The organism is Fibrobacter succinogenes (assembly GCF_902779965.1).
Taxonomy (GTDB): domain Bacteria; phylum Fibrobacterota; class Fibrobacteria; order Fibrobacterales; family Fibrobacteraceae; genus Fibrobacter; species Fibrobacter succinogenes_F.
On the sequence record NZ_CACZDK010000011.1, the window covers coordinates 71,394 to 179,056 of the forward strand.

77 protein-coding genes, 1 tRNA gene and 2 pseudogenes are annotated in these 107,663 nt (G+C 47.0%); 10 read left to right on the plus strand and 70 right to left on the minus strand.

The window, feature by feature from the left end; all coding sequences use genetic code 11:
* Nucleotides 1-140: 140 nt before the first annotated feature.
* The 7 genes from HUF13_RS07140 to HUF13_RS07170 all read right to left on the minus strand — a co-directional run bounded on the left by HUF13_RS07140 (nucleotide 141) and on the right by HUF13_RS07170 (nucleotide 9,156).
* Nucleotides 141-971: a hypothetical protein gene (locus HUF13_RS07140; protein WP_173474482.1), complete on the minus strand. Its 831-nt coding sequence runs from the start codon at nucleotides 969-971 to the stop codon at nucleotides 141-143.
* Nucleotides 971-1,705: a tetratricopeptide repeat protein gene (locus HUF13_RS07145; protein ID WP_173474483.1), complete on the minus strand. Its 735-nt coding sequence runs from the start codon at nucleotides 1,703-1,705 to the stop codon at nucleotides 971-973. The genes HUF13_RS07140 and HUF13_RS07145 overlap by 1 nt, the downstream gene beginning before the upstream one ends.
* A 131-nt stretch (nucleotides 1,706-1,836) precedes the next feature.
* Complete coding sequence (locus HUF13_RS07150) at nucleotides 1,837-3,576, minus strand: glycosyltransferase family 39 protein (protein ID WP_173474484.1); 1,740 nt, start codon at nucleotides 3,574-3,576, stop codon at nucleotides 1,837-1,839.
* Between the two features lie 18 nt (nucleotides 3,577-3,594).
* Nucleotides 3,595-5,337 carry an NPCBM/NEW2 domain-containing protein gene (locus HUF13_RS07155; protein ID WP_173474485.1) on the minus strand — a complete coding sequence of 581 codons (1,743 nt, stop codon included), beginning with the start codon at nucleotides 5,335-5,337 and terminating at the stop codon, nucleotides 3,595-3,597.
* Between the two features lies 1 nt (nucleotide 5,338).
* The gene (locus HUF13_RS07160; protein ID WP_173474486.1) at nucleotides 5,339-7,072 is read right to left on the minus strand and encodes a hypothetical protein; all 1,734 of its coding nucleotides are present in this window, start codon (nucleotides 7,070-7,072) and stop codon (nucleotides 5,339-5,341) included.
* A complete protein-coding gene (locus tag HUF13_RS07165; protein ID WP_173474487.1) occupies nucleotides 7,072-8,709 on the minus strand; it encodes an NAD(P)/FAD-dependent oxidoreductase in 1,638 nt (545 codons plus the stop codon). Before HUF13_RS07165 ends, HUF13_RS07160 begins: the two co-directional genes overlap by 1 nt.
* Nucleotides 8,710-8,742: 33 nt before the next feature.
* A complete protein-coding gene (locus HUF13_RS07170) occupies nucleotides 8,743-9,156 on the minus strand; it encodes a GtrA family protein (RefSeq protein WP_173474488.1) in 414 nt (137 codons plus the stop codon).
* A 335-nt stretch (nucleotides 9,157-9,491) separates the two neighbouring features.
* On the opposite strand from HUF13_RS07170, the gene HUF13_RS07175 reads away from it, so the two are divergent.
* Complete coding sequence (locus HUF13_RS07175; protein ID WP_173474489.1) at nucleotides 9,492-11,255, plus strand: S8 family serine peptidase; 1,764 nt, start codon at nucleotides 9,492-9,494, stop codon at nucleotides 11,253-11,255.
* 142 nt (nucleotides 11,256-11,397) lie between these two features.
* Nucleotides 11,398-12,477, plus strand: coding sequence for an acyltransferase family protein (locus HUF13_RS07180; RefSeq protein WP_173474490.1), 1,080 nt, complete (start codon nucleotides 11,398-11,400; stop codon nucleotides 12,475-12,477).
* Nucleotides 12,478-12,514: 37 nt separating this feature from the next.
* Here the strand turns inward: HUF13_RS07180 and HUF13_RS07185 are convergent, their stop codons facing one another.
* Entirely contained in the window at nucleotides 12,515-13,798 is a 1,284-nt protein-coding gene (locus HUF13_RS07185; RefSeq protein ID WP_173474491.1) for a M18 family aminopeptidase, read from the minus strand.
* 66 nt (nucleotides 13,799-13,864) lie between these two features.
* On the opposite strand from HUF13_RS07185, the gene HUF13_RS07190 reads away from it, so the two are divergent.
* Entirely contained in the window at nucleotides 13,865-14,857 is a 993-nt protein-coding gene (locus HUF13_RS07190) for an MlaD family protein (RefSeq protein ID WP_173474492.1), read from the plus strand.
* Nucleotides 14,851-15,633, plus strand: coding sequence for a hypothetical protein (locus HUF13_RS07195; protein WP_173474493.1), 783 nt, complete (start codon nucleotides 14,851-14,853; stop codon nucleotides 15,631-15,633). Before HUF13_RS07190 ends, HUF13_RS07195 begins: the two co-directional genes overlap by 7 nt.
* A gap of 57 nt (nucleotides 15,634-15,690) precedes the next feature.
* Here HUF13_RS07195 and HUF13_RS07200 read toward each other — a convergent pair whose 3' ends face one another.
* The 26 genes from HUF13_RS07200 to HUF13_RS07325 all read right to left on the minus strand — a co-directional run bounded on the left by HUF13_RS07200 (nucleotide 15,691) and on the right by HUF13_RS07325 (nucleotide 51,635).
* Nucleotides 15,691-16,548: a hypothetical protein gene (locus HUF13_RS07200; RefSeq protein ID WP_173474494.1), complete on the minus strand. Its 858-nt coding sequence runs from the start codon at nucleotides 16,546-16,548 to the stop codon at nucleotides 15,691-15,693.
* 151 nt (nucleotides 16,549-16,699) lie between these two features.
* On the minus strand, nucleotides 16,700-17,584 hold the full coding sequence (pyrF, locus tag HUF13_RS07205) for an orotidine-5'-phosphate decarboxylase (protein ID WP_173474495.1): 885 nt from the start codon (nucleotides 17,582-17,584) through the stop codon (nucleotides 16,700-16,702).
* On the minus strand, nucleotides 17,584-18,831 hold the full coding sequence (locus tag HUF13_RS07210; protein WP_173474496.1) for an RNA methyltransferase: 1,248 nt from the start codon (nucleotides 18,829-18,831) through the stop codon (nucleotides 17,584-17,586). The genes pyrF and HUF13_RS07210 overlap by 1 nt, the downstream gene beginning before the upstream one ends.
* A complete protein-coding gene (gene dxs, locus HUF13_RS07215) occupies nucleotides 18,828-20,696 on the minus strand; it encodes a 1-deoxy-D-xylulose-5-phosphate synthase (RefSeq protein ID WP_173474497.1) in 1,869 nt (622 codons plus the stop codon). Before dxs ends, HUF13_RS07210 begins: the two co-directional genes overlap by 4 nt.
* Entirely contained in the window at nucleotides 20,697-21,584 is an 888-nt protein-coding gene (locus HUF13_RS07220) for a polyprenyl synthetase family protein (protein WP_173474498.1), read from the minus strand. It lies immediately after the preceding gene.
* A gap of 460 nt (nucleotides 21,585-22,044) precedes the next feature.
* On the minus strand, nucleotides 22,045-23,664 hold the full coding sequence (locus HUF13_RS07225) for a hypothetical protein (protein ID WP_173474499.1): 1,620 nt from the start codon (nucleotides 23,662-23,664) through the stop codon (nucleotides 22,045-22,047).
* Entirely contained in the window at nucleotides 23,661-24,497 is an 837-nt protein-coding gene (locus HUF13_RS07230; protein WP_173474500.1) for a TIGR02147 family protein, read from the minus strand. The genes HUF13_RS07225 and HUF13_RS07230 overlap by 4 nt, the downstream gene beginning before the upstream one ends.
* A 136-nt stretch (nucleotides 24,498-24,633) precedes the next feature.
* The gene (locus tag HUF13_RS07235) at nucleotides 24,634-25,002 is read right to left on the minus strand and encodes a hypothetical protein (protein WP_173474501.1); all 369 of its coding nucleotides are present in this window, start codon (nucleotides 25,000-25,002) and stop codon (nucleotides 24,634-24,636) included.
* A 10-nt stretch (nucleotides 25,003-25,012) separates the two neighbouring features.
* Nucleotides 25,013-26,302: a GGDEF domain-containing protein gene (locus HUF13_RS07240; RefSeq protein ID WP_304038916.1), complete on the minus strand. Its 1,290-nt coding sequence runs from the start codon at nucleotides 26,300-26,302 to the stop codon at nucleotides 25,013-25,015.
* A gap of 108 nt (nucleotides 26,303-26,410) precedes the next feature.
* Complete coding sequence (locus HUF13_RS07245; RefSeq protein ID WP_304038918.1) at nucleotides 26,411-27,391, minus strand: SGNH/GDSL hydrolase family protein; 981 nt, start codon at nucleotides 27,389-27,391, stop codon at nucleotides 26,411-26,413.
* A 267-nt stretch (nucleotides 27,392-27,658) separates the two neighbouring features.
* On the minus strand, nucleotides 27,659-28,156 hold the full coding sequence (locus tag HUF13_RS07250; protein ID WP_173474504.1) for a hypothetical protein: 498 nt from the start codon (nucleotides 28,154-28,156) through the stop codon (nucleotides 27,659-27,661).
* Nucleotides 28,157-28,170: 14 nt separating this feature from the next.
* Entirely contained in the window at nucleotides 28,171-28,758 is a 588-nt protein-coding gene (locus HUF13_RS07255) for a hypothetical protein (protein ID WP_173474505.1), read from the minus strand.
* On the minus strand, nucleotides 28,755-32,075 hold the full coding sequence (locus HUF13_RS07260; RefSeq protein WP_173474506.1) for a S8 family serine peptidase: 3,321 nt from the start codon (nucleotides 32,073-32,075) through the stop codon (nucleotides 28,755-28,757). The genes HUF13_RS07255 and HUF13_RS07260 overlap by 4 nt, the downstream gene beginning before the upstream one ends.
* 205 nt (nucleotides 32,076-32,280) lie before the next feature.
* Nucleotides 32,281-34,176, minus strand: a complete 1,896-nt coding sequence (locus tag HUF13_RS07265; RefSeq protein WP_173474507.1) for a hypothetical protein — start codon at nucleotides 34,174-34,176, stop codon at nucleotides 32,281-32,283.
* A 324-nt stretch (nucleotides 34,177-34,500) separates the two neighbouring features.
* On the minus strand, nucleotides 34,501-37,224 hold the full coding sequence (locus HUF13_RS07270) for a helicase C-terminal domain-containing protein (RefSeq protein ID WP_304038920.1): 2,724 nt from the start codon (nucleotides 37,222-37,224) through the stop codon (nucleotides 34,501-34,503).
* A gap of 7 nt (nucleotides 37,225-37,231) precedes the next feature.
* Complete coding sequence (locus tag HUF13_RS07275; protein ID WP_173474508.1) at nucleotides 37,232-39,001, minus strand: Ig-like domain-containing domain; 1,770 nt, start codon at nucleotides 38,999-39,001, stop codon at nucleotides 37,232-37,234.
* A 2-nt stretch (nucleotides 39,002-39,003) separates the two neighbouring features.
* A complete protein-coding gene (gene lepB, locus HUF13_RS07280; RefSeq protein WP_173474509.1) occupies nucleotides 39,004-40,353 on the minus strand; it encodes a signal peptidase I in 1,350 nt (449 codons plus the stop codon).
* A 12-nt stretch (nucleotides 40,354-40,365) separates the two neighbouring features.
* Nucleotides 40,366-41,130: a LytTR family DNA-binding domain-containing protein gene (locus HUF13_RS07285; RefSeq protein ID WP_173474510.1), complete on the minus strand. Its 765-nt coding sequence runs from the start codon at nucleotides 41,128-41,130 to the stop codon at nucleotides 40,366-40,368.
* Nucleotides 41,131-41,145: 15 nt separating this feature from the next.
* Nucleotides 41,146-41,526 (minus strand): copper resistance protein NlpE N-terminal domain-containing protein, encoded by a 381-nt coding sequence (locus HUF13_RS07290; RefSeq protein ID WP_304038922.1) that lies wholly within the window; start codon nucleotides 41,524-41,526, stop codon nucleotides 41,146-41,148.
* Nucleotides 41,527-41,617: 91 nt separating this feature from the next.
* Nucleotides 41,618-42,523 (minus strand): formylglycine-generating enzyme family protein, encoded by a 906-nt coding sequence (locus HUF13_RS07295; protein WP_304038924.1) that lies wholly within the window; start codon nucleotides 42,521-42,523, stop codon nucleotides 41,618-41,620.
* Nucleotides 42,524-42,543: 20 nt separating this feature from the next.
* Complete coding sequence (locus tag HUF13_RS07300) at nucleotides 42,544-45,948, minus strand: hypothetical protein (RefSeq protein ID WP_304038926.1); 3,405 nt, start codon at nucleotides 45,946-45,948, stop codon at nucleotides 42,544-42,546.
* 169 nt (nucleotides 45,949-46,117) lie between these two features.
* Nucleotides 46,118-46,897 carry a hypothetical protein gene (locus tag HUF13_RS07305; protein ID WP_173474513.1) on the minus strand — a complete coding sequence of 260 codons (780 nt, stop codon included), beginning with the start codon at nucleotides 46,895-46,897 and terminating at the stop codon, nucleotides 46,118-46,120.
* 6 nt (nucleotides 46,898-46,903) lie between these two features.
* Nucleotides 46,904-48,820: a hypothetical protein gene (locus HUF13_RS07310; RefSeq protein ID WP_173474514.1), complete on the minus strand. Its 1,917-nt coding sequence runs from the start codon at nucleotides 48,818-48,820 to the stop codon at nucleotides 46,904-46,906.
* 20 nt (nucleotides 48,821-48,840) lie between these two features.
* Complete coding sequence (locus HUF13_RS07315) at nucleotides 48,841-49,602, minus strand: PASTA domain-containing protein (RefSeq protein WP_173474515.1); 762 nt, start codon at nucleotides 49,600-49,602, stop codon at nucleotides 48,841-48,843.
* 16 nt (nucleotides 49,603-49,618) lie between these two features.
* Nucleotides 49,619-50,329 (minus strand): Crp/Fnr family transcriptional regulator, encoded by a 711-nt coding sequence (locus tag HUF13_RS07320; RefSeq protein ID WP_173474516.1) that lies wholly within the window; start codon nucleotides 50,327-50,329, stop codon nucleotides 49,619-49,621.
* Between the two features lie 22 nt (nucleotides 50,330-50,351).
* The gene (locus HUF13_RS07325; RefSeq protein ID WP_173388700.1) at nucleotides 50,352-51,635 is read right to left on the minus strand and encodes an adenylosuccinate synthase; all 1,284 of its coding nucleotides are present in this window, start codon (nucleotides 51,633-51,635) and stop codon (nucleotides 50,352-50,354) included.
* A 178-nt stretch (nucleotides 51,636-51,813) separates the two neighbouring features.
* Here HUF13_RS07325 and HUF13_RS07330 point away from each other — a divergent pair, with 178 nt between their 5' ends.
* Complete coding sequence (locus HUF13_RS07330; RefSeq protein WP_173474517.1) at nucleotides 51,814-52,281, plus strand: hypothetical protein; 468 nt, start codon at nucleotides 51,814-51,816, stop codon at nucleotides 52,279-52,281.
* A gap of 75 nt (nucleotides 52,282-52,356) precedes the next feature.
* On the opposite strand, the gene dacB is transcribed toward HUF13_RS07330, so the two are convergent.
* The 3 genes from dacB to aroA are packed head-to-tail and all read right to left on the minus strand — an operon-like array spanning nucleotide 52,357 to nucleotide 57,421.
* Nucleotides 52,357-54,498 carry a D-alanyl-D-alanine carboxypeptidase/D-alanyl-D-alanine-endopeptidase gene (dacB, locus tag HUF13_RS07335; protein ID WP_173474518.1) on the minus strand — a complete coding sequence of 714 codons (2,142 nt, stop codon included), beginning with the start codon at nucleotides 54,496-54,498 and terminating at the stop codon, nucleotides 52,357-52,359.
* Nucleotides 54,498-56,117, minus strand: a complete 1,620-nt coding sequence (locus HUF13_RS07340; RefSeq protein ID WP_173474519.1) for an extracellular solute-binding protein — start codon at nucleotides 56,115-56,117, stop codon at nucleotides 54,498-54,500. The genes dacB and HUF13_RS07340 overlap by 1 nt, the downstream gene beginning before the upstream one ends.
* Complete coding sequence (gene aroA / locus HUF13_RS07345; RefSeq protein WP_173474520.1) at nucleotides 56,114-57,421, minus strand: 3-phosphoshikimate 1-carboxyvinyltransferase; 1,308 nt, start codon at nucleotides 57,419-57,421, stop codon at nucleotides 56,114-56,116. The genes HUF13_RS07340 and aroA overlap by 4 nt, the downstream gene beginning before the upstream one ends.
* 89 nt (nucleotides 57,422-57,510) lie before the next feature.
* Between aroA and HUF13_RS07350 the strand changes: the two genes are divergently transcribed.
* The 3 genes from HUF13_RS07350 (at nucleotide 57,511) to HUF13_RS07360 (ending at nucleotide 60,395) form a co-directional block, all read left to right on the plus strand.
* A complete protein-coding gene (locus HUF13_RS07350) occupies nucleotides 57,511-58,257 on the plus strand; it encodes an acyl-[acyl-carrier-protein] thioesterase (RefSeq protein ID WP_173474521.1) in 747 nt (248 codons plus the stop codon).
* Between the two features lie 102 nt (nucleotides 58,258-58,359).
* Nucleotides 58,360-59,628 carry a hypothetical protein gene (locus tag HUF13_RS07355; protein WP_173474522.1) on the plus strand — a complete coding sequence of 423 codons (1,269 nt, stop codon included), beginning with the start codon at nucleotides 58,360-58,362 and terminating at the stop codon, nucleotides 59,626-59,628.
* Nucleotides 59,625-60,395, plus strand: a complete 771-nt coding sequence (locus HUF13_RS07360) for a sulfite exporter TauE/SafE family protein (protein ID WP_173474523.1) — start codon at nucleotides 59,625-59,627, stop codon at nucleotides 60,393-60,395. Before HUF13_RS07355 ends, HUF13_RS07360 begins: the two co-directional genes overlap by 4 nt.
* Here the strand turns inward: HUF13_RS07360 and HUF13_RS07365 are convergent.
* The 19 genes from HUF13_RS07365 to HUF13_RS07460 form a co-directional block, all read right to left on the minus strand.
* Nucleotides 60,388-60,747 (minus strand): GIY-YIG nuclease family protein, encoded by a 360-nt coding sequence (locus HUF13_RS07365; RefSeq protein ID WP_304038928.1) that lies wholly within the window; start codon nucleotides 60,745-60,747, stop codon nucleotides 60,388-60,390. The two genes, HUF13_RS07360 and HUF13_RS07365, sit on opposite strands and share 8 nt — an antisense overlap.
* 203 nt (nucleotides 60,748-60,950) lie before the next feature.
* Nucleotides 60,951-62,279, minus strand: a complete 1,329-nt coding sequence (gene nhaA / locus HUF13_RS07370) for a Na+/H+ antiporter NhaA (RefSeq protein ID WP_173474525.1) — start codon at nucleotides 62,277-62,279, stop codon at nucleotides 60,951-60,953.
* An 87-nt stretch (nucleotides 62,280-62,366) separates the two neighbouring features.
* The gene (locus HUF13_RS07375) at nucleotides 62,367-65,393 is read right to left on the minus strand and encodes a response regulator (RefSeq protein WP_173474526.1); all 3,027 of its coding nucleotides are present in this window, start codon (nucleotides 65,391-65,393) and stop codon (nucleotides 62,367-62,369) included.
* Between the two features lie 10 nt (nucleotides 65,394-65,403).
* Nucleotides 65,404-69,183, minus strand: coding sequence for a response regulator (locus HUF13_RS07380; protein ID WP_173474527.1), 3,780 nt, complete (start codon nucleotides 69,181-69,183; stop codon nucleotides 65,404-65,406).
* A 229-nt stretch (nucleotides 69,184-69,412) separates the two neighbouring features.
* Nucleotides 69,413-70,579 (minus strand): ribose-phosphate pyrophosphokinase, encoded by a 1,167-nt coding sequence (locus HUF13_RS07385; RefSeq protein ID WP_173474528.1) that lies wholly within the window; start codon nucleotides 70,577-70,579, stop codon nucleotides 69,413-69,415.
* Between the two features lie 371 nt (nucleotides 70,580-70,950).
* Nucleotides 70,951-72,366, minus strand: a complete 1,416-nt coding sequence (gene eno, locus HUF13_RS07390; RefSeq protein WP_173474529.1) for a phosphopyruvate hydratase — start codon at nucleotides 72,364-72,366, stop codon at nucleotides 70,951-70,953.
* A 151-nt stretch (nucleotides 72,367-72,517) separates the two neighbouring features.
* Entirely contained in the window at nucleotides 72,518-73,285 is a 768-nt protein-coding gene (locus HUF13_RS07395; protein WP_173474530.1) for a hypothetical protein, read from the minus strand.
* Between the two features lie 58 nt (nucleotides 73,286-73,343).
* Complete coding sequence (locus HUF13_RS07400; RefSeq protein ID WP_173474531.1) at nucleotides 73,344-74,663, minus strand: GntR family transcriptional regulator; 1,320 nt, start codon at nucleotides 74,661-74,663, stop codon at nucleotides 73,344-73,346.
* 88 nt (nucleotides 74,664-74,751) lie between these two features.
* Nucleotides 74,752-76,110, minus strand: coding sequence for an ATP-binding protein (locus HUF13_RS07405; RefSeq protein ID WP_173474532.1), 1,359 nt, complete (start codon nucleotides 76,108-76,110; stop codon nucleotides 74,752-74,754).
* Nucleotides 76,111-76,232: 122 nt separating this feature from the next.
* Entirely contained in the window at nucleotides 76,233-77,480 is a 1,248-nt protein-coding gene (locus tag HUF13_RS07410; protein ID WP_173474533.1) for a hypothetical protein, read from the minus strand.
* 128 nt (nucleotides 77,481-77,608) lie between these two features.
* On the minus strand, nucleotides 77,609-79,078 hold the full coding sequence (locus HUF13_RS07415) for an ATP-binding protein (protein WP_173474534.1): 1,470 nt from the start codon (nucleotides 79,076-79,078) through the stop codon (nucleotides 77,609-77,611).
* 164 nt (nucleotides 79,079-79,242) lie between these two features.
* Nucleotides 79,243-79,869: a hypothetical protein gene (locus HUF13_RS07425; protein WP_173474536.1), complete on the minus strand. Its 627-nt coding sequence runs from the start codon at nucleotides 79,867-79,869 to the stop codon at nucleotides 79,243-79,245.
* Between the two features lie 12 nt (nucleotides 79,870-79,881).
* Complete coding sequence (locus HUF13_RS07430) at nucleotides 79,882-80,082, minus strand: hypothetical protein (protein ID WP_173474537.1); 201 nt, start codon at nucleotides 80,080-80,082, stop codon at nucleotides 79,882-79,884.
* Nucleotides 80,083-80,092: 10 nt separating this feature from the next.
* A complete protein-coding gene (locus HUF13_RS07435; RefSeq protein WP_173474538.1) occupies nucleotides 80,093-81,157 on the minus strand; it encodes a hypothetical protein in 1,065 nt (354 codons plus the stop codon).
* 2 nt (nucleotides 81,158-81,159) lie between these two features.
* On the minus strand, nucleotides 81,160-83,178 hold the full coding sequence (locus HUF13_RS07440) for an AAA family ATPase (RefSeq protein WP_173474539.1): 2,019 nt from the start codon (nucleotides 83,176-83,178) through the stop codon (nucleotides 81,160-81,162).
* Nucleotides 83,179-83,212: 34 nt separating this feature from the next.
* Nucleotides 83,213-85,195, minus strand: coding sequence for a DUF3732 domain-containing protein (locus tag HUF13_RS07445; protein WP_173474540.1), 1,983 nt, complete (start codon nucleotides 85,193-85,195; stop codon nucleotides 83,213-83,215).
* Complete coding sequence (locus HUF13_RS07450; protein WP_173474541.1) at nucleotides 85,192-85,692, minus strand: three component ABC system middle component; 501 nt, start codon at nucleotides 85,690-85,692, stop codon at nucleotides 85,192-85,194. The genes HUF13_RS07445 and HUF13_RS07450 overlap by 4 nt, the downstream gene beginning before the upstream one ends.
* Nucleotide 85,693: 1 nt before the next feature.
* Entirely contained in the window at nucleotides 85,694-86,863 is a 1,170-nt protein-coding gene (locus HUF13_RS07455; RefSeq protein WP_173474542.1) for an ABC-three component system protein, read from the minus strand.
* A gap of 28 nt (nucleotides 86,864-86,891) precedes the next feature.
* A complete protein-coding gene (locus HUF13_RS07460) occupies nucleotides 86,892-90,755 on the minus strand; it encodes an Eco57I restriction-modification methylase domain-containing protein (protein WP_173474543.1) in 3,864 nt (1,287 codons plus the stop codon).
* Nucleotides 90,756-91,060: 305 nt separating this feature from the next.
* Between HUF13_RS07460 and HUF13_RS07465 the strand changes: the two genes are divergently transcribed.
* Both HUF13_RS07465 and HUF13_RS07470 read left to right on the plus strand, forming a co-directional pair.
* Nucleotides 91,061-92,170 (plus strand): glycoside hydrolase family 26 protein, encoded by a 1,110-nt coding sequence (locus HUF13_RS07465; protein WP_304038930.1) that lies wholly within the window; start codon nucleotides 91,061-91,063, stop codon nucleotides 92,168-92,170.
* Between the two features lie 251 nt (nucleotides 92,171-92,421).
* Nucleotides 92,422-93,351 (plus strand): glycoside hydrolase family 26 protein, encoded by a 930-nt coding sequence (locus tag HUF13_RS07470; RefSeq protein WP_173474545.1) that lies wholly within the window; start codon nucleotides 92,422-92,424, stop codon nucleotides 93,349-93,351.
* A gap of 9 nt (nucleotides 93,352-93,360) precedes the next feature.
* Here HUF13_RS07470 and HUF13_RS07475 read toward each other — a convergent pair whose 3' ends face one another.
* From HUF13_RS07475 to tuf, 14 genes and pseudogenes are all read right to left on the minus strand, one after another.
* On the minus strand, nucleotides 93,361-94,356 hold the full coding sequence (locus HUF13_RS07475) for a hypothetical protein (RefSeq protein WP_173474546.1): 996 nt from the start codon (nucleotides 94,354-94,356) through the stop codon (nucleotides 93,361-93,363).
* A gap of 221 nt (nucleotides 94,357-94,577) precedes the next feature.
* Nucleotides 94,578-95,054 carry a 30S ribosomal protein S7 gene (gene rpsG, locus HUF13_RS07480; protein ID WP_072829989.1) on the minus strand — a complete coding sequence of 159 codons (477 nt, stop codon included), beginning with the start codon at nucleotides 95,052-95,054 and terminating at the stop codon, nucleotides 94,578-94,580.
* Nucleotides 95,055-95,065: 11 nt separating this feature from the next.
* Nucleotides 95,066-95,455, minus strand: coding sequence for a 30S ribosomal protein S12 (gene rpsL, locus HUF13_RS07485; protein ID WP_015731968.1), 390 nt, complete (start codon nucleotides 95,453-95,455; stop codon nucleotides 95,066-95,068).
* Between the two features lie 67 nt (nucleotides 95,456-95,522).
* Nucleotides 95,523-99,962 carry a DNA-directed RNA polymerase subunit beta' gene (gene rpoC, locus HUF13_RS07490; RefSeq protein WP_173474547.1) on the minus strand — a complete coding sequence of 1,480 codons (4,440 nt, stop codon included), beginning with the start codon at nucleotides 99,960-99,962 and terminating at the stop codon, nucleotides 95,523-95,525.
* A 2-nt stretch (nucleotides 99,963-99,964) separates the two neighbouring features.
* A complete protein-coding gene (rpoB, locus tag HUF13_RS07495) occupies nucleotides 99,965-104,254 on the minus strand; it encodes a DNA-directed RNA polymerase subunit beta (protein ID WP_173474548.1) in 4,290 nt (1,429 codons plus the stop codon).
* Nucleotides 104,255-104,359: 105 nt separating this feature from the next.
* Nucleotides 104,360-104,722, minus strand: coding sequence for a 50S ribosomal protein L7/L12 (rplL, locus tag HUF13_RS07500; RefSeq protein ID WP_304038938.1), 363 nt, complete (start codon nucleotides 104,720-104,722; stop codon nucleotides 104,360-104,362).
* Nucleotides 104,611-105,279, minus strand: a complete 669-nt coding sequence (gene rplJ, locus HUF13_RS07505) for a 50S ribosomal protein L10 (RefSeq protein ID WP_304038932.1) — start codon at nucleotides 105,277-105,279, stop codon at nucleotides 104,611-104,613. Before rplJ ends, rplL begins: the two co-directional genes overlap by 112 nt.
* An 8-nt stretch (nucleotides 105,280-105,287) precedes the next feature.
* Nucleotides 105,288-105,974, minus strand: a complete 687-nt coding sequence (rplA, locus tag HUF13_RS07510) for a 50S ribosomal protein L1 (protein ID WP_173474549.1) — start codon at nucleotides 105,972-105,974, stop codon at nucleotides 105,288-105,290.
* A gap of 72 nt (nucleotides 105,975-106,046) precedes the next feature.
* Nucleotides 106,047-106,361, minus strand: a pseudogene (gene rplK, locus HUF13_RS07515) (50S ribosomal protein L11); the annotation flags it as partial.
* A 31-nt stretch (nucleotides 106,362-106,392) separates the two neighbouring features.
* The gene (gene nusG / locus HUF13_RS07520) at nucleotides 106,393-106,932 is read right to left on the minus strand and encodes a transcription termination/antitermination protein NusG (RefSeq protein ID WP_173474551.1); all 540 of its coding nucleotides are present in this window, start codon (nucleotides 106,930-106,932) and stop codon (nucleotides 106,393-106,395) included.
* A gap of 3 nt (nucleotides 106,933-106,935) precedes the next feature.
* Nucleotides 106,936-107,124, minus strand: coding sequence for a preprotein translocase subunit SecE (secE, locus tag HUF13_RS07525; protein WP_173474552.1), 189 nt, complete (start codon nucleotides 107,122-107,124; stop codon nucleotides 106,936-106,938).
* Between the two features lie 19 nt (nucleotides 107,125-107,143).
* Nucleotides 107,144-107,216, minus strand: a tRNA-Trp gene (locus HUF13_RS07530).
* A gap of 12 nt (nucleotides 107,217-107,228) precedes the next feature.
* Nucleotides 107,229-107,381 (minus strand): 50S ribosomal protein L33, encoded by a 153-nt coding sequence (gene rpmG, locus HUF13_RS07535; RefSeq protein ID WP_088640950.1) that lies wholly within the window; start codon nucleotides 107,379-107,381, stop codon nucleotides 107,229-107,231.
* 11 nt (nucleotides 107,382-107,392) lie between these two features.
* Nucleotides 107,393-107,663 (minus strand): annotated as a pseudogene (gene tuf, locus HUF13_RS07540) (elongation factor Tu); the annotation flags it as partial.

Sequence of the window (107,663 nt, forward strand, 5' to 3'; positions counted from 1 at the left end):
GTGCGCAAGACTTTGCGGCTCTGCCAAAGCCATATTTAATTGAATTTAAAGTTCGCCTTACCAGTCGTTGCGCCCTTCGTGCGCAAGACTTTGCGGCTCGGTCATGAAAACAAGCAAGCTTGTTTTCACGACACTCGCCTTTACCAGTCTTTGGCGGGTCTTACTTGACCGCGGACAGGTTTCCACGGTTTGCGTTCGCCGTTTTGTTCGTCAAAATCTTTAAGCAATTGAGCAGCTTCTTCAGGAGTCAATTCACCCGGCGCCAGCGGCTGTTGTTGTTCCTGATCTGAACCGTTGCTGTCGCTGGAATTGCCTTCGGACTGTTCCGGCTGTTGAGGCTGTTCACCTGCACCGCCATTGCTGTCGGAGCTTTGCGACTGGCTGCTACTGGACTGGCTTCCATTCTGACCTTGATCCTGCTTATCTTGATTCTGGTCATTTTGAGAGCTAGAACTTTGGTCGCCATTTTGATTCTGATTTTGGTCCTGGTTCTGCTGATTTTGCTGATCTTTGTTTTGATCTTGATTTTGCTTGTCCTGATTCTGATCCTGGTTTTGATCCTGATTATTTTGGTCTTGATTCTGGTCGTTCTTAGGATCGTTCTTCTTGTTTTCGTTTTTCTGCTCGTCCTTCGCTTCGTGAATGCGGTCGAGGAGCATCTGCAATTTTTGATCGTTCGGGTAATATTGCAAGCCTTCGTTGCAAGTGATTTCCGCGGTAGGCAAACGATTTTCTATGTACTGGAATGCGGCATCGCCGTAATAGGCAGAAGCCGACTTCGGAGCCGCGAAAGCGGCGGATGCGAGGAAGAAAATCGCCACCAGCACAAGAGAGGGGATTCCCACTCGGCGGCGGGAATGACAAGAACGCGCCTCGCAATGACGTGACGTACTCATAACCGCTTTAGATCCTTCGCCACGCCTAACGGCTCCGCTCAGGATGACACCATTCTCTCGTCTCAGCATAGCCATTAGATCACCTCCAAGTCATTGTCGGTGCTGCTGGCGTCAATCTTCGTCTTGGGCTTGCGACCGGCTTTAATTTCAATAACATCATCAATACGTTGCACATGACCACTCAACTGGCCAGCAGTTTCATCTTCGGCAATAAGGTTTTCAAGCATTTGCTTGCCTTCGGCATACTTGCCATCTTTGCAAAGTTGAAGTGCGCGAGCCAAGACCTGCTTCGCCTTTTCGCTCAGCGGAGGTTGTTTCTGGTCGTTCTGGTCCTGATTCTGGTCCTTGTTTTCTTTCTGCTTGTCGAGTTCTTCTTTCAGTTTGCGCTGGACAATTTCCACGTTCTTTTTCGCGTTTTCGAAATCGTTGTCTAGGTCAATCGCCTTTTTCAGGTAAGCGACAGATTCACGCCAGGCTGCTATGCGGGCACTCGGTTCTTGCGCCTTTTCGCCAACGCGGAAATGCGTATTCGCCAAATTGTAGGCAGCCTTGGCGGCCATTGCCTTGTCCGGCATGCGCACGGCACTTTCGAGTTCCTTTTTGGCTTCTTCGAAATTTCCAAGCTTGTACTGGCACGTTCCAATGTTGTAGAACAGCATCGGATTTGCAGGTTCGGCCTCACGGGCCTTCATATATTTTTCGAGTGCCCCGGCATAGTCTCCAGCAGCATACAGCTTATTGCCATCGTTAATGGGCCGTGCAAAAACAGCCACAGCCATAAACATCATCAATGAACAAAAAAAACGCATTTAATTCCTTCAGCTTATCATCGTTTCGCTCAGAGCAAAATAACCCCAAGTTTCAATAATTGTTTTTCTATACAGCGAGAATATACAAAAAGAATCACGCAAAAAACAATGTCATTGCCAGGATTGGGCACCTACATCACCATTATATATAAGGCTGTGCTGCATGCAATAAACCCAAGAACCAAGGTGTAGCCAACAACCTTCCATTGTGCCGAAGATTCGTTCAACGTGATTCCCCACGCCACAAATGGCGTAAAGCTCAAAAGCACAGGCAAAATGTACCTGAAATCGCTACTGCACGCAAAGGGATACTTAATCCTCAAGGCCATCAATGCAGCAATAAAAGCGATTCCTTGCAGCAACAAGATCCAATGGACAAAGCCAAGCCGAGTTTTCCAAAAGCCCCGAATAGCATACACGATAATCCCAAGCAACAGCACACTTATCACGGTCGCCAATAATTGACCAGCTGGAGTCCGCAACATGATCCATTCACCAAAAAGAGAAGACTTAAGGGCAAAATTCCAGAAATAATCTCGGCCCATAGAGCTGTCCCAACCAAAAGTGAATGGATTTTCCAAGAAATTGCGTAAATCAAAGTACAGATAATTAAAAGCCTCATTCGGAACCCTCATCGCAGGATTCAACGAGCCAGCGTTTCCAACAAGTTCACCACCGAATATCTTTTGTACAATAAAAGCAACAGCAACCAGTACAAACATAATCCACGCCGCAACTTCGGACTTTGACGGCTTACGGAAACCATCCGCCGTAAAGAAACGTCCCACAATAAATACAAAAACCATTCCTATAGAAACTGTTCCAGTAGATTTAGTCCACAGAGCCAAAGCTGAAGACACAACCGCCACAATCAAGTATCGTCCCAGGCCTTTTTTAAAGTAACTGATTCCAGCCCACACACACAGAACATGCAACAGATAAAATAATTGGTCATTACCAATACGTGGGGCGACCATTATCATCAACGGCCAAAAAATCCAAAGTACCGACGATAAAAGCAGTGCACGGCCTTGCAAAATATTTTGCAGGAACAAGAGACCAAAGAACGTTGTCAGAACAGAAATAAGCAAGCTGAAACTTTGCAAGCCCATAGTTCCCGCTATGCCCAAGCTTTCACCCAACATGTAAAACGGTGCCGCCACAAGATAATACACAGGAGGATGATAGCAAGACCAGCAATCGTTATTACCCGGAATGTCGTGCTTTTCAACAATGTACTGTACATACGAGATATGGCCTTCCACGTCCATCGAGAATACCTTGTACGGAATCATCGTGAAAAAAACCGTACGGAAAACAATTCCCAAAAAGAACAGGACCAATAACGTTTTTCCGAACCGGAAACGACGAGCAAGAAAAACAAAGAACATCGCAAATGAAATTATGGCTAAAATATTAATCAACCAGCCAACAATTGAATTCATCTTTACAAAGACCATAAATCCACCCGGACCACCGCCATTTTGTAGTTTTACGGTATAATGCGTTTTTCCGCTTTGCCTATACGGAGCAAGTTCTTTATTTTTTAGTGTAAATCCGCTTGAAAAATTGCAATGGTTTCTGACTTTCGACAAATCTATCGTCTTTGAACCTATCGTAATTTCATCCGCACAATCATCAGGAATGATCCACATATCGTAAGAGAAATTATATGGACTCGTGACTTCAAAATCCATAAAAAACGGTTTATCGACCGCAATATTCCGGGCAAGCGGAAGCGAAACTTTTTCCGATTTTCCGTACTGCGTAAAAGTCACATCATCAATGGAAATACGGCTTTGATATCCCATTGCAAGGAACAACAAGAAGCACAATGCGGCAATGAGTTCAGGAATTTTTAGATACTTCACGGGATTACTCAAATTCATTTATTTTAACTTTATATAAGGCAACAGCCAGTCGGTATGATCGCAATTGTTCATTCCATCTGGATCCGTTACAAGTTCCACTTGCGATGCGTTTTGCACTGGAATTTTCGTGAACAAAGCACCAGAACGTCCTCGCATCAGTCCACTTTGCCAAGCAAGCGTTCCATCAATATTTATTATAAATTTCGCGCTTCCTTCTTCGTAGCATTCACTATCTATACCTACACCCACAAACAACGTATCAGCATTTTGAGGAAGTTCATAAACAATGTTCGACGGGGCATGAGCGCCAATGCCAATCTTATAGATTCTACTCCCTACAGTGAGATTATGGTCATCAACCGACGCATTGATTTTCGGGAATTTAAAAGTCTGGTTCGCTTTCAGCCTGTTCAGATCCGTCAACAGCACAATGTTATCGCCCTTAGGCATTGCAACGGGGCGAATTTGGTATGCAAGGCAGCCGCATTCAATCAAAAGGATTACAGACAGCAATGCATAAGGGACCCATGCTGGAAAATTATTCTGCCTTAGGCGGCAAACGGCCTTATTCACCGTTTTGGGCAAAGCCAAAGCAAAGAGCAAAGCCACAAGAGTCAAGCACCCCATCAACGAAACAAAAGTCCACACTCCCGATCCACGAAACGGATTGATAAGATTCACATTCAACGTGGCAACAGCCGTAATAAATAACGCAGGAATTCCACCACGCCGCATGTCCCAAACAAGCCAGCAAAGAACCATAGGTACCGCGTAAAGCAAGTAGCGTTCATGCATTCCCGGCAATAGCACAAAAAAGGCAAGGCCATTTAACGAACACAATGCAAACGCCGTCCTAACATTCTTGCAAAGGATGGATTTTACCAATGCAAAAACAGAAATCAAAATAAAAAGGAGCTTTCCCAAAATTGCAGGTTTCAGCAAGAAACCAAGGCCATCAGCACTCACGCCCCAAATCGGAACGTTGTCAGGAGCGACATTCCCGGCAAGAAGATTCCACAAATTCGCGGCGTTAAATGTCGCATACGGATATTGATTTGTCGTCTGCACATAAGCATTCGAAAGCATCGTTAATAAATTGCCCCCAATAGCAAAAGGCAATAAGACCAAAAAAGCGCCTGCAATGGCAAGTGGCAACCCCCTCCAAGAGGTTTTCCAGTTGCGAATAAAGAGACCTCCAAAAATGGGCAAGAACGCAATCATCTGGAATTTCGAAAGCAAAGCAAGCACATACAACATCGACGCGAGAAAAACATAACGCGGACGACACATGCAATAAATCGCAAGCGATGCAAGCACAACCGGTAACAAATCCACTTGCCCCCAAATAGGGCCATTCATCAATAACGCCGGATTCAAGGCGACAAAGGCCAGCAGTAAATGTTTTTTCCACTCCGGATAATTAAACTTTTCCGAAATGCGGCAAGACCAATCCACTAGGAATAAATGCGCAAAGAACACCGGCCAAAGGCAAATAAACTTCAGGAAAAAAGTCTTGTCAACGACAAGTCCCAATACGGAATGCACCTGCGCCACAACCCAAAGCCAGAATACATAAAGAGGCGGATAATTCCCTTTGAATCCACCAAATCCGCCATCAATCAACTGCCGCGTCCAGCCAACCCAAAAGCTTTGGTCTCCATCGTAAGCGGAACCCGCAGTGCAAATGACATTAGCCAGTACGCAAGCAACACCCCAAAAGATGAACAGCTTCAGATTATTTCGATATTTGTACATGAACATACTATAAACTCATCAACAGAACAACACTGCACACAGCAAATAACAACGTAACACCCCAACCGCAAACTTTAAGTTTTGGCGAGGCGCCACCGTCACAAAAACCAACGCCCACCCACGGCAAACAGCTCAAAAGCACAGGCACAATGTAACGGAAATCATTGCTGCAAGAGAACGGATATTTAAGACGAAGCGTAATTATCGCGGCAAAGAAAAGGAACGCCTGAACAGCGATTAAAACCTGAACTTTGTCCCAACGCGATATCCATAAACCACGAAGGCCAAAACCGAGCAACAAGACAAAGCAGGTACTTATAATTGACGCAAGCGTAATCCCTTTGGAAGTTTCCAACAATTTAAATTCACCGAATAAAGATGTTTTTGCAAGGTAATTCCAGAAATACTGACGGCCCAATTCATCATGCCACGGATCTGTATACGGCTTTGTCAAAAATGTTTGCACATCAAAGAAGAAGAAGTTCCCAGGAACATTGCGAACAAGAACCGTATCATCATTGCCACTTGCATTTCCGACCACGTCATGAGTCAACGCGACACACGCAACAGCAATCGCCGCAGCAACAAAAATTCCGGCAGCAACGCGTTCCGAGCGGCTCCACAAACGCGGATGCTTGCAGTACTGCATTAAGAAAGTCACGCCAAGAACACCAAAAGTCACCACTGCAGTAGACTTCGTCCAATATGCAATAAATGCAGCAACAACGGCAACAATGAAATACTTTCCGTAATTTGTACGAAGGTACTTTAAGCACCCCCACAAGGCGACCGCATGCATCGCGTAAAATAGGACATCGTTTCCCAATCGTGGCGATGCAAGGACAAAACTAGGCCACACGCACCACAGCAAGGCCGCCGCAGAAAGCGGGGCGCCACTCAAAATATTCGCAAGGCACGCAAGTCCAAAGCCAAGCGCCACAAGCGAAATAAGGAAATCAAACCACTTGACCGCATTTTGCGGGAAACAATGCGTAAGATTTGCCATTTTCCACACACCGGCACTCAAGACAAAATAAACAGGCGGATGATAGCAAGTCCAACATTCATTCGATGCAGGAATGCGATTTTCTTCTGCAATCATTTTCATGTAATGCACATGTCCACCCACATCATGCCCGCGTTTGTCAAAAAACGTTTCGTTGGTATAGCCAATACGCAACAGAAGCCCAACAATGAAGAACAAAAGCAAACCGCGTCTGATTTTGAACCGCATTCCAATCGAAAAAACGAATGCGGCAAGCAGAACAAAAAATATCACCGAGAACAAAACCAACATAAAGCCGCCGCCATCAACAACCGCAGTGAGCCCACCTAGACCACCGCCATTTCTCAGCGACATTTGAACGTGAAAATCAGAAGTATCCTTCCCTAAATTTTTCACAATTTCAGCTTTACTCAGGACGAAGCCTTGGTTCCAGCTGCAATAACCCGAATAGTTTTGAAACGGAAGCCGAACGCCATTTACGACAAGGTCAGTAACACAATCATCTGGATGGATGTTCAAGGCAAAGTCACCCGCAAATCCAGCAGAAACATCCATATCTATGGAAAATTTTTCTCCAGATTCCATTGGAATGCTTACCGGCATAGTCGTCGCAACATCTGTCCCTTGACGATGCAATACAACATTCTTGATTTCCGGATTAAAGGCGTACGAGAGAATGGCAAAAAGAGCCATCCCCAAAACAAGGAATACCTCACATTTCAAAAACTTTCGCATTACTTCTTTCCTTCGTGGTATTCTTCTTCGCTATTGACGTTCCAAAGAGCGGTCTTGTCCGTAGAATTTTCGCGAATGCACTTTACAACTTCCATGGCAGCGAGCATACTGTGGTCCATGTTGTTGTACTTGTGCATACCATTACGTCCCATCAAGAACAGATTCTCAATTGGATCGACGTACTCGCGAATCTTGCCAAATTCGCCGTAAGTACCGAAATAAGCGGGATAAGCTTTCTTGATATGGAACACCACGGAATCGCGCACGGCATCAGGGCGCGCCACGTCAATCTTGTCGAGTTCCGCAATAGCAAACTTGATAAAGTCCGCATCAGGCATGTTCCACATTTCATCGCCTTCAGTCGCAAAATATTCAAGGCCAATCCACACCTTTTCAGGGTCAGCAACGAGGTATGGGCTCCAGTTGTTGAAAATTTGGATGCGGCCAAGTTTCACGTCAGATTCCTGCACGTAAATCCAGTTGTCGGCAACAAACTTAAGTTTGCTTTCTGGCGTTCCCGGCTTTGCAGGATTCTTGATGAGCAATTTGTCGAGCAAAAGGCCAACAGTAATAAAATCACGATACACAAGGCCATCGGAGACGCGGCGCACGTCGGCTGGCACAGGCGTTTTTTCGTTATCCATTGCCGCCACAAGTTCCTTCACCGGCATCGTCGAGAGGAAATAATCGCAAGGAACAGTTTCGGTAGAAACAGAGCCATCAGCAGCACTGCTTTCCACATCGACACTCACAACACGGTCGCCTTCGCGGTTTACGCCCACGACTTTTGCGTTCATGCGAATTTCGCCACCCATTTCCTGCACCTTTTCGGCAACAGTTTCCCATAACTGGCCCGGTCCAAACTTTGGGTAAAGAAATTGACCAATCAGACTTGTTTCAGTATCCTTCTGACGAATATCCGCACCATTTGCAGCGCCGGCCTCGGTATTCTTCTTTCCGGCAAAAATCTGCTTAATCGCATGCACCACGGTCTTGGTAATCGAAAGCCCCTTGATGCGCTGGCCGCCCCAGTCGGGGCTAATCTTACTGCACGGAACACCCCACACCTTTTCGGTGTAATCGCGGAAGAACGTGCGGTACAGTTCTACACCAAAGCGGTTGATCATGAAATCTTCGAGGCTGTTTTCCTTGCGAGCCGGGAGAAGCTGTACCTTGATATAACTCATGCCAATCTTGAACATGCGCCAAAGACCAAGGTTGCGGATGGTATCGCCATTCAAGCTAATCGGATAATTGAACAACTTGCGCAAAAATAAAATGCGCGAAAGGCGGCTGCGGCAAAGCATCACGTAGTCCGTCTTTTCAGGATCTGGGCCACCTTCCACCAGTGGAACATTACGACCAATGGCCAAATCATCCTTACTTGCAACACCTTGCAGTGGCAGAATACCCTGCCACCAATCCATCACCGTATCGCTCTTGCTAAAAAATCGATGGCCGCCAATGTCCATGCGGTTGCCATTGTAACGAGCCGTGCGCGAAATACCGCCAATGACATTTTCCGCTTCAAAAATCACAGGCTTCACATCCGTGGTACGCAAAAGTTCAAGAGCAGCAGTCAAGCCCGCAGGACCAGCACCAGCAATTACAGCAATTTTCTTAAAATCTTTTTCCATATTTATTTTTATCCTTCCTATACTTTCAATTTTTTATGCATTTTTCCGCCCGCGGAAAAGCATCAATTTTCGAGCACCAAAATTCCACATCAACACCAAGATTGCGGCCACCATCTTGGAAATCATTTCATTCCATTCAAGGCGCCCGACCATCAAGAACATAAGCAGCTGATTTATCCCGACACCAGCAAAACCGACCACGGCAAATATACCGAATTCAGCCGTCTTCTTATTTTCGAGAACACGTTTGCATTCAGAAAAGACCCAAGTAATGCTCAAGGCGTAATTAAACGCAAGCCCGGCAACCAATCCCACAAAGTTTGCAAGCAGATAATGCCAACCAAACTTGTAAAGACAAAGTGCAAAAAGCCCAAAATCCACTACAAAAGCAAGGCCTCCTGTCACCAGGTATCGCACAATTTGCCCCAATAGCGAACTACGAGGCATTTTTCTCCAAAGCTGTCTAACAAATGTTTCGTTTTGCATGGCTGCAATAATAACAATTGTTCTAAAACAAAGTTTTTAAGGTTTATTAAAAAATATGGCATTACAGCGTTTTCAGCAATCAACCGAGGCCAAATTCAACTTTTCCATCCTCACATCTTTAAAATAAGTCCTTTTTATGTTTAGATTTATTTACACGTAAATCACAAAGAATATCAAACAAGCTCTTACACGTAAAGTATTATTTTACACAAAGAAACAAAGCGTTAAACAGAATTTGTTGTTAAATTTACAAACATAATAATACTACTTTACTTAAAAAAGAAGGAGATAAATAAATGAATAAAGCAATACTGCTCGTCGCCGCATTCGGCGTCGGCGTTTCATTAGCCGCAGAAAACAACTACAAAAGTTCGTTTTCCAAAGTTTCTAGCGAAGTACAAGACTTCCTTGACGAAGAGGCTTTGACAGAAACACGGACAGTTCCGTCAAAAACCTACACCGTAGACGTACTTGGCAGAAAGAAAAGTTCCAATCAGGTGACGTTTCTTGGCAAAGCAAAAGTTTCGCCCAAAAGAAAAATGCGTGTCGACGTCGTAAATCTTGACCTTCCCGACTATCAAGAAAAAACCGTTTCAACCAAAACAGAATTCAATCCAGAAACAGGGAAAACGAGATTATGGCTTAACGGGGAAGAACTTTCACAAGCCGAATTCGATAAGGCCATCAGCAAAATCAACAGCGAAAAGCCAGATTTCATTCCTGGCTATACGGATTCCTTAAGCGCCGATGAAATAAACAACTTGCTCAATGGAAACAAGAATGTTTATATCAGCAAGCACAAAGATCCTATCAATCAGATGGCATATACTGCCATATTCAACACCTCACAAATATCGACCCACGCCTTCACCAACTCAGCAAAAGGCAAAGGCATCGGCATACATTTCACAGAAACAGGATGTCCTCACCCCAACTTCTGGACTTCAAAATACCAAAACGTAAACGGCTGCGAACACGGGTGGCAAACACATCCCACTGGCGTGCTTCAGGTGTTATCCAAAACCGCTCCGGAAGCTTCCCTTTACGGCTACGACCAAGGAACATGGCCAACAAGAGCGAACCATTCAAACCTAGAGATATCTTCTCACTCCTGGGCATCTCCGTACAGCCCGACAAATGAATACATCGAAGTTGACGCCATGATGGACAACTACGTGTATACCAACGGAATAACAGCCTTCGTCGCCGCAGGTAACGTAAGCCCTGACGTTCCCAACAACAAATACGTTTCCTCTCCTGGCAAAGCATTAAACGCCATTACCGTAGGCGCCATCAATCCTACCAACGACAATTACACCAGCTACTCCAAATGGATGAATTCCGAAATAGGGAACGAAAAGCCCGAAGTCGCAAATTACACGGACTTCGAATTCAACAACACGCTAACGTTCCCCTGCGGTAGCCAGACATGCACATATAACGGCTATTTCAACGGAACAAGCGCGTCAACGCCTTACACAGCAGCAATGATCGCCGATTTGATGTCCCATCACCCAAGCTCCTTAAAGGGCCACCCTGAACTTATCAAGGCCATTCTCGTTTCCGGTGGAAAGCGTCCCATTCCTAACGCATCCACCCACGACCCCAACAACCAAACAGTCGCCGCCAAAGACATCCCTGTATATTCCAGTTTAGCCTGGAACCGGACTTTCCGCACCTGGAGAGGCGAAAACAACCAGGTCTTTAATTCCAATCAAAAAATCACATTTACAGAAGCCGGGATCAAGGGAGCACATTACCGTATAGGAATCGCATGGCTCACATCCGGTTCTTACATTCTCGCCAACAAAGACCTCGTCCAGAATCAAGGTCAAAAAATGCCCCAGGACATCGACTTAAAAGTTTACCAGAACGGCAAGGTCATAGCCCAATCATTAAGCTCAACAAATCCTTTCGAAGTGGTTGATTTCACGCCCAAGACAAACGACAATCTGACTATCGAAATCCATCGCTACAGAAACACGCCTAACCGAAATACCAATATCAGCCTTCCGCCTGAAAAAGTCATTCTCGGCTATTCAATGTGGGTAGACAGGTAACAATAACATACAGTCTCCATACCCCACGCCAAGACATTCCGTCTTGGCGTTCTTGCTGTTATACGTAAAAAACATCAAACGGTTTCATGCGTTCTTTGGGAAAAGTCTATATTTTAACAAGTTAAATCCATAAAAATCCACTATGAAGCCCAAAAGAATAGAATACATTGACGTTGCCAAATTTTTGGCCATGATTTTAGTCATATTCGCGCACGGGACTAAAGAAAGTAGCTTTGTAGCGTTCGCATTTGCATTCCACCTGCCCGCATTCTTCATTTTGAACGGAATGACGCTAAAGGTCGACAATCAAAAATTCGGCGATTTTCTAGCGAAGAAACTCAAACGCTATATCATTCCAATGTTTGGGCTTGGAATTTTATGCGTTCTGTCTGATTCATTCGTCAAATGGCTTTTGAACAATCCCATTCCGGACCATTTCTTACTCATCGGCATCGCAAACGTCATCAATCAAGTTCGCTTGTTCGCCATTTGGTTCTTGCCAGCACTATTTTTCACCGACATCATACTCTTCGGTTTCCATAGTTTAGCCAAAGGCAAGCTTTGGCTCATGGGCATTTTGTCACTTTTGCTTCTTGGAATCGGGATAATCTTCAACCAGTTCCATAACGTTGCTTTAGTCTGGAATTTTGACGCAGCACTTTTCGGGACAACATTCACTTACATAGGATTCGCGTTCCACCACCAAAAACTTTCAAGGCTGTACAATTTCTTGACAAAGGCGCGGCTGCGGGCACTGATCATAGGAGTTGCGCTATTGACAGCAACTTACTTTATCAGCCAATACAGTTACGAGATAAACCATAAACATCTCGAAATGTTCCACCGCGTGTACATTCCATACTACATCACACTCCCCAACGCAATTATCGGTTCTCTAGGATTTATCCTCATATGCCGTGGAATTACAAATCCGATTTTAGCAAAGCCTGTCGAGATGAACCTTGCGCTTTTGGCATTCCACCAAACTCTCACATTCCCCATTTTCAGGAACAAAATCTGTCCAGAATGGTGGGCAAACGTTCACAGGCTACCCATAAGCGATTTGAATTACATTTTGTTCACCAGCACGATGACTTTATTTTCAGTCGCACTCATCGCGGTCATTTATCTCGCCATAAAGTATTCGCCATTGAGTATAATCGTAAACCAGCCATTAGCAGGCTTTTACAGGCAAAAGACTACAGATGTAAACAATCTATAGGATTATTAGGTGGCTTTGCCACGATTACATAACAATACTACCGATAGAGCGTTTCTACAAGCTTTATCATGTCCGCATGGTCACTTGCGGCCATCATCTCGCGGATGCTGTGCATGCTCAGCATGGGCTCGCCAATATCCACCGTCGGGATTCCGAGATTTGCAGAAATCGTCGGGCCAACCGTGCTGCCGCACGGCATGTCGTTTCGCGTAATGAATACTTGAAGCGAAATACCGGCCTGTTCGCAGAGCAATCGAAGTTGTGCAGAACTCATCAAGTCGCTCGCGTAACGCTTTTGCGCGTTCGCCTTGAGCACAATGCCCTTGCCCAACAGCGGAGCATGATTCGGTTCATGCTTTTCCGTATGATTCGGGTGTTCCGCATGGGCCATGTCAATAGACAATGCAATGGACTCCGCTAGGTATGAGGTATGGGGGCGCTCGCAGGCTCGCTTTGAGGTATGGGGCATTTTTGCAAATACTTCATCCAATACACTTTTCAAGAAGTTGCCGGCGGCACCTTCGCGAGTTGTCGAACCGACTTCTTCGTTATTGAAAAAGCACGCGACAAGGCAATCGTTCTCGCTTGATTCCGCCGTTACAATCGCTTCGGCAATGGCATGGCAACTGCTCAAATTATCGAGCCTTCCCGAATAAATCCACTCGTCGTTAAAACCGCCCCGATTTGCAGGTTGCGCATCAAACAGCTGCACGTCAAAATCAATCAAACGAGCACCTGCTGGGAGTTCTTTTTCAAGAGTTTTTACAAACAAATTCTTTCGATTTTCGAAAGCGCTACTTTCAGGAGCACCACTCCACAACGCATTAAAGTCCACTTGCGGATTCACCTTGAGCCCATCTTGGTTCACGTTACGGTTCAAGTGAACGGCCAACTGCGGAATCCTAAAAAGTTTCTCGCCACGGAACAACTTCGTCTTGAGTGTTTTTGCGTCAGCCGCATCCACATAAGCAAGCATTCCCGCATAACCTAAATCTCGATCGAGCCAGCTCGTATAGAGCGGTGAACCATAGACCTCCGTATGAAGCGTACACACGCCCGCCGAAACAGAATCCGGATTCGGGGAAATTTTCAACGTTGGGAAATCCGTATGCGCAAGTGCGATTTTGAACTTCGATATATCATCCCACGTTTTGGGCGTACGAAACGCAATAATCGAGGCGCCACGACACACAAAATAAGCTTTTCCTGTTTCGATTTTACCGCTAAAATTCACAAAGGAATTCGCTTCAAAGTGTGATTTTAAACAACTCACCGTATGGTACGGCGTTACAGCCGCATTCAAAAAATCAAAAAAATCCATATTTCCTCAAAAAATTTCAATTAGATTCATTTTGACAATATAATCTATTTATATTTCACGAAAGCAATGGCATTTCAAAAGATAAAACAGATCAACTGGATGGAAATGTCCGGCCTCTTGGTCGGCGTCGTGACCACTGTTGCCGTCATGATTTTTTCGCTAGTGTTCTATCACTACCTCAACGAATCCGGCGTTATCAAGGTTAAAGAATACAAGCTCCACAGTACTTTTGAAAAGGCCCTCGGCCTTAGACCGGGAACCCGCGTGCAAATTAGCGGCGTAGACGTGGGTCTAATTACAAACATGAAAATCAACACTGACGGTAAAGGTGTGTTCATGGAATTTACAATCCGCCAGGAATTCCAGCCGTTGATTACCGATAGTGCAAAAGTTTACGCCATCCGCGACCAGAACTTGATTTCGGCGCGCGTGATCAACATCGACATCAAAAATAGCAAAGGCCGTATTTTGCAAGATGGGGAATCACTTCCCGCAGGCACGGCCCAAGATATCGAAACAGTCATTGAAACAGCAAACGAGCTTTTGGGACGTGTAAACCGCCTTATCGATGCCGCCGACAACCTAGTCGCAATGGCTCTCGACACGGGAACAACTATGGGTGCATTGTTCGGCTCCCGCACACTCTACGACAACTTAAACCGTCAATTGTACCGACTTGACGACATTACGTACATCGGAAGGAAAGTCTTGAGCAAGACTTCATACCTGTTGGATACAATGAAAACAGGCATTCCTCGCCTTGTAAACCGTGCTAACGAAGTAACAAACAACGTTGGCAACATGATCGAAGAATTTAAACCGCTGCCAGGCCAAGTGACCTCGCTCCTCAATTCCATGGACTCTACAGTAAGCCGTGCGGATAACCTCATTACAAATTTCGGCACAATGACAACCGGATTACAAGACTTTATAAACACGACCGAGAACACAATGCAAAGCGCAGACGACTTGATGAACGGAATGTCGAAAATGTGGCTTTTCAGGAGCAATATTCCTAAGCATGATTCCGTGCCCTTTGTCGAGGAGACGCTATGGTAATTCAAAACGCCATCAAAATGGCTCTTTGCATCGCCCTCAGCGGCGCCGTAACTCTGTCCGCTTCGGAATCCGGGAAGCTTGCCGACCGTGCAAAAAAATCGTTGAAGGCCGGAAAATTTGCTAAAAGCTATTCACAACTAGAACGCGCACTCGTCGCAAGCCGTAAAGAAGCCGACAGAAACTCTGAAGTCCGCATTCTCATTGCAATGGGACATGTTCGTATCAAGAATCTCGACTTCAACATGGCTGACTCACTTTTGTATAACATCGACAGTGATGGACTGAATCGTCCCACAAAAGCCATGCTCCTCAGATCAAAAATTGCTTTGAAAAACGCCACTGAGAACTACTCCGAAGCCGTATCGCTCTGTGAAAGCGCCAACAAGAAAAATCTCGACAAAATTGACGACCAACTTCAAGGAGCCTTTTACTCAGAATGCGCCATTGCCTATGCCGGCAACCACAACAGCGAAAAAGCAACTGAGGCCCTCAAAATGGTCGCCAAGAGCACCGATAACGATACTGGAATTTATTTCTGGACGGAAGCGCGTTTAGCAGATTTGCAAAAAAACGGTAATGCCGATTCAATTTATATCGAGGCAGAAGACAAATCCGTCGAAGCGAACATACCTTACACAACCGCAAACATCCTTTACCACCGCGCAATGTTCTTGGAAAAGTCCAAGCCCGATGAAGCGAAAAAACTTTTCGCCCGCTGCAAAACCGCATTCGAGCTGATGGGATTGCCAAAGAAAGCTGAAAAATGCGAGCGGTGATAGAGCTTATAACTTAGAATTGCAGAATCATTCCGTGCTTATCACGGAATCGGCCTTTTATTTTGCAGAGGCGGCTGTATCCGCAGCAGGTTCCGCCACTGTTCCAACAGCAGCAGAATCAGTAGCGGTCGTGTCTGCAACCGGTTTCTGGACTCTTTTCATCGCGAGAAGCTGGTTATAAACGACAACAGGCGGGATTTTTCCATCAACCATGTTATCGACAAGGGCTTTGACTTTCTGATAGTTTTCGTCCTTGTTGTAATCAACAATCAAGTCCCTGTAACCGAGGAGTCTGAGAATTTTTGTATAAAAGCTTGCACGGAATTTTTTGAATTGCGGTTGGAACACATCGTTCAAAACGGTTTCAAGAGCGGTTTCCGTCTGCATGGAATCGATTTCAAAGCTCCGATAAATCATGCGGATATGGTCAGGAATCGTCGTATCCGGGCTATCGAAATACTTGCGCATCACATTTGCAGCTTCGGTCTTGTTGGGATACGGCCCACGGCCAACGCGCAGCGCATAATAAAGGGCTAGGCGCCAATTTTCAGGATAGACGCGAGTCGCCCTGCGCAATACAGAAAAATCAGAAGTGTCGGAAGCATCGATTGGCGTCACGCCTCCGACAAAATAGTATGGCGTATAGAACAGCGAATCTAAGCTTGTCGCAAGTTCTGCGACATGCCCCAGGTACGCATATTCCCTGCCCGTAAGGTAACTTTCACCAAGTTCGGTGAGCCCCTTGATCCAAAAGAGCCCAGCCACCGATGCGTCATGCCCTGCAGCCACATAGCGAACAGACGAAGCCTTCGGCAAGAAGGATTCATCAAAATTCGTGCCAGGAAGCGGCTTCGCGTAATGGAACGCGAGCGCAATCACGGCAATAGAAGTTATAATAGCAGCAAGGAAACGCATGGGTTAGTAGGAAGTAGGAAGTTAGAAGTAGGAAGTAAGGTTTTAGGTAACAGGTATTAGGTGGTAGGATTATAATCGCGGCTCCGCCGCCCTTTCTAGATGCACGTAGTGCATGAAAATATCCTAACCCCTACAACCTATAACCTATCGCCTACAAGCAAGCCTCTGCGAGTTTTTCCAGAGCATCGACGCAATCGTTCGCGTAGTTTGCCGGCGTATCGTTACGCTGCCAAGCAAAGTTGAGGCCACTGCTCGAATTGAGCACATGGAACTTGCGTTTGCCACCGCCGTTTGCGATTGCCAGGAGAACCGTCTTTGCATCGCCGCCCTGACCGCCCGGCACGCCCGGAATGGACACGCCCGGAATGAGGAACGGGATTTCATGCTTGTGGGCAACGGTGTAAGCCGTAATCTTTTCCAGTTCTTCCGGGTGAGTTGCACCGACAACGGCACCGAGGTACCCCTTGTCAGCATCCCATTCCATAATCTTGTCAGCTACGGAATAGAAAGCTTCGGCAACGTCGCGCGGATCGTCACTGCGAGTAACAGGCAAATCCTGGAAGTCGTGAGCACCCTTGTTGCTCGTGCGGAGGAGCACGTAAGCACCGTTTTCGCTATTTTCGCGGATGAACGGACCGACAGAATCGGCACCCATCCACGGAGAAACAGTCACGGCGTCTGCACGGTAAACGTCGTAGGCGGCGTTGGCGTAGGCGGCACTGGACTTGCCAATGTCACCGCGCTTTGCATCCAAAATCACCGGAATGCCAGCACTTCTGTAATCGGCAATGAGTTGCTGCAAAACGAGCATTGACTGCACGCTCACGCATTCGTAATAAGCGCTGTTCGGCTTTACGACAGCCGGCTGCACGTTACGCTTGAGGCAGCATTCCAAGATGTCGGAATAGAAGCGCTTGATGCGGTCTTCGGGAGTGCCTTCGAGCGGAATGAGCTTGAGCACAGGGTCCATGCCCATGCACACCGGGTTACCGCACTTTGCAATACGCTGTTCAAGGCGATCGTAAAAGCACGTCATTACTTCAATTCCTCCTGAATCTGAGCGGCTTCGTAAGAGAGAATGCCGTGTGCGACAGCCACGTTCAGAGATTCAAGTTCACTGCTCATCGGGATCTTCACCGTTTCGTCGGCAAGTTCGATGAAGTACGGGTTCGTGCCAGCACCTTCGTTACCCACGAGGAAAGCCATCTTGCGGAGCTTGTGGCTCGGAATCTGGCGGAGAGACTGCTTGGCATGCAAATCCGTTGCGATGATGGTGTAACCCTTGCTGCGCAAGAAGTTGATCTGGTCCACGAGATCTACGTCGAATTCAAACGGAACGCGGAGGAACGTGCCCGAGGAACCACGCACAACCTTCGGGTTGAACGGGCTCACGGTACCACGACCGAGAATCATGCCCGAAGAATTGAAACCGAGGCTCGTGCGGAAGAGCGTGCCGAGGTTACCCGGATCTTGCACGGCGTCCACAAGCGTAAGCACGCTGCGGCTCGTTTCGTAAACCGGCTTCTTGCTTGCGATGTTGCAGTAAGCAATGATGCCCTGCGTCGTCATCGTCGAAGAAAGACGCTTCATCTGTTCTTCGTTAAGAGTATGGAGCGTAATTTCGGCTTCGTTAATGGCTTCGATGAGTTCTTCGTTTTCAAAACCTTCAACAACGTAAACAGAAATCACGAGTTCGCGGTGGTGCTTCACGAGTTCTTCGACAACGTGCACACCTTCACCGAGGAACTTGCCTTCGCGTTCGCGACCCTTTTCGGTCGTGCAGGCGATGAGGCGCTTGAACCAAGGAGGTGTAGAGCCGGCATCTTCAACAGCTTCAATCTGTGCAGCGCGTGCTTCGAGTGCAGCTTCGTCCAAGTTCTCGTCAACGGCTTCCTTCTGTTCGGGGCGCTGGCGATAAACCGGAGCGTTCATGGCACCATCACGGCGCGGGCCACGGTTAAACGGCTTGTCGCCAAAGCGGCGCGGACGGCGGTCACGGTCAAAGCGTCCGCCACGGCGTTCTTCACGGTTGAACGGACGGCCTTCGCGGTTTTCATCGCGGTTGTCGCGATCGAAACGGCGTTCACCACGATCAAAGCGGCGGTCGCCGCGGTCGCGGTCAAAACGACGGTCGCCACGATCACGACCAAAGGGCTTGTCGCCAAAGGAACCACGGTCGTCGTCGTTACGGCGAGGGCGGCGTTCAGGAGCTTCGCTAACTCCAAATTTGCGGTCAAGCGTCATTCTTACAGTACGCTTCGGTTTGTTTTCTTCTTCACTCATAGTTTTTCCATCAACTGTTTGGCGACGGATTCCCCGTCAATTTTCAAGATCTTGTAGAGAGCTTTGATTTCTCCCTGTTCAACGAATCTGTCCGGAAGACCAAACCGGTACAGTTTCTTGTCCGTATAGCCGAGGTCGGACAAAAGTTCCGCAATTGCTGAACCATAGCCACCCACAAGCGTGTTGTCTTCCAAAGTCACAATGACATTGTGATTGTCGAACAACGAACGGTAGCATTCCTGGTCGAGCGGCTTAATAAAACGGGCATCCACAAGCGTCGGGTTGTATCCGTTTTCACGAAGCACGGAGGCTGTTTTCTTGAGTTCATTTGTCATGAATCCGGCGCCCAATAAGAGTATGCCGGAGCCCTTCTCAAGAATCTTGGGGCTCTTATAATCGAACGATTCTTCCGAGGGCTTGAGTTCTGCTTCGAGCGCAGTGCCTCTCGGGTAGCGGATTGCCACAACACCTTCCATATCAATCGCAGCAATCATCATATCGCGCAATTCATTTTCGTTGGAAGGAGCCATGATGGTCATTCCAGGAACCGTACGCAAGAACGACAAATCGAAGGCGCCATGGTGCGTCGGGCCATCCGCACCGACAAGGCCGGCACGGTCGAGCACAAGCACCACATGCAAATTCTGTAACGCAATGTCGTGGATAATCTGGTCGTAAGCGCGCTGCATGAACGACGAGTAAATCGCCACCACCGGAACAACGCCTTCGCAAGCCATGCCCGCCGCAAACGTAACAGCATGCTCTTCGGCAATGCCCACGTCAATCACGCGATCCGGGAGTTCCTTCGCGACGATATCCATGCCGCAGCCCGTAGGCATTGCAGCCGTGATACCCATAATGCGCTTATCCTTCTTAGCAAGGTCCAAAAGCGTATTGCCGAACACGCTCGTGAGTGAGGGGTTCGGATTGCCCGGAGCAAGCGGGAGCCCACTTTCAGGGTCAAACGCACTACAACCGTGATACTTTGTCGGATTCTTTTCGGCAGCGTCAAAGCCGCGGCCCTTTTCCGTAAGCACATGGACAAGGCACGGGCCTTGCTGGTTTTTCACGCGTTCGAGAATCATCACAAGTTCATCGATATCGTGACCATCAATCGGACCAAAATAACGAATGCCCAAGTCTTCAAAGAAACGTCCCGGCTTCACGGCATTCTTTGCCGCATTCTCGACCTGCAAGAAGAGGTCACGGAAACGAGAACCCAGAATACCCGGCAAACGATTCATCACGCGATCCAGGTCGGTACGCATCTTGTTGTAAACCGGATCCGAAATCACGCGGTTCAAGTACTTGCTAAAACCGCCAATGTTCGGAGCGATACTCATCTTGTTATCGTTCAAGATGATGGTCATGTTCTGCTTGGAGGCGCCAACGTTATTGATAGCCTCGTAAGCCATACCGCCCGTCATGGAACCATCGCCAATGACAGCAACAACATTGTTGTTACGGTTGAAATGGTCGCGTGCAACGGCAAAGCCAAGAGCCGCCGAAATAGAGGTCGTGGCATGCCCTGCCCCAAAGCAGTCATAAACGCTTTCGTTCCTCTTCAGGAATCCAGAAATACCGCCCTGCTGGCGCAAGGTATCGAAGCGGTCGTAACGGCCGGTCAATAACTTGTGCACGTACGCCTGGTGTCCTACGTCCCAAACGATCTTATCGTCGGGTGCGTTGAACACATAGTGAAGCGCAAGAGTAAGTTCAACAACGCCAAGGCTAGATGCCAGGTGACCGCCATGTTTGGCCACCTGCCCAATAATGGTCCCGCGAATCTGCGAAGCCAAGTGGTAAAGCTCTTCGACTGAGCAGTGCTTCAAGTCCTGAGGCGACTTTACGTCTTTCAGTTCCATTTATTTCACTCGGGTAATGATGTATGCCGCTATGGAACGGAGGATGGAGGTATCGCACTTGAGGCTGTCCAACGCCTTGATAGATTCCTCATAGAGTTCCCTAGCACGTTCCCTAGACTTTTCCAGTCCGACGATGGACGGGTAAGTAGCCTTGCCCTTTTCGATGTCAGACCCAGCGTCCTTGCCAAGTTCTTCGGTCGTAGAGACAATGTCCAAGATGTCATCCACAATCTGGAAGGCAAGCCCGATGGAGCGGCCATAGTTGCGGATGATTTCCATATCACTCTCGCTTGCGTCTGCAAGCATCGCACCCACCAAGAGCGAAGCTTCGATAAGAGCAGCAGTCTTGTGGTAGTGAATGTAATCGACAATTTCTAAATCGACAGTCTTGCCTTCGCATTCGATGTCGGTCATTTCGCCACCGATCATGCCGTATGTGCCGAGCAAGTGAGCAAGAAGTTCAATCGCCTTTGCGTTACCCGTCTTGCCCATCATTTCGAAGGCGTGGATGCACAGAGCGTCGCCTGCCATCACTGCGGTAGCTTCACCAAACTTCTTGTGGCTCGTGAGCTTACCACGGCGGTAATCATCGTTATCGACGCACGGTAGGTCATCGTGAATAAGGCTGAACGTGTGGAGCATTTCGAGAGCGCTCGTCGCAAGCCAAATCTTATCGCCCTTGCCGCCAAACATGTCGAACGTGGCCTTAGCAAGTCCCGGACGCAAGCGTTTGCCACCTGCGAACATGGAATAGCGCATAGCCTCGTGCAAACGGCACGGACGGTCCTTTACTGGGGGGAGATGTTCATCAAACTTCGCCTCGGCATCTTTTGCAATGCGGGCGAGATATTCCTGAGCAATTTTTGCTTCTGATTCAATAGACTGCATGTATACAAAGATACTTAATTCGGGGCTCACTTAAAAGGGCTTTACTATCAAAACTAGAGTTTTAAATCTTTAATTTAAGAAGTTTAGCATGCGGGCGGGGCCCCAGCTCGGAGTGGATGCTTTCAGCATCAGCAATTACGGCTCAGCTATGTTTGCACAAGTGCAACCGCAGCATTCGCCTTTGATAACGCCTGCAATAGTCTACAAGGCGAAGCAAGCAGAAAACATTATGTTTTCTATTTGTGAGCCGAAGAACTGACGCTGTAAGCGTCAACCAGTCGTTCGCGACACTCGTTTTGCACGCTACTGCGAAGAAAATACCTTGGCCGACGCTTTTTTCTCTAAACGACATCCCTATACATTATAAAATGAAAAAATCCCGCTTATTACCAAGCGGGCTGATAATTTAGTTTGTTTGTAAATAAGCGGCTTATTTTTCTAATATTGCTGGATTTAAATCTTAGAAAAGCGCGCCGTAGAGCACGATATCGTCCAAATAGAATTCGGATCCGTTGCGGACGAAGAAATGCAACTGGCGAACATCGTCCTTAAGCGAGTTCCATGTGAAATAGCAGTTCTTATTATCCTGAGAATTATAGCACAGATCACCTGACTTAATGACATATCGCGTCCATTTCTGCGAATTCAGATCCGTCCATTCAGAAGCGGCTTTGAGCGAAACCCCTTTCACTTCCGATTCCTTATCCCAGTTTTCAAGCGACACGCGAATCTGTCCGGACCCCTTCGCATAGAACGCAATGGAATCAAGCGATGAGAAATTCCAGCCTTCAGAACGAAGCAACGTACCCGTTACAACCCAGGCATAAATGTTGTTCGTCCCAATCAAATTGTACTTGCCATGGAATACCTTTGACTTGCGGTCCTTATCAGTTTCAAAAGCCTTAGACAAGACTTTGGAACCAATGGAATCCACGCTAAAGTACCAACCTGCCGTATCGCCTTCAAAATTCTGCAATACAATCGACGGGTAGTCAAAATCAGCGGAGCCTGCAGAAGGTTCAATTTCCTTGGTCACGTACAAATTCATCTTTTCATCAACAACATAGATTTCAAGAGTGTCGTTCGACGGAAGCATCGGGAGCGAGAACACGCCTTCTTCATTGGTCTTCGTCATAACATCGAGACCGTAGACACCCACCCACGCATACTTATCGCCAGCATGAAGCGTTACACGGCTCATGTAGTTCGACGTTTCTTGCAACCTGACCGTATCGAGAGCAGCAATCTGCTTTGCAGAAAGCACCTTGGAATAAGCAGCCCCCGACTGGATAACCGTCAAGCGGTATTCGCCATTTTTCAAGGAATCAATCGCAAACACACCGTCCTTATCGGCATAAGCATCCGCATTGGCAACAGCATTGTTTACGCGCAAAGAATCTACGCGGGCATCGGACTTGCGGATAGCCAAAGACGCATACGAAGCGGGCTTGCCATCGACAACGGCAACAAATGTAACCTTGCCTTCGTACGGATCCGGCAACAAGTCGATAACTTCAGATTCATTCGGATTAAGCTTTACAGACAAACTTCTATAAACAACATTATTGTCACCGCGCAAGAAATACACTTGCAACGAATCGTTCGACGGCACCTGAGACAACTGGAAGCGACCCAAGGAATCCGAACGCACTAGCACGTCCATACCGCGCACACCGACCCAGACAAAATCACAGCTATTAGGAACATCGGCATAACCACCGAGAGTCGCCATGGGTTCAAGCTTCACGGAATCAAGGTTTGCACTATCATCCGGGGAATAAAGGCCTGTAAAAGCAGAACCACCATGCACAATAGTCAAGCGGTAATCACCATCTGGCTTCTCAAACGAGAAGTATCCGTTAGCATCGGCATAGAAGTCCGCATTCACAAGTGCGTTCGTTGCGCTGTCAACGGACGTCGTATGATCAACACTTCTAATAGCAACTCTTGCGTACGAAGCTACAGCGCCATTGCCCATATAGGCAAAACCGTTCGTCGTTTCGCTGCCGGGGCCTCCAGCAACGTGATCCGAACAGCTCCATAGCATGAGAGCTGAAATTATGCAGGCAAGCCGTTTCATTTTGACTTCTCCTGCAATTTTTTAGTAAAAGCAAGCGGGAACAGCTGAACATTCAGCTGGAATACCGTATCGTCGCCGGTTCCTTCCTGTGACAAGCGAAGCAAGTCAGAGCGGAACTCCTTAATCTTTTCACGGATGAGCTGGATATCGTTCATGTTGAACGTCATCGTCACAGTGCTAATATCGCGAAGAGGAGGCGCATGACGTTCTAGCGATTCACCGCCAAGGCGAATCGTCTCCTTTTGGAATGTCCGAACTGCTTCGGACCTCCAGTTACCACCTGTACTCACAAACGTATCATTCACTTTCCAGTACCCATCCTTTCCCTCAGAGATCATGTTCAGGTCGTGGAGGAGCTTGATAGCCTCCTTGGCTTGCTCCACCGTGATTGCCGGCGAACAAGACTCCGCGAGCCCTTCATAATCATCTTTAAAATTACAAATACCGATTACAGAACGGATAGCGTTATAGTACCAATGACGGTAAAATTCAAGTTCTTTTTTGGCAAGACGCTTTAAAGGAATACCCTTCAAGGCCTGCATCTTCTCATAGTGGTTCAGGGCTTCCTGATCGCTCTTGGCGCGTCCAAAATAGACCAGTTCCGACCAATAGGCGGTTTCCTTTTCGTCAAGCTCAAAAAATTCAGCCATGGGCTTGATAAAGTTGACCGCAAGGTGGATCTTGCCCTGCGAAATTCGGAGGAGGTTTCCTGGATCAGCACCGAGTTTCATAGCCATGTATCGCCAGGATATAACCGTCTTGCGCTTTTTAAAATCTTCAAAAGCGTCTCTAATCCATTCGCGATAATCGGTATATTCAAAAATTGGTTTCACAGAAAGTCCTCACGTCAAACAGCACCTCGCGCTATCCCAAGACAACTTCCCTTTCCTCATCCAACACAAGACAGTACGGGTGGTTTGAAGTAGTATAAAGATATCTTTATACCCATCAATAGGTTAGTGCACAGCCCTATCGTTCGTTGTGGAATTTTACAACGGAAGTCGAACCAGCAGAGCAGGTCGCTATCCAAGAACATTCTTGCAAATCGGCAAAGCGAGTGTCGCTGCAGCGGCCATCAAAGGCTAGAGCGCCGTTTTCGTCAAAGTAGTAAGCGACTTCGTAAGTGATTTCAACAAGCTTGGACTTTATCACCTCTGGAGCACTCATCACTTTCGACGTGATGTCAATCACACAGTTGTCTTTCAATTCCGAAGCTTCGGCAGCCGAATCAAGCGAATTCCAATGAATCTGAATTTGCTTGAAATCTTCCACTTCAGGGTGCTTGGAACAAGACACGAGCAAAGTAACCAAAACCGCAAGAAGAAGCCAACCGCGCATTTCAGATTCCTTAATGACTACGTCTGAACGTTGCCACGGTAACACGGTTACGGCCGCTTTCCTTCGAAGAATACAACGCCTTGTCGGCACGAGCAATGAAGGACTTCGGATCTTCGCCCGGTACCATTTCGGTCACACCAAAGGAGCAGGTCACCTGCTGCTGCTTGATAAGCGTCGTTGTTTCAATCGCCTTGCGGAGCTTTTCTGCAAGGAACGCCGCGTTCTGGATACTCGTCTCATCACTCAAGATCACGAACTCTTCGCCGCCCCAGCGCACAAGGGAATCCGTATTGCGAATCATGCTCTGCACAAGCTTTGCAAGGTTCACAAGAACTTCGTCGCCAACGAGATGGCCGTATGTATCGTTCACTTCCTTGAAGTGGTCGATGTCGAAAATCATGAACGACACCGGGAGGCCTGTCCTATTGAGTTTTTCCTGTTCGCGGAGGAGAACACCGCTAAAGCCAGCACGGTTGAGGCACCCGGTAAGCGGGTCTTCCTTACTGGACTTCTCGTACTCGCTCTTCTCGATTTCGAGAGCACGGAGGTTCTTCTTGAGTTCTTCCTGCTTCTTCTTGTTAATCGCGCGTTCACGACTGTAATCGAAGAACCTGATAATCAAGATGATAAGGAATGTGACAAACCATAAAGCGACAAGCGTCGTCACGAGGTCCACTTGCGAAATTTTTTTACCCTTGAAGCGAAGCCTATTGATTTCCATGCCGCCATAACCAAGCGGAGCGTTTGTGCCGGTCTGGATTTCAATAAGCGGAATGTTCGAAAGATCAACGCGCGCCTTGTGAACGTTGATTTCGTTCTGGGCCACCCACCAGCCAGCCACGCGGAATTCCTGCGGGACAAACACGGCCGGATACGGCTCCCTGGTCGGGGTAAATTCAATCTCGTTAAACTTGAGGGAGGTCTCGTCGTTCTTGCGATAAAGCGCCTTATCGTAACCGCGCATGTAAAGACGGACGGAGCCCTCGTTACGCGGTTTGAGCCACACAAAAAGACTGTCGTAGTTCGAAAGGTCTAACCCTTGGAACTTGCCATCGCCAAGATAAATCTTGATCCCGACATACGGGTAGGCGTATCCCTCGCGAAGTTCGTACTCAATAACAACAGAGCTATCGGTACGGGTCATCGTAATTGCAGAAGTACCTCCATCCACGGAGTCCGCACTTGCAACCACATAGGGATATTCGCCAAGATTAATGTCTAAAATGTCATCAAGGAAATGCCGATATGCAAACATGGCTACGGCGGTCACCACCAATAGCACAACAATCAGGAAATTCATCCTGAAAAGGGCATACACATTTCTCATAACTTTTGAAGACATAATCACATATCCATTTTAGGCCATGACATTCTAAATATACAAAAAAGGACGTTCATCGCTAAGAAATTATCTCGAAAGCCATCGTCCAAGGCGAGCGATTACGGGCCTTAGAGTGTTCGCCAGCTCTTCTTGGGAATGTGTATCGGGGTGTCCATGCAAACCGACATTCGATGTAAAGACGTGTTTATATTCGAGGTCCTTGTGTCCGGCAGCGATTTCGCTATCGTAAATCTCTTTAATCGTGGGACCAAGGTCATCGTTCGGCCAAACTTTCGTCGAAATAAGCAGGAATTTCACACCAGGGTGAGACTTACGGAGCTTTTCGAGCAGTTTTACGTACGCCTTTTTGAATTTTCCTTTATCCGCATACGGAGGATTGCCCTGAAAATCGTTAATTCCTTCAAAAATCACGACAACCTGCGGGTGGAATTTTTCAAAATCCCAGCGTTCTGGCTTCGAATATGAGGTTACCGAGCCCATGACCGTGTAATCATAGAGGCGTTCCATGGTCCAATCGGGCACGATATTGTCGTAGTTGCGCACAAGACCGCGCCCACTGAAGGCATTCACCTGGTAGTCGGCATTGAAACCGCTAGCAAGGAGGTATGCATAACTTTTGGAGGCATTCGTCTTATCGAACTCGGGAGCGTCTTCAGCAGAAGAACCTTCGCAACCATAACCCGCGGTAAAGGAATCGCCGATGAACTCGATGCGGCGTTGGGAAGGCTTGGGGGCTTCGCCAAACTCGCCATCAACGGAAATGCCGTAGAACTTGATTTCGGGAACGCCACTTTCGCTAATCTTGATGAAGCGGTACTTGTGGAAGGCGCCATCGTCCTGAACCTTGATTGCACGTTCTTCCTTGGCATCGACTTCGAACTGGTCAATTTGCTTGCCGTCGCGGTCAAGGCGCCAGCGGGAACGGCCTTCGACTGTAAATGTAATTTTCGAGGCTTTGGCATTAAATGTAATGGATGCAGCAGGCGCACTGGCGCGGCTCACGCCGTTATCATGGGCCCAGCGGCCGTTAAACAGCAAATTTTGCATAGAAGAAGACGCTCCGAAAGAGTACGCGACAAGGGCACTCAGCAAAAGGAATATGCGAAGAAGATTCATTGAGGGAATGATAGTATTTTTTGAGTTACTAGTTACTAGTCAATAGTTACTAACAGTGTCATTCTGAGCGCAACGAAGTGGAGTCGAAGAATCTAGTTAAGTTGGCCGACGCTTTTATATGCAACAAAAAGACCCCGCAACGGTGTGCGGGGTGACACAGGAAAAATCAGGAACACAGCACTGAAGCCAAAAATCGTCTTAATCCACCCTACTGACAGACTGTAACCGAATAGAATTTAAATCAGGGCCATACGAGGGCGGATTAAAACTATAAATTACACTCACTTTAGCTCGATCACTTTTTGCAGAAACAAGCTGCGACGCCATAACTGCCACACCAAACATATTTGCAGAACCACCCACCGGAGACAAAACTAAACGTAATTCATGATTTGGATGATTATAATCTAAACCGCTAGGTTGATTCTGTATTGGATAATATGTGATCATTTTTGTTGTATGAAATTTACCGCAATTAGCAGAAGTACCTAACCAAAAAATAATAGTTCCATCTGGCTGACTAGCTAATCTACACACATAGCCAGTTTGTTCACACATATCCGTCGGCACATAAATTCCTGATGCAAGCGTTGCACCTGAGGTATTGCAGCGATCATTATCATCGTACTTTGGTTCATCAGCTTGAGCAATTGTTAAACCAATAGCAATTGTTACTAGTAGTAGATTTTTTTTCATTTTAACCTCTTTTCTTAAAAAGGGCACCCTGTCACAAATTTTAGATTTACTTCTTCCGCATTCGGAACTCTTGAAAAATTAAAGGTTCCGTCATATTGAACCATACACGAAAAAGTAACATTACAATTCATTGACTTGATATTACAGAACGCTTTATACGCCCCATACTTGCTATATATAAAATATTCACCATCTATATTTCTTTCAAAATCCACTGGATTACCTATATATTTCCGACCAGCAATTTCATTATTTTTCAAACAAAAGGTACCAAGGAAATCTAAATTATCTAGTTTAAGATTTTCGCATACAGAATATCTATCAGAATTCATTTCCAAAATCCATATAGAGTCTCTTACATTTTCAGTTGTACTATCAAAATAAAGAAATAAGTCATATGGTGAGGGATTGTTTTCATCCATAGGGGCAATGCTGAAATATATACTCCCGTTTTTTCCACAACGAACAGAATCCGAATCAAAAGACATTCCGTTGATTGAACAATCTCTATTCACAACAATTTCGTGTTCATAGGGATTATACGAATCATTGCATGCACAAAAAACAAATGCGGCTAACATGATTACTATAAACTTTTTCATTTTTTTCTCCTTACATCCAAGAGGATTGGAGCCAAAACATCATAAGACAAATGTTCAACCTTATCTATCGCATAGCCCCAACCTTGCTGATTATCATCATTACTTTCAAGAACAACTTTAAGAGTCTTCGTTTTTACACCAATAGTCTTCCCCGCAAGTTCCGAACCAGTATACGCACCTATCAATTGCCCCGAACCATCATAAAGATAAATCCAATCATTCGGAGCTACAAAAGTCCTACTATCAAATGTAACATAATTTTCCAAAAAATTCCCTAATTCATGAACACAGGAACTAGTCTTATTTTTTAAATAAGGATGTTCATCTTCAAAACAAACGGGTTCTTCTAATTTGAAATCGCTAACAATAGACGCCACTTGTGCAAAACCATCCGTACTATTCCCAACTTTAACTTTATATCCTTCAACAACAACTTGCCATTCGCCAGTCTCAATATCAGCACCAGAAAATTCTCCTTCAACATCAACGACTTCGACATTATTGAGATGGTCAAAGCATGAACGAAAAACATTCGAATCTAGGCATTCCAAATGTTTCTTTTGATAAGCCCCCTTTTCCGCCTCATCAAGCGTTATCATTTCATAACCGGATGTTCTAGCCAGTAACCCTCTGGCACCAACGAATTTACCATTTTCATCCATATATGCTGTTGAAAGAGAATCTAACTTCCATGGATAATAACGTATACCAGACGGGGACACAAGATACATATCCAAATCATTGACTAATTTTGATTTGGTAAAATTTTCTACAGAAACATCTTCAACTGAAGGGACAGCATCATCCCAAACCAAGGTAATCCTCACTTTTTTTACCCCAGCACCAGCAGGAATACTAAACGTCCACTTTTTAACCATTCCATTGTATATTTCAAATTCACGGAACCTCTCAAATTTTTGATTTGCAGCATCATAACCGTCAATAATATCCAAAGCACCTTTCGCATTCACACTACCCCAACCTGTTACAAAATCAGGACCTTGTCCGTATGATACTCTCACTTTTTTTCCTTCCATAATTTCAACCCCATCCAAAACTCTATGTTTGCCTTTCATATCTGTAGCCGAATGTATAAGTATAGCCTTTGTTGTCGAATTTCTCATTGATTGTTCTTCTAAAGGCAACCCCGTTCTCTCTCTAAATTTCTGATACATCAAAGCAACAACCCCAGTTACAATTGGAGCCGACAACGATGTTCCACACATAAAATCATAATCATAACTTTCTATCCTTCCTTTGCCAATAGTCGTTGCTACAACAAAACTATATCGTGTACCATGCGCCACAACATCTGGTTTTATACGACCATCCCATGTAGGCCCCAGCCCTGAAAAACTAGCCACAATATCCTCAGCTCTAGCATCGATAGCACCAACAACAATGGCGTTTTTAAATGGACCCAATATGGAATGAAAACCTCTCATCGTATCATAATATTGAACGTCTCCATTATTTCCTGCAGCCATAACAAAAGTTTTAGTTAAAAAGTCACCACCTTCAGAAAACAGCTTCCAATTTCTAAAAATATTTTCATCTATCTTTCTAAAATTTTTCCCATAATAAATCGCTTTCCTCATCTTCTCCTTTTGGTCTTTTTCATCAAAAAAACAACATATATCATCATTTTCAACCAAAGCTGTAGAATGATTTACCACATGCCCTGACTGACGGTTAAACACACCACCCAATGAATAAAATTGCACCTTAGGAGCAATTCCTCTCAATCGAGAATTTGGCGCCCCACTTCCATTTCCACCAATAGCACCCGCCACTCTTGTTCCATGATCCGCCCGACCTACGGTAGTGTTATCATAATCATATTTTTGATTTTCTTTACTATACCATGGAGATTTTCTAGGAAAATATTCTTTTTTTTCAACATCATATTCTTGAAAGGCTAAATTTTCAAAATCCACCCCAGTATCATAAACGCCAACAACCACTCCCTCTCCTGTATACAACTCTCCTTTTAACCACGTTGTTGTTTTTACAGTTTCTTTCATCCCCGCCACCCATGCCGGACTACTTTGTAAATAATTCAAACCCATTGAACGATAAATCTGACCATTGTAAAAATCAACATCACTAAAATAATATACTTTATCTTCAGAGCACGAAGCAAAAGGCGCCCCCACCTTCTCCGTTGCCAAATCCTTCACATTGTGATTTCGCGATAGACATTGCACAGAATCCCTTGGAACCGTAGCCAAAACAATTTGACGGTCAATCAACGCGTCTGCACCTCCGCACGATGTTACGATATCCTTGCATGTAAACATACCCACATCAGGCCAACACATCACTTCTAGCCTATACGAGAGTTTTTCTTCTACTATTTCCTCACATGAACCATCCTCTTGGCAAACACGTTTTTTCCCATACAAATCATCGTCTCCCAAAATCAAAGAAAGAGATGTCGTGTCATCTACAGAAAATGCGTTATAAAATCCAGACAATTGCAGTTGAAGCGTTTTTACTCTAACCGGAACAGAAGCCCTGCTAAACAAGAGCGTTCGCCCTAGATAAGTAGATACTTCAACAACATCGACACCCTTTGCTTTTAAAGAATCCTTTTCACTCTTCGTAAATACGGAATCTTTCAGAATCCAAAAACGGCCTTGAGGTACAACCTCATCTTCACTGCCTTTGAATTTTTCAATCACATGATGCTTATTACGGCTACTCCAGACAACGTTGCCGGTTCCACTAGATCCATCAAGCGGATTGTATCCCCAAAGAATGTTATTTTTATCATCATAAACTGCCATGAAGTAACTCTTTTCCTTAACAGCAGCATTTTTCTGATACGAATAATCCCTGCTACAATCCCAAGCCTTCCAATCTTCACGATGCAAACGAAAATGCAGTTTAACCGATTTGCCGGGACGCAACTCGCCCTTCGTTTTCAAATTCACTACAGTATATTTCCCTGCGGATACAATCATTGTATCCACCTTAAATGAGTTTGATGCGTAATCAACAGAAGCACGAAGCATTGAATCCCGACCATAGTTTCCCGTTTTCACGCCACTGCAGCTAGGTTTGTTCGCGTTCTTTTCGCAATACTGGATATTTGTGTTTTCTGCGAAATACTGGATTACGGGATTTGATATGGTCTTTGTCGAAATATTGGCAAGAGTCACCCTATACTCTACCCAATTCCATTCCGTTCTATGGCGTTCACTTTGAAAGTCAACAAGCAAAGAATCACTAGCCATCATCATTGAAGGCAAAAATACTACAAAAGCAATTATTTTAACAAGTAATTTCAGTCCACTCATTTCAATATTTTTCATACAAAGCATTACATTATAAATTACAATATAACTAACTTTATATACAAAATAAAGCTAAGTTTTTTTTTACAAACTAAATAAATTCTAATATATAAAAAAACGTAAAAAGCCCCCACATACAACGGAATGTTGCTGGAAGCATTATAAAGGAAACGCCGGCACTAGGGCCGGCATGACAACGCTAAAACAACTTGTCGCGGGATTCTTACGCTTGCGATGTCGCGGCTTTCTTGCTCAGGACCTTGATTTCTTGAATAAAGGAAAGGTCGAGCGAGAACTTTTCTTCCTTGCCACTTTCCTGAATTTCGACCATCGAGGGAGACTTCGCCAAATGGAGCGCATGCACGTAGAACATCTTTTCTTCGAGCTTTGCGTTTCGCTTGGTCTTGTCCATGATTTTTGCAGCAAGCGGAGTGCCCACCGTCTTTGCATAGCGCAAGACCTTCACAAGATCAAACGTGCTCAACTTCTGATAAACGCTACCGTACTTGGTAGAATCCATCGTCGCCTGGGCAGATGCTTCGTCAGCTTCGTCGCGCAAGTCATAGTCGATTTTCTTGGATTCCGGCCATGCAATGGCGAACTCGGCTTTCCATTCTTCTTGCGCAGCCGGCGTGCGGTTTTCGCTCGATTCGCCTGCGCACGGGAAGAATCCGTAGTTTTCGAGAATTTCGAGCGCACGGGGTTCCCTTTCCGGATTTAGAACAAAGCCGTATCCCGGAATGTATTCCTCGGTGCATTCCATGAACTGCGGGAAGCGTGAAAGTTCGGCAAGCACTTCGGCACTTTCGACCTTGAGGAGTCGAGCCGTGCGCACCTTGGCGCCATAGAACGAGGCATTCCATTCGGCAAGCGTCGAAGAAACGTTCTCAGGCGGCTTGAGCCAGTTGCGGAGATTTTCCACTTCGGATTCCGGGAAGCCACACTTGAGGCCAGCCACATAAGTTTCCTTTTCGAGCGTAAAGCAAAGGAACGTCTCGTCGTTCTTGACTTTTGCAAGGCATGCGAGAGAGTAAAGCACACGCGGAGCCATGCCGGTCGAAACGACCAAGTCAAAGTTCGGGAGTGCCGTGAGGTTCGCTTCGGGAATGGACGCGATAGACGTATCGAGCCAATCCTTGCCCGACTTGCTCAGAACTACGGAAGTAATCTTGCCCTGCGCCATGCGGAAATCGACAAGTCCCAGAATCCAAAGTTCACAAAGCGGACGCGGCATGAATTCCCAAGGCAACACCTTGTTCTTTTCCTGAATGCGGTAAGATGGATCCATCACCCAGAAGAGGAGAGCGGCGTCAGCAGCGGAGAGGCCTTCGCCCAAGCCAGTCAGCAAATGAGCGCAAAGGTCACGATCCCCGTGGAAGCGTTCCTTGATCCACCAAGAAATTACATCTTGATGCAAGCGGAAACCGTTCTTATGAATAAAATCAATGGCAGTCGCCGACGGAAGCAAGAAGGAGTTTTCGCGTTCAAGCCAACCGTTCTGCACGAGGAAACTAAAGATAAGCGAAATTTCGTGTTCGCAAGCCTTTTCGGAAACATGGCGAGACGATGTAAACGCTTCGGCGCAAATCTGGCGGCCACGGCGATGGAGCGTTCCGTTTGCATTGATGCGGAGTTGCTTTTTCTTGGCGTTTGCAAGCACAATGCAAATATGCCAATCCAAAAGGTTCTGGAAAGAAATCAACGGAGAAACCGTATCAATCTCGCCTTCCGGCTTAACATCAAAGCAACCGACAAAATCCGTAAAGCCCGCGTATATAGGAGTCCCGCCCACAAAAGAACGGTAAAGGACGAATTCACGGCACATCGTAAGGAGGAACGTCTGGAGTTCGCGATTTTTGCTTACAGGGACCGTGAGGCGAAGTTCGTTAAATGCAAGTCCTCTGGACCCGCTATTGTAAATCAAATTCAGGCAGCGGCGCTGCCACATTTCCATCTTGGAAAACAGTTCCGCCACACGTTCCTTGTTGGAATAAAAAGACAGTGTTTCGGACTGGATGAGAGCGTTGTTTAAAAGTCCTTTTTTGCCGAACGCCTTAGCATGGGCGTTGCGAAGCAAGGGCTTGGACATACCATCAAAAAAAGCGTTTAAATCAAACATTATGCACCTTAAAACAGGATGCCAAATATAATAAAAATCACGCGGTTAGTTAAGGGGCTACACACGTGAACAGGTGTTGGGTAGTAGGAAGTAGGCGGTAGGAAGTAGGAAGGGAATACTAGGTATGAGGTCGGGCTCCGCCCTTTGGGGTCGCTACGCTTTGAGGGTATAGGTAAAAAAAAGGAAATGCCGCAACAAGTGCGGCATGACAATTCACTAAATCCTTCGACTTCGCTCAGGATGACACGTTGCAAAGCACTTCACTTCGGCGGGCTCAGTGAACTTGAAGCGACCCGGAACAAGTCCGGGGTGACAACGTTAGATTTACTTCACAAAGCGTTCGATGTCGGAGACGGAGCCAGCGATGCGCTGCTTGAAGTTCCAAATGCGGGAGAAGGTCTTGCCGTAGCGTTCGAGGATAACGCGATTATCCAAGATGAGGACCTTTCCGGAATCGGAATCAGAACGCAAAAGGCGACCCAAGCCCTGACGGAGTTCAATATAGGCTTCTGGGATAAAGTAATCCTTGAAGAAGTTCTTGTTTGCAGCCTTCATCTCATTCGTGATGCCAGCGACAAGCGGATCTGTCGGGTTCGGGAACGGGAGCTTCGTAATAACGAGCAACTTGAGCGCATCGCCCGGGAAGTCCACACCTTCCCAAAGGCTTTGGCAACCCAAGAGGCAGGCGCCGCGTTCCTTGCGGAACATAGCCACGAGTCCGTCAAGCGAGCCATCGACATGCTGGCAGAGCAAAAGCTTGTTGCGTTCGGCAAATGCCGGAGCAAGTGCAGCCTGCGCCTTCATCATCGTAGCGACACTTGTGAAGAGCACCATCGTATTTTCTTCAATCGACGGGAGCACTTTCAAAAGCGTATCGTTCAAGGCATCGCCAAATTCCTGAGCCGAAGGTTTCGGGAGGAACTTAGCCACCATCACGGAGCGGCGTTCGTTCACATCGGACTGTTCAGTATAAACTCTCACAAACGGCTGTTTGCTCAAGCGCAAATTGTCCATGCCCATTTTTTGCAAGAAATACGTGAGATCGGCCTGCACAGAAAGCGTCGCCGAAGTAAACGTCGCAGACTTGATCCACGGATAGAACTTTTCTCTCCAGATGCTACCAGAATGGAGCGGAACTGCATGCAGCTTGATGGTATGCGGGTTGAACGGTTCTTCCATGTAGAAGACCCAATCACTGCGGCCCGCCTTTGTAACAAATTCAAAGTCCGAAATGAAATGGCCAATCTCGGTCATGCGGCCATCAAGGTCACTCACAACGCCCTTGAGGGAATCAATATTTGCAGCCGCCGCAACGAGCTTTTCAGCAAAGCCACGAGCATTAGCGTACTGTTCGAGGAACGTTGCCGGGTCAGCTTCGTATTCAGCGAGGATGCTATTCGTGTACGTAAAGCCACTGCGGCCATTTTTCTGCTTAGCAAGTTTCTTGCCAATCTTCATGAAGAAGCGGTGCAGAGCCTTTTCGGATTCGCCCAAAGCTTCGGAAAGCTTGTCGCAGAGTTCATGGAGTTCCGGCTGTTCTGCCGGGATTCGGCTTGCAATTTCTGCAATGAGGCCGTCGCCACCCGCTTTGGAAGGTTCGAGCGTTTTTGCAATATTTCTGAATCCGAAGAACGAAATCGTGCGGCCAAACACCTGGTTACTGATTTCTGGCAGGCGGTGCGCTTCGTCAAAAACAATGTGTTCGTACGACGGGAGCAACGCAAAATCGAGTTGCAAATCAGAAAGGAAAAGCGAATGGTTCACAAGCACCATGTTTGCATTCATGGCCTTGCGCTTTGCAATGAGTGCCGGGCAGTTTTCGTGACACGAGTGATTTTCGCCGTTGCAGCAAGAGGCACTGCACGAAAGCTTCGACCAAAGCACACGATTGCGGCTCTGGCTAAAGGAATTGCATTCGTTGATGTCACCCGTTTCAGTCGTCAAGACCCATGGGATAAGCGCCATGAAAGAATCGCGTTCTTCGGTGGAAAGGAGCGTTTGCGGATGCATCAGCAGTTCTTCGAACTTACGGAGGCAAAGGTAGTTGTCGCGGCCTTTCAAAATCGCCGGGCGAAGTTCGCCATTGTAAATCTTTGCAATCTGCGGGATAGACTGAGTCCAAAGCTGTTCCTGCAAAGTGCGCGTTGCGGTACTGATGAGCACACGCTCGCCGGTAATAGCCTTGTTTGCAGCCGTAATCAGGTAAGACAATGTCTTGCCGGAACCGGTCGGAGCTTCGAGCACGCAGAGACCGCCCTTGTACATATTGCGTTCCATGACCGAGGCAAAATCCTGCTGGTTGTGGCGCGGCTTGTAATTATCAACGACAAACGAAATAAATCCGCCTTCCTTGAAAAATTCACTCACACGCGGAGCCCTAGACTTAGGCAAAGCTTCTGGAGCGGGGGCTATAGGCAACTTGTACTTCGGAGCGGCAAGCGTTTCGACATTCGATGTGAAAAGCGTCTCGTAGCCGGAGCCCTTAGCAACTTTAGAAAGAGCATCATAAATCCACGGGTCCATTGTAGAAATCTTTTCGAGAGCCTTCACGAACAAGCGTCCGCAAGCATCAGCATCAGGCAAGGCACGATGAGCACGGCTACGTTCAATATCGAGTTCCTGTACAAGTGTATCGAGACGATGGTTCGGAACATCCTGGAACGCAATGCGCGAAAGCGTGAGCGAATCCCAGAACACATGGGAATCATAAGAAATACCGACCTTGGTAAACGCCTGCTTGAGGAACTTGGAATCGAAAAGGGCATTGTGTGCAACAATCGGGAGATCACCGATAAACGAGCAAATCTGCCCAGCAACTGTTGCAAAATCCGGAGCACTTTCCAAGTCAGCCTTGTTAATGCCAGTCAGCGTCTCAATAAAGGGACGAAGTTCAGCAGAAGACGGTTTCACCAGAAAATCGAGATTTTCCTTCGGTTCGCCATTTTCAAAGCGAACTAGAGCCACCTCGATGATTTCGTCTTTCTCGAAATCAAGACCGGTTGTTTCCAAGTCAAGCGCCACAAATGCGGGAATTTTTTCCATCTTCATCCATCCTTTAAGGCAATGCCGGCAAGTTCGGCATCAGTTGTTCTAAATCGTTTGGACCACTTTTGATTTTCAAAGTATCAATCGGGGAACGCCATGCAGAGCCAAAACTAAAGGGATTTAGAGAACCACCATTCGGAAGTCCGGTCCCTTTATCTGCATAATAATAGTCAATAATGTAACCACCTTCAACAAGGTCATTAAACGCAAACGCCCCGTAAGAAGAGCACTTCGCATATTCAAACTTACCGGTTTCCACAGACTTGAGACGAACTATAGCGCCCGCCTTTGCGCCAGGAATTTTACCCACCATCGAAGCCAACTTCAATTTGGAAATCGTCTCGAACGTGAGCTTATTTTCGTACTTTGTCGTAATCACGGTATCACGGACACCATTGCTATCGGCCTTTGCCAAAGTCGTATCGGCATAGCCACGCAGCAAGCTGAACTTGGAATCAGTCGGCCACGGAGTATCGCGCTTTACAAGGTAGCGGACTGGGTCTAGCTTTTTCGCAGAAACTTGCGCCGTATCTTTATTTTCGACAATAAAGAACATGTCTTTCAAGGAATCGAGAACAGGCTTGTTATAAATTACGACCAAGGAATCATGCGGGAACGCATTTTTCGACTTACCCGTCACCTGCACCGTCTGGATTTTTGGAGCGAGCGTATCGGCCTCCATTTCTTTCCATTCAATTTCGGCATAGTTCCTTGCGGTATCTAAAGCACGGGAAAGCGAATCCTTTCCGGTACGGCAAATAAACTTGTACAAGACTTCGTCTTTCGGTTTTGGATCAAAGTAAAAACGCGGAGCGTTCAATGTCCCGAGATACACAAGTCGCGGGTAAAGCGTATCGCCATCCGGCGAAGCAAGATAGCAGTTAGAAGTATCCGCAAAAGCAGAGTCAAAATAGACGCGGCGCGTAAAGTTCGCTTCCAGTACGTTTGCAAAAGGCTGCGTGACATTGTCCATTTCCATCAGCGAAGTGTCTTGGTCCGCAAGCGCAATCCAAAGCGTGTCCTGCGTTGTTTCATTCAATAGCAAATCCGAAATCCAGACACCAGCAAGTTCCGACGACGGTTCAATCCTGTGGTTGCCATTCCCATCGACAAATGCGACAACGCGATAACGCCCAGCCTTAAGCCCTGTAAACGTGAAGTTTCCAATGCTATCAGCCGCCGTGATATAAAGCGGTTCTTCTTTTGTAAGCATCGGGAGCGAATCCAGCACATGCGTAGTCGTATCGCGATACTTTTCAAGATAGCGCTTGGATTCACGTTCAGGACCCATCAAATAAAGGCCCACGCTCGGGTACGATCTTTTGCGCACAAGGGAATCGCTCACCATCACACGACCGGAAAGCGTCAAAGAGTCAATCGTAGCACCCGTCGAGAATACGACCTGGAACGGCTTTGCCAGCGCATTACCGCGTAAATCCTTGATGCCACCAGCGAACGTAACGGTATAAGTCGTTCCCGTATCAAGTTCGGCACGCGAATAAACTTCGAGCATCTTGCCGTGAACTTCGTAACGCAACTTCTTTTCAATCGGAGGCGAAATGGAAATAGCACCACGCGGAATCGAGGCGTTGATCCATTCATCGAATTCCAATTTCACATAAAGTTCATTCGGATGATTTGCAGTCTTTGGTGCAGGAGACACCGCCGCGACACGCGGCGGCAGCTTATCTTCGGGACCACCCGAAGGAGCCACTTGCGTAGCGCAAGCAGCTATCATCAGGCATGAGGCCAAAAAATATGCAACCTTCGAGAACTTCATTCTCACTTAATCAAATCAATAATCTTGCCAATGCGGGTGAATCGAACGCGGAACGGAATGCGCCACCAAGTCCATGGTTTGCCGAGGGCAAACTTTCCATCATCGTTTTCGAACGAGAAGTAAATGACAAAAGCCTTTGCACGGATGTTGCGCAACGAGACAAGTCCCCAATAACGGCTATCGGCGGAATTATCGCGGTTGTCGCCCATCATAAAGTACTGCGGGTACTTCACGACATAGCGATTAATCTTTTCGGAACCGAGGTACAAATTGCGCTGAATTTCGAAATGAGACTTTTCCACAACTTCGGTGGAATCCGTAGAATCCTGAGCCGGCACCGCCACATTCAAGCGCTTCACATTACCATCAAGATCCTGAAGGATGGAACCTTCAAAGGACACGTAACTCACAGGACGAGTAAAACCGCGATTCAAATCAGGATCGTGCGAATCAATCATCGGCAAAAAGCCAATCTTCGCCAGTTCCCTGAAATAGTTGAACGGCATCGCGCCAGACAACGTATCGCCAAGCGTAAGTCGCTGTTGAATTATAGTCTGGTTTCTCGAAAGCATCGCATTCAGCAAGAGAGCGCGATCATTTTCGACCGGAAATCTAAAATCCTTGAACACGTAATTGTTGTTTTCGCGGCCATTGAGCAAAAGCGAAAGCTCCAGACGTACAGAAGAATCCGGATTTTCCTGAGCCACGAGAGAACGCAACCACCAAAGTTTAATCATCGAAATAGAATCAACATACAGCGTATCGCCCGCAGAGGGCACTACAAATTCTTCGACTTCATCTCGCGGAGAAAGCGTGCGAACATTCGCCGTCCACTTTCCGAATGCCGGGAGAGAATCCTGACGCTTGCCATTCAAGAAAAGCTTGCCACCATGAACCGCCACTCTATCGCCACTCACCGCAACGCAACGCTTGATGTAGTCCTTCGGACCATCGGCATAATGCACCAAATGCGGCTGGCCTTTTTCGGGGGCGTGGTCCCAGTAGTAATTGCCCAGCATAAGCGCATTGAACAGATGCGTGTAACGCTTGGGGTTATTATCGGGATATTCCGGTTCGCCCGGATAACGGAAGATGACGACATCGCCGTGCTTGGGTTCTGCATATCCTGGGAAGTTCTGGTTCGAGAACGGAATCGGCGAGCCGTAAGTAAACTTGAGACCCAGCAAGAAGTCACCCGTCTTAAGCGAATCTTCCATGGAACCGCTCGGAATCTGGAACGCCTGGATGACGTACTGGATAACGATTAAAGCAAGAATGATCGGTACAACAACTTCACGTGTAAAAGATTTAAGAAACTTCTTTATGTTTTTTTTCGGAGATGTCTGTTCCATCAAAACTCCCAATTACAAACTCTTGACCGTTTTCACAAAATTACGGCTTACAGTAATCTGCGTCTTGTTCTTGTCGCGAAGCACAACGCAAAGGCGACCGCTTTCAGTCTTTCGAATTTCGGAAATGTAGTCTATTGCCACCAAATGAGCACGATGAACACGAACGAACTGGCGCGGGTCAAGCCGCTTTTCCAATTCCACAAGCGTAAGGTCTATAATGTACTGCGATGTGGTCGTGTAAGCCGTCGTGTACTTTTCTTCGCTCTGGAAACGAATGACCTCATCCATATTCACAAGCAAAATGCGGTCGGGCTGTTTGACCTGCAATCGCTGCATGTAAAAGCCGCTCGCGTTCATCATTTCTTTGAACTTGTCCCACGAGAAATCCGCCGGAACGCCCTGCCCGACTTGTTGCGGCATGCGCTTGCGAAGCTTCGCCATCGTCGCCTGCAATCGCTCGGGATCAATTGGCTTCAAAAGGTAATCTACAACATTCTCTTCGTAAGCACGGAGTGCGAAGTTATCGTAGGCCGTCGTAAACACGATGAGCGGAATATCGTCTTCGTTCAGCGATTTCAGAACTTCGAACGCATCCATGTCCGGCATCTGGATATCCAGAAATACGACATCCGGGTCGAGTTCATGAATCTTTTCAATCGTCTGCGTACCAGAAGAGGCTTCGCCTAAAATTTCAATTTCACCCGAATAAGCTTCGAGCAAGGAACGCATGCGCACGCGTGCTAGTGGTTCGTCATCGGCAATTAAGGCAGTAAACATATTATCCAACTCTTACTATTTAATTTTCTTATAAAAACGAATTAGCACGGCTTTCATGCCTTCGGCATCGCGATAGACATCGCCCAACTTCATAAAAGCCAAATTTCCAACCTTATCACGCTTAAAATCCCAACGGACCGAATTGTCCGAGAGACTCACCTTCACAATGCTATCGGCATACACGAATGTCCCACGAAGCGTATCAACACTTACGGAATCCTTCATGATAGATTCAACCACCATGACCTTGCCATCATTAAACAAGTCCATATTCACTACGCGCTGATTACAATTATCACAGGGCAGACGTCCCGAATAAAAACCAAAGACTTCCGCAGGAATTTCTATGGGCGGCAAATCAGGGAGCGGTTCCGACTTCTGTTCAGAACAACCCACAAATAGTCCACACATCATTGCAGCTAGCGCACAGGCATACTTCATGCATAATAATCTAAAAAATTTCGGACAAGACAAATGGAGGGCGGCTCTAAAAACCGGTCGAATAGACCACTCTAAAGCCTAGAGTCACTTTGGAACGAGCCGGATCAAGCTTTTCGCGTTCTTTGGGGTCAAGTGCGGTTACCTTGTCCGACCAGCCACCACCACGAACAACGCGATATTCGCCCTTTTCAGGACCTGTGTAATTGTCGCTTTGTTTTTTCGGATAAGCGTCATACCAGTCATTGACCCATTCAGCAACGTTACCGGCCATATCGTAAAGGCCAAAAGCGTTCGGCAACTTTTGAGCCACCATATCAGGACCAGCAGTTTGTCCGTAATACGCATACTTAGACGCGACATCTGTGTCCCAATAATAAGTTGTCGAAGTACCACCATGAGCCGCAACTTCCCATTCATTTTCTGTCGGGAGACGGATCGAAGCGGCAGAGTAATTTATTTTTAAATCCACCAGAATCGAATCACCGGCAATGGACTTGTAGACATAGGCCGTATCAAGGCCTGCAAGTTTTGAAAACGCATTGCAAAAGAGAGCGGCACGGAACCAGCTTACACTCGAAACGGCAATCGAATCTCCCGTCTTATACTGTTTCGGCCAGTCCCCCATTACAAATTCATAAACCTTTTGAGTCACTTCCGTCGTGGCCATAGAAAATGAATTTACGCCAAAAGAATTCACACCACGAGTAATTGTAGCCTTGGGAATTTTAGCCCACCCGAACATGCCCAAAATCGTGGGATCCACATGCAAAGAATCCTTACTCGAAGAGGAATTACTTACAACGCTAGACGAGTTGCCTTTATCAATAGGAGGTAAGGGAGTGCCTTCAACAGCATCACCGCTTGCCGTGCAAGCATCCAGTGCCAAAAGCGCCCCTAGCGATAATATCGCCATGAAAGCCATGCAAAACGGCATGAATGGTTTCAAACGCATAGTCACCCCCTCGTCAAAGATTAACGGACAACGCCGACGCGGTAAAGCTTCTGCTTTGTCTTGCCACTTTCGAACTTGACCTTCAAGCGAGCCGTATAAATATCCGAGCCCAAGTTGTGCAAGTCGAGATTAGCCTGATTCATGCCGGCAACGCCATCCGGAATGTCCGTCTTGAATACGCACAAACCAGTGATGTCATAAAGTTCAAGTCTTACCGTACGCGGCTTTGTGCCCAGTTCCATGCGAACTTTCGCTTCGCCACCGCGCACCGGATTCGGATAAATAAAGAATTCCGTAATTTCGTCCTTGGCCTTTACGTCATCGACATCGCCAAGCTTAGAAGCATCGAAGAATCCCGTGCGTTCGTTACCAGCAGCCGGGAGCGTCCAAGCAGCGGCGGCCTTTTCGGCACCATCGGCAGCCTTGTCCAGACGGAACGCGGTCACGCCCGTTCTGTGGAACGCGTAAAGTTCCGGGCCTTTGGAATTCTTAACAGCATCCGTCACAAAAATGCTCATCGGAACAGCCTGCTGCAACGAATCCGTCGATTCGTAACTGCCCGCCGCAATCGGGAAGCGGTCGGTAACGCGTTTGCCCTTGCCCGTATAAGCATAGACCAAGCCATTGCTCGACGGCACAAGAATTTCAGGAAGCTTATCGCCCGTTACATCAACAATCAACGGATCGCTGTGGAATCCCGTAATAGGCGTACCGCGATTAATCGTCACCGGGAACCCGTCCACCGGAACGCCAAAGCGGTCAAGCGCATAAACGAGGTTATCGCCCAGGAATACAATTTCCGGATACGCATCGCCGTTCAAATCACCGAACGCCATTCCAGAAGTTTCGTCAGCGAGCCCGCTCGTTCCAGCCGCGCCACGCTTGTATACGCGCACCCACTGAGCCGTCTGCTTGCCACCTTCGCCAAGCTTAAAGCTAGCGACTGTACCGCGACTACCAAGCATCACAGCTTCAACCGTTCCATCGCGATCCAAGTCCGTGCAAGCCACACGGAAACTTTCGTTCTTGGAAGTAGCCACTTGAGCAAATCCAGCCTTTTGCTTGCTAAAGCTCGGCTTTGCATCGGCCTTGTTTTCGAGCGAGAACTTGCGCATAAAGATTTTGCCATCTTCGCCCACAACCACGCCAAAGTAATCTTGCTTGTCCACCTTGCAAAGCGCCATGTCCTGCGGGTGAGCAATGGATTCCGTCGAGGTAAACGTGCGTGTCATTTCATCAGTCAAGTTCACCGTCCAGAATCCGGAATCCGCAGCAAAGAACAAGTGCGAATTAGCGACAATCGGCCCAACCAAAGCAGTACCCACCGCCGAAGCTCCAGCAACGGATTTCTGCAAATCCATATCATCTTGCATCGGGACGCCAGCGTTAAACGAAGTGCGCACCAAATGCTTCTTGTGCAGAGAATAAACGCGTTCGCCATCGCTTGCAAGCCCGACAAGCGGTCCATAGCTTGGGCCAACACGATAAAGTGGAACATTCACAGTCTGATTCTTTTTCGAAACCTGCTTTTGCACTACAGACGTGTCCGACATGTACAACGTATCGCCAAGAGCATTCATCGCCTGGAGCGTTCCATCTTCAGAAGCAAACACAATCGCCTTGCCCGTTTCATCATCTTCGTAATTGACAAATACGGCACCGCGCACAGCATTCGCAAGTCCCACATTCTTCGGGAACTTCGACTTTTCAATGCTTCCATCGTCAATGCTAATCGTCACGCGAATGATTGGTGCAGCAAAGTTAATCACGCTATCACCCATGAACGCATTTGCGGTCCTTTCGATGCGAGCATCCTTCGGAATTTCCACAGAAATCTTGATTCCCGTATAGCCGCCATACGTCGTCGCAGTATTCGCATAACCCGTTGGCATAATGGGATCCGTCGTATCTGGATAATCCATCGGCATGATAGTCTTGATTGTATCAAGCTTCTTGAGGGTATCATGCTTTTCGTCTTTGGTATAACGCAAATGCGGGAGCAAGTCCGCTCCGCTACCAAAATCGTAGGTATCTTCGCCAAGAGCATTCTTGAACGACTTGCCAATACTCAAGATGCAATCGGATTCCACAAGCGAAAGCCCAAACTGATGGTCGCGAAATTCATTTCCACCCCAATAGTTTGCAATTCCGTACTGGAGCGTTTCGCGCAAATACCAATCGTTCACTTTCCACACAGCGATACCGCTTGCCGGAAGCCCCGCATCAAAACTGCTCACGCCAAGCACAAGACCTTCCGCCTTATTCTTGTTGGACTCGCACTTACTCTTGACACAGATTTCATCTTCGAATATCGTAGAAAGACTATCGACAATAATTTTCCTCTTCATTGTCGTATCATTACTCTGCGTCGCTTGGCCAAGATACACTTCCACCATCCCGTCCTTAGCCCAGGAACGCTGACGGTTTTCAATCAAGATGTATTCACTAGCACTCAGAGCGACCTTCACGATTTCGGTCCCGAGACCGCTACCCGCCGCCGCAACATCAACAGTAACCGGATGCCCCGCCGTCGGGCGCACTTCCTTAACATTAGACCAGCCCATGTAGGCGCGTTCCCACGCAGCAGGCAACACAGGAAGAAATCCATTGCCAGCATTGTAGCCCGCAAAGTCCATCATGTCGAAATAGCCCAAACGGGAAATACCCTTGGCCGCATCGTAAGTGTTCGGCAACCCCAATTCACGCCCAATCTGGTTCACCACAAAACCGTTGATACCCCAGTTCAGTCCATCCTGCGATGCCGTTTCGCTCACCACCATAATCGACTTGAGCGTATCAATAGAGGAACCCTTCAGCACAAGACCGTTATTCAGAGAATCGTCCGATATCGCAACTTCGGGAAGGCTTTTGGGCAAATAAGTCCACAGAACACCCGAAACAAAGCTATCCCAAAAATCACCTGGAGTGTTGGCTCCCTTCGTCCCCATGCTGCCACCATCAACAAGACTGCTTGCTCCAGCATGCGCAATCATGAACGCACGCTTTGTATTCGGATTTTTAGAAAGCGGAATATTGAACGGCGAATTCTTCGAGCCATGCGCCTTCATCACGACATCGTACACAAAACGCAAGTAATCGCAAGTGCGGGCTGAATCGTACTCGGCAGCCTTTTCGTCCTTCATCCTCTGGGTACGATTGTATTCAATCATCTGCTTGTCGAGCGTGTAAATCGTTGGGATAATACTATCCTTGATGACAAGCTGGCCACCACTTGCCGCCTTGTAATAGGCATTCGCAAAAGCCATATGCTTTTGCCAATAATAAATTTTGCCGCGGTCTCCAGCCGGATCCAAGTTATACGTCCCAGTATCAGTACCAAAATGGCCCGTACCTGTCGTAAGCGAGTTATCGGGCTTTTCCTCCTTGAACTGCGCAAGCAGCACAAACACTTCGAGAGTATCCACAGCATGCGCCAATGACGTTAAGGACAATACGATTAAAAACAATGCGAAAAATTTGGCATTCAACTTCATGGTTATAATTTACTAAAATAGAACTTAGAACTTAGAACTTAGAACTTAGTTTTTTAGTTTAAAGTCTACTTAGTAGGAAGTAGGAAGGAAAAAACGCTAGTTATTCGCCGATGCGCTGGTAACTTCTAGGAATATTGAGGCGCCAGGTACCGGTGCCGAATGATTTTCCGCGATTGACTTTTTTCACGCGGAGTTCGAGGAAAGTCGTCGAATCACGAACAAAAGAAATCTTGGATGGCGTTTTTACGCCTTTAAATTCTTTATATTCCTCGATGATGATTTTCTCTGTACTGCCGTCACGGCCAGGCATTTCTAGCCATTGCACTTCACCATTCTTTTCGGCATATGTAAAATGGCGGCCCGACGATTCACGGGCATCCACGATTTTCATAGCAACAGAATCTGCGCCAATAGAATCGCGCGTTGCTTTCACTTCAAATTTTTCAGGCAGCACCTTGCCATCAAACAACCCTGCAACTTGATGGATATGCACAAGCGGGAGCGACGGGTCATTGAGCAGTCCGACCATGTAACCGGCACCCTTCACATACATTTTTTCCGTGGGGAAAACCATCTGCCAGCCTTCTTCAAGCCACAGGAGCGAGGCAACGCCTATGCCAAGCGTGCCAGTCAACTCCATGCGGTAGCGCTTGTTCGGGACAGAAAACAGCACGGCATCCAAATCCTGCGTCTTGCCATCCGGCGAATAAATTGTGAGCGAAAACAGAGCCTTCAAGCTATCGGCAGGGGCTTCGGCGCTTTGCACTGTAGGCGCAGTCGATTGCTTTCCGCCAACGCAACCCGTCAAAAAAAGCGACAGCAATAGCAGTAAAAACAATCCACGCGCAAATGCGGAATATTTCGCCACCTTGAAGGTCATACGAACCTACTTCTTTTTGCCAAAGAACTTCAGCGCAGCGGGGTGCTTGGGATTCAACTTCAGCAGTTTTTTGTACGACTTGCGGGCTTCTTTTTTAAGGCCAAGAGCATCCTGAATGGCGCCCAGATGTTCCCAGAACACATCGTCGCGGTTCATCTTCTTGTGGTCAATCAATTGCATCGCCTGGTAAGCTTCGTCAAAACGTCCCATGCGATACAAGCCCCAAGCCTTGGAATCCAAATAGGCGTCCTTGCCCTCGCCATCCTTTTCTAGCGCAAGCGCTTCGAGCACAAGCTTATAGCCCTTCTCGACTTCGGCAGGAGTGCGGTTAAGTTCAATCAGCGAATAGCCATAATAGTTCAATGTCGAAGCCATTTCGTGCGGAGAGAAACCTGGCTGTTTCAACAAAATTTCAAAATGACGGAACGATTCATCATAGCGTTTGAGGCGTTCCAAGTTCATCGCCATCGAAAGGCGCACACGGCTGTACGAGGAATCATTCGCAAAGAACTTTTCGAGCATAGCCTCTGCTTTGATGCGGTTATCAAATGCATGAGCCTTTTTCGCGGTATCAGCACGCAAATCCTTTTCGAGGTCCAAGGCTTCACCGATGAGCGCTCTCGAATAGATGTCCAGAATCTGCAAATACTTGACATGCGCTTCGTTCTTCATAAACGCAAGCTCCGCAGAATCGGCAATACCGGGGAGCGGTTTCCACGTTTCCCAGAATTTCATGAGCGAATCGAGCAAGGGGAACGCCTTTTCGTACTTATCGGCAAGAGCGTACACCGAAGCAAGCAACATTCGCGTATCGCCGTTACTTACGGAATCAGACTTTTCGGCGTACTTGATAGCCTCGGCATAATTCTGTTCGTTCGCAAAAATGTTCACGAGTCCAAGATAAGCGCGGTTTGCATACTTCGGCTGGCCCTGCAATTTACCTACAGAGGCAAGCAAGTGGATTTTAGCGCTGTCGCGCATGCCGATATCGTATTCGTACTGGCCAATAAAGCACAAGACCGCTGGCGTACGCACGCCATCTTCATAATACTTCTTTTTTGCAAACGCATAGGCGCTATCCCCGGGCATCGAAGAAAGCACCATAATCGTCATTTCTTCGTCTTCGGGTTTTGCGCTCGTGAGCGTGTCCACAACGGCTGCGGCTTCCTTAAAGCGCTTCATCGCCATGAGGCCGCGCACTTTCTGCAAGAGCAACTGCTTATCGCCGGTCGCTTCGTGAGCCTTGCCGAACAAATCCACAACCGCAGAATCGCGTCCCAATTCCAAAAGGAGCGAAAGCTGGCGCTGGAACAAAGTGGAAATGTAATTGACTTTGGGCAACAGCAAGTCGTAAACGCGTACAAGTTCGTTTTCGTCTCGAACGGCTTCAAGGAACAAGCTGTAATCGTAAAGCAGAGCCATGTCCTGATAGCGCGAAGAATCAAGGGCCATCACAAAATACTTGCGGCAAGAATCGACTTCGCCGGCCTTTACATAAAGGCGCGCAAGCAACGCATACTGCGCAGCAGTGCGTTTACCCTTGAGTTGGGAGGCCTTCTTCGCTTCGACAAGAGCAAGTGAGTCTTCACCCGCAGCAATTAAGCGTTCAGCAACGCCAAAGCCCAAATAACGGCTCGTCGGATCGGCCTTGTAAGCCTGTTTCCAAAAGAAATCCGCCTGACGCTGGTCACCGCGCATTTCCATGTTTTTTGCGAGGAAGAAAAATTCGTGGGCGGCTTCGAGGTCCACCTCGACTTTGGGCGGTTTAGAGACAATGTCCTCGGCAACCTTTTTTACCAAGGCGGAATCTGCCGCTGTCAAAGTTTTCGTATCGACATCACTCTTTTTTGCAGGAGCAGAACTACAGGCACACAAAGCCACCATTCCCAAAGAAAGCACCCACGAAAAAAATACATGTCGCATTAAAAACTCCCGAAAATATCTTAGTCAGCAATAATAAAGTTCACACGCGTACCCGGTTTTAGATAGTCGCCATATTTCGGAGACGTTTCAATAACAGAACCAGGACGTGCGCCATCTTCACTCTTTTGACGCTTTATAGAACCCACCTTGAAACCAAGCCTATCCATTTGAGGATAAACTTCATCCATGAGGGTTCCTTCGAAATTGGGGAGCAAAATTCTACCTGTTGTAACGCCGGCAGAAATAACGACCTTCACCGTATCGCCAATGCGAACCGTATCGCCTGCAATCGGGATCGTACGAATCACGACGCCGCGCGGAATACTCTGGTGGGCGCCCTTCACAATTTCACCCTGAACAAGACCTGCACGGGCAAGCGAAATATCGGCCTGCTTTTGGCTCTTACCGCGCAAATCAGGAATCACAACCTTGCGGAGCCCGAGGCTCTTCGTGAGCTTTACCGTGCGGCCAATTTTTGCCGTGCGGCCTGCTTTAGGCATTTGCACAAGCACCATGCCTGCAGGCACCTGGGTGCTGTAGCGGCCTTCTTCGACCCATTCGTACTTGAAACCTGCTGCGGTCAAAGCAGATTCAGCGGCCTTTTCCGAGAGGCCTTCCAAATTCGGAACTTCACCTGTGCGGGCGAACGCCCCTGCAAATGCAGGCATCAAAAGCTTATCGACCATAAAGACAAGCGCAATCACAACAACAATCCAAATGGCGAGAGCCTTGAAAAAAGCTGTATGCCTTATCTTATTCCAAATCGACTTTATTTTATTCATAACAGTTCAGTTAGGTTTAGCCCTTAGTAGCCTTTTCTTGGAGTGCATCTTCATCAAAGATGACAATATCCTTGCCGGTCATCGCGATGGCGTTTGCACGAACGAGCAAGGAACAAATGCGGCTCACAGTTTCGCGAGTCGTACCCGACATATCGGCAAGTTGCTGCTGGGTCGGGCGATTATGGATAACCGTCACCATGCTTCCGTTATCCGTATGGATACGAACACCGCGTTCTTCCATCAAGTTCAGAAGCGTTCCTGCCACACGGCCAGACACAGACATGGTCGAAAGCGAGCCAATCTGCTTATTCGCCTTGCGGAGTCGCTTGCAAAGTTCACTCATGAGCGCCATTGCAATTTCAGGAGTCCTGCGGATAAGGCTAAGGAATGACTCACGGTGGATGACAAGCAAAGTCGCGTCAGTCACCGTACGGACGGAGGCAGACCGGGGTTCGCCGTCAATGAGCGACATTTCCCCGAAAAAGTCCCCACGTTCAAGGAAAGATAAAATGGTTTCGCGACCGTCTATGCCAGTCATATAGACTTGCACAGAGCCGGTGGCGATTAAGTACAAAGCCTGCACAGAATCGTCACCTTCCAAGACCACAGTCTCATCGCGATTGTAGTTTTTGACAATTACCAAGTTGGCAATCATCCCCAACTGTTCTTCATTGAGCTCCGAAAAGAGTTCAACGCCCTTTAACAAATCAACTGCGGTTGTATCCATTTTATTTTCCCCTTATTTTGTTTTAGTCAAGATCAACGACGATACTCTGGTCGCGCTTGGCACCGATAGAAACCATGCCAATCTTCACGCCCACGAGTTCCGCCATGCGATACAAGTACTTCTTTGCGTTTTCCGGAAGTTCTTCGAACTTGCGGCACTTGCTCGTATCGACCTTCCAGCCCGGCATTTCTTCGTAGACCGGCGTGCAACGTCCGACCTTGGAAAGCTGGTTCGGAATGAGATCGAGCTTTTCGCCATCGCACATGTAGTGCGTGCAAATCTTGATGGTGTCGAACGTGTCGAGCACGTCGAGCTTGGTGATAGCGAGGTGAGTGAGGCCATTCACGACCGTTGCCTTGCGGACCACCGGAGCGTCGAACCAACCACAGCGGCGGTTGCGGCCAGTCGTTGCACCAAATTCGTTACCAATCGTACGGAGCTTGTCGCCAGTTTCGTCGAGGAGTTCCGTCGGGAACGGACCGTTACCCACGCGGGTGGTGTAAGCCTTCACGACACCGACAACCTGGTCCAAGACCGTGGGGCCAATGCCAGCACCGCAGCTTGCGTAACCGGCAACCGTGTTGCTGGAGGTCACGAACGGGTAAGTACCCTGATCCACGTCGAGGATAGTGCCCTGAGCACCTTCGAACACGAGGCGCTTGCCTTCCTTCACGGCCTTGTAAAGCATTTCGCTAACGTCGGCAACGAACGGCTTGATCTTCTGGCCAAGTTCGAGGTAGTCCTTGATGACCACTTCCGGATCAATTTCCGGAACATCGTACATCACCTTGAATTCTTCGTTGTGAACCTTGGCCATAGCTTCGACACGCGGACGGAGTTCGCGTTCGTCCATGAGGTCACCCACGCGTACGCCAATGCGGTTCACCTTGTCGCTGTAGCACGGACCGATACCGCGACCCGTAGTACCGATAGCAGCCTTGCCGGCCTTCTTTTCCTTGGCCTTGTCCAAGGTGGAGTGGTACGGGAGCACGACGTGTGCGTTGTTAGCGATGAACAGACGACCTTCCGGGTTGATGCCCTTCGTGTGGAGGTCTGCAATTTCGTTCAATGTCTGGATCGGGTCGAGCACGACGCCGTTACCGATGACGCAAATCTTGTCCGGGTGCATAATACCCGAGGGAATCAAGTGGAATACGAACTTTTTGTCGCCTACTTCCACGGTATGGCCGGCATTTGCACCGCCCTGAAAACGCACGATAATATCTGCATCGAGCGTTAAGAAATCAACAACCTTGGCTTTTCCTTCGTCGCCCCACTGGGAGCCGATAACAACACGATTTGCCATAAATCCTTCGTTTTATTTCTTTGACATCGAAACGGTTGCCCCAAGGTACCTCCCTGGAGCCCTTTTTCGCCATAAAGATAGTAAGTCCTCTTTTGAAAAAAAGTGCGCTACATTATAGAAATACAAAAAAATATGGCGAAATGTACGAGCAACGGCGCTTTTTTCTTATTTTTTAATTATGTCCGAAAAAATTAAAACGCTTATCAAAAGACTCGCACCACTTCTCGATGAAAATTCCGATGTTTTTCGCGAATTGGAGACATTTTTTAGCGCCGAAGGAAAGATCGACATACACCTCGGCGACCTTGGAAAATTTCTTAATAATAACAGAACGTATCAAGTGGTCCGCATAAACGGCAAAAGTTACAAGGACTGCGTTTACGAACTCGTCGATAATCACCCCGAACTGATGGAAGCCATCGGCATGTTGCGCTATTACAAGGCGCCCGCCGGGAGCATCAAGTGGGAGGATGTCGAAGCCGCAGAAATTGCGATCGGCAACGAACTCACGGTAAACGCCTACGGCTGGGAACCGGATGCATGGACAATTTTCGAAAACAACGCCCTCGAAGAAGCCTCCGCGCCAGAAGACAAAAAAGGCGACCACGGCCTCGTCGCAATCGTTGCGCTAGATTCGATATTGTAGACGAAAGAAAGCCAGCATCGCTCAGAATAACACTCAGCGCACTCTGCCTACTGTCTACTTCCTACTGTCTACTAACTAGTGCTGTATAAACTTGAAGAAGGTAACGCCGGGGATTTTGCGGGTCTGTAAGTATTCGGCAAGCGGAACTTCAACGACCTGCCTTCTTTGCGATGAGGCATGGCGCATTACCGGCTTTTGTCCCGGCATAAAGATAACGAACCCTGTATGAGTCAAGTCGATTTTATCGGATGTTCCAACAATTCCGATTCCAAGAACTTTCATCACGCCTTTATACGTTCTCTTCGCCATTTCAATGGCCTCATCCAATGGCATATAGCGAATCGTGAGCGGAGTTTCTTTACCCGTGTACGTTATATTGTGATTCCTGAAAAATTCCTTCTTGGGCATGGTGCGTGTCACCGAAACTTCGCCTTCCATCGGAACAACCTTGGCATACTTTCCTTCGCCAACCCAATCGTCGAGCAGGAAATGTTTGCGAGTCAAAAAGCTTACCTTGCTCCCTTTGTAGCGGAGGCGTTGCAGCTGCCTGTACAAAGACTTTTCGCTTTTGGCCATCGCAAGGGCCACAACATGTTCCAAGTACGTCACGCAATCGACAGAGTCAAGATAAACTAACGGCTTATCGTCAACCGTATCCAAATGTCCTTCGCCCATCGGGCCCAACTTGTAAGGTGTTCCAATCAAGCGCTTCGAGAAATAATCCAAACGCTTGTTGAGACCGCTAACGCCTTGGGCATCAAGCCAAAGCGTTTTCATTTGCAGAAGCGATTTGTAATCGTTGTTCGTATAACTGATAAGCCTCATCCAAAGCGTGTCAAGAACATCCTTGCTCTTGCAATCTGGATTGGTGTTGGTTCCATTCAAATACATGGCAGCCGTAAGCGTATCGCCATCCACCGTGTAGATATAGCCCACCAAGGCATGGACTTCGGCGATATAGCCTGTCTTGAACCGAGTGAGCCACGGGGCTTCAAGATTCAGCATGCGCTTGGCGCCCGAGCCTACACCTGGGCTTGCAAAACTGTTGATGTAATATTCGCTTTTTGGATGGCGGGCCATTTTCGCAAGCATCTTCGAAACAGCAGAAGGTTTCACCTTGTTTTCAGGCGAAAGGCCACTTCCATCCCAGACATCGAAATCAGTCGGGTTGAGATCCATTTCCAAAAGGAACTTGCGTTCGGCCTTACGGCCTCCTTCAACACTTCCCACACCAGAGACTTGCGCGCCAAGATTCCTGAGCAACGTTTCGGCATGGAAATTCTGGCTACGCTGATTGATTTCGTCGAGAATACTCAACAGAGGCGCCGACGAGAACGAAAACTTTTTCAATTCCGTACTTGAAATCGATTTACGTTCCTTGAAAACGATACCGCGATTCTTGAGCGCATGCATAAATGCAGCCCTAAAATAACCGATCGGATTGCGAATCGGAAGCACCAAACTAGCCGAATCAACATCTTCGCCGATGGTTCCTCCGAGCGTAATTATGGACTTATCAGGGTCAATCCCGTACACCCATTTTTTCTTTCGGCCTTTAACGGTCTTTAAGTTGTTTACAACCTTGACATACCCCACATCCGGCTGAATAGAAACCACTGCCGAATCGCCACTGAAATAGCCCGGCCAAAAACGAATCGTCACGCAGTTGTCATTGAACCCCAGCGGGCCAATTTCGGCGCCATACCAGGAATCGTAAAAATTGCGGCGCCAGTTTTCGGCTTTCCATGGTCCCGTGTAATAACTAGTGTCCAAATCAATTTGCCCAATAATGGTGTCCACATCCAAAGCATGAATAGAATCCACCATGGTGTTCAGCATGTAAAACGGATCATCGTAATATCTTGCAGAAATATTCGGATCGCCCTCGCCGCGAATTTTGAGAGAGCCAATAAGCGTACGCTTTCTAATGTCTCCAAATACCGTTATTTCTGTTTTCGGTTCATAATTGAGCGGCAAAAAGTGGATTGCGGCAGCGGTTGTCAACGTCTTGAGCGTACTTGCCGGCGTAAACATTTCATCGCCATTAATGTTCCCGATTTCCTTGCCCATTTTCACGGAACGAAGCGACATGCCAAAGGTCGTCCCCGGAAGAAGCGAATCCACATAGCTTTTGTACGGAGCCAGATTAACATGCGCAAACAGCGGTGCTACAAGGAACGGTAGCAACCTAGAGGCTATTTTAAACAACTTATTCATCAGCGAGATTTCTTCTTCCTTCGTCTTACGACGAAAACGACAATAACACCAAGTACTAAGAATCCCGCACCAAGAGAAGCTAGCAAGAATCTTGACGAAACAACCTTGTATTTAATTTCATCGGCGGTCGGCATTTCATTTCGGCCTATAATATTCGTTGCATTTTTAGGATAAGTTTCCTTATATTCATTCAAGAAGATATGTTGGATCCAATGAAGCGTTTCGGCATAGTTCAAGCTATCGGAATGGGCAAGGACCTCATTGATTTTCGTATTCGCGTCATAGACAAGCTTTGCTAAGGCGGCGCTGCGTTTTTTCTTGTTCTTCGTATTTGCAAACAAGGTGCCCATGTTGTTCGAAAGATCAATCAAGATTTTTTCGACTTCGCCCCACTCCGGAATATTCGGGAAACTGCGGCAATGCTCCAGTTCGGCAACAAGCTTGGAATAACGCAAATCGCGATTCCAAATATGGAGAATGCTCCTATCCGCAGGCAAGAATCCAACTTGGCGCGAGAACGCATCAATGTTGTCTGCTCGGAGCATGTAGGCCAGCAGATGCTCTGCAAGTGCACTTTTAGACGATTTCCGTTTGTTGCCTAGCGCCAAATGGCTCCCGCCCATGAACGAGAACTTTCCGTTCGGGCCAGAAGGCAAGTTCAAAACCTTAATGCCATCTTTTGCAATCGCCGAATTAGCAAGGCCTCCGGCTTCTACCGGATAATCCAATTGCTTAATCAGTTCCGATGTTCCGTAATGAATGACGCGTTCCGAGCGCACAAAGCCATCGGCATTATCCGCAGAGTTTTCATACACGCTATGGGGTGCCATTTGCGCATCGCCCATAATCTTTGCATAAAGAGCAAGCCCGACCAGCGTATTCGAATCCAAAAGCGCACTGCGGTAGCCCTTTCCCGACGGCACCACAAAGTCGCCGCCATGGCTCCAGACAAACGGCGCCATGCACTGTTGCCCAGCCCAGTCATCCTTGCCCGGGAGCGCAAAAGGCGTTATCTTGACGCCCTCCGCAGTGGTCAAATCGCTATTTGCAATAGTTTTCAAGACGCCCAACACATGCGAGTACGATTCAAAATCCGAATCATCAAATCCAAGTTGCTGCCAGATGCGTTCGTTCACAAAGAATCCGCGAACGTCGATGAACCACGGTACCGAATACGTCTCGGGACGCCCAGAAATATGCGAACTGCGAAGCCCTTCGCCCAAAAAGCGAGCCGAATCAATTTCCGACATCAAGTAATCAATAGGACGAATGTAGCCAAGCGATGCGAAGTGCGGAACCCAAGTCGAACCAAGCTGAATCACATCGGGCGCGACTGCAATCGAATCCGCAAATGTCCCCGTTATTCTATAGAAAGCCTCGTTCCACGGAAGCACCGTAAGCTTTACCGGAATACCGGTCTCGCGATAGAATTTTTTGACAAGCCTATGTAGAGCGTTTTTCGAGCCAATGCCATTGTCCATGACCCAAAGCGAAACCGTGTCCGCAGTTGCAACTCTTGCCACAGTAGGAACAGCAAGCGCACCCAGCATAACGCTCACGCATAGCGCAAATCGGGCCAAGCCAGCAAGTCCAACAATCTTCTTCGCAATTCTAATCATTGAGCGAGTCTTCCAAAGTCTTCAAAGAAATGGGGATAAGTCTTGTTCACACAAGCGGGGTCGAGAATCTTCATGGGCACACCACCGAGCGAGACAAGGCTAAAGCACATGGCCATGCGGTGGTCGTTGTAGGTTTCAATCGTTGCCGGCTGCAACTGTTCTGGCGGTTCAATCGTAATGGTATCCATATCGGCCACCACGCGGGCGCCCACCTTCTGGAGTTCCGCAGAAATTGCGGCAATGCGGTCGGTCTCTTTCACGCGCCAGCTGCCAATGCCACGAATCGTAGTCGTGCCCTTCGCAAAAAGCGCAAGCACGGAAACCGTCATGGCCGCATCCGGAATGTCATTCAAGTTCATGTCGAGGCCCTTGAGTTCACAACCGCGACCATCGCATTCAATCCAGTCCGGACCAATTTCAATCTTTGCGCCCATCTTTTCGAGAACTTTTGCAAAGCCGACATCGCCTTGATGGCTCTGGCTACCCACGCCGAGCACGCGCACCTTGCCCTTTGCAATCGCAGCAGCCGCAAGCGGATAGCTCGCAGAACTGGCATCGCCTTCGACAAAGAACTCGCCAGGAGACTTGTAGGAACCCTGCGGAACGTAAAAGTCCGTGAGCCCATCATGGCGCACTTCCACGCCAAAGCGCTTCATCACATCCATCGTCAGTTCGATGTACGGAGCCGAAATAAGTTCGCCTTCTACATGAATGTGAAGCGGGCTCTTGCAATACGGTGCGCAAATCAAAAGCGCCGTGAGATACTGGCTCGAAATGTTCCCGCGGACACTCACATCGCCGCCCTTGAGGCCATCGGCCTTAATGCGAACCGGCGGATAACCTTCGGACTCCAAATACTTGATATCGGCATCCAACGTGCGGAGCGCATCCACAAGGTCGCGAATCGGGCGTTCACTCATGCGTTCTTCGCCGCGCAAAATGAACTTGCCCCAACCGAGCGAAAGCGCTGCCGTCAACGAGCGCATAGCCGTACCGGCGTTCCCGAGGAAAAGTTCAATGGCAGGACTCGGGCCATCAAACGGGCCACCATGCCCTTCGACAACAGCATCGGTAAAATCATCCGCGAAATCAATCTTCACGCCCAAACGCTTCAAAGCCTCGCCCATATAGCGGGTATCATCACTCTTGAGCAAATTTTTCAAATGCGTAGTCCCCTCGGCAAGCGCAGAAATCAAGAACACGCGATTCGTAATGCTCTTGGACCCCGGCAGGCAAAGAGAACCTTCAAAAGAATGATAAGCAGGAAGCTGAATAAAACTCGGGCGAAATTGGAAATCGTTCATACAAGAAAAATTATACATTTTTATCATGGGCTGTCTTTTCGGGCGCTCAAAAAGCAGAGCTAAAATTAAACAAACACGTGAGGAACAACATGGAACCGGAAGTCACAACCAAAAATTTTGAAGTACGTTTCTCGGACTGCGACCACCACAGCCGACTCAAACTTTCAAATCTCTTCCTGTTCATGGAAGAAACTGCGATTGCCGATGCCGAACAGAACGGTTTTGGCATTTGGAAAATGATGAAGGCTGGCTATACCACAGTCATTACGCGCATGAAAATCCGCTTGTTGCACCACCCGGTCTGGGGCGAAAGACTCTCTGTTTCGACATGGGCCAAGGACATCATTAAGGACAAAGTCTGCCTTAAGGATTATTCCATCCTCGATGCACAAGGGCACTCCATCGCGCAGGCAACATCTTCGTGGCTCTTGGTGAACATGAAAACTGGCAAGGCAGAAAACCCCGCCAATTCGCCGTACCCGATTCCACTAATTCAGGGCAAAAACGCATTGCCCGAAATGATGGACATTTTGGACCCGCAGTTAGAACCGAAAATTATCGGGCAAGAAATTGCAAAGTACAGCGACTTGGACATGAACAAGCACGTGAACCATTGCCGCTACGTGGATTGGGTAACAGATTCGCTCGATGCCGAAGAACTCAGAAGCAGAAGAATCCGTTCGATACAGATAAATTACATCACTCAAATTCCGCTGAGCGGAAAAGTGAATATCGTGAGGTTCAAAAACACGAACCATCACGCCTATATTTTCGGGATGAACGGCGACGACATGACACAATGCCATTTTCAGGCGAGAATCGGATTCGCGGACTAGATTATTCGGAAGTAAACGGCAGAAAGTCGGAAGGGAATGCCATATCGAACCATCCGGTAAAAAATTGTTATCTTTCATAGCGGATTTTTTCTGGAGTGCACCATGTCTAAATTAACGGTTTTCGTTCAAGCAGCATCTTTTACCGCTGCGATTTCGCTCACGGCATGCATTGGAACAAGTCAATGTCCGGCGCCAGAGGCGACACCGATTTCAAAAACTCCGATTATTTTAGGACAAGATACGGTCCACGCCGTAGAAACGCAACCCGGCACGCACACCGAAATGCAGGTTGTTACCGGTGATAGCGCTACGCAGTTGCTCGATCAATTCAAGTTGACAACGCCCGACCAAACTCCAGATGTAACGCCAACAGTTCTCGTACAAACCAGAGTCGATACAGTCTTGATGATGTTGCCGCCTTGCGACAAGACGCATTTTTCGCATTGCACGCTTGAAACAACGATGGACCCGTACAAGGCTTTCCCGGCTCTCGCGAACTACGTTTTCAACTACGCCGATACACTCAGCAAGGCAGGACAAACCGATTCCGCTTCTGTTATTCTAAACAGTTTTTCGTCCATGGCTCCCATGTGGCAAGAATGGCAAGCCTACTCGGATACATTGCGCAATGACTTCGGCAAGCGCCGCGAAGAGAAAGCAAAAGAATTCGAATCCATGGCCCTCCAAATCCAGAACATGAATCGTGTGCAAGCCTCGTACAGCATGGTTGCAGAAACCGCCGACAGCTTGATTGCACAACTCGCTCCGGGCGATTCGCTTGCCAACTGGGCAGCGGGCCAAAAGAAAATCGCTTACACGAACACGTTAAAGAAGGCAACAAAAGAATTTAATGAAATCAAGGTTCTTGCCGACGAGAAGGCTCAATTCGCCGAAGCCCGCAAGCAGACCGAGACATTCCGCATCCGCTACCGCGATTTCGAAGACACGCTCCATGTGCAAGATTTCCTGAAGCATGTCGATGAACTTGAAAAATCGCTCGATTCTGAAACCGCAAAGATGTGGGAAAAGAACGACCCCGAAAAGGCTCTCGCTCAGACAGACACGCTCATTGCCAACGAAAAATTCGAAAAGGCAAAGGACTTGCTGAACAAGCTCAAAGCAAGCAAGTACCGCAAAGAAGCGAACGAAAAATACATAGTCCTCGCAGACGCATACTGCAACAAGCAGCGCAAAACGACATCGCAAATTTTTGCAAAGTCGTTAAAGCAAACGGACGAAGCGAAGAAAAAGAAATTGCTGAACGATGCCATCGCGCCTTTGGACAAGTGCCTCGCGGAATTCCCTGAAACAACGCAGCGCGAAAAAGTCGAAAGCAACAGAAAATTTATTGAAAAGGAACTCGCCAAGTGACAGACTGGTGGAATTACGCCCAGTACCCGGCATTCTTCATTTTGGGCGCCATCGTAAGCCTCATCAATAGCATTGCCGGAGGCGGCTCCACGCTCAGCCTCCCCATCATGATTTTTCTCGGGCTCCCGGCAACGGTAGCTAACGGCACGAACCGCATCGGGCTTATCATCGGGAATTTCAGCAGTGCTTTTAATCTCGCACGTCATGGCTATTTGAACAAGAAAATTTTCTTGCAATTGCTTTTGCCGACTTTCTTTGGAGCGCTCGTCGGCGCCTGCTTCTTGGTGCGCATTGGGGATAAGCTATTCCAGGCGATTCTCGCAGTTGTCATTTGCCTTGTGGTAGTCATGAGCAACTTGCGCAAGGACATTCTCGGAAAGCCTCCAGCAACGCCACCTGAAAAGCTAACACTCAAAGGCGCCCTCGGATTTTTCGGAATCGCTATTTATGGTTGCATAGTGCAAGTGGGCGTTGGGTTCGTACAAATATTTGGACTCACGCGATACACCGGACTTGACCCAATTCACGTGAACGCCATCAAGAACGCACTCACAAACGTGTTCTTGATTGTAAGTACCGTCGCACTCGGCATTGCCGGAAAAATCGACTGGCCTATCGCGATAGTCATGGCCGCAGGCGCATGGTTCGGCGGCTACCTCGGCAGTTTTACGCAGCGCAAGAAAGGCAACAAGTTCATCCAGCGATTCATCAGCGTTTGCAGCATCGGTATGGCGATTGCGCTTGTCGTGGATTTGATCGTCAAGTAGATTCTGCGCCGTTCGCCTCACATTTCGAACCACTTTCCACACGCTTCACAGCACGTTTCTTGCGCCGCTTTTTGCGCGGTTTCAAAGGTTCACCGAGGCCTGCGCGCAATCCCAATTCCAGTTCAGAGTCGCCTGCGGCGAGCAGTTCTTTTTGCGGGCGTTTCAGTTTTTTGATGCGAGCTTCTAGGCGGAGCGCTTCTTCGCGGGTTTCTAGTTCGAACGTGCGCAACACGCCTTCTGGCGGAAAAGCCTTCGTGAACTTTGCTCCTCGCCCATTGCAATGTTCCTCGTAGCGAGCCTGCACATCCACGGCGTAGCCCGTGTAAATGCGATTACCCTTGCAACGGAGCATGTAGACGAAATGCGACATATGAGGTATGGGGGCGGCTCTTCGAGCCTTTGGGCTATGAGCTCGGCACTAAAGTGCCTCTCAGCATTTCATAATAGAAATATTTAAAACAAACCAAACACTTCACCCCGTTCGGAACGTCAACATAACCTCAAAGCGAAGCGACCTCAAAGGTGCAACGCACCGACCTCACACCCCAATGCCAACTATTCTTTCTTAGACACGATACTCATGTAGATTGTGCCAAGGATTGCGGCGCTAAAGCTTCCAAGGAGAATACCAAGCTTTGCGGAATCCTTGTTCGCACCGTCTTCAAAGGCAAGGCCAGCCACAAAGAGAGCCATGGTAAACCCGATACCGGCAAGCATGCCGCCACCCCAAAGGACCTTCCAGGAGTAGCTCGGCTTCTTGGATACGCCAATCTTCACCGACAAGAGGCTAAAGAGGAATATACCGATCGGCTTACCGAAAATGAGGGCTAGTGCTACGGCGCCAAGCACCGGGACATCCAGACCGCCGAGCTTAATTTCTACGCCGGCATTCGAGAGCGCAAAGATAGGCATGATAGCAAAATTCACCCACGGCACAAGCGGCTTGTACAAGCGTTCCTGCAACGAAACACTTTCACGGGCACCACGCTGGAGCATGTTGAACACGCGGTACTTTTCTTCGCCAGAGACCTTGGTATCACCAGAAAGCACGCTGCCCACGCTGTTAGCAAAGTTTGCCACCATACCTCTTGCAACAACAGGTTTTGCCGGAACCGAGAGTCCAAGGAGAACGCCCGCAATTGTCGGATGTACACCCGACTTGACAAAGAACGCCCAAATAGCAACGCCCAACACACCATGCAAAAGCAAGTTACGTACACCAATACGGAAGAACACATTGATCAAAGCAAGGAGCGCAAACGCAATTCCAAGAGCCGCGAAATTGATGCCATCGCCGCTCGGGTAACCAATTGCAATCACGAGAATCGCACCGATATCGTCCGCAATCGCCAAGGTCAAAATCATCACGCGGAGCGCATGGGGCACCTTCTTGCCCAAAATCGCCATACAGCCGACCACAAACGCGATATCTGTCGCCGTGGGGATTCCCCAACCATGTGACGTTCCCGGAGGGCAAAGCGCCAAGTAAATGAGCGCCGGGAAAAGCATACCGCCAGCCGCCGCAATAATCGGGAGGCTCGCCGCCTTCGGGTCGTGGAGTTCGCCATAGGTCATTTCGCCTTTGACTTCGAGCCCGATGTTGAAGAAGAATATCGTCATCAGCGCATCATTGATGAACCAATGCAAATCGCCCGTGCCCACCCAGCTGCCAATCGTGACCACAAATGGCAAATGCCAAAAGTGCTCATACGATTCTGGAGAGAGGTTCGCCCAGATGAGAGCCGCAAGCGTCATAATGATAAGCACTATGCCGCCCGTCGTCTCCACCTTCATCAGGCGTTCAATCGGGGTGATAATCTTACGTACCGGGGTTTCCGGAAACATATCTTCAATTTTATCGCTGCTTGTTACTCGTGCTGACATATGTTTTTCAATATAGATAACTTTTAAAACTTTTTTGGAGCTTTACAGCCTTTGTAACAGATAAATAGGAATAATACTACAAATCCGCTACAAGAACATCGCCAAGACATCTTTTAGCTTTTCAATGCTCACCGGTTTTGCGATATGCTCGTTCATACCCACTTCGAAAGAAGCCTGGCGGTCTTCGTCAAAGGCATTTGCCGTCATAGCGATAATCGGAATTTCGGCAACATCCTTGTTGTCAAGTGCGCGGATGCGTTTTGTAGCCTCGTAACCATCCATCACTGGCATACGAACGTCCATCAAAACCACATCAAACGGTCTCGAAGTCGCCTTCGAAAGCATTTTCACGGCAATATCGCCGTCTTCGACGGCAGTCACAATAAAGCCATTATCCTGGAGAATTTCCATCGTGATTTCGCGGTTGAGGATGTTATCCTCGACCAAGAGGATCTTCTTGCCGGCAAAGCCCGATTTTTCTGTTTTCTCCACACCATCTTCGCGCTTTTTCGATTGCACCAGCTTGAATTCGAACGTCATGACGACTTCGGTACCCACATGCAAGCGGCTCGCGATTTCAATCTGACCGCCCATCATCTCGACAGAGTTTTTCGTAATCGCAAGTCCAAGCCCCATACCACGAGTCTCTCTCGATGCAGAGAGCTCTCTCGTAAACGGCTCATAAACCTTCTTGAGGAATTCCTCGCTCATGCCGATACCGTTATCCTTGATACGGAATTCATAAGCGGCATAGCTCGACTTCGAAAGCGGCGTTTCCTTGACGCTCATCGAAATAGAACCACCTTCCCTCGTAAACTTGATCGAGTTCGAAAGAACCTTCAGCAAGACCTGACGCAAGCGGTTCTTATCGCAAACCACTTCATCATCGTTGATATCGACACAGTCGAGTTCGAACTTCAAATCCTTCACTTGCAAATCATTGCGGATATCGCGTTCCACTTCATGAACAACTTCGAACAAATGCGTCGGCGTTTCGTTGAGGTCGAACTTGCCCGATTCAATGCGGCTCATATCAAGAATATCATTGATAATCGCAAGCAAGCGGTCAGAACTTTGGTCAATCTTGAAAAGGCAATCCTTAATACGGTCACGGTCATCCAAATGCGACGACGCGATTGACGTAAGGCCAATAACGGCATTGAGCGGCGTACGGATTTCATGGCTTATGCTATTGAGGAATTCCTTTTTAGCACTGTTTGCCGCCTGCGCCGCCGAGAGCGCCTGTTTCAAGGCTTCGGCCTGCGTTTCGAGCTGTTCCTTTTGTTCAAGCTGCAAGCGGGTCGCTTCATCGACGCTGATAAAGCCAGCCACAATCTGTTCCTGAGCATCAGGCGCCTTGCCTGCCATCACAAACTTCAACTGCCAATATTCTACGGCGCCATTAATAATCATTCGGAAGTTGACATAATACGCGCTCTTTGCAACAAGTTTTTCCATCACCACATCGCGAGACGTCATGTCCATAAACATCTTGCGGTCGTCCGGGTGGACAAGCGTATTCGCGATCAACGTCAGGCGATCTTCAAAATTCCCGACCTTTCTCCAGTTCGGGTTATCGGCCCAATTATTCTTTTTCACATAATAAAGATGGTCTTCGCGAGTGGACGGGTTAATGAAGCTCACCAGCGAGAAATCTTCCGAGAGGCCTTTAATCACAGAAAGCCTTTCGCGCTCGGCTTCGAGAGCCACCTTTTCGTCGTTCACATCTTCGACACCAATGAGCACATAGCCTTCACCCTTGCCATCGGCAAAACCAATCAACGTGTGGCGCAACCAGACCCAGTTGCCATTGATAAACCAACGCATGTCCACAACCTTTCGTGATTCATACTGGTTCATCATTTCAAGGAAGGATTCCTTATTGAACACGCTATGGCAAAGTTCCAAATCATCCTTATGGATCTTGGTAAGCTCATCGTTGTTCATGATGTCGTACAAAGAGACATTGCAATCAAAACGGCTGAGAATTTCCTTGTACAAATCGTTCATGGAACTCGGGTAAACCACATACGAACCGGACTCGGGATTCACATAATAAATATGGATAAAGTTCTTGGACAAAAGGCCTAGAAGTTTCATTTGCATGTAACGGACCTTTCCCACATCATCTTGTTTAAACTGATCCAATTCACTTGCAAAACGGCGGATGGCGACTCGACGGAGCAACATAAAATAAGCAACAAAGAAGACAATTACAACAATGCCTAAGCAAAGCAAGATAAAGCGGACTTTATGGATTGCCGCAAAAGCCACCTTTTCTGGCGACGAAATTGCAATACTCCAGTGATTTACCGGCAACGGCTTATAATAGAAACAGTTCGATTCTTCCCAATAGTTTTCAACGCAAGCTTTACCCGTAGCGCCAGCAAGCAAGCTATCCACCAACACAGAGAATAAGCCTTTCTCGTTATCCAATTCATTTATATAATCACGAATACCCTTCAACGAGTCATGCTTTGAATCGGCAATAAGGCGACCATCATCGCGATTGACAACATAGACATACATTTTGCGGTCGTTCTGTTTATCACTACGCATGTATTGATGAATTAGCCCCAAACTAAAATTCCAGTACGCAATGGCAACGACCTTGTCGCGACTCTTGATGGGGACAAAATGGTACAGCAATTTTTCTTCGAGTTTATCGCTTTCAAGGCGTACAACGACATGCGCATTGGGTGTCGCTTCTTCATTAAACGATATCCCCATCATCGAAGCATTCATCAAGGAGCCATCCGATAAAATCGCCGTATCGCCAGGCAAAAGGATATTGATTTTTTTGTCACGCAAGAACGGTTGCAATTCATTCAACTTCGGAAGCAAACTATCGACCGAATAATCGTTGCGATCCCCCAAGGCATCGGCCACAAACTGTAGCGTTCCACCATAGTGCAGATTGCTCATTATGAAATCATTCGATGCAGTTTCGGCATATTCACGAAGCCTGTTATAGCAGCCGTCCTCAACGATTTTCAGAATTTTCTGGCAAACAAACATGAACACCAAAGCATTCAAAGCCACAAGAATCACGGCAAAAATAACATGATCCCGGTGCATCATTTTTTCACTATGGACGCCATCAATATTCTTCATTTTTCAATCATCACTTTTTAATAAATTTAGACAAAATATATTTCATTTTATCAACGTTTATCGGTTTGGAGATGTGTTCATCCATGCCAGCATCTAGTGCGGCCTTGCGATCTTCTTCAAATGCATTCGCAGTCATGGCAACAATCGGAATGCGAGACTGGTAACGCGCCGGAAGCATACGTATAGCCCGCGTTGCCGCAAAGCCGTCCATTATAGGCATCTGCACATCCATAAGGACTAGATCATACTGCTTTGGCACAGATTTTTTTATCAACTCAACAGCTTCTTTTCCATTTTCAGCCGTAGAAACCACGAAACCGCAATCAGCAAGAATATCACATGCAATTTGGCGGTTCATTTCGTTGTCTTCGACAAGCAAAACTTTCTTGCCCGCAAAATTAGAAGTCCCCACCTTAAATTTTGAACCGGCATTATTCTTGTTATGCAGCCTGAAATCAATATTCAGAACAACTTCTGTACCCTTGTTCTCTTCGCTAAAGATTTCAATATCGCCACCCATCATCTCTACGATATTCTTGGTGATGGACATGCCAAGGCCAGTCCCTTGAATACCGCTCACGGTCGAAGAATTTGCGCGCGTAAACGGTTCATAAATCGTCTTCAGGAATTCCTCGCTCATGCCCATACCGTTATCACGGATGCGGAATTCGAACAGCGCAAAGCCGGGCTTTTGCGATTCCTTTTCATCCACTTGCATCATGACGGAACCACCCGCATGCGTGTACTTGATGGCATTCGAAAGCACATTGAGCAACACCTGGTTCAAGCGGAGCTTATCACACACGATTCCTGAATTGCGGATATCCGTCTTCACTTCAAATGCAAGATTCTTGGCATCGACATCCGCCTGTACAATATCCTTGAGCGTATCGATAATATCGACGAGACTTTCGGTATTTTCCGACAAAGACATCTTACCCGATTCAATGCGGCTCATGTCAAGCACATCATTGATCAGCGAAAGCAAATGGTTCGAGCTTTGTCCAAGCTTTTTCAAGTAACCCAGCACAACATCCTTTTCATCGATATGCGCCATGGCAAGTCCGGTAAAACCGACAATAGCATTCATCGGCGTGCGGATATCATGGCTCATGTTCGAAAGGAACGCCGTCTTTGCACGGTCGGACGATTGCGCCATCGAAAGCGCCTTTTGCAGCATGACCTGTTGTTTTTCAAGCAAGTCGTTCTGTTCCGCAACCTTTGCGTCCAATTCAATTTTTTCGACTTGGTCATCGCTCAAGAGCATAAACGAAAGAACAAACGAAACGACTTCATTTTTTTCATCACGTTCAATCGTTGTAAATCTGGCGCGCAGCCATTCACCGCTTTCAATCTTGAATTCCAGTTCGCGCTGGTCGGCTTCTTTCAAGAATTTCTGCACATAGAACAAGTTCGAAAGCTTTAGCCAATCCTGTTTAAAATCATCCGCAACAAGGCCACTGATTTTCTTGACTTCACCAGAATACGTGCTGTACGGCGGACGCTTTTCCACCCACGACACATTCGAAGCCTTGATGGTACGGAAAGAATTATCCTCGACATTCACAAAGTAAATAGAAACGTAATCATCATAGAGGATATCGTTCACGAAATCCTTGAGAATCAAGTCGTCCTTTTCTGCAAAGCCAAGAGCGACAGCCTTTGGGCTATCAAACTCATTGCCCACTTTCACAAATTTCATTTCGCAATAGTGCGGGCGCCCATCGACATTGCCTCGATATGTTGTAATAAACGTTTTTCTCAAGGAGAGTTCTCTCTTGATATTATCGATTGCACCGGCATCAAGCATCATTTGACGGTCGCGTTCCCAGACAACGCCATTCACATAATCTTCAAACGCCTTAGAATACAACACGCCCGAACGGAAACGGCTACCAAAAAGCGACATGGATTCCTTATTCATCGAATAAGGCGTAATGGAATCTTTTTCAAGATCGATGTAATAGACCGAGGAATACTCCGAAGCCAGGATATCAATAATTTCCAAATCCTGCTCGATCTTTTTCTGATGCATGCGAGCTGTACGAATCTGCTCGTCCTTATCGGCAAAGCCAATCACAAAAGCTCTTTGCTTTTTGTTTACCGCAACAACCTTACATTCGCAAAAACGGTCGGCATAGTTGACGTACTCAAAGCTTGTAACGCCTTGTTTCTGAAGAAGCGGCTTTAAGTTTCTAACAGAAAGTTTCCTGATAACGAAATCGACATTTTCTGGAGAGACAACTTTATTTGCAATAAAGTCGATTGCAGCGCCATACGTCATTTCGTTCAGCGAATTGCCAAGCATTTTCTGGATATTCGTATTCAGCTTATGTGCGGTCACCTTGTCCGATTCCAAATCGCAATAGAAAATGCACGAGTAATCCGATGCCAAAAGCGACGTCACCGCAGCATCTTCTTCCATACGTTTTCTGCGGTTGATTTCGTTTTCGGCAAAGCCTGCCACAAGCTTTAGCACCGCAAAATTCTTTTGCGATTCCTTCGGGTTGTCGAGCACGAGAAATCCATAGCGTCCTTCGTCAGACACGATCGTCGAAACACTTATACCCTTTACATCCTGAATCGGTAGTTCGCTATACAATCTTTCCCAAACACCATATTCGTCATTTTGCGAATCCAGATAAACAGCGTCCATATCCCCGACAGATTCAATCCACGGATTAACGAACACAAACGGAAGCCGCTGAAGGTCAGCCTTACTAGGCCTTACCCCCTTACGGCACCATTCATACGTGCTACTCAGGTATTGCTTATCCCTGTCGCTTTCGAGAATGTAAGCTCTGTCGGCCGCATAAAAAGAAGCAAGCGTCGAAAGCAGTTCTTCGATAGCATCCCTCGAACGGTTTTCCTTATAAAGAACATCGATGCAATCTCGAATAGCAGCATCCTGCTTTTGCTGCTCCGAAACGTTATAAGCCACCATCATGGCCTGATACTCATTCAAGATTTCATCCTTGGAAACGTAACAGACAAAGCGGCTGTAATGCCAACCGATATGCGGCGAATAAAATCGACAAGTGTATTCCGGGATCGAATCGCCTTTTTGGAACTGCTCAATCAGAGTCTTCGCCGAAAGATGCTGAACAAAAGTCCGCCTGTATTCCTTATCGACAAGTTGCTCAGCAATTTTGCGGACAACCGCATCGTACGACGGAAATTCAGAGGAAAACGAATCACTCACATCGACCGACTTGCCCTCGATTATCTGGATAAACGGCCGAATAATTTTCCCTTCGGAAAGATTCACCTTGAAGTAACTGTAGGCCTTATCAAGAATAGCTCTTCCATAAAGTTTTTCGTTCAAGGCACTTTGCAAACGCTCTCGCTTCACGTCCAAATCCATCGTCGTGATTTCTTGACGCATTTCTTCTTCAGCCGTCTTTTGGATTAACGCAAGCTCTGTTATATCCTTGTGCCAGCCTTCAAGCCGTATGCCCTTTTTATAATCAAAATTACGGTTCCCTCCGCAACGCACAAATCGGACACGACCATCGGGAGAATGCCATGGGTACTGAATTTCAGCCGCCTGACCGACGCTCATCTTATCGACATACGCCTTGACTTCAGCAAAATGCTCAGGATCAATATTATCGAACCAAGCATGAAAAATATCTTCGCCAGAAACGCCCTCCGAAAGACCAAGCAACTTCAGCATGGTTTTGTTAGCGCTCATGCGTGGTGCACAGCCATCATCAATTTCAACAGCCCATAGCCCAATGCCAACGGCGTCTAAAATATTTGTCGTCAAGGGGTTAGAATTTTCAGCCATAAACATTTACCATAACTACCTTATAAAAATAATACGTTTTATTACCAATATTTCAAACCAGTGAAAATAATAATGTCAAGCCAAACAACACTTTTTTACGACATTTATACCATATTTACAGAAAAATTTTCCAAAAAGTAAACGCCCGCGCATGGCGGGCACGACAACGCCATAAAAGAAATCCCGAACATCATACGATGTCCGGGATCCTTTCCATATACAACAAAGACTAGAAGAATGCAGGCGGCCAACGCGGGTTCTTGGAGGACATATCGATCTTGTAGAAGTCCTTCTCGAAACGTCCGTCGTCCATGCCGTACATCTGCATCACGTGGCGAGCAATCCACTTGCCGAGCTTGAGCACAGTGAGCTTCTTGCGGAGGCGACCCTGGCAGTCACGGTTCATGATATCCGGAAGCGTGGAGGTCGTGAGAATTTCGTCGATGGCGTGGCTGTTGAGCTTTTCGCGAGCTTCAGCACTGGTGTGGAAGTGCGTCACGCCGAAGCATACGCGGTTCGGGTGGCCCTTCTTGATGTGTTCGCAGCACTGCACAATCGTTGTACCGGTACGGACCATGTCGTCGAATACGATCACGTCCTTACCTTCAATTTCTTCGATGCTAATGTCGGAAAGTTCCGGGTTGAAAGTCATAGAAATTTCGCGTTCACCCGTACGAACCTTGTCCATAACAACGCGCTTGCATTCCGGGAGCTGGAGAGCATCGTACACGGCGTTCATGAACGGACGTGCGCCCTTGTCCGGAGAAACGATCACGAGGTTGTTGCCATCCTTACCGGTTTGAACAAAGTTGCTGTTCTTGATGTAGTGGGCATAGACGTCGGTCGGAATCAAGTTGTGGAAGTGACCTTCGAAAACATCGTTGAAAAGGTTCTGCACCTTGATGCTGTGGTTGTGGCAAGTCACAACGGCATCAACGCCGGCTGTCTTCAAAAGCTGAGCGTAGAGGAGGCTTGTAAATGCCTGACCGTCAAACTTCTTGAGGTCGATATCCGGGCGATCTTTTTCGAGTTCGCCAATGCGGTGCGGACCGCGGTCCTGGGCGCTATAGAACAAATCCGGTTCCACGAGAACGACCTGTTCGGCACCGTTATCCTTGGCGGCGCGAGCGAGGATGCAGTTGCGCATGGCGTAGTCGTTACGGCTGCGTTCGTGGTTCGAAACCGAGCAAATCAAGACAATCTTGCCTTCCAAGCGGCGGCCGATATGTTCCATATCGTCCACATCCAGCATGTAGCGGGGGCAGAATTCGGAGTTGGCGAAAGTCTTCAGGGAGACTACGTCGGAGATATCTTCACGGAGGCCGATGTACTGAGCCATGTCGATGGCAAACGGATCATCGGTAAAGTTGCCGGTCACGATAAAACGATCTGACATTTTCCTAGCCTTGATTTAAGGGTTGTGAGTGATTAGACCAAATATAGTTAGAATTGGGCGGGGTTTCAAGTTTTGAGCATCTAAAAAAACAAAAACAAATTGTCAGGGACGTCGCAAACCGCGTGATTTAGAACAAAGTAACTATTTGTTGTACAAAGAAGCCGCCCACACGGGAGCGGCTTCTCTTAGCAAATCTAAAAACTTAGATTAGTTGCGCTACTTCGTTGCGCTGTCCTAAGCGGCTCGGTCATATTAGCAAGTAAACTTGCTAATGCGACTTTCGCCTGATTAGGCGTTGCGCTACTTCGTTGCGCAGGCCTTGCGGCTCGGTCATGCCGGCAAGCAAGCTTGCCGTCGCGACACTCGCCTGATTAGGCCTTCTTGCAGCCCTTCTTGCACGGAGCTTTCTTAGCCGGAGCCTTGGCACCCTTGCGCGGATCGCCAGCATAGACAGCAGCCTTGCCGAGTTCTTCTTCGATGCGGAGCAAGCGGTTGTACTTGCAGACGCGGTCCGTACGAGAGAGGGAACCAGTCTTGATCTGGCCAGCGGCAGTACCGACAGCGAGGTCAGCAATGAAGGTGTCTTCGGTTTCGCCAGAACGGTGAGAAACGATCGGAGCATAGCCTTCGACCTGAGCGCGCTTGATAGCAGCGAGGGTTTCAGAAACAGAACCGACCTGGTTCACCTTGATGAGGATAGCGTTAGCGATGCCAGCCTTGATGCCTTCGTCGAAGATGGTCGGGTTCGTAACGAACAGGTCGTCACCAACGAGGTTGATCTTGCCACCGAGCTTGTCGGTAAGAACCTTCCAACCTGCCCAGTCTGCTTCATCGAGACCGTCTTCGATGGAGAAGATGGAATACTTGTCAATGAGCTTTTCATAGAGCTTGACCATTTCAGCAGACTTGAGGGTCTTCTTGGTGCTCTTCTTGAACGTGTAAGTAACAGCCTTGGAGCCTTCCTTTTCAGTATCCTTGTCGCAGAATTCGGAAGAAGCAACGTCAAGAGCGATCTTGATGTCCTTGCCGAAAACGTAACCAGCGTTTTCAGTAGCGGTCTTCAAAGCAGCGAGAGCCTTTTCGAGGGTCATCACGTCCTTGATTTCGTAACCGAACTTGTTCTTAGCCGGCTTGATAGCAACGCCCGGAGCAAAGCCACCTTCGTCACCGACGGTCGTATCGAAACCACCCTTCTTGAGGACAGCCTTAAGAGCGTGGAAGATTTCGGTCACCATCTGGAGACCCTTGGAGAAAGTCTTAGCGCCAACCGGAGCGATCATGAATTCCTGGAAGTCGATCGGAGCGGAAGAGTGAGCACCACCGTTGATCACGTTGCACATCGGGCACGGGAGGGTGAGCTTTTCAGTGCCATGGAGCTTGGCGATGTACTGATAAAGCGGAAGGCCAGCGGACTTAGCAGCAGCAACGCAGACAGCCATGGAAACGCCGAGGATAGCGTTTGCGCCGAGGGTGTTCTTGAGCATGCGGTTGCCATCGAGTTCGATCATAGCATCGTCAACTGCAGTCTGGTCAGCGGCATCCATACCGATGATCTTCTTGGCAATCTTGGTGTTGACGTTCTTCACGGCAGTGAGCGTGCCCTTGCCGAGATAGGTCTTCTTGTCGCCGTCGCGGAGTTCGCAAGCTTCGCGTTCACCGGTGGAAGCGCCGCTCGGAACAGCAGCATGACCAACGGAACCGTCGTCAAGAGTGACATCAACTTCGAGAGACGGATTGCCACGGGAATCCAGGATCTGACGAGCCCAAACTTTTTCGATTTTAGCCATTTTATTTAACCTTCTGTTAAAGTGAAAATTTTTGTGTTTTAAATATAAAAAAGTGGTTAGTGATTAGTGGTTAGTGATTAGAAAAAAATGTGAAGATTTAGTTATTAGAGGTTTGTTGATGTTTCCCATCATCCTGAGCCATGCAAAGGATTTACTTGGACGATCCAAACAAGCCCAGCTGTACAAAAGCTCCAAAACGGAAATGGCGATTTGTAATTCTTACATGACCGCCCAAATCAATATAATATCCACCTTCCTTATAACTACCGGAATAAACGATCCTAACACCAGCAGCCTGAGACCAGCCTAGTTCCCAGCCTTCGGAATAAACTAAATTACTAATCCCATAATCAACAAAATGATGTGATTCAAAGAGCCCAATTCTAGATTTTTCAGACAGAGCCCAATAAGTATTGCCAATCAATATGTATTCAACCCATTCCGAAATCCTATCACGTTTTTCTCTGTTAATAGTGGGATCATTGGGACTTCCAGAAACCAACATAGATAAAATAAACGCCCACAAAAATTCATCAGATATTCTGACTCCATCCGACCGAATATCTACATCTACAGATAAAGCTGTCATGCCAGCACCTACGCCATCTTTTCCCCAAAGACGTCTATTATTTCTTATTCCAAAAAACGGAATTTGAATTACTGATGGAGCATGATAAGCGATTTCCATAAAAAAACCGCTCGGAAAATATTCATACTTAGCATCCGATGTTTTTTCAATCCCAGCATCAATATGTTCGACTTTATTCGTATCAACAACGCCGTTCGTATCAACATCCAGCGCAAGCGAAATTTTCGAAAGAGAATCTGCATCCAACGAGTCCTGCAAATCCTGCGCAGACGGTTGTGCAATAGCACATACCGCAAGCATCAAAATGCAGAATAACACATTTGATCTCATTAAAGAACTCTCAAAGTTCGTTTTTCGAAACACTCTTTTTGAATATACAAAAATATTTTTATTTCTCTACAACATGCCCCGAGAGTTCTCGGAAATCGCCTATTTTATACAAGGTAATTCCAGGCGAAACCAAGTGAAATACAGACTGTTCTGCAAGCGTTTCCACGTTGAACTCGAAAGAATCCAGGCGGTTGCGGTAGCTGTCCGTAGAATTGTCGAACGAAACCATGTAAGGCGGGTGCAAAATCTTGCCCTGGTTCGCAAGCGAAATAAGCTCGACTCCGACCCTGTCGTTAGAAACAACCCACGCATCCACAGGCGGGATTTTTTTCACGAGCGTCATTAAAATTTGTCTATAGCGTGCGTGTGCACGCGGTTCCTGCATAAAGTCATAAGGGCTCGCATGCGATGCATCGGTCGCTTCGAGCACCTCAAGCCCCACATTCTTAAGACCTTTCAAGCGATCCCTCGACCACATGCTCATGTGGTAAGGCGAAACAAAGGCAATTCGCGTCATGCCTTTTTTCTTCAAAAAGCGCCCGACAATGCGCCCCGGAAATTCACCAAAAGCGAGATTAAAAAATGCAAATCGCTTTTCTTTTTTCAGCGCACGCGGAATGTCGTACAGCGGATGTTCCCACCACACAGCCACAGGGAAACGCGTCGTTGCAAGCTTTGCAAATAACTTATTGATATTGAACACGAGCATCGTCGAGACAGCAGCACCAAAGCAGCCTCGGCAATCCTCCAACTTGATGCGGTTACCACTAGCGTCTAGGAATGCGCCTTCATCCTCGAAATAGCCTAGCGCCTTGACGCTTAAGTTATTGCGATGTGCCTCCACATACACTTTTCGCATAAACGAAAGTTCGCGTTCACCAAGGCAATTAAAATCCCCGTTAGGGTTACAGCGCATAATTAGGAGAATTTCTTTTGTCTTAGAAACCGCCAACCGGGCATCGACAAAATAATAACGACCTTGCCCCTTGCGTTCCAAAGTTCCCTTTGCATGCAATGATTCCAGTGTACGCCGCATGGTTCCTAATGTCGTCGCATAAGACTGACACATGTCCTTGATTGACGGGAGCGGGCGATTAACCGAAATCTTTCCCGACTTCCAGTCCTCCAGCAGCAATCGCTCTACGCGTTCCGTTTCACACTCGTGCGCGGATACCTCGATTTTAGGTTTCGCCCCCCAAAAGTAGCCGTTGCCGTGTTCTGCATAAATCTTCCCCTGAAAGGCCAGTTTCTTGTATGCACGGAAAACGGTGAACGTCGAAGCCCCCGAAGACGCAGCCACCTCGCGCACAGACGGGAGCCGCTCCCCATCCTTGAAATTAGACGATTCAATCCACTTGCAAAAATCTTCGATTGTCATGGTGAGCCTCAAAAGAACAGTAGATACAGTTTAGAAGAAATATAGGATTTATAAGAATCACCAAAAGGAAGATGAGGAAGAAAAAAAACTACAAGTACATAGCCATATAGGCAGGAATGTAGGTGATTCCGTTCTGTATTTTCAGGTTTCCTGGATGTACTACGACACTATGGTCAATTCGCCCAGAGAATTTTTCGATAAACTTTTCTAAAGAAGTTGTCGTATAATTCCGGCTGGACTTGACTTCGATGGGAATTATCTTTCGGCGAAGTTTGTTTCCTGTTCCTATCAAAAAGTCAATCTCAATGTCATTGCGCTTCTTTTCTGCGTTGTAATGATTGTAATAGTAAAGTTTATGTCCATTGCACGACAGCATTTGAGCCACAACATTCTCGAAAAACATTCCCTCATTTAAAGAAAGTTTTCCCTGTAGAATTTTTAGATAAAGATCTTCATCGGCAAGCTGATTTTCATCAAACGTATGGCTAATCAAAAGTCCCGTATCGCCCATATAGCACTTGATATATGCCCTTTTCTCGTTTAACGAAAGTCCTATGTTTGGGTCTGTCGTATTGAAGCACTCGTTGGCAATCATCGAATCCGCGAGCCAAAAGAACGTGTCTTCATAAGATTCACCCACGCTACCTTCAACACCCCTTAGACGGACCCGTTTTTCATGTTGCGAAAGGAACGACGGAATCTGGTCGAAAATGGACTGTACCTTTGAACGGTATTCGCGACCTATTTTTGCAATGTCGTTTCTGTAGGTCTCAAGGATTTTTCTTTTCTCAACATCGGCAGCAGAAAAATTTCTGTCATTTTGTATAAACTGCGCAACAGCTTTTGGCATTCCGCCCACAAGCATGTACTGGCGGAACAAAAGCGTCGCTTTCTTGTGTAGATTATTCTCTAACGGAATCTTGGAATCGAAACATTTTTTTGAATAGTCAATAAGCGGAGCTTCACCCAAAGCAAGGCAAAATTCCTCAAAATCCATAGGGAACATCTTTACGGAATGCTCTTCCGACGGGAGATTGATGTCTTTCACGTTTTCCTTGATTGAAATCAGTGACCCCGTTTCAATGATATCGTAACGCCCGTCCTTGACCAAATACTTGACCGCTTCCCTTGCTTTGGGGAACTTTTGAATCTCGTCAAAGATGACAAGCGATTTTCGGCGATGCAAAGTCTTATGGTAAACAGACGAAAGGAGCATCCAAAATGTATCCAAATCGTTCAGATGGTTCTGGAAGGCCTCCTTGACGGTAGCGCTGGCAATCGTAAAATCTACCAGAAGGTAGCTCTCGTATTCATTTTTCCCAAATTCTTCGACGATAGTGGATTTGCCGATGCGTCTAGCCCCCTCTATCAAAAGAGCTGTATCGCCATTGGATTTAGCCTTCCAGTCTAAGAGTTTCTTGTAGATTTTTCGCTTAAATGGCTTCATTTTTCCAGCCTTTTTTACAATACGCAACATTAAATATACACAAAAATCAAACAAAACGCAATGTTAAAAACGATAAAATTCGAATAAAACGCAGGGTTAGAACAAAAAAAAGCGCATCAAGACTAAATTTTTTCCAGTTCGTCTCTCATAGCGGGGCGATTCTTGAACCGCGACAGCCAAGATATTTTCAGCCGGTTGACTTCCGGGAGGCCGCCTTCGTACTTGAGCAGTTCGCCCGCTTCGCGGACAACATTCCTGTATTCCTTACGGTTGCTGGCACGCACCATTGCGCCATCCAGATATTCCATGAACATCTTGACAAATTCTGCATTGTACTTGGGGCACAACGCCTTGCCGTAACGCTTGAAATAAAAAAAGCTCGGCCCAATCGAAAACACCCTGCAAAAAGACGCATAGAGTTCATCCGTCATGTTTTCGTACGCAAGGACATCCATCCGAAAGTCCCATTTGGTAATCGAATTCAATAATTCAACCAGAGCGCCTTTCCACCGTTGCTTAGGGACAAAGTCCTTGTATTCCTTGTAAAAATCCATTCTGGATTGCGCAACAACCATCGTTTTCAGCATGTCGCCGAACTTTTCTGTCTGGCCTGTCGCACGGTACATTTCTTTCAACTTGGCATGGACCTTTTCTGCAAGCCCCGGCCAGTTTTTATGCGTGTCCAGCAAGTTCGTTAGGCATTTCTCGGCTTCTTCGAATTTCGATTCTTCCACCAAAATATCGAACAGCAAAAAGGCGGAATCCGTAAACGTCGCATAGTCGGCAAGATACTTCTTGACTTCGGAATTGTCCATTTTCAGCTTACGCATTACGGTAGCGCGTGAACAAGCCCAGCCCCCTATACGGTACGAGCGGATACTGTCACTCTGTTTTTCACATTCGATAATCTTGTCGAAAAACTTGAGTTTCGCCTTCAGGTCGGCCACACTGTTGAACGCCTCGTTGTACACATCCCACAGTTCGCCTTCCACAAGCCACATTTCCGTTTTCAGGATGTTGTTCTCTATCCACTTGCGGCATTCCGTAATGACATCGGCCGACGCCGTATTCAAAAAACTCATCCAAAGACTCTTGAATTCCGGCAGGAGAATTGACATTTCGCCGTTCGAGTCGTCAATGTTCAGGTTCCCGAGCTTTTTCGTGAAATGGACCAGGACCTTCTTGGCGCCGTCATTGTTTACAAACAGGCGAAGCCTTTCAATTCGCTCGAAAAGATTCAGCATGTCATTCGTGAAATAGCGCGCGTCGCGGTAAGCGATAAGCCCACCGTCGCGATACCTGCGGACGATGCTGTCGAACTGGGCGGTGAGATCTTCAAGTTTTAGTGGTTGCATGGTTCGGGTTTCCATGGCTCTTTAGACAATTCTTCCGCAACTTGCGGAAAATTTTTGCGGATACAATTACGCTTCTGATTCACCGATTAGAAAATCTCCCTTGATTAATACGAGAAATTCTTGTGGGTTCATGATTGCACAATCTACTTAGCACGGCGCAATACGTATTTTCCCTTGCCTGCGCCCACAACAGGTTCCACTATATTTAGCGTTTTCATCCGCTTTATAAGATTGGTCGCAGTAGCCGGAGCACACTTTAAGATATCCACAATATCGCCAGCACCAAAAACTTGATTTATTTGGATTTCGTTCACAAGTTGCAATATTTTATCCCTTACCGAGGCATTCAACTTAGCATCTAAGATCTCAGACTTGAGCCGAGCAATCCCTAAGTTTTCACCATCAATCCCTAAGTTTTTGTCACCAATCCCTAAGTTTTTCGACCCAAATCCCGAATTTTTAACGATAGCCTTCAAAATGAAAGCATCCTGCCGATATTCTGGTTTCGGCAATCCCTGCGCTTCCATTTCCCGACACATGCGATCAACACCTTCCCCAAAATCCTTCACATACTTGTAGTCCTTCAGGTATTCCGCAATATGCGAATTACGGGCAAAATGAGCGTTTCTGATCGCTTCTATCTTCACTTGGCTCGGAAGGTTCCCCGGAGACTCGACAACAAGATGGTCATCGAACATTTTTATCTGGATTTCCGTCCCCCGAATGGAATAATCTCTATGGGTCACAGCATTGACAACAAGTTCAGTACGGACAAATTCAGGATACTCCTGCTCCGTCGTGAAGATTCCTCCCTTAGTCAGATAAGTCCGTTCCTTAATCTGCGTCTGGATATAGGCGACAGCCTTCTGAACCTGTTCAAGAATCCGCCCCTCAAATGTTACGTCCTTAACAACATTCATTTCCGCACCGAATTTTTCCTCGATTCCCTCATAACGAATGAAACGCACTCTTGCACGCGGGAAGAATAACTGCGGATTTTTGCCAAAAAGAAGTATTGCGGCAACACTCAAATGAACAACGCCCTCTTTTACTTTAGCAAAGTTATTATTATGCAACAAATACTCATGCGGAGACTTAGAATAGCCAATTAACTTCAAATATTCTTTGAGATAAGCCTCATCGACATCATCATAACCGGATTCCGGAACAAGAACATCTTCAAACGAACGCAAGTCCTTGTCGAAACTGAGAGTCATACGGTCATCGTAAGACAAAATCTTAGACTTGTCGCCAATTCGCAAATAAGCATCATGGGCCTGATTTTCGTGAACAAACGGACTTGCATCAATATGGAATACCAACACATGGTTCGCGCGCCCCTTATAATCAACACACTCAACAAATTCGTGAGCGAAAGGGACTGTCGGCATACAGAAATCCATCGGGACTCGCAGCAGCTCATTTACTTCGCGTTTGTGATGATCGACCCCATCTATTCTACGAGTCTTGTCTGAAAACCCTACAACGATAATCCCGCCATCAGCATTGGCGAACGCACAGACATGGTTCGAAAAATCGCGCGGAGCAATATTAACGCTCTTGCGGTCAAAAGTCTGAGATTCTTCCATTGCAAGGATTTCTTCTATACGCATATTTTTCCTCTAGGAGCTAAAATAGATTATTGGGGCGGTGAGTGCAATAGGCCCGATTTTTCCTCACTTCCCAAGGCTTTTCAGCATCTTCCTGTCTTTATTCTTCCAGAAAGTGAGGCCGTTTCTAGCACCTCCGGCAACAAACGCTGCCGCCATTGACGGGACTACGGGGTGACCCAGCCGTTCGTCGTTGTGCGCGACGGGCTGATTTGCTGAATGCAACGCAAGGCAGAAACGCTGGCCGAAGAAACGATTCCGTCCACCTCGATTCCATCGGAACAGATTTTTCCTTCGAAATACGTCTTGAGTTTGCCCTTCGGGCCGTAATCGAAATGCACGGCATCGCCCACGTTCAAAAGCCCTGCCTTCACAATCTCGTACAAAGCGTTGCTCTTGTCTGTTGTCTTCAAGGATTCCTTTTCCTGAGTCAATTCCAAATCCGGAAAGTCGTAAAGCACCTCACCCTTGCCGTTCATGTATTTCTCGATATGCTGAATCTGCACATCGACCTTCTGCATCGATGCCCATTCCTCAAGGTCGCTCGGGGAATAGTCTATCGGCAAAGAGACAATCGGGTCCTTTTCCAGAATCTTCTGAACAAAACCGTGCACATGGATTTGCTGAATTTTCAGGTCGGATTCAAGAAGCTTCGAGAACTCCTTCTGCTTTCCGATTTCGGCAATGCAAAGTTCCGTAATCTTGTTCTTCGTCTCGCGATTCATCACCGCGACAAGCTGCTTGCTGATTTGCGGAGCGATATGCCCCCACGTTTCGTGGTCGCCGCGTTCCACCTCCAGGATGAACTATCGGTTCCCCTTGAAATCCACGATGATGCCATCGGGAACAGTCCCCTTGCCGCCAGAAGTCCGAATTAAACTTTTTGGTAGCAAGATGGAATAGTCACCGAAGAGAAGCTTGAAGTTGCGGACGACAACCTTCTCGACCTCTTCTTCGGTCTTGAATTGAACCTTGGAATAAAATGTACCTGTGGGAGTGAAGAGCATGGGAAGAGTCCTAATACAATTTCAATTTTTTAGCCAAGTCTAACCTCATTTTTGATAAAGGCCTTTTGTGTATATCCTCATTTGCATAAAACCTATATAATAAGCGCACAATTTGATCATTCGACAAGAATTTCCTATAAGTTGCTTTTATATTTTTTAGATATCCTTTTGTCTGAGCATTCTTATACCAAAGCAGTTCCTCCAACACATCATCAAAAGCTTTATATAAGTCATCAATATGAAAGACATTGTTATGATTTATTTTCAATTGTGTATTTTGGCTATTTAAATGAATATTTCTTGCCATTTTACTTTTATCTACAGATAAACTTGTGATTACTTTTTTATCAAAATCAAATTTAAAAGGATCCAAATCATTAGAGTCATCCGTATACAAATAGAACTCGCTATCTTTGATGCTTTTCCATCGATTGCAGAACGGGCAACTTGGTTGCAAATTATAAAACGAAACACATAAAAAGGGGTATTCAGATTTAGGAAGATAATGATCCAACTCATAGCGTCCCATATCATCTAAACATGTTTTTCCTTTAGTGGTCAAACATTGCACATTCGTGTTAACAATATAACTCGCATTACAATAAACACAAGCATTTATCTTAAGATCATCAAAATACGAAACAAATCCATTAGGAGAATTTCGTACATAATCATATCTCAACGCATCAACAATCGCATCATTAAATTGAGTCATATCCTTGGGATCATTCCATGGAGATTCTTCCAAATCCGCTTTAGTCAAAAACAGAGCCCTGTGTTTATAAAAATAATCATTGGGACAAAAGGATTTTGTTTTTTTATAATTATCCCAACTTTTTTTTACCTCTGAAGGTTTCGCTAAAAGTATATCTTCTGGATTATTTTCATCTTCAAAATTGTTTATTATTTCGTCTATATAATCAATATATTTTTGATATCCATTACTCTGCGTTGCGGTAATTTTACTTTTTAAAGCATCCAAATTATCTTTGGGCTTTTGCTTCAAATTTTTAAAAATATTATCACGATATTTTTTCGCAGTTGTTTCAAAATCAGAATAAAGAAGTCGACGCATAATCACTCCTCTTGAGCAATTTTATCAAGCATATAATCTCTTATAATAGGTTCACCTATTAAATTATTAATGCGAGATTTTATTTTTTCTTTATCTATTCTTTTCTTACTATCAAAAGAATCAATTAACTTGTCTATTTGCTTTTGAGCATACGCTCCTATAAAACCGTTTTCCAAAAAGAAGCTTTGATGCAAAACATCGCAGATATTCGCTGCAAACGGATTGACACGAATAGTATCGCTTACATCTCTCCCGTTTTTTAAATACAAAATGTTTTGTTTAGGAACATCCGACAGGACAAAAGGAGAATGTGTTACCAAAATAATATTTATCATAAATTTATTATTATAGCCAAGCCTTTCGATCATAGAAATGAGATTATCGACAAAACAGCGCTGATAATCAGGATGAAAGCTTATTTCTATTTCTTCAAATATCAAGTTGACATTATTATACTTCGGAATATCCTTAGATTTTACGGACATTAAATTTTCTATATGATAAACACAAGTACTTAAAGTGCTAAAAAGTTGTCTTTCACCCGAACTAAGTTTTTCAAAAGGAATATTATTTATTGTTTTTTTATAACCATGTTGGTCTTTGTACAAAAAAACAGATGGGACAAAGAACGGTGGAGGAAGATGACGTTTCAGGTCCATCAAAGAAGCATCTGTCGAATCAAACTTCAGACATTTCAAATAGTCTTCGACAGAAAAGCCATTGGGTTTTCTACTAAGTTTTTTCACCGAATCATAACTGTTTAAAAAATTATACACTTGATGTACTTTAACTGTAATATGTGATTTATCCTCATTTATAATTTTATTTACAAGTGAAGTTAACAAACTTTTTTCTTTTCCCAATACAATCCTATCTAATTTCAATATGTTTCCTAAATCTTGATAATTTGAATATAATGAATATTTAGAAACTATTGACAAAACTTTGTATGCCAAGTAGCCATACGAATAAATTTCCATTTCATCGTACACGGCTTTTTCATCGAACCCAAATTCCTTAGCAATAATACCAAAAATTGTATTTGGATTCCCTTTTAGAAAAGAGCCTAAATCAAAGAAAATATTTTGAACATCTAGAAGAAAATCATTCAATTCTGAATCATATTCTGGACAGATTTTTTTATCAGCTTTCTCAAAAGTCTGATTTTTGATATATTCTTTTTTCGCTAATTCTTTAAGCCATGGATTTAATCGTTCTCGGACATACTGACGATCATATTTAAATGTAACGTTTTTAAGGCCGTATTCATTTATTAGTCTCAATCCTTTTTTTTCAAAATAATAAAGCAACGACGACAATCTAGATACCGTAAAACGTTCTTCTTTTCCCACATCAATCCATCCATCCTCACTTCTATATGGATTAAGAACTATCGCCGTTGCATAGCCATCATTTTTATGGAAAATTCTATGAATCCATGATTTCATAGTAGTCCGCCCTACTCCTGGAATTTCAAAGCACTTTTCCCCCTTATAATCCGAAGATATAAGTGATTGCATAGAATAGTTTGTAACAATACTATAAAAGAAATTCTTCGTCACCCCAATAATGTCAGAAGTTTCTTCACTTATTATAGTCTCTTCACACTCATTCTTTTTCTCAATTAAATAAACCGATTCTCCTTTACAAACAAGAGTGTACAGAATATCATTGATTGTATAATATAGTTCTGCATCAATACCGCAAACGAAAAGTAAATTCGATCTCTCTCTTTTTTTTACATCAAGAAGAAAGGAAAAATTATTGACCATTCTATAAATCAATTCAAGCAAGGATGACTTACCGCTTCCATTCATGCCAACAATTGCATGAAGAAAAATATTTTTTCCATATATATTTTCTTCAATATTATATTCGGGATTTAAAACAATCTTATCATTTTCAAGACAACAGCGATTGTTAAAAAAATAAAATCCTGGTTTAAGATTTTTTCTTACAATCTTTGAACAATCTTTGCCGATTTTTAAAGCTGCAATACAAAATAAATTTTTCTGTTCCATTTTCTTCCTTATTTTTATCAAACCAATTTTTTTGTTATTTTCCAGATTCAATCCATTCCATCGGAATTAAATAATTTCCATTTCTCCATTCTTCCACTTCATAAACATTTTCAATACTTCCATAAATATCGGAACCCGCATGGTCAAGAACTATTACTTGCCACTTACCATTCAACGCCGTAACAGAATTCGACAATGTTTGGAATATTTTCTTTACGGAATTTATTTCATCTGGATCATATTGCGGATCATCATCAGAACTCTTTACAGTACGAGGGAAATACACTTGACTAGGTTGGTCAAAAATTGCAAAAGAAGGTGTAAACGAAGCAGGATTCCTCATTTGAGCAAAAAATTCCTGCAAAGCACAAATTAAAGCTAAATGAAAGGAAAGCCAGTTTGAAGCACTACCTATTTCACTCAGTAAATGGTCGTATCCCGAATCATCCTGCACTTTTATAGACAACTCACTTATTGAAAATTCAGGCGGAATGTTTTGATATTTAGGGTCTACATCAAGCGTTTTCAAACGATTCAGCATCAATTGAGAAATTTCTGCCAGCCGATGTTCTAAAAGAGTTTTTGAATCATGTTCCCTAATATATTTTTCACATTCATCAATTCTTTTTTGCAACTCAACTAATTCTTCGGAAAGAGATCCTTCATCAGATAAAGATTCAATCAACTCTACAGTCTTTTCCAATTTTCCTAGAGAACGGTATATCTCTTCCTGACGGGAACTTTCTTGTTTTGCGGATTCATTTTCAGAAAACAAAGCATTTCGCCTCTGTTCCATCAATTTTCTTTCAGAATCCAATTCTTCGAGTCTCTTTTGAAGATTTTGCTTTTCTCGACTTACAGCGGCCGGCATTTCAAATGATGAACTCGCTAAATTTTCATATTTCTTTAACGCTATTGAAATTTTTTCAAATTCACTAGATGCAGCAGGGTGCTCTATGCCTCCGCAAAACGGACATTTGGAGGACTCCTTAGCAATATTTTCAAACCAAGTTGATATTTTCAATCGCTCTATTTTTCGTTTTGTCCCATTTCCAACAGTTTGTAACGCTTTTTCAACTTTCGCCAAATTTCTCAATCGTTTTGAAATACGCGCCACTTCGTCATCAATTTCTTGTTCTTTCAGGTCAAAAGCCTTAAAATCGGCATCAAACGAATCGTTTGCATTTTTTACGGAAACAAGATAACTTTTGGGAGTTGCTATAATTTTTTTCGCAATACTTACTAATTCATCTTGGTCATTCTCTTTTGTTTCTATACCATCTACAAAGCCTAAATGAACTAATTTTTGAACGTCAATAAGTATATTATTCAGCCATATATTTGACACCTTTTTCGTTCTTTCATATTCACGTTGTTTTTGAACAAAAATAAGTTGAAGTTCCTTTAATCGCTTCCTTTTTTCAATTAGTTCAAAATTTTCCGCACCAAGTATAAAAGAGAACCATTTTTTCAGTCGTTCTCTGTATTCCGTTTTATGACTTTTATAAAATAAAATTGCTTGGTTAGCCACAACATCCTGACTTTGCAAAATCAAACGTGTTAGATCGCGAAAACTCAAGCGACTTTCCAACTTAGATGTATTCTCATCGCTTTCTACATACGGAAGCCCACATACTCCATTTAAAATTGTTTTTACGCTTTCTAAAGATTGATTTTTCTCCTCAATTTTATGTGGAATTTCTATTTCTTGCTGGCGATCATAATAAAAATCATTAGAAGCCTTGTCTCCAACAGGAACTTTGCGTGCTATTAAAAATTCATCTTCATCCAAAGAAATAACAAGACCATACCACGAAGCATTATCTCTAATAACCTCTATGGGAATCAAACATTTTGACGAGCCAAGACAATAATCTACAATAGGAATTATTGCAGTTTTACCCGTTCTTGATTTCCCTGTAATAACATTAACTTTCCCTAACTCGAACTTTATAATTCGAGGCCCAAAATTTTCATTTTTCGGCCAAATGACAATATTTTTTACTTGAAAATTCATAGAACAACTCCAAACAAAGAGAGTAATGTATTTAAATTCACTTGAGAAAACCACTTACCTAAAATTTCTGCTTTCTTTTGAAGTTTCATTATAGGCAAATTTTTCAATACAGACATCTGATTATCATCCAGTGACTTAGGATACAATTTTGCAGTTTCGCAATCCCAAACCAACAAACCAAAACTCACAGCAAAATCTACGGATTTCAACGCAATTTCCTTATCCTCATTTATTTTAGAAACAAGGGAGGCTAAAATGTCGGACTGCTTTTTATCAGTAAAACTCTGCACATATGCAGCAACAGTTGTTGTTCGATTTGTTATCCGTTCGTTATAATTTTTTGACATGAGCAAAGAATACACCAAAAAATCCTCGATAACAACAGCAGCATCATTTGTAGAATGATGTTCAACATAACTTTTATTAAAAGCCCATAAAAGGAAAGCTCCTATAAGAGGAGTATTCCATTCTTCATACTCTTCTACTAAACTGCTCATTCTATTCCTGCTTTAATTTATTTTTCCAATCTGGATGCCAACCTAATTCTTCATTATTAGACAAAGCATGATAAGACCCTGCAACAGTTTTATAAGGAGGCTTATGCACTCCTAATTGCATATCCTTATCCATACAATTAATCATCAACAAATGCCCCCTTTGAACATCATCCGATGATTGCATAGTCAAAGATATTTTTTTACGTTCTGATTTATAGGCATCAATCAAATTCTTTTCAAAAATTGCTATATCTTCTTTAGATATTATATCATCATCTATCCATTTAATTCTATTTTCGCCAGCTCTATAAAAATCCAATACAGCAGTTATTTTTTCATCCTGATCTGCATTTACAAAGTCCATTTGTCTAATATAAGTTGGTTTTTGGTTTACTTGATTTTCTGCATAATCGTTTCCAGGAAGTTTTGATCCAGCAAAATCAATCAAGCAATCGTTATTTAATTTTTTTATTTGCGGATACGCATACTTAACCAAATCTTTTCGAGAAATCGTTGCAACTTGTCTAGCAGCAATTTTTTTCATTAATTCTTCTTGAAGCCATCCTGTCAAACAATTAACTAAAACAGAAACATCTCGCGATTCAGGAAGCATTAAACGATTTTTTAAAATGCGCTTTATCTCATCATACACATTATCAGCATTTTTATCACAAACCAATTCAAATCGTGCTACAATTTTTTCAAACAATTTGTAATTTTGATTGAATAGACAATAAACATACTTATATAGCGGATGCTCGGAGTCGCTCAAAACATCAATAACATCTGTCTTTATTGCAGAAAGCGTTGCCGAGACATTATTCGCTCCGGCCTTTGATAATTTTACAATTATCGAATCTTCTTTAGATTCGTGATTCGCATATAGAATAAAAAAGTCCCGATTAGCATCCAATTCATTATTTACAACAGCCTGCGTCCAATTATAAAATGTTTTCCACAAATTCTCGGATCGATCCAATACAGGGGACTTCCCTGCTATAGACGATTTATCTTCTTCTGATATTTTTACACCCTCACCATTTTCAACTCCAACATCACCAAAATCTTCAACCGATACAAATGCATCATCAGATGCTTCAATCAATCGAAGCAACGCTCTCGGATACTGCAATGTATATCCAAATAATTGACCAGCAGCAGAAGAATTCATAAATGCCTCTAGCTATATAAATTTGATTTTACCTCTTCTCCACGGCTTCGATTTCTTCGGTATCGGTGATGCCGTAGAGTTGATAGACAAGAGTGTTGACTTGGGTTTCTAAATCTGTTGTATCTTCACCATTTTTCTTTGCGGTGATGATTTCATCGGCGAGAGTGGCGAGTTGTTGCAGGAGTTCCGCGTTTTCTAGGGGGATGCGGAGGTTTTCGAAGTAGGCTTTGCGGATTTCTCGGGTGCCGCCCATGAGCTCAGGGCAGTTGTACCATATCCAGAGTTTGACAAGGTTGGAATTGAATATGGCGAGGAGGGCTTTCAGTAAGTGGGCCCTATCGCCTTCGGCTCCAGGGTGACTTTTCGCATTGGATTGCTTCGCTTCGCTCGCAATGACGTTTTCCGTTCCCTTTGGCAAATTCTGCGAATTGTCCTTTTCCGTAATGATAAAAGATTTATCGTTGCTGAAAGAGCCGGTTTCATCATAGGTAAACGGAAATACCGATGTCATGTTCGGATATACAATTTTCGGTTTGGCGAATTCTTTATAATATCCGATCTGGTCCTGCGTTTCAAACCATTTGTTGCTGGTTTTCTTGCGAGCCTTGATTTCTTCGCCGTTCACAATATGCTTGGCACCGGTCTGTTCCAACTTTTCGATGCCAAAACTCAGCAGATGATTCTTGATTGCCGGATATTGGTTGATGTCAAGGTTTAATGCCGGGAAAGTTCCGATAAGATACTGGTCTTCTTTTTCCGTCACCCATGCGTTAATGTCTCGACCGCGAAGCAGTGGCTTTATGAGTTCTTCACTCTTGGGGTCTTCGGCAATGAGTTTTTCTCTCGTCTTTCCATCAATAAAGAAAGCGTCGTTGAAGCCGGTCAAAATGCCGCGATAAATCGAAATTGGCATATCTTTCAGAGCCGTGCCGACGTTCATTTTCTGCAATACGGAATCGTGGAGTTTGTTGCGGATACTCCATTCGCTTGCTCCGAAATTTTCTGTCGGGAACTCGAATGTCGCGGCCTTGACTTCTTTTTCGAATTCGCCGTGATAGTTCTTGCTGTTTAGCGAGCACGCCAAAACAGGCATCTTGTCGCCAGACTTTTGCGATACAAATATGCACACGTAAATGGTCGCATCGGCAAAGAACTGGACATCGCCAAAATTGAGAATTTTCTTGAGCGAAGTTTGGCTCATGAATTGTCGCAGTTCCTTGCCGTAATCCACGAGCATCCACTTGTTCGGCATGATGAACGAGAAATATCCGTTCTTTTTCAGCAGGCTGTAGGCACGTTCCACAAAAAGGCAATAAAGGTCTGCGGACTTGTTGTAGCAACTGTAATCTCGTTTGCTGTAAACGTCGCTCATCTCGCCCATGCTCTGGAGCTGCACATACGGCGGGTTTCCTATAATTGCATCGAAGCCAACAAAGCGACCTTTTTCGTCCAAAACTTCTGGAAATTCGAACATCCATTCGAGCGAGTTGGAAAAATCGATGGTATTACCCGCAGAACCATTGTATTCGTCAAACATTTCAATCTGCCCGTCTTCTACGATACGGCTTTTTAGGCCCGCAATTTTCTGACGAAGTAATACCTTGGAATTTTGCGTGCCTCCAGTTTTATAATCATTTACACATTTACGGTATTCAATAAGGGCGGTATTGAGGCTATCTTTTTTGCGGTCGTTCTTTTCTTCTGCACTTAAAAAGTCTGCGACTTTATGACCTGCATTTACAGGATACTGGCTCAGCAGCGAATCGCCGACTTTGATATTGATGTCGATGTTCGGGAGGGTCTGAAGTTGTTTGTAGCCGCTTTCCTTGGTGTAGTAGGCGTTCTTCAAAAGTTCAATCCAAAGGCGTAAACGGCAGATGTTCACGCTGTTGGGGTTCAGGTCAACGCCGAAAAGGCAATTCTCGATAATGCGACGTTTTTCGTTGAACAAGGCTTCTTGATACCGCTGGCTTTCTTCGTTGCCGGGCTTGTATTCGAACGGTTCGCCCTCATCATCAACTACAGAAAGTTCGTCGTTATCAACTTTCAAAATCAGGTCGCGACGTTTGATGCGTTTGCCGTCCGCATCGCACAAAATGTTCAATTCCGATTTGATTGCAAGCAGGCGATTAAGCGCCGACACCAAGAAATGTCCAGAGCCCACGGCGACATCGGCAACGCGGATGTCATCAACAATTTCATTCGCTTCTGAAATGTCTTCAATCTTGTCCAAGACATCTTCCAAATTTTCGCATTTCCAGGACTTTTTTTCGTTAAACTTCTGCACCACGGTCCGTTCCAGCACATCGCGGGCCATGTAGTCGGTGATGAATCCCGGCGTAAAGAAACTGCCGTCTTTGTAGCCGTTGATTTTTTCGAAGATGAGCCCGAGAACCGACGCATTGATGAGCGTTTTGCTCGTAGAGGTCACGCCGCCTTGCGCATCGCTTGCGAAGTTGTAGGCATCAAGGAACTTGAAAATATATTCCAGATTCGGGAGCGTGCCTTTTGCGCGTTTGCCGCGTTCATCCTTCAAAACGGTCTTGTTGAAAATTTCCATCTGGGCATCGGGAATGCCGCGGATTTTCAGGTGCTTTTCGTCTTCGGTCGGTTCAAACAGCGAACTGTTCAGGTAAGGGACATTCGGGTAACGCTTGAGCACGTCTTCGTCGCGGTCCTCGATTTTCTTGCCGAGCACCTTGAAAAAGAAAATATTCAGTTCGTCGAAGTTCGCTATTTTGTCTATACTCATGAACCGGTACGAAACATCGCCCTTTTGATACATGAGGATTTGCGATTCAACAAGTTTCAGGAACAGCAGGCGGTTCACCCATGTGATGCAGAGACGGAGTGCCATTGCCTCGCATTCTTCCTTGTTCGGGAAATCGTCTTCGAGCTGATAGATGGCACTTTCAAGGAGGCTCGCCTTGTCGCGATTTGCGGATTTCTTGCGTTGAATGACTTTCTTGCCACCCTTTTCTTCTTTCACTTCTTCGAGGCCGATGATGTGCAAGAGTTCCGCATAAAAATTGCGGTCGAGGCTGTTGCTGTCGTTTGCGAAAGGTCTGGCGAGGAGGGTTTCCGGGGAGAGGAATTTGAAAAGAGGGAGGAGCGGTGTGGAATGTGAAATGTGGGATGTGGAATGGATTGCTTCGTCGCTTGCGCTCCTCGCAATGACATGCGAGGCGAGTGCAGCGGAACCGCTTGCGTGTTTCATTGCCGAGCCGATGCGGTCATGCGCTTGCGCAATGACGTTTTTACAAGCATCTTCCAAATTAAAATGCACGACGTTGATGTCGCAGGAGGCGAGGAAATCGTCGATGGCGGGTTTCGCGATATCGTTGTAGAAATCGGAGGTCTTGTTGCCGCTCATCTGATTCGCCTTGAATTTTAGGAACTGATCGTATATCGGTTTTGACTTGTTCCCAAAATAGCGGATAAAGTCCTTAACGTCGAAGAAATACCATTCGTCAAAATTTGTGATGGCGAGCCACTTGATTTCGTGATTGCCCGAATGCACGTATTCCAGCATAAAGTAATAGACAAGTTCCTGCAACGATTTTACGTTCGGATGCTCCGCCGAAAACATTTCTGCCGCATTCGTCGGCGACTTCGCTTCGATAATCACTGCCGGCTTTGCACTTGCCGTATTGCCGTTAAAAATCGCAAGGTCTATCGGGCGGTTGACCTGCACCGAATAATCGGGCTCAAAAATCTTGCGTAAAAAGTTCCAGATTTCGCCCTTGTGGTATTCTTCGTCCTGCGCAGTGTTCCGCTTGCTGTAAAGATTCTTGAGCGAAAGCTTGAAATCCTCCATCTTTTCGACGGGGACAGGGAGCTTGAGAAACGCGGAATTGACGGACTTTTTAGGCGAATTGAACTTGATTGACATACAAGCGAAATATACCCTTTTTTGAAGACAAAAGATGGCAATCCCATAGTTTTAAGGGCAAATCCCGTTTTTTTGCAGTCGGGGCGTTGCGGGGTGTCCCCGCTAGAAGGGGTAGCGGCCCTTCGACAAGCTCAGGGACCTTGGGACCTGTGGTTGGCGGAGGAGAGCGAGGGGGAGACAAACATACATAAATGTCAGGAACAAGAAACACCCAGCAATCTAATTTATGTAAGGAAACAAATCTCATCTCAAACATCGAGGCTATCATGTTCAAATCGTTACTATTCACATTGGGGATCTTGCCTATGACCGCTTTAGCATTCCAAGTCGGCGCCTGGGTCGGTGGCCCCGGCCAATACCCGCAGCCCACTCAAGAAAACGTGCAGGCATTCCAGGATTTGCAGGGCACGCACATTGACCTCATCAGCTACTTTGCGCTCTTCGACATGAACGACTGGGACGCGACCGAAGAGTATGCAAATGTCGCAAAAGACAACGGCTCCACGCTTGTGGTGACCTGGATGGCAAACGGCTATAACGCGCAAGATTTGGTGAACGGCAAGGCCGATGAATACATCCGCGACTACGCCAAGGGTGTTAAAGGCTATGGCGAAGAAATCTGGCTCAGGCCGCTCCACGAAGCAAACGGCGACTGGTACGATTGGAGTGTAGGCAAGGCTGGCGCAGGCAACACCGATGCAAACGTCGCCGAAGCATTCCGTCATATCGTAAAAATCTTCAAGGAAGAAGGCGTAACGAACGTCAAATGGGTATGGACCACCAACGCCTCAAACGCAGGAAAGGGTTCGACGCTCACCGGCAACTACCCCGGCGACGAATACGTGGACTACATTTCCATCGACGGTTACAACTGGGGCAAATGCCAAAGCTGGTCTAGCTGGCAGACGTTCTCGCAGGTGTTCAAAAAATCCTACGACGCACTCGCCAAAATCAACAAGCCGCTCTTTATCGCCGAAATTTCCAGCTCCGAACTCGGCGGTAACAAGGCCGAATGGATTACGGACATGTTCGAGCACTTTGCTACAGACTTCTCCCGCGTATTTGCGGTGATGTGGTTCAGCCAGAGCAAGGAAGATAACGAAGGCGACTGGGCGCTCAACACTTCACAGGCTGCAGTTGATGCATGGAAAGCAGGCATCGCGAAGATGAAGGCTTTGGACAGCAGCACCTCCATCAAACCAGCCGGGAGGGCATCCAGCAGTTCCTTTCGCCTGCAAGACGGCAAGCTCTACATGCAAACCGGCAAAGCATTAAAGGCAAGTGTCGTGCAGTTTGACTATCAGGGCCGTGTCCTGTGGCAGAGCCCGGTGCAGCACTTCACCGCGGGCATACACGCTATCGACGCTCCCAAGGCAAACGCACAAAGCATTTACAAGTTATCCGTGAAGCGCTAAACAAAACTTATTCATAAAACTCCTTGGACAACCCCCATTCTAGCTCCTTCAAAACGCTAGAGTGGGGATTTTTTATTTGTATGCACGCAAAAGGGAACATCACCAATAATTCAGATTTTCCGCAGCACAAAACTCGCGCAAAGCCAAACACTAGAGACACTTTGAATTTTTTATGCGCTTTTGTTCGGGCTCTTCGAAAGCGCTCAAAGTATCTTTTAAATATAACAGTTCAAGAAACTTAACGGAGCCTTATGAACAACAAACTATTCACATCTCTTTGCGCCGCGCCAGTTGCAGCGATGGCGATCCAAATCGGCGCTTGGGTCGGAGGCCCCGGACAATCCCCGCAGCCCACCAAAGAGAATGTACGGGCGTTCCAAGACTTGCAAGATGCTCATCTTGATCTTATCAGTTACTTTGCAGTTTTCGACGTGGACGACTGGAAGCGGGTGCAAGTTTACGCAGACATCGCAAAAGAAAACGGATCGACGCTAGTCGTCACATGGATGCCCAAAGGCTACAGCGCCCAAGACATTGTGAACGGCAAGACGGACAACTACATCCGAGAGTTCGCAAAGGGCGTCAAAAATTACAGTGAAGAAATCTGGTTGCGCCCCCTGCACGAAGCGAACGGCGATTGGTACGACTGGGGCGTGGGCAAAAAAGGCGCCGGGAATACCGATGCTAATGTCACCGAAGCATTCCGCCGCATCGTCAAGATTTTCCGCGAAGAAAACGTGAAGAACGTCAAATGGGTCTGGACCACGAATGTCACGAACCACGGCGAAGGCGCCACGCTCACAGGCAACTATCCCGGTGACGAATACATCGACTACATTTCCATCGACGGTTACAACTGGGGCAAAAGCCAAAGCTGGTCCAGCTGGAAGTCCTTTGCACAAGTATTCGACGATGCCTACAAGGCACTCGCAAACATCGACAAACCGCTCTTTATCGCCGAAATCTCCAGCTCCGAAAAAGGAGGGAGCAAGGCCGAATGGATCGCCGACATGTTCGAGCACTTCAGCACCGACTACTCACGCGTATTCGCCGTGATGTGGTTCAGCCAAAGCAAAGACTACGAAGGCGACTGGGCGCTCAACACTTCGCAGGCTGCCGTCGATGCCTGGAAAGCGGGAATCAAGAAGATGAAGACAAATTCTAAGGGCAAAAAGAGATAAACCGATATTCTACCATATCCAGCCGTCTCGAAGCATAACAACTTCCCATTTCCCCGAACGCTTGGACAAGTAGTAAAAGCCACCTCGACCATAGCCGTCATTCACATTCAAGGTTACCATATCATGGTTCTTGTTTAATACCGCACTCACTATGGTCGGGTAAGAATGAAAAGAAAAATCATCATCCCAAAAACGTGGCGAAACGGGAATCTCCCACATCAAAAAACGGCGGTCCCCTCGCGCTTTCGTTTTCATAAAATTGTTCAATAACGATTCATATTCCTTGTTTAGAACAAGAACCTGCTGGCCTATCGGAGTTTTTTCCATGCAGGCAGATTTCGTTTTTTTCCACTCTTCCCGCTTTATATGGAACGGCTCAATCTTTTGAAAAGCCTTCATGTCAGCGGCTACAGTATCAACATAACGCACCTGCAACTCTTGAACAAAATAAGCAACTTTAAACATACTAGTAGAATCCTTTTTCAAGGCCGACAAAGCTTCTTCAAACGGAATACCCATAATCGCCGCTTCATGATCTTCCTTAGTTTCCCATTTCCACCCAGGTGCAGTCAGTTCTACTTTTTGTGTACTATCTACCATCTCAAGAAGGGATTCACGCCTTGCTGTATCAAGCATAAACCAATACATGTGTTTAATATGATATTCATAAAAATATTTCGAAACCGCTTCATTGATTTCACGTAAATCAGCCGCCAGGGAATCATCTGCCGGGATCGTTCCGCAAAGAGAATCCGTAGAACGTTTCAACCTCGCAAGGAAGTGACTTTTGTAATCGTTCATGGAATCGCGTAGCAGCGTGTCATTCGTCGCCTGGTACTGCTCATAAAAATTAAACGCGCGCGAAAGAACACTATCCAGAGGTAGCGTCTTCAACTCCTCAAACCGCTTTGCGCTTTTCAAATCATCTTCATTAGATTGAGAGCACCCGCAAAGGAGCGCAACAAGCACCACCACCAGCAAGCAAAAATTTCGCAGAAATTTCATACACAACATAAATACAATTTTTATCCAAAAAGGATTATCCTTTTTGAATAATCTTAATCGGATAATTAAGATTGCCGCGCATCTTCGATGCTCGCAATGACAATCCCAGCTTACAAATGCAAAAAAAGCCCGCAACATTCGCGGCTGCCCATAATACAGAAAAGGCCCGCGATTTTGTCGCGGACCTTCCTCTAGGATAATTCTGTGCTTGCGCGCAAGAATTAGAAACGGAAGTGAGCGAAAGCCTTGTTGGCTTCGGCCATCTTGTGCGTATCGTTCTTCTTGCGGACTGCGTTGCCTTCGCTGTTCTTAGCGGCAACGAGTTCTGCAGCAAGGCGTTCTGCCATGTTGGCTTCGTTGCGGTTACGAGCTGCATCGAGGAGCCAGCGGAGAGCGAGAGCCTTGGCGCGATCCGGAGCAACTTCCATCGGGACCTGGTAGTTTGCACCACCAACGCGACGGGACTTGACTTCGACACGCGGCTTGATGTTTTCAAGGCAGAGTTCGAACTTTTCGAGCGGGGTTTCCTTGCCTTCAACCTTCTTGTCGAGGAGGTCGAGAGCGGTGTAGACGATCTGTTCAGCGATGGTCTTCTTACCCTGCTTGAGCACGACACCAACGAGTTCGGTGACGAGCGTGGAGTGGAAACGCGGATCCGGGAGGATGGAGCGATGGAGAGCCTTTCTTCTTCTAGACATAGATTACTTCCTTACTTCTTGGCCGGAGCGGCACCTTTCTTCTTAACACCGTACTTGGAGCGGCCGTTCTGACGGCCGTTGACTGCCTGAGTATCAAGCGTACCACGGATGATGTGGTAGCGAACACCCGGAACGTCCTTCACACGACCACCGCGGATGAGCACGATGGAGTGTTCCTGGAGGTTGTGGCCTTCACCCGGGATGTAAGCGGTAACTTCCATCTTGTTGGAAAGGCGCACACGAGCGATCTTACGAAGAGCAGAGTTCGGCTTCTTCGGGGTGCTGGTGTAAACACGGGTGCAAACGCCGCGCTTCTGGGGGCAGGACTTCAAAGCTACGGAAGCGGTCCTGTTGCTGATCTGTTCACGTCCGTTACGGACGAGCTGTTGAATAGTTGGCACTGTTTAATCTCCTAGATTTTGGAGTGCAAATATAGTTTTATTTCCAAATATTTCAAGTACTTAGCTGTTAATTATCTGAATCTTCCTCGTCAGAAGAGCCGATTTCGTTATCCAAGAGCTGGATTCCGGAACCAGATTCGTAATTTTCAGCCTGTACATTCTGCAAACGAGAGCGTTCTTCCATTTCGTCGGCATCGGCATCGATCACTTGGACGTTCCTCAAGTGACGGGCACCAGTACCGCACGGAATAAGTCGACCCATAATCACGTTTTCCTTAAGACCCATGAGCGGATCCACGCAGCCTTCGATGGAGGCGCGGGTAAGGATTTTTTGGGTTTCCTGGAAGGAAGCTGCAGAAATGAAGCTGTCCGTTGCCAAGGAAGCCTTAGTGATACCAAGGAGCATCGGTTGATACTTAGCTTCAGCCTTACCGAGAGCGCGCAGACGTTCGTTTTCGGTACGGAGACGGGTCTTGGAAATTTCTTCGCCCGGCAAGAGATCCGATTCACCCGGATCCAGAATGCGAACCTTGCGCATCATCTGACGAACGATACATTCGATGTGCTTATCTGCAATAGCCACACCTTGCAGGCGGTAAACTGCCTGGATTTCGTTCACCAAGTGGCGCTGCACATCCTCGGGTCCGAGAACGTCGAGGATATCGTGCGGGTCCACACTGCCTTCGCTGATCTTCTGACCAGCACGGACACGGTCACCGTCATTGACCGCCAGATGGATACCACGCGGAACCAGCACTTTCACTTCGTTGCCATCCATCTGCTGAATAATAACTTCTTGGTTGTTGCGCACTTCGTTACCGTACTTGACGAGACCGTCAACCGGTGCGATGAATGCCTTGTTCTTCGGAACGCGAGCTTCGAAGAGTTCAGCGACGCGCGGAAGACCACCGGTAATATCGCGGGTCTTACCAGCAGCACGCGGAAGCTTTGCGATAACCTGACCGGAGGTAACCTTGTCGCCCTGATGCACGGCGAGGATAGCGCCGTCAGGCAACATGAAGTGGCCAACCTTTTCGCCACGTTCATCATTGATGATGATGACCGGACGCAATTGGTTCTTACCGTGCTGCTTGTCGCTGATGACGATCCAAGTTTCGACTTCAGTCATTTCATCGCGTTCAATACGGTAAGTTCTGTTTTCAATAAGATTGCTAAATGCGATCGTACCGGACACGTTCGTGATAATCGGGCTGTTATACGGATCCCATTCGAACATGCTTTCGCCCTTCTTGACGGTAGCATTGTTTTCGACGTGCAAGATTGCACCGTACGGAATCTGGTAACGGCCCTTGTTGATGCCGGTATTGTCGAAGATAACGAGTTCACCCATACGGGAGACGACGACCTTCTGGCCTTCGTGGTCCACCGTTTCGACCTGTTCGAGTTCAATGTGACCGTCAACCGTTGCCTTCTTGTCGCTTTCGACAGTAAGACGGGAAGAAGCACCACCAATATGGAACGTACGGAGGGTAAGCTGCGTACCCGGTTCACCGATGGACTGTGCAGCGAGCACACCCACGGCTTCGCCGAGGTCAACCGGACGACCGGAAGCAAGCATACGGCCGTAGCACTTGGCGCAAACGCCGGTCTTCGAGTTACAGGTAAGCACAGAACGCATCTTGATGTGTTCGAGACCTGTAGCGGAAATCTTCGGGAGGTCACGTTCGGTAACGAGTTCGCCAGCCTTGACAATCACTTCGCCAGTAACCGGGTGCTTGATGTCTTCGACCGGAGCGCGACCGAGGAGACGTTCTTCAAGAGGAATGACAGTATCGTCACCGTCCTTGAATGCGGAAACTTCAATACCATCGGTAGTACCGCAGTCCGGTTCGGTAATCACGAGGTCCTGGCCTACGTCAACGAGACGACGGGTAAGGTAACCAGCGTCAGCCGTCTTAAGAGCGGTATCAGCCAAACCCTTACGAGCACCGTGAGACGAAATGAAGTATTCCATCACGTTCAAGCCTTCACGGAAGCAAGACTTAATCGGGTTTTCAATAACTTCCTGACCACCGAGCTGCTTGATCGGCTTCTGCATCAAACCACGCATACCGGACAGCTGCTTAATCTGTTCACGGCTACCACGAGCGCCGGAGTCGGCCATCATGTAAACCGGGTTGAAACCGTCACGGTCGTGAGAGAGCAAATCCCACTGCTTGGCAGCAACGTCGGATGTCGTCTTGGACCACACGTCAATCGTCTGGTTATAACGTTCACCGTCAGTAATGACACCGTCTTCGTAAAGGGCGCGAATCTTGGAAACTGCTTCGGCAGCCTTGTCGAGCATTTCCTGCTTTTCCTTCGGGATAACCATTTCGGCGATAGCCACGGAGGAACCAGCACGCGTTGCCCACTTGTAACCGTTAGCCTTGAGGTCGTCGAGGTAGTCGACGGTCACGCGGTTGCCGGTACGACGATAGAGGTCGTCAATGGACTTAGCGATAACCTTCTTGCCGAAGGTTTCGTTGGCATAACCAAGAGCGTTCGGAACAAATTCGTTAAAGATGATACGGCCGACAGTCGTCTTGATGACGTTATCTTCCTTGAGGGTAAGGAACTTGACCTTTTCGCCAGCCTTGACATTGACTTCGATATTGCCATTGTCGTCAGCCATTTCGCGGATGCAGGTGCAGTCCTTTTCGACAGCGCCCATATAGATCTTGCGACCTGCCGGGAGCTTAAGGTAAACATTGGCATTCAAATCGACGACATCGTTTTCGTAAGCGCGGATGGCTTCGGCCGGGTCGTAGAAGTGCATGCCTTCACCCTTGCGGTTCGGACGCGGCTTGGTGAGGTAGTACAGACCAAGCACGATGTCCTGGCCCGGCACAGCAATCGGCTGACCGGAAGCCGGGTGAAGAATGTTGTTCGAAGAAAGCATCAACACGCGGCATTCGAGCTGAGTTTCGAAAGAAAGCGGAAGATGCACAGCCATCTGGTCACCGTCGAAGTCAGCGTTGAATGCTGTACAGACGAGCGGGTGGAGGCGAATCGCGTTACCTTCGATGAGCTTCGGATAGAAGGCCTGGATACCCAAGCGGTGAAGCGTCGGAGCGCGGTTCAACATGACCGGGTGGTCTTCAATAATCTGTTCGAGAATGTCCCAAACTTCAGGACGTTCTGCGTCAACGTACTTCTTAGCAGACTTGAGCGTATAGACAATGCCTTCTTCTTCCAAGCGCTGGATGATGAACGGCTTGTAAAGTTCAAGAGCCATGCGCTTCGGGAGACCGCACTGGTGCATGCGAAGTTCCGGTCCCACGACAATCACGGAACGGCCGGAATAGTCCACACGCTTACCGAGCAAGTTCATACGGAAGCGGCCCTGCTTACCCTTGAGGAGTTCGGCGAGGCTCTTGAGCGGACGTGCAGAACCTGCACGAGCGGTGCGGCGGCCGCTATCGAACAACTGGTCGACAGCTTCCTGGAGCATACGCTTTTCGTTGCAGAGAATCACGTTAGGGGCACGGATGTCGATCAACTTTTTCAAGCGGTTGTTGCGGTTGATGACACGGCGATAGAGTTCGTTCAAGTCGGAGGTAGCAAAGCGACCACCTTCGAGCGGTACGAGCGGACGAAGATCAGGCGGGATAACCGGAAGAACGTCGAGGATCATCCAAGACGGCTGGTTAGCGAGCAAACGAGCTTCGTTCGGATACTTGTGGCGGAATTCTTCGTAGGCGTCAGCAAGCACAAAGTCATCGTGCTTGGCTTCGTAATCTACCTTGAATTCGGCAACAGCTTCGGCAAGACCCTTGAGCCAGGCCTTGCTTGCGTCGCGGGCCGGATCCGGATTCTTGTAGTAGCTGCGGAAGCTTTCCATCTGGGACTTCTTGAAGGCTTCGACGACCTTGAGGCGCTTCACGGCATCGTCCTGCTTGGTCTTGGACTTGGAAGTAGCCTGCAAGCGGAGTTCTTCGGAGAGCTTGGTCAAGTCGACGCGGTCGAGCAACTGCTTGATAGCAGATGCGCCCATCTTGGCTTCAAATTCACGGCCTTCGGCAACGAGGTCCTGATACTGAGCTTCGTCGATCAGGGAATTCGGTTCGAGGTCGGTCGTACCCGGATCAATCACCACATACTTTTCGTAGTAGATGATATGGTCGAGGTCCTTAGTATTGAGGTTGAGAAGTGCACCAATGACGCACGGCTGGTTACGGACAAACCAGGTGTGGGTCAGAGGAATAGCAAGTTCGATGTGGCCCATGCGTTCACGACGGACCTTGGAGTGAGTCACTTCAACGCCGCAACGGTCGCAGATGACGCCCTTGTAGCGGATGCGCTTGAACTTACCGCAGTTGCATTCCCAGTTCTTAACCGGTCCAAAGATCTTTTCGCAGAAAAGACCATCCTTTTCAGGCTTGAAGGAACGGTAGTTAATCGTTTCCGGCTTTGTCACTTCGCCATAGGACCAGTAACGGATCAGGTCCGGGGAGGCGAGATGAATAGAAATGTCGCCAAACTGTTCAGTCATTTCTTCAGCCATAATTACTTGTCTCCAGTGGTCTCGATATCAAGACCCAAAGAATGAACTTCGCGAATCATAACATTGAAGGATTCAGGGATACCCGGCTTCGGAGTATTCTGACCCTTGACAATGGCGTCATAGACCTTGGAACGGCCCTGCACATCGTCAGACTTGACGGTGAGGAGTTCCTGCAACGTATAAGCGGCGCCGTAAGCTTCCATAGCCCACACTTCCATTTCACCGAAGCGCTGACCACCGAACTGGCTCTTACCGCCAAGCGGCTGCTGCGTCACGAGAGCGTAGCTACCGATAGAACGTGCGTGGATCTTGTCGTCAACCAAGTGACCGAGCTTGAGGTAGTACATGTAACCGATGGTCACCGGGTTGAGGAGGGCTTCACCGGTCTTGCCGTCGTAAAGCTTTGCCTTACCGATAATCTTGTTGTTATCCGGATCCATTTCGTAGTTCACGATCGGGTTCTTCTGGTAAGCCTTTTCGAGTTCCTTGCAGATATCTTCGAACTTGGCACCATCGAACACAGGAGTCGTCACCTTGAAGCCGAGAGTCTTTGCAGCCCAGCCCAAGTGAACTTCAAGCACCTGACCGATGTTCATACGAGAAGGCACGCCTAGCGGGTTCAGAAGAATCTGGAGCGGACGACCGTCTTCAGTGAACGGCATGTCTTCGACTGGAACGATTCTCGAAACGACACCCTTGTTACCGTGGCGACCTGCCATCTTGTCACCGATGGAGAGGCAACGCTTCTTCGCGATGTAGACCTTGACGCTCTTGAGAACGCCCGGCTTGAGTTCGTCACCCTTCGTAACCTTGTCGATTTCCTTTTCCATCGTGCGGGTAAGGGTATCGAGGTTGTCGCGAGCGACGAGAACGAGAGAAAGCACCTTGTCCTGGAGGTCATCGTCATCCACAACGAACGTGGAGAGCGGAGAAACCTTCGTGACGTCGATGAATCTGAGGTTCTGTTCGTTATAAGTCTGACCTTCGCGGATCAAGAGTTCGTGAGTTTCGTTGTCCATGACCTTGCCGGCAGACTTGCCTGCGAGGAGGTCGAACAAGTGTTCACGGCATGCATCCTTGATGCGGTCAATCTGGCTCTGGAAATTCATACGAATTTCTTCGATGGTTTCCTGATCCTTTTCCTTGCTCTTCTTGTCGGCCTTGTCCTTCTTGCTGAAGATACGGGTTTCGAGCACGACGCCCTTCATTCCCGGAGGAGCCTTGAGAGAAGAATCGCGCACATCGCCGGCCTTTTCGCCGAAGATGGCACGGAGCAAACGTTCTTCCGGAGTGAGTTCGGTTTCGCCCTTCGGGGTAACCTTACCGACGAGGATATCGTCCGGACCGACTTCAGCACCGACGCGGATCACGCCGTTTTCGTCGAGGTTACGGAGAGCGTCTTCACCGACGTTCGGAATTTCACGAGTCAATTCTTCCGGACCGCGCTTGGTGTCGCGCACTTCCATTTCGTATTCTTCGATATGGATAGAAGTGAACGTGTCCTTGATAGCGAGTTCTTCGGAGATAATGACAGCGTCTTCGTAGTTATAACCGTTCCACGGGAGGAAGCCGATGAGGATGTTCTTACCGAGAGCGAGTTCGCCGTGGTCAGTAGAAACACCGTCAGCCAAGACGTCGCCGACCTTCACAAAGTCACCAACGTTCACAATCGGCTTCTGGTTGATGCAGGAATCCTGGTTGGAACGTTCAAACTTGCGGAGCTTGTATTCGTCAATCGGATCCTTGCCGAGGAATTCATAGTTTTCGCCAAGGCCAGTGAGCGGTTCAAATACGCCGTTCACCATCTTGCCACGCTGCACAGTGATGTTGCGAGCGTCAACAAACGTGACCTTACCGTCATGCTTTGCACGGACAACCGTACCCGAGTCGAGAGCGGCACGACGTTCGAGACCCGTACCCACGACCGGAGCTTCGGCGCGGAGCAGAGGCACAGCCTGGCGCTGCATGTTAGAACCCATCAATGCACGGTTAGCGTCATCGTGTTCAAGGAACGGGATGAGGCCTGCTGCGACAGACACGATCTGCATCGGAGCCACGTCCATGAGGTCGATACGTTCGGTTTCGGTGTCGCCAATAGCGATGGAATCCTGCTTCATCAAGTGCGGGTATTCGCTCTTGTCGCGGACGATGACGTAGCCGTCCATGTCGCCCTTGAAGCGGTTGTCTTCGTCGAGTTCGGTAGAAGCCGGAGCGACCTTGAAGGAATCTTCTTCGTCAGCAGTGAGGTAGCTGATGTAGTCGGAAACAATCTGTTCCACGACGTCGCCCACCTGTACGTAATCCGGAGTGCCGTCGAAATCATCGAGAGCAAAACCGTTCTTGCTGTAAGAAACGTTACCGTCGGCATCCTTGATCTGGAACACCTTGTTCACGAAGCCTTCGAACAATTCGCGCTGGCGGTTGTCGAGGTTCAAGCGAACGGTGTCGATTTCCTTCTGGGTGAGTTCAAGTTCCACGAAGAGGTGCGGATCATGAACGAAGCCCTTGAAGATACCGAAATGCCACTTTTCTTCCGGGAAGTAGCACTTGTTGCCCTGAGCGTCCTTGAATTCAACGAGACCCACGATACGATACGGAGTTTCGATGAAGCCGAAGTGGTTCACCACGGCGTAAGAAGCGAGGGAGTTGATAAGACCGATGTTCGGACCTTCCGGAGTTTCGATCGGGCAGAGACGGCCATAGTGCGTGTAGTGAACGTCACGGACTTCGAAGCCTGCACGTTCACGGGTAAGACCACCAGGACCAAGAGCGGAGAGACGACGCTTGTGAGTAAGTTCAGAAAGCGGGTTCATCTGGTCCATGAACTGGGACAACTGGCTCTGGCCAAAGAATGCCTGGACGACAGTAGAAACCATGCGAGTATTCACGAGTTCGCGCGGAGTCGTCTGTTCTTCTTCGGAATGGAGAGAAAGGTTTTCGCGGATGACGCGAGACATACGGGAAAGGCCGACGGAAATCTGACCGGCAAGGAGTTCGCCCACGGAACGTGTACGACGGTTGCCCAAGTGGTCGATATCGTCAAGAGTGTAGCCTTCGTCGCCGTTGAAGAGGCCGACCATGTATTCGATGATAGCAAGGAAGTCAGTCTTGCTCATCGTCATCTGGGTCACAGACGGCATCTTGAATTCGTTGACGCGGTCGAAGCGTTCGGCAACTTCCTTAACCTTGGCAAGAATAGCAGCGGTGTAAACCTTTGCGTTCAAGCGGTAACGACCGACTTCGCCAAGATCGTACTTGTGCGGGTCGTTGAGGAAGAGTTCGTCGAAGTAGCGTTCGGCGGTCTGGAGGTTCGGAGCTTCTTCCTGCTGCTGGTGGGTCACGGAGTAGACAGCCTTGAGAGCGTCTTCGCGGGACTTGGTCTTGTCGGCAGCGAGGGTGTAGTGGATGAGGAGGTTGTCTTCTTCCTTGGAGAGCACGGTAATCTTTTCGACACTGCTTTCGCGGAGACGTTCGAGCTTCTTGTCGTCGATAACAGTGTTGGCTTCGAGGATGATTTCACCCGTTTCTTCGTCAATCACGTCATTGAAGATGATGCGGTTGATGAGGGTGCAGACACCTTCCTTGTCAAAGTCGTTAAATGCGGCATCGTCGAGGACAATTTCGTCGGTCTTCTTGTAGAAGAGGTTCAAGATGTCCTGAGTGGTTTCGAAACCGATGCAGCGAAGCATAGCCGTTGCAGCGAGCTTCTTCTTGCGGTCGATGATGAGGTAAAGGATGTCGCCTTCGGTGTTGAATTCAACCCATGCGCCGCGATGCGGAATAATACGGCTCTTGTAGTCGGAGCGGCCGTTGGGTTGCATTTCTTCGTCAAAGCTCACACCAGGAGAACGGTGCAACTGCGAAACGACGACGCGTTCGGCGCCGTTAATGATAAACGTTCCGTTCTCGGTCATGATAGGAAGTTCGCAAACCAAGACATCGTTCTTGATTTCTTCCTTGAGCTTGCTTTCTTCTCCGTCCTTTTCAAACACCTGGAGGGAGAGAGTTGCGAAAAGTTCCATGGAATACGTGAGACCGCGCTCACGGCATTCGGGGATGCTGTATTTCGGGATGCCGAAATAATATCCTTCATACTTCAAGGAATACAAATCCTTGTCATCGGTGATCGGGAAGATATCGCGGAACACGCGTTCAAGCCCGACATTCATCCTTTTCTCTTGGGGAATGTCCTTTTGAAGGAATTGCTCGTACGAAGCCTTCTGGACTTCGATCAGGTACGGGAGTTCCAGGTGGAACTTGTTGGAGGAATAAGACTTTCGCTCCGTCGTCATTAGAAATACCTCATCCGGTGAAGAGCCTAATAATAGTCAAAAAACACCAAAAGCCCGCACTGTAGTGCAGGCAATTGGTAAGGAAGAATTAATGCAGCAAAAGCATTACTTAAGGGTAACCTTTGCTCCGAGTTCTTCGAGTTTCTTCTTGAGAGCTTCGGCGTCAGCCTTCGGTGCAGCTTCCTTGATGACGCTGTTGGCAGTTTCGACGACCTTCTTAGCTTCAGCGAGACCGAGACCCGTGATAGCGCGAACTTCCTTGAGGATAGCCATCTTCTTGGCCGGATCGATTTCGGCGAGGATGACGTCGAATTCGGTCTTTTCTTCAGCAGGAGCTGCAGCAGCTGCAGCCATAACTACAGCGCCACCGGCAGCGGCTTCGATGCCGTGGGTTTCTTTAAGATAGTCAGCCAAAGCCTTAGCTTCGAGAAGGGTAAGACCAACAATTTGATCGCCCAGTGCCTTGATATCAGTTGCCATGATGTGTTTCTCCGATTATTCCGTTTAAAATTTTTGGTTTCGGAACCCGATTCTTTTTCCAGTTTTTCCTGGAGGGTCTTGAGCTGACCGGCAATCGTGGAGCCAGGTCCGAGAGCGATGGAGACGATCATTGCGATCATGCCCTTACGATCCGGAATCTTAGAGAGGTTCACGACTTCGGAGCCCGGCATTGCCTTGCCATCAAGGTAAATGCTCTTGGCAACCAAGAAATCAGGGTTTGCTTTGTGGAATGCTTCAATTTCGCGAGCCGGCAGGAGCGGGTCTTCTTCGAAACCGACCATCACAGACGTTGCGCCAGTGAGGGAATCGTTGAGACCTTCAACCTTGAGAGCTTCGAGCACGCGCTTGAGAAGAGTGTTCTTCACAGCGTGGTACTTGACACCCTTAGCAGCGAGGGCCTTGCGGAGGGCATTGTCCTTATCGACAGTGATGCCCTGGAAATTGAGCAGATAGACGGCGGTAGCGCCCTTGAAGGACTCGACGAGCGCGTCCACGGTCTGTTGTTTTTTAACTACAGCTTTCATGGTTTCTCCTAGCGCGTCAGTGCCATATCAAGTTTGATGCCCGGGGCCATCGTAGCCGTCAAAGTGAGGCTCTTGATGTAAGTGCCCTTAGAAGATTGAGGCTTGTTCTTCACAACAGAGTCGATAACAGCCTTCGTGTTTTCAACGAGCTGATCGGCAGTGAAGGAAAGCTTGCCAACCGGAGCATGGACGTTAGCGCCCTTGTCAACGCGGTAGGAAATCTTACCGGCCTTGAGTTCCTTGACGGTCTGAGCGACGTTAACCGTCACCGTACCAGCCTTGGGGCTCGGCATCATACCACGAGGACCGAGGACACGAGCGACCTTACTAATCACCGGCATCATGTCGGGAGTAGCAACGACGGCGTCAAAGTCCAGCCAGCCTTCCTGAATCTTCTGAACCAAGTCGGCACCACCAGCGTAGTCAGCACCAGCGGCTTTGGCAACTTCAAGGTTATTGTCCTTGCAGAATACCAAGACGCGGACCTGACGACCGGTACCATGCGGAAGCACGACAGTGCCACGAACCACTTGGTCGGAATGTTTTGGGTCCACACCGAGATTGAAGTGTACTTCGACGGTCTGGTCGAACTTCAATTCGGACTTTTTGAGTATTTCGATCGCTTCCTTAAGATCGTACGCCTTGGTGCGATCGTAAGATTCAGCAATCTTTTTGTATTTTTTTCCTCTGAACATGAAATTTTCCTGTCAGATACGTAACGGTGAATTACCTGCCTCAGTCAACCACTTCAATACCCATGGAACGAGGATCTGGGCTTGAGTGATCTTGCCAACTTTCTTACGGTTGGGTTCACCAGAGCCACTCTGCACGCCAGTAGCCTTCTTGATGAGGGCCGGAACCGGCGAGACCTTCGTGATGAAGGTAAAGCTCTTGTCAGCATAGACCGTGATAACGACCGGAACAATCATGCCCTTGTCGTTCTGGGTCTTAGCGTTAAACTGTTTGCAGAACTCCATGATGTTCACACCCTTCTGACCAAGGGCAGGACCTACCGGAGGAGCTGGGTTAGCTGCACCACCGGGAATCTGGAGCTTAATATAACCTGTGATTTTCTTTGCCACTGTATTGTCTCCGTTTCAAAAACCGTCTCAATTATGCGTCAGCGGATTCGACTTGGTTAAAAGCGAGTTCGACAGGAGTAGAACGACCAAAAACGGAAACCATGACCTTAATCTTGTTTTCCATAATTTCGTCTACCACGCCCACAAAGCCCTTGAACGGACCTTCCTTGATGCAGACATTTTCGCCAATTGTGTACGGAATTTGGATCTCGCCTTCGATGGAGTTTTCAGGATCAACTCCCAAGAGGCGATCGACCTCGCTCTGACGAAGCGGAATAGGTACTCGAGAAGCGCGAGTCATTCCGCCAAAATGGGTGACACCATTGATGGTAGACACCAGGTGCTGGGTGAGCTCGTCCAGCTCCATTTCAATAATAATATATGCAGGAAACAAATTTTGGACGCTAACACGACGCTTACCGCGAACGTTGGAAACAACTTCGCGGATAGGTACGAGTATACGTCCAAATTTATCTTGAACGCCTTCGCGCTCAATCATTTGCTCAAGGCGTTTCTTGATATTGTTTTCTTGACCGGTAAAGGTGTGTACTGCATACCACTGCATGGACATACATTAACCTCTACCCATAATGAAATTTACAATCCAAGAGAGCGCAAAATCGAGCCCTGCAATATAGAATCCCATAATAACGCTGAAGAGCATTACGACAAGAGTAGAACCCTTAAGTTCTTCCCAGGTGGGCCAAGTAACCTGTTTCAGTTCTTGGACAGATTCTGATACATATTGCTGAACCTTACGCATTTTTTCTCCGGGAAGTGAGCAGGTCGAGAGGGACTCGAACCCCCAACCAACGGTTTTGGAGACCGTGACTCTACCAATTGAGCTATCGACCTATTCGGACTTCCTTACTTGGATTCCTTGTGAACAGTATGCTTGCGGCAGAAGCGGCAGTACTTCTTGTATTCCACGCGGGAAGGATGAAGACGCTTGTTCTTGTCGCAATCATAGTTGCGCTGACCACATTCTGTGCATTCAAGCACGATGAGTTCTCTGGGCATTTTTTACTCTATTACTTGATGATTTCGGTTACAGAACCTGCACCAACCGTGCGGCCACCTTCGCGGATAGCGAAGCGGAGCTGCTTTTCCATAGCGATCGGAGCGATGAGGTTCACGTGGATCGTGACCGTGTCACCCGGAGTCACCATTTCAACACCTTCCGGGAGCTGGATTGTACCAGTAACGTCGGTGGTGCGGAAGTAGAACTGCGGACGGTAGCCGTTCATGAACGGCGTGTGGCGGCCACCTTCGTCCTTCGTGAGAACGTAGATTTCAGCCTTG

Bases quoted from the DNA above. Each gene is read 5' to 3' on its own strand.
- HUF13_RS07320 (WP_173474516.1), bottom strand. From the start codon at position 50,329: ATGGATACAACCGCAGTTGATTTGTTAAAGGGCGTTGAACTCTTTTCG.
- HUF13_RS07140 (WP_173474482.1), bottom strand. From the start codon at position 971: ATGGCTATGCTGAGACGAGAGAATGGTGTCATCCTGAGCGGAGCCGTT.
- HUF13_RS07165 (WP_173474487.1), bottom strand. From the start codon at position 8,709: ATGGAAAAAGATTTTAAGAAAATTGCTGTAATTGCTGGTGCTGGTCCT.
- HUF13_RS07235 (WP_173474501.1), bottom strand. From the start codon at position 25,002: ATGCGCGGTTGGCTTCTTCTTGCGGTTTTGGTTACTTTGCTCGTGTCT.
- HUF13_RS07145 (WP_173474483.1), bottom strand. From the start codon at position 1,705: ATGCGTTTTTTTTGTTCATTGATGATGTTTATGGCTGTGGCTGTTTTT.
- HUF13_RS07325 (WP_173388700.1), bottom strand. From the start codon at position 51,635: ATGGCAAATCGTGTTGTTATCGGCTCCCAGTGGGGCGACGAAGGAAAA.
- HUF13_RS07240 (WP_304038916.1), bottom strand. From the start codon at position 26,302: ATGAATTTCCTGATTGTTGTGCTATTGGTGGTGACCGCCGTAGCCATG.
- HUF13_RS07435 (WP_173474538.1), bottom strand. From the start codon at position 81,157: ATGCGTCGACTTCTTTATTCTGATTTTGAAACAACTGCGAAAAAATAT.
- dacB (WP_173474518.1), bottom strand. From the start codon at position 54,498: ATGAATAAGTTGTTTAAAATAGCCTCTAGGTTGCTACCGTTCCTTGTA.
- HUF13_RS07275 (WP_173474508.1), bottom strand. From the start codon at position 39,001: ATGAAGTTCTCGAAGGTTGCATATTTTTTGGCCTCATGCCTGATGATA.
- HUF13_RS07265 (WP_173474507.1), bottom strand. From the start codon at position 34,176: ATGTTTGATTTAAACGCTTTTTTTGATGGTATGTCCAAGCCCTTGCTT.
- HUF13_RS07315 (WP_173474515.1), bottom strand. From the start codon at position 49,602: ATGAATAAAATAAAGTCGATTTGGAATAAGATAAGGCATACAGCTTTT.
- HUF13_RS07470 (WP_173474545.1), top strand. From the start codon at position 92,422: ATGAACAACAAACTATTCACATCTCTTTGCGCCGCGCCAGTTGCAGCG.
- HUF13_RS07260 (WP_173474506.1), bottom strand. From the start codon at position 32,075: ATGAAAAATATTGAAATGAGTGGACTGAAATTACTTGTTAAAATAATT.
- HUF13_RS07160 (WP_173474486.1), bottom strand. From the start codon at position 7,072: ATGCGAAAGTTTTTGAAATGTGAGGTATTCCTTGTTTTGGGGATGGCT.
- HUF13_RS07270 (WP_304038920.1), bottom strand. From the start codon at position 37,224: ATGAAGATGGAAAAAATTCCCGCATTTGTGGCGCTTGACTTGGAAACA.
- HUF13_RS07195 (WP_173474493.1), top strand. From the start codon at position 14,851: ATGGTAATTCAAAACGCCATCAAAATGGCTCTTTGCATCGCCCTCAGC.
- rpoB (WP_173474548.1), bottom strand. From the start codon at position 104,254: ATGACGACGGAGCGAAAGTCTTATTCCTCCAACAAGTTCCACCTGGAA.
- HUF13_RS07250 (WP_173474504.1), bottom strand. From the start codon at position 28,156: ATGAAAAAAAATCTACTACTAGTAACAATTGCTATTGGTTTAACAATT.
- HUF13_RS07380 (WP_173474527.1), bottom strand. From the start codon at position 69,183: ATGGCTGAAAATTCTAACCCCTTGACGACAAATATTTTAGACGCCGTT.
- HUF13_RS07405 (WP_173474532.1), bottom strand. From the start codon at position 76,110: ATGAAGCCATTTAAGCGAAAAATCTACAAGAAACTCTTAGACTGGAAG.
- HUF13_RS07450 (WP_173474541.1), bottom strand. From the start codon at position 85,692: ATGAGCAGTTTAGTAGAAGAGTATGAAGAATGGAATACTCCTCTTATA.
- HUF13_RS07410 (WP_173474533.1), bottom strand. From the start codon at position 77,480: ATGGAAACCCGAACCATGCAACCACTAAAACTTGAAGATCTCACCGCC.
- HUF13_RS07305 (WP_173474513.1), bottom strand. From the start codon at position 46,897: ATGACCTTCAAGGTGGCGAAATATTCCGCATTTGCGCGTGGATTGTTT.
- HUF13_RS07200 (WP_173474494.1), bottom strand. From the start codon at position 16,548: ATGCGTTTCCTTGCTGCTATTATAACTTCTATTGCCGTGATTGCGCTC.
- HUF13_RS07415 (WP_173474534.1), bottom strand. From the start codon at position 79,078: ATGCGTATAGAAGAAATCCTTGCAATGGAAGAATCTCAGACTTTTGAC.
- HUF13_RS07245 (WP_304038918.1), bottom strand. From the start codon at position 27,391: ATGCAAAATTTGCTGTTTAACGGCCGCTGGGCCCATGATAACGGCGTG.
- HUF13_RS07375 (WP_173474526.1), bottom strand. From the start codon at position 65,393: ATGAAGAATATTGATGGCGTCCATAGTGAAAAAATGATGCACCGGGAT.
- HUF13_RS07340 (WP_173474519.1), bottom strand. From the start codon at position 56,117: ATGATTAGAATTGCGAAGAAGATTGTTGGACTTGCTGGCTTGGCCCGA.
- HUF13_RS07180 (WP_173474490.1), top strand. From the start codon at position 11,398: ATGAAGCCCAAAAGAATAGAATACATTGACGTTGCCAAATTTTTGGCC.
- HUF13_RS07225 (WP_173474499.1), bottom strand. From the start codon at position 23,664: ATGAAACGGCTTGCCTGCATAATTTCAGCTCTCATGCTATGGAGCTGT.
- HUF13_RS07255 (WP_173474505.1), bottom strand. From the start codon at position 28,758: ATGAAAAAGTTTATAGTAATCATGTTAGCCGCATTTGTTTTTTGTGCA.
- HUF13_RS07365 (WP_304038928.1), bottom strand. From the start codon at position 60,747: ATGCTCCGTTGCAAGGGTAATCGCATTTACACGGGCTACGCCGTGGAT.
- HUF13_RS07465 (WP_304038930.1), top strand. From the start codon at position 91,061: ATGACCGCTTTAGCATTCCAAGTCGGCGCCTGGGTCGGTGGCCCCGGC.
- lepB (WP_173474509.1), bottom strand. From the start codon at position 40,353: ATGGAACAGACATCTCCGAAAAAAAACATAAAGAAGTTTCTTAAATCT.
- HUF13_RS07185 (WP_173474491.1), bottom strand. From the start codon at position 13,798: ATGGATTTTTTTGATTTTTTGAATGCGGCTGTAACGCCGTACCATACG.
- HUF13_RS07355 (WP_173474522.1), top strand. From the start codon at position 58,360: ATGTCTAAATTAACGGTTTTCGTTCAAGCAGCATCTTTTACCGCTGCG.
- nhaA (WP_173474525.1), bottom strand. From the start codon at position 62,279: ATGTCAGCACGAGTAACAAGCAGCGATAAAATTGAAGATATGTTTCCG.
- HUF13_RS07210 (WP_173474496.1), bottom strand. From the start codon at position 18,831: ATGAGTGAAGAAGAAAACAAACCGAAGCGTACTGTAAGAATGACGCTT.
- HUF13_RS07385 (WP_173474528.1), bottom strand. From the start codon at position 70,579: ATGTCAGATCGTTTTATCGTGACCGGCAACTTTACCGATGATCCGTTT.
- HUF13_RS07190 (WP_173474492.1), top strand. From the start codon at position 13,865: ATGGCATTTCAAAAGATAAAACAGATCAACTGGATGGAAATGTCCGGC.
- HUF13_RS07460 (WP_173474543.1), bottom strand. From the start codon at position 90,755: ATGTCAATCAAGTTCAATTCGCCTAAAAAGTCCGTCAATTCCGCGTTT.
- HUF13_RS07430 (WP_173474537.1), bottom strand. From the start codon at position 80,082: ATGCTCTTCACTCCCACAGGTACATTTTATTCCAAGGTTCAATTCAAG.
- pyrF (WP_173474495.1), bottom strand. From the start codon at position 17,584: ATGACGTGCTTTTACGATCGCCTTGAACAGCGTATTGCAAAGTGCGGT.
- secE (WP_173474552.1), bottom strand. From the start codon at position 107,124: ATGCGTAAGGTTCAGCAATATGTATCAGAATCTGTCCAAGAACTGAAA.
- HUF13_RS07395 (WP_173474530.1), bottom strand. From the start codon at position 73,285: ATGAGATCAAATGTGTTATTCTGCATTTTGATGCTTGCGGTATGTGCT.
- rplA (WP_173474549.1), bottom strand. From the start codon at position 105,974: ATGTTCAGAGGAAAAAAATACAAAAAGATTGCTGAATCTTACGATCGC.
- HUF13_RS07310 (WP_173474514.1), bottom strand. From the start codon at position 48,820: ATGCGACATGTATTTTTTTCGTGGGTGCTTTCTTTGGGAATGGTGGCT.
- rplJ (WP_304038932.1), bottom strand. From the start codon at position 105,279: ATGAAAGCTGTAGTTAAAAAACAACAGACCGTGGACGCGCTCGTCGAG.
- HUF13_RS07170 (WP_173474488.1), bottom strand. From the start codon at position 9,156: ATGCCTCGTAGTTCGCTATTGGGGCAAATTGTGCGATACCTGGTGACA.
- eno (WP_173474529.1), bottom strand. From the start codon at position 72,366: ATGGCTAAAATCGAAAAAGTTTGGGCTCGTCAGATCCTGGATTCCCGT.
- rpoC (WP_173474547.1), bottom strand. From the start codon at position 99,962: ATGGCTGAAGAAATGACTGAACAGTTTGGCGACATTTCTATTCATCTC.
- aroA (WP_173474520.1), bottom strand. From the start codon at position 57,421: ATGAACGATTTCCAATTTCGCCCGAGTTTTATTCAGCTTCCTGCTTAT.
- dxs (WP_173474497.1), bottom strand. From the start codon at position 20,696: ATGGAACTGAAAGACGTAAAGTCGCCTCAGGACTTGAAGCACTGCTCA.
- HUF13_RS07155 (WP_173474485.1), bottom strand. From the start codon at position 5,337: ATGTTCATGTACAAATATCGAAATAATCTGAAGCTGTTCATCTTTTGG.
- HUF13_RS07220 (WP_173474498.1), bottom strand. From the start codon at position 21,584: ATGCAGTCTATTGAATCAGAAGCAAAAATTGCTCAGGAATATCTCGCC.
- HUF13_RS07295 (WP_304038924.1), bottom strand. From the start codon at position 42,523: ATGCGTTTGAAACCATTCATGCCGTTTTGCATGGCTTTCATGGCGATA.
- HUF13_RS07475 (WP_173474546.1), bottom strand. From the start codon at position 94,356: ATGAAATTTCTGCGAAATTTTTGCTTGCTGGTGGTGGTGCTTGTTGCG.
- rpmG (WP_088640950.1), bottom strand. From the start codon at position 107,381: ATGCCCAGAGAACTCATCGTGCTTGAATGCACAGAATGTGGTCAGCGC.
- HUF13_RS07400 (WP_173474531.1), bottom strand. From the start codon at position 74,663: ATGACAATCGAAGATTTTTGCAAGTGGATTGAATCGTCTAATTTCAAG.
- rpsG (WP_072829989.1), bottom strand. From the start codon at position 95,054: ATGTCTAGAAGAAGAAAGGCTCTCCATCGCTCCATCCTCCCGGATCCG.
- HUF13_RS07330 (WP_173474517.1), top strand. From the start codon at position 51,814: ATGTCCGAAAAAATTAAAACGCTTATCAAAAGACTCGCACCACTTCTC.
- HUF13_RS07285 (WP_173474510.1), bottom strand. From the start codon at position 41,130: ATGTTTACTGCCTTAATTGCCGATGACGAACCACTAGCACGCGTGCGC.
- HUF13_RS07455 (WP_173474542.1), bottom strand. From the start codon at position 86,863: ATGAATTCTTCTGCTGCTGGTCAATTATTTGGATATACATTGCAGTAT.
- HUF13_RS07440 (WP_173474539.1), bottom strand. From the start codon at position 83,178: ATGGAACAGAAAAATTTATTTTGTATTGCAGCTTTAAAAATCGGCAAA.
- HUF13_RS07175 (WP_173474489.1), top strand. From the start codon at position 9,492: ATGAATAAAGCAATACTGCTCGTCGCCGCATTCGGCGTCGGCGTTTCA.
- HUF13_RS07350 (WP_173474521.1), top strand. From the start codon at position 57,511: ATGGAACCGGAAGTCACAACCAAAAATTTTGAAGTACGTTTCTCGGAC.
- HUF13_RS07445 (WP_173474540.1), bottom strand. From the start codon at position 85,195: ATGAATTTTCAAGTAAAAAATATTGTCATTTGGCCGAAAAATGAAAAT.
- nusG (WP_173474551.1), bottom strand. From the start codon at position 106,932: ATGTCCATGCAGTGGTATGCAGTACACACCTTTACCGGTCAAGAAAAC.